Origin of the sequence: Chitinophaga niastensis (assembly GCF_003014755.1) — a bacterium.
Classification (GTDB): Bacteria; Bacteroidota; Bacteroidia; order Chitinophagales; family Chitinophagaceae; genus Chitinophaga; species Chitinophaga niastensis.
On record NZ_PYAW01000004.1, the window covers coordinates 288,358 to 403,700 of the forward strand.

Genomic DNA, 115,343 nt, shown 5'->3' on the forward strand with positions numbered 1-115,343 from the left:
GACAGGCGGGAGTTTTCCCGCCTTTTTTATTTAATTTTGTAGCTTATGTCTGTCAGAATATTAGCAATAGAATCATCCTGCGATGATACCGGTGCAGCAGTTATAGTGGATGGAAAGATCTTATCCAATCATATTGCCAATCAAAGTATACACGAGCAATACGGCGGAGTAGTGCCGGAACTGGCTTCCCGCGCACACCAGGAAAACATTGTGCCAGTAGTGGATATTGCCTTGCAAACAGCGGGTGTAAAGCGGGAGGAGCTGAGTGCTATTGCCTTTACCCAATCGCCGGGATTAATTGGTTCTTTGCTGGTAGGTAGCTGTTTTGCCAAATCTATGGCTATGGCGCTGGATATTCCACTGATAGGGGTGCATCATATGCAGGCGCATGTGCTGGCCAATTTTATTGATGATCCGAAACCTGATTTTCCATTTTTGTGCTTAACCGTTTCCGGTGGCCATACGCAGATTGTATTGTGTGAAAGCCCGCTGCAGATGCGCGTTATTGGTGCAACGCTGGACGATGCTGCCGGTGAAGCTTTTGATAAGAGTGCCAAAATACTGGGCCTGCCTTATCCGGGTGGTCCGCTGATTGATAAATACGCCCAATCCGGAGATGGTAACCGTTTTAAATTTACGGAGCCACGTATCCCTGAGCTGAACTTCAGTTTCAGTGGCTTAAAGACAGCCATCCTTTATTTTCTGCAGGAGAACCAGCAAAAGGACCCGGATTTTATTGCTAAAAACCTGCCTGATATCTGTGCCTCTATACAGCAACGCATTGTTAGTATTTTAATGAATAAGATGGTGAAGGCATCTCAGGAAACCGGTATCCGTGATATTGCCATTGCAGGTGGCGTGAGCGCCAATAGCGGTCTGCGCAAGGCTTTAGCGGAATATGGCACTAAACATCACTGGCGTACTTTTATTCCAAAGTTTGAATACTGTACGGACAATGCGGGCATGATTGCAATGACTGCCTATTATAAATACCTGGCAGGAGATTTTGTGTCATTGGATGTAGTGCCTACCGCGAGGGCTGCATTTTAGGTTTTAGTCCCTAAATGCTAAAAGCCAATCGTTAAAAGCTAAAATGCTATTCCTTTCTCATACTTAACCGATTTAGCTTTAGGGCATTCCTATAATTGCATTTTTATTTATGAAGAAGATATTAATTGCTTTGTTTGGTCTGCTAATGACCTTCAATATTACTATAGCACAGGAGTCTGTTGCCTATACTGATTGGAAGAACCAGAAATATTCCATGTTCATTCACTGGGGGGCCATCTATTCTACCCTTGGTGGTGTATGGGAAGGCAAACCTGTTACCAGGGGATATAGTGAACAGATACAGTCGCATGCCGGTATTTATAGTGATGTATATGGAGATATCGCCAAACAGTTCCATCCGGAGCATTGGAATGCTGATTCTATAGTATTGCTGGCAAAGGCTGCAGGCATGAAGTCGGTGGTAATGACCTCCAAACATCATGATGGTTTTTGTATGTTTCATACGGCTTATACCGACTATAACGTAGTAGATGCTACGCCGTTTAAGCGCGATGTACTGAAAGAATTATCTGATGCCTGTCAGCGTCAGGGGTTGAAATTCGGCATGTACTTTTCGTTGATCGACTGGCATTTTCCGCAGGCGTATCCTATTTCCAGCAGTAACAGTGATCCTATTACACCGGAGCATCATGAGTTTAACAAGAAACAGGTAACGGAGCTGATGACTAATTACGGACCCGTTTCAGAGATCTGGTTTGATATGGGTTCTCTTACCGCGCAACAGAGTCGTGATCTGGCAGAGATTGTGCATCGCCTGCAACCTGGTTGTATGGTGAGTGGTCGTTTAGGTAATGATGCCGGCGATTTTTGTGTGATGGGAGATAACCAGTATCCTGATTATAAAATAGCTTCCGCCTGGCAAACACCTGCTTCTGTATACGATGAAACATGGGGATATCGCAGCTGGCAGAAACATGGTAAAGCAGCAGATAAAGCACATGAAAAACTGGAAGGACTGATTAAGGTGGTTAGTCGCGGTGGTAATTATCTTTTAAATATAGGTCCGCGTGGGGATGGTTCTGTAGTAGATTTTGAAAGAGAAGTATTACTGTTAAATGGTGCCTGGCTGAAACTGAATGGGGAAGCCATTTATAGCGCTTCTGCCAATCCTTTTGATACTACTTTCGCCTGGGGTGAAGTGACCACTAAACCAGGTAAATTATATTTGCATTTGTTGCATGCACCGGAAAACGGGACGATCACTTTACCGGGTTTGACCAGTAAGATCAGCCAGATTACTTTGCTGGATAATGGCACAAAAATAAATGGCAAAGTAACGGTGAAGAATGGCAATACCGTGATACAGCTGCCTGCCGGTTTTACATTAGCGGATAAAGAAATTAAAGTGCTGGCGCTTACCTGCAAAGATGGTGTAGCCATAACGCCACAGCACCTGTTGAAAAATCCGACCCTGCTGAACAGGGATAATGCTACCCCACAATTTAGTTTCTCCGGGGTAGATTATGAGAGCTATTACCGCAGCCAGGTAGGGGATGCGTGGTTGTTTACTGCTGCTAAGCCTGCCCGTCTTCACCTGTTATATAGTGAAGCAGAAAAAGGCAGGCAGATACGGCTTACGCTCAATGGCAGTAATAATGAAATACAGCTGGATGGTGCTACTGCACAGCCTTTGAAGAATGATCCTGCCAGTTTGCAGTGGAGTGGTATGTACGCTGCCGGACCTTTCTGGTCGGGTATTGATGACACAGAAGGTGCCGTAAAAGATATAGATTCTTCCAAACCATGGCCTAATAAAAATGGCAAGGCATGGACCCTTCATCCGGAGTGGAAGAACGATGTAGTGCAAACAGTTGATGCCGATAGAAATATGGGATTATATATTCTGCAGGAAATCACCGCGCCACAGACGGGTGCTTACCTGGTAGGCTTTACCAGTGGTGATGGTATAGCCGTATATCTAAATGGAGAAGAGCAGATGGTGCATAATAATCCGGAACGCGGTGGTACGCAAACAGGCGTGTTGCTGTTGCCTTTCAAAGCCGGAAAGAACCAGTTGGTGGTGAAATTCTACAGCAGATTTGTAAAGCAGTCGCAGTGGGCTGTTAACCGCAATGTACCGCAGGTAATGTATTCGCAGCCGTTGCCTTTGCGTGTAAAAGGTAATGGGAAAGTAGAAACCTGTGAGATCAGACAGGCACACCCGGTATCTGTGCATCGTAATTTACAGCTGCCCAACCTGGCAGTAGTGATTGAAAAATAAGTATGGCCAATACATTTTTTAAGTTCAAGCAGTTTACCGTCAACCAGGCGCATTGCGCCATGAAAGTGTGTACAGACGCCTGTATACAAGGTGCTTTCACGGCGCAATACCTGGCAGACAGTCATCTAACGGTGTCGGCTATACTGGATATAGGAGCCGGCACCGGCTTGCTTAGTTTAATGTTGGCGCAACAGTCAGGTGCAGTGATTACTGCAGTGGAACTGGACCCGGCGGCGGCGCAGCAGGCCACTGAAAATTTTAATGCTTCTCCCTGGGCTGACCGGCTATCACTAACGCAGCAGGATATACGAAAAATGGATGCGGCGGTGAAATATGATTTCATTATCAGCAATCCGCCGTTTTATGAGGCCGCGCTGAAGAGCGGGCATGCAACGAAGGACCAGGCTATGCACGCCACCAATCTAAGTTATAAGGAACTGATTGCTGCCATTGATCAGCATTTGCAACCATCGGGAGAGGTATCTATATTGCTGCCTTTTGTGCAGTTTGAAACATTCAGGTTGTTGGCAGTGGCGGCAGGATATCATCTGCAACAGGTGATGTACATCCGGCAAAGTGTGAACCATGGCTATTTCCGGGCTACCGGTATATTTGCGAAAACGCCTGCAACTACTATTATACAGGAGCTGGCCATTTATGATGCAAACAACGTATATACGTCTGCGTTTGCACAGCTGTTACAGCCATATTATTTATATCTTTAAAAAACAGTTACATCACCTGTATTTATCATGATCCGTTAACATAGTCTTCCAGGTAAGAGAACTTGTCTGTAAGCGCTCCGTTTGCCGCAATGGTGGCATTGCGGATCATTTCACTCTGTGGCTTTAATAATTCTTCAAAGACATATTTCATCAGTTGATCACCGAAGTACTGTGAGGCATCGCGGGGCAATTCGTTGGGCAGGTTGCTTATGCACATCATATCTACGGTTCCTGGAAGATAGGGGGCGGTTTGTTCCATCGTTTCTTTAATGACGCCGTATACAGGGTCTTCGATGGTACTGTCGCCAAGGTTACAGGGGATAGAGCCATGTGTGTCATCTGTAATATCCGCGATCACCTGGATGTGGAAATTATCTTTTTTCAGATCATTGGCATTAAACAATGGGGGGATATTATGATCCCAGTAAATGCCGTTCATGAGGATATCTGTTCCGGTAACATAGGGGAGGAAGCGGCATTCATAATTTTCCGGATGGGCGTGGAAGTCGGACCTGCTATAGGTTTTGTCGTGTTTGCGCAGGTATAGCTCTCCTGCCTTGAGTTGTGTATACACCGGGTAGGCATATTCATTTACGAGGTATTCTTCCGGTGGAAGGTATTTAATCCCGAGTAGTCCCATGATTTCCAAAGCACCTGCAGCCACACGGCCAGACCCTGTGATCACTATTTTCATAGGAGGAAGCTTGATACCAAAGTAATGGGTGATTAATTCCTGGAAGTCGTGACACGTATGTACCGGCTTGAAATTATAGGCACCGGTTTTTTTGCCAAAGGCCTGTAATCCGTTGTGAGCTCCTACCACACCGGCAAAGAAGCCGAAGCCAAGGATGCGTTGACCGTCGGGATGCACGAGGCATTCGTAGTCGATCAGCGAAATCTTTTTTTTCAGGATTGTTTGCAGCAGGTGTTGATTATGGGGTTGTTTTTTTTTAGTATGACTGAAAAAGAGATACGTTTTATGTGCGATTAATTTTTCTGCCGGTACCTCTTTGATGCCCAGCAGGAGGGAGCAGTGGGAGAGATCTTCCTGCAGTTGTGCGCCGGCCTTTTCGTACTCTTCATCCCTGAAACACCGGTGGGGAGAGGGTGCTACGTATATCTGTGTTTGCGGAAAGTGATGCATGATCCACTGGCATTGTTTGGGTGTAAAGGCCACCCTGTTATCGTGCGGATGTTTTTCTTCCCGGATCAATCCTATGTGTATCGTGTTTTCCATCTCTGAATTTACTGCATTTTAATGAACATGGTTTACTTTTGCAGTGGTATGAATAATTTAGAATTGTTAGAAGAGGAGCGCTTACTTCCCATGCTTGAAGAGGCCGGCATAGTAGTTTCAGGCGAAAATTTTCAGTTGCCGGAAATTTTTTTAATGGAGATGACAGCTATCAGTGATCACCTGACAGAGTTGGAAAGTGACCCGGATGAAAAAGTGTTCGGTATCCTAAAAACCGCTGTAGTAGCGGCAGAAGAAGAGATGCTGGAAGAAGCAGCGGAGGCGGTGAACGGTTATGATCCGACAAATGCAGACGCTGCAGTCCTGGAAAAGTTGAAAATTTTTTATTTTAAAAGAAAATTTTTGTTGCAGATTAAAGAAAGAGTTTCTATATTTGCATCCCGTAATTGACGCGGCGAGTTCTTATAAATGATTGCCCAGATGGCGGAATTGGTAGACGCGCTAGACTCAAAATCTTGTATTCGCAAGGGTGTGCAGGTTCGATTCCTGTTCTGGGCACATTGACTACCAAATGCTTAGAAAAGGCTGCAGCGATGCGGCCTTTTTTTATTTGCAGCAATTTGCCAGTAAAAAGATGCAGGAAGCAAAGAGCTAATTAAGTCTTTAAATTTACTTCTTACTACAGATATATATATCTACAATTTCTTTAACCTCCTTTTATCAGTGTTCACTTTTTATAACTTAATTGTTGCTTTGGCCAACAAAGATTTTGAACTGAAGAGATAATTACACTACAACATTATAATTCTATAACAAATAATTTTGGGGGCTACCATTTCTCGTAAAACAAACAGGTTGTCATATAACCTGCTTTTTCAGCTTTTCAAAATATTCCTTAATGACGCCGGCTTTATCCTTTTTTATTTTTTTTCCGAGTTCTTTGCGAGGACAGTTGGCATTATATTTTGCTCCCCAATCCATAATTTCAATGATTATTGGCAACAGATCAATCCCTTTTCTGGTAAGGCTATAAATAAACTTTGACTTGTTGGTTGGCGACACCCGTTTTGAAAGAATATTCTCAGCCTCCAGAAGGGCCAGCCTGTTAACAAGAATGTTTGTAGCGATCTTTTCCTCTGACTCCAGAAACTCGCTGTAAGACAATTTCCCTCTGAGCATAATATCCCTGATAATAAGCAGCGACCATTTATCCCCAAAAACATCCAGGGAACACGTGATTGGACAATCTGACCTGGTTTTTTCCATACTGTTTTGTTAAAAGTACTTGCAATTTGAAATAACTTTATATCTTAGTGCTTGCAAAATGCAATAACAAAGATAATCATTATCTAATTCTTTAAAATGGAAAAAATGGAAAACTCAACATCAACAAAACAACTTCTCGAAACTTATTACAAGGGTTTTGCTCAAAAAGAAGGATGGGAATCGGTCATCTCTGATGACTTTAAATTTATTGGCGGTGATATGACAAAAACAGCCCCAATTGTTGGAAAAGCCGCCTACATTGAAGTCATTAAAAGGTTTTCCCGTGTGTTTCAAACCATGCGTGTAAAAGAAATGATTATCGAAGGTGAAAATGCCTGTGTTATTGGAAACTATGACTATACATTTCCTAACGGCGTAAGCATTAATGGTGATGTAGCTGAGATCTGGAAAGCGAAGAATGGGAAACTTGATGCACTGACCATATTCTTTGATACACATACTTTTGATAAGAATATTCCAAAGTAATTTCAATCTTTTATGGCTTACAATGAATCCTTGGCAAACAAGATCAGACAAGCGCTTGCTCATTTGCCGAAAGTTGAAGAGAAAAAAATGTTTGGCGGAACAGCGTTTATGGTTGATAGCAAAATGTGCCTGACAGCGGGCGCTGACAGGATGATGTGCCGTATTGACCCCAACATTCATGAAGAAGCGGTTAGCAGAAAAGGTTGCCGTACTGTGATTATGAAAGGAAAGGAATACAAGGGGTATGTTTATGTAAACGAGGATAGTCTTCAAACAAAAGCTGATTTTAATTACTGGGTGACACTTGCGCTTGACTTCAATAAAAAAGCGAAGACTTCCGGCAAAAAATAATGACAATGTTTACAAAGTTTGTAGTGTCTGACTCCCACATCAATAGTTGCCCATCTTCCTTTTATGTGCTAACTTGGCACGATATTTAATATATACCTTGTTTTCGTCATGTGAAAATTGCCTGTGATTTGTGTACTATGCTTCCTGTTTCCTGCTTTTATTAGCATCACTGATACTATTGCCAATTAAAAAGATCAAAGCCAATTCCGTTGACAGTTTGCAATATGCTGTCATACATTATATGGATGATAACGGGCTTCCTCAGAACAGTGTAAAATTTATAACGCACGATGAAAATGGATTTCTGTGGATGGCCACAGAGAATGGTCTTGTACGTTTTGATGGCAAACGATTTAAAAATTATAGCGTAGGTAACCTATCCCTGACGTCAAATAGAATCAGTTATATCTATATCAATTCGGGTAGCGGGCAACTAAGCGCCAGAACAGATGCAGGAGAGATAATTGATATCCGCAACAGCGCTGCATGGCTGAGACCAGCTGCTGCCAGGGGAAATTGTTTGTACGAACGCCTCGTACTGGATGATGTAAAAGGCCGCTTGCCAGCTACAGGTATTCCCCATTTTTATCCAAGCACACACATTTTCAAAGAATACCTGATACTAGGTAAGCATAATTGCTTTTACGTGATCACAAAAGATAGCCTGCTGGTGCAGATGCCCAACGGGTGCCGCAGCGGTATGGCCTGCGACAGTATAGATCCGTTCTCTTTCTTTACGATACAGCAGCAGTTGTTTTATATTAATCCTTCCGGGCAAATCTTCACTTTTGATGGCGCAAAGCTCAGGCCATGCGGGGTGCAGGGAAGAACTTACGGTTATCATTTGTATTGGAATGCTATCGCCGGGCAGGTGTTCCTGTATGCAGATGAGCGCCTGTATCTGCTGGAAAGGGAGGAAGATGGCTGCTTTAAGACTACCCTTATTCTAAATGGCTTTGATCTGGAAGATAACCGGATAATTTGCCCGTATTATGATAAAGATAATGCACGACTTTTCCTGGGAAGCCATACACAGGGACTTTATGTATTTACCAGGAAAAAATTCACACCTGTAAATGTAGATGGTGTGTCCGGAGATGATGTACAATATGCACAGGCAGCGTATACCCATCACCGTATCATTGTACCTGATGGCCAGATGTATAATAATTTTAGCGCAACAGGGGTGTTGCCTGCATTAAATCGTGTTTATCATATTGATAGGTACAGTATCCTGAAAGATCATCTTGACAAGATCTGGTATAAGTCGGGCAACTTTGTTTACCAACTGGATTCCAACAGTGTAAAACAGCAATTCCACCTGCCGGGTGAAGTGTCCCAGATTTATGAAGACCAACAGCACAGGTTACTGATAGGAACAGGTTCCCAGGGACTCTGGTATCTTGATCCTGCTAAATACATAAAGCGGCCGGTACTACTGGTAGACTGGCTGCCCAAGATATCGTGGCTGCAGGAAGAAACACCAGACCTGTTATGGATTGGCACAGCGGTGGGCTTGTTCCGCTTCCGGTACTCCACGGGAATAACAGATACCATACCGGGAATGCGGGGCATCTATATCCGGAGCCTGTATATACCCCGTCCAGGTGAAGTATGGATCACTACGTACAGCCATGGTTTTTATCTTTTCAGCAATAATAAACTCACCGCATTTCCGCTGGATGAAGAACATTACCTGGCAGCATCGCATTGTATAGTGCCTGATGATAACGGTTTTCTCTGGATCACCACCAACAAAGGGCTTTTCCAGGTGGCGAGGAAGGATCTGCTGGATTATGCCCGGCATCCATCATCTTCTTTGTTTTATATGTATTACGCGAAAGATGCGGGTTTCAACACGAACGAATTTAACGGTGGTTGCGAGCCCTGTGCATTGAAGCTGGATAACGGTATCATTTCTCTCCCTTCTATGAATGGCCTGGTGTGGTTTTCCGCTACGCAAAAGATGGCTGAAATACCAGATAAAGGATTGTTCATTGACGAAGTGGAAGTGGATAAGCGTAAATACTATGTGCAGGATACCATTCATCTGCTGCATAATTTCCGGCAGATGAAGTTATATCTGAGCACGCCGTATTTCGGGAATGCCTATAACCTCCGGCTATCTTATGCACTGGTTAAAAACCGTACTGATACTTTATGGCTGGATGTGCCACCTGACAATACTATTGCATTTTCTACCTTAGCCTCCGGCACCTACAAGCTTTATATTCGTAAGCTGAACGGCTTTGGCATCGGCAACTATACGTTCCGCAAAATGGTGATAATAGTAGCACCAGCCTACTATGAAACCACCTGGTTCCTGCTATTGGCAGGCCTCATAGGAATCCTCACCATATATATTTATTCCCGCCTGTATTTATATAATTTAAGGAAAAAAAATATCGAGCTGGAAGCACATGTGGCTGAACGCACGAGAGAGTTGAATACTTCGGAAAAAAGATTGCGGCAACAGGTACGTATCCAGGAAAGACTGGTAGCGGCTATTACGCATGATATCAAAACACCCATGAAATATCTGATGCGTGCTGCAGAACATATTTTTGGAAAAGACCATGAAAAGGAAATAATGCAGCAGCATGCTCATATTATTTATGATGCTTCCTATCGCATGTATCACCTGCTGGATAACCTGATAGGCTACATGCGCACACATTTGCAGATAGGACAGCTGGTGAAGGAAGAAATGGGTATATACGAACTGATAGAAGGGAAACGGAAGATATTTGAGCCGGTTGCAGCATTGAAAAATACAATTATCAGCAACCAGGTAGCTGCGTCATTAAAGATTTCCGGTAATCCCCGCATATTGGAAGTAGCCATACATAACCTGGTAGATAACGCGGTTAAGCATACAGATAACGGGAATATTGTTTTATCAGCATCCATCATACAGGAAGAAGTATATATCTGTATTAGCGACACCGGTCCCGGTTTTCATGAAGAGGTATTAGCCTGGGTCAATGGTATTACCATGCATGGAAAAGAAGAGGCTAGCCTGGAATGGCCGCTGCAGCAGGGAATGGGACTTATTATAGTAATAGAATTATTGCAGCTGATAAAAGGCCGGCTGCAAATTGAAAGTATACGTCATGTGGGAACTGTAGTAACAGTTATACTCCCATTACATTAGTTGCTATATAGCTTTACTTTCTCTGCCAGTTCAATAATGTTGGATATCTCCAGTTTTTCAAATATTCTGCTTTTATAAGTACTGACAGTAGTGATCTGGAGACTGAGCGTTTGGGCAATATGTAGTACACTGGTACCTTTTATCAGCAGATGCATTACTTCTGTTTCACGCCCTGATAATACCAGTAACGGGTTGGCAGGAGTGGAAAAGGAACGGTGGGGGCTGATGCGCTGTACCAGCTGTTCCTTGATGCCTTCGCTCAGGTATTTTTCATTGTTCATCATTGTAGTGATGGCCTTGCGGATCTCTTCTTCCGGCGCATGCTTTACAAGATAACCATCTGCGCCAGCCTGCAGATAATTGATCCCGAACAGCTGTTCATCATACCCGGAAAAAATAAGGATCCTGATATCAGGCTGCCGTAAACGTACGGCGCTCATCATCTGAAGATTATTGCCACCCGGAATGTTGATGTCAAGCACCAGCAACTCAAAAGGATGTTCTGACAGGAGTTGAATGGCGCTGTCAAAATTATCTGTCTCAACTATATTAACCTGGCTTATAAGGTCTCTGATAATAGCGGTAATCCCTAACCGCACAATAGCGTGGTCTTCTGCAACAAGAACTGATTTCATGACATAGGTGTAGTGGTAGCACAAAAGTAGTCTTTCCTGCAATTTATTCTGTAGTAATAATACTACCAGCACTACGTAGTTATTCTACAACGTATTACAACTGCTTGTGCTACTTTCGCTAAAATTAATAGTCAGTTCCCTTAAAAGCCTATGAGTAACTGACGATAATGAGCATGCGCCGAATTCAAATTCAATGTCAAAAAAACCTATGGAGAATGTTGCAAAGTTACCTTGTCATTACTTTAACTATGTTGTCTGTTCCGGATTTTATGTATCAATCAGTAGGGTAAACAATAACTATTCTTTACCACTACACGAAATTTCGACTACCATGCTATCGTATACAGGAGACTAAAATTTCCTGTAGACTTTACTATTTTATATAAGCGATATCCGAACTCGCATTTTGCCACTGGCTCTACTGATCTGATGCAGGAGAACCAGTACGTGCATGCTTTGCCCTAAACTGAATTGTTATGTTACAGATGCTCTTGCCGCAACTTTACCGCTGTATTAATTTTTTTGATACCAATATCCCGTGGAAGTCAATTAAATGTGGTCGCTTTTTGCGATTCATCTCCCTGGTGCTTATTACCGGCTTGTTGTATGGGCAGGCGACTGCAGCCAACTTTCCGGTTACTAATACCAATGATACCGGACCGGGTTCATTACGGCAGGCTATCACGGATGCGAATGCAGCAGGTACCGGGCCTCATAGTATCGTATTTAATGTATATGGAACAATTAATATTGTCAGTAGTCTGCCTGGTATTACTTCAGCAGGATTAACGATAGACGGAGGAAATAATATCACGATCAATGCCAACAGTAATGCTGCTACTTTTTTCACAATAGGAGCGAAAGGGGTTGCTGTCAGAAATTTTAATCTGCTGAATACAACAGGTATTGCGATAAATGTGTTGGCCAATAGCGATAGTGTGACCATTGAAAATATGAAAGTGAATAGTGCAGGGGTAGCTAATATGGATAACATTGTATACGTAGGAGGAGCCACCAATCACCTGACCATTCGCAAAATAACTTCTGACATGGGCCTGGAAGTAATCAGCAGTCCGCGTTTCGGGAGAGCCTTCTATTTTGCAACAGGTAAGCAGATGAACTTGTGGATGGAGAATATTACCATAGATGGAAGAAATGAGGCGCGTGCTAATGTGGCTTCGATGTTTGCAGAGTTTAGCGCTACTGCACCTGTCGATACCGCTGTTTTTAAGAATATCACACAAACCACTATGGGGAGTGCTTTTCGGGCAGGCAACACTTTTAAGAATGCCAGTTTTGAAAATGTCACATTTGATAAGTTTGTTACCGGCATAGATTATGGCGTATGGTTTGAGGGGGCGGTGGAAAAGACGACCTTCAAAAATCTATACCTGAACCTTAAAAATATTGCTGATCCTTCTAACCCTGATGAAGATTATGGTATTGAGTTTAGATCTCCTGTACAAGATATCACCTTTGATGGAGCTCAGGTATTTCAGGGTGGTTTTAATGATCTTTGTTTCCGTAGTACTTCCAATAATATTATAATTAAAGATTCGAAATTCAGGAATCCTTTAAACAATAATCATAACGGCACTAGTAGTCCCGTTGCTTTCGTTGGCGCAGTGAGTGGATTAACGATGACGAATGTGCTGATAGAATCAGATGCTAATGATAAGGTACAATACCTGCTATATTTCGCCGGAGCATTAACCAATTCCCAGCTAACCAATGTAACCATCAGGAATGCGCTGTATGAAGGGATCCTCGTGTGGGGAGCTCTTACAAATGCTGTTTGGGATGGTATGCAGATAGAAAACGTAAGGGATGGAATACAAGCAAATGGGGGAGCAAACGGTTTTGAGCTTAAAAATTCATATATCCATAATCTGCCGGGTGCTGGGAGTGATGCAATAGAGTTTGGTCCGGGTGCCCACAGTGCTGTAAAAATCACGAATAATACTTTTGAGAACTGCGGGCGCAGTGGTGTTGTTTTCCCGGCAACTGATCCTGTTACAGAATTTACCATTACAGGTAATATCATCCGTAATAACGTCAGTAACGGCGTATGGATACATGCAGGCCCCAGTGCCCCCAAATCTATTTTTATTACTGGTAATAATCAGATATATAATAATGGTGGCCATGGCGTTTTCTTTGATGTTAATGATAATACACAGGGCGTTGTTATTACCGGCAACAGTATCTATAATAATACTACCAAGGCAATTAATTTTTCTCTTGCCCCCAATGGAAACTATAAAGGGGCTAATCGTCCGTTGATTGTTTCTTCTGTAACAGCCGGCGTTAACAGCTATACCGTTAATATAGCCATTCCCGTTATTGCCACGGATGCAGCAGGTACCACTTACACCATTCACCTGTATGCCAATGATGCGGGTACTACCCCCAACAGTGGCAAACAACTGTCAGCCACTTTTAATAATGTTGTAGCCGGTACCGCCCCCTATACGGTGAGTTATACGGGTTCTCCCGGCGCCTTCTGGACAGCAACGTTAACCTCCGTCAAAGGTACTTCTGAGTTCAGCGACCCTAAAGCTATTGCGATCCTGGGTCCGGCCGGCGTTAACGCCGGCATTGGTGCTTGGTACCGTGCCGATCAGGGACTGAGCAATTCGAAATGGAATGATCTCAGTGGAAATAACATCGTTATTCCGCAAACTAGTCTGGCCAACCAGCCTGGTGTACAGCTCACCGGCATGAACTTTAACCCTACTGCTACTTTTAGCAGCCCACAATATTTTGGGACAACTGGTGTAGATCCTGCGACCTCTGTTTTTGGAAATGGTATCATTCAGAATGTGGCCATATTTGGTGCTTCTTCGTCCAGTGCTATGGTTAACGGCGCACTGTTCGATCAAAAAACCTCCAATACTTACGATTTGGTAGCTTCCCCGTCATATAGCAATGGAAATGTTTATTGGGATGCACCTTTTGGTTTCAGGGTAAATACATTATGGGGTGGTACTTTGAATAAGACCAACGTATGGAGTTTTACCAAAACGGTGGCAAATATGAGTATTTACCGGGACGGAACTACGGTGATCTCCAGTAATTCTCCCCGTGATTATGGTGCCGGTAACGGTGCCAACTATTGCTCCTATATAGGTGTATGGCCCGGTGGCGGCTATTTCAACGGTAATATCCCCGAGCTTATTATTTATAAAGATATTTCAACACTCACGCCACTGGATCGCCAGAAGATAGAATCATACCTGGCTTTGAAATATGGTACTACGCTGGATCAGACTACCCCTACGGATTATGTTACCAGCGACGGTACTACCCGTATGTGGACAGCAGATCCTGTTTATAAAAAACGTATTACCGGTATTGGCCGCGATGATATTTCTTTCCTGCAACAGAAACAATCGTTCAGTGTAGATTCAGGATTGGTGACCATCGCATTGGGCGGTACTATTGCCACTTCCAACCAGTTGAATACAACTTCATTCACTAATAACAATGCCTTTTTGGTATTTGCAGATAATGGCGCCACCATTAATTATGCGGGCGCTGTTACAGCCCCCACAGCCACTTCCCGCATGAACCGCGTATGGCGTGCGCAGCAGAATGCGAATTGGGATAATACACAGGATATTACTTTACAACTGAATGGCGGGAATGCAAATACTTACCTGCTGATCAGTACAAATGCTGCTTTTAGTACGGTTACAAAAGAAGTGCAATTGAAAAGTGATGGTACGGTAACAATAAAGGGGAGCGATCTGCCAACAGGAGCATACTTTACTTTTGGGCATATACAAAAAAAACCAGGTGGTGTGCTGGCAGGTTTGCAGGTATGGGCTAAAGCAGATGAAGGAGCGACACTTATAGGCAGCGAAGTTACACAGTGGATGGATCAGGCGCCGGTAGACCGGCAATGGCAGCGCGCCTATAGCGATCTGAGTCAGCCGCTTACCTGGAAGAAAGCAGCCATCAACTTTAACCCGGCTATCAACATTGGCGGCCCTAACTGGTTTACAGTACCTCAGTTTACACCATCATTCACCGCAGGAGAAGTATTTTCAGTACAAACCTCCAGCCTTCCTAACAATTCTACTGCCAGCTTCCCGTTTGAATTTGGCGGAAATGATGGGGTTACAGCCGTGCTCTATAATTATAGTGACGGCAATATGTACTCCCATTTTGGGCGGAATGCCCGTCCCGGCGTTTCATTGCAGGGATGGAATATGCAGCAGGCACATATTATGGGCAGCTGGAGCGCACTCAATGATCTGGCAGAAGGTTTCGACGGAAAGATATTTTATACCAATGCGGTGAATACACCACAATTTGGTACGGCTCCCGGGAACAACTATATCGGCGCCGGACACGGGTCTGTATTCAATGGCCCCATCTCGGAAGTAATCCTCTTTAATCGCAAGCTGAATACTACTGAGCGTCAGCAGGTGAACAGCTACCTGGCCATTAAATATGGTATTACCCTGAAAGACGCCACCAACAATGCCACAGACTACCTTGCCAGTGACGGTACTACCAAACCGTGGACGGCTGCCGTAAATACAGGTTACTTCAAAAGAGTAACCGGGATAGGCCGTGATGACAACGGTACATTATTACAGAAACAATCCATCAGCCAGGATACAGGTATTGTTACCATAGCACTTGGTAATAACATCGCCGCTTCCAATATCAACAATACTAATCCAATTACACAGGATAAGTCTTTCCTGGTGTTTGCAGATAACGGCGCAGTAACTGCCCTGAATGTTGCTGTAAACGTTGTACCGGCTATTCAGCGTATGGGCCGGATCTGGAAAGTGCAGAAAACTGCCTGGACAGATCAGACCATCACCCTGCAACTCGATACCATTGCAGTACCTAATATACAATACATTGTTATCAGCAGCGATGCTTCCTTCAGTACCGGCAACGTAATGTTACCATTGTCTCAGGGACAGGTGACACTCAGCAGCAGCCAGCTGGCGGATGGAGCCTACTTTACTTTTGGCACTTATCTTAAAGGCCCTGGTGGCGTTGCTACAGGCATCGGCGCCTGGTATAGGGGAGATAATGGAGCGAGCGCCAGTCAATGGAACGACTTCAGTGGTAATCAGATCAATGCTGCACAAGGCACGGTAGCTAATCAACCTGCATTGGTGCCAGCGGGTCTTAATTATAACCAGGTCTTTAAGTTTGATGGCGCTGCCAGTTATCTGCAGATACCCCAGGCATCAATAGCAGGTACATTTGCTTTTGGCAATACAGAAAGAACATTGATAGGAGTAGGAGTAACTAATGCTGCTACAGACCAGATAATGGTTAGTTATGGTACTTTCGCTTCTAATCAGACTTCCGGGCTCAGAGCATTTAATCAGTGGGCCGTTTTTGAAGGCTTTGGTGCAGCAGCCGTAGTGGGGCCCACCAATTCATTCGCTGTTAACAAAGTAACAGTTTTCTCCGGACGTTATACCGGTGGCGCAACCGGCACTGCCTCCATATATACGAATGGCATTAATCCCATCGCTTCAGCAACAATGAACTGGAATACACTTATTTCTGCGCAGGGAGCACAGATTGGTAAGTACATTGGAGAAAACCGTTACTGGAACGGTAATCTGGGCGAAATAATCGTATATAACAGAAACCTTACCAATGCTGAGTTCCAGCGCGTCAGTGCTTATCTCGCATTAAAATATGGGGTCACTTTAGATCAAACCACACCTACTGATTACCTGGCCACTGATGGCGTTACGAAGATGTGGACAGCAGCTAATAATACCGGTTACAGTAAGCGCATCACCGGTATTGGCCGGGATGATCTGGACTCCCTGTTTCAGAAACAATCACTGAGTGTGGATACCGGTATAGTGGCCATCGCCTTAGGTACTGATATTGCGGCTTCCAATGCGGCCAATACCGGTGTTATTACAAATGATAAATCTTTTTTTGTATTCAGTGATAATGGCGCTGCAACGTTGTACAATGTTCCGGTAACAGGTGTAGCCGGCGTGAATATGCGCATGGCCCGTGTACATAAACTAAGCAAAACAACCGGCTGGGCTGATCAGAACATTACCCTGCAGTTGAATAACGGTAATGCACAAACGTATTTATTGGTGAGCGCAGATGCCGCCTTTGCATCAGGCGTAACCACTTATCCGCTGACTGCCGCTGGCAAAGTAACATTGAACAGCAGCCTGCTGGCAGATGGTGCATACTATACTTTTGCCCGCGCATTAAAGGGTCCTAATGATGTGAAAGATGGTGTTGTTTTCTGGTTACGTGCAGATGACGGCATTTCAAGCGGAGCACTGTGGAGTGATTATAGCAGTTATGGTAATGATGCAATACAGACTACGGTAGCTAAACAACCGGTTACGGATGCAAAATCCATCAACTTTAATTATGGTTTGCAATTTGACGGTAGCGCTGCCCTGATGAACATTAACACTACCAGGATCGATCCTGCTACTTCAACAGTGTTTGCAGTAGCTAACTGTAATGAATATAGCAGTGCTTCCAGAGAAATTCTCGGCAGTGGAAATGCAACTATTCAGGGAATGGAATTCAGGATTATCACTGCAGGTAAACTGGAATACGGAGAAGCTAATGGTACTACTTATTTTCCTATAACAGGTGTGAACACTATTATTCCCAACAGGCCTTACATCTTCAGTGCTACGCAGGACAATTCGGTGAATGGTATTAAACTGTATCAGAATTTCGGATTGGATAAAACAGGTACTATCAATCTAACGCCGGCCACACCCAACCTGGTTAGCATAGGTTACAGATCATTAGTAAGCGAAGCGGTTTACTGGTTAGGTAGTATTAATGAAGTTATTGCCTACAATAAAGTATTGAGCGATGGACAACGCCTGAAAGTAGAATCTTACCTCGCGCTTAAATATGGTATTACTCTTAACCAAACTACACCAGCTAATTACCTGGCTTCCGATAGCTCAGTGTATTGGGATGCCACTGTTAATGGCATTTATAACAAACGCATTACAGGTATTGGTCGTGATGATCTTACCCGTCTCAATACAAAACAATCGCTCAGCCAGGATACCGGCTTTGTAACATTGGCATTAGGATCGCAGGTAGCGTTGACTAATGAACAGAATACAGGTGTCATCACTAACGATAAGTCTTTCCTGGTATTTGCAGATAACGGGCTGTCACGTGCTGATTATAGTATGATGGTAGCTGGTGTCAAGGCTACACGCAGATTGCCCGCTGTATGGAGGGTTACTAAAAAGGGATGGACCGATCAGAATATTTCACTGGATGCAAAAATAACCGGTAACAACAGGTACCTGCTTGTTAGCACCGATCCTTCGTTTGCCACCATCACGCAGGAACTCCCACTGGATGCAAACGGGCATATTACACTCAACAGCAGCCTGCTGCCGGATGGAGTTTACGTCACCTATGGCGCCTATGTTACTTCTCCCGGTGGCGTAAATGTGAAACTGGACCTGTGGCTGAAAGCCAATGATGGTGTGTTGAGCGGAGATGGAACAAAAGTAAGCACATGGACTAACGCTATTGGATCTACGTATAGTGTTAGCAGCGCCAGTGTAGCTGATCAGCCGGTATTTTATAATAAAACGCCGTCACAACTGGTAAATTTTAACCCGTCAGTGGTTTACCCCGGCACACAAAACGCAAACAATGTACTGAAGAATGCAACCCGCTTATTCCCCAACACAACAGGGTTTCAGCTGTTTACTGTAGCAATGGACAAACGCTCCAACCTGGCTACGCTCGCAAGCCCGATGGGTATGGGTGTTGACGGTAATTATCCAAGTCTTGATTTACAGAAAGATGTCAACAGTCTCAATGGATGGAACTTCTGGATGACTTCTTCCACACCTACGGAATGGGGAGGCGGAAATGCTATTATGTATAACGGTGGTAGTACCGGCTTCACTAATGTACAGCCACAGCTGCTTTCATTAGGAAGTGCCAATGCTTCTGCTGGTGGAGCAGATAATATAGTGAGTTGGGTGGATGCTTACAAGGAAGCAACAACCATGGATGCAAAGCAACAGGCTGAAATCGGAGATGGCGTATTTGTTGGCAGCAGCGGCACTGATGGCTCATGGAACGGCCTGATACCGGAAGCCTTCATCTATGAGCGTCAGCTCACAGATCCGGAAATGGCTAAGGTAAACAGCTATCTGGCTATCAAATACGGTGTCACTGTAGATCAGCGTACGCCTAATAATTACGTGGCTACTGATAATACGGTATGCTGGGATGCTACTGCCAATGCAACTTATAAAAACAATATCGCCGGTATAGGCAGGGATGATGCGGAAGACCTGCAACAGAAACAATCCCGTAGTGTGAATGCTGGTTCGCAGGTGGTGATTGGTTTGAGTAGCCTGGCTGAAACCAACCAGGATAATACTAATAATTTTACAACCGATAAATCATACCTGGTATGGGGAGATGATAATGCTACCCTCAGTTTCAGGACATCGCTTACCGGGCATCCTGTTATTAATTACAGAATGGGCAGATTATGGAAAGTGCAGCAAACACCGGGCTTTACCGGCCAGGTGCAGGTGGCGGTTCCTTTCAATGCGTTGCCTAATCCCAAACAGTCTTATCTCATTATCAGTAACGATAACACACTTGATGGCACAGATCAGTTTATTCCGCTGACCCTGATCACGCTCAATGGCGTGAAACATTATGCCGCAAATGTGAGTTTTACATCCGGCCAGTATTTCAGCTTTGGCGGATACGTAAAGGCGCCGGGTGGTGTGCCTGGTACGGCCTTATGGCTGCGACCTGATTATGGCACTTCTTCTACCAGCGATAACGTGGCCATTAACACCTGGACAGATTTTGCTTCAGACCTGAATAATGCATTGCAGCCTGTAAGTGCCAACCAGCCATTGTTTGCGAGCAACACAACAGATAATGTCAACTATAACCCGCTGGTGAAATTTAATGGAACCAGCAATTATATGAACCTGGATGTAAACAAACTGCCAACCGGCACTGTTGCCAGAACGGTAATGGGATTTGGTAATGTAGCCAGCCTTGCAGGCAACAGGTTTATAATCAGCTGGGGCGAACCTACCACTTCCAAAGGTAGTGGCCTGGCCAATATTGGCGGAGCTGGGTATTTCGTAGGTGTTGCTGATGATGTGCCAACTCCTGGATTCTGGCAGGTAAACAAACCCAATCAGTTATCCGGTACATGGGCCGGAACAGGCGGTATAGCTACTGTATACAGCAAGACCAGACAACTGGCTAATGGTACCAAGTCCTGGAATACCGGTACAATAACAGCAAAGGTTGGCGCCTTTCTGGCTAATGACCAATTGTGGAGCGGTACTATAGGAGATGTAATCGTATATCCGTTTGCGTTAAATACCGGGCAACTCCGGAAGGTAGAATCTTACCTGGGTATTAAGTATGGTTACACACTGGATCAGACCACACCAGGAAACTACCTGGCTACCGATAGCAGTGTTGTCTGGAATGCCACTGCCAATGCGGGATATAACAACAACATTGCCGGTATCGGTTATGATGATGTGGAAGGACTGAACCAGAAACAATCCCGCAGTATCAATACCGGTTCCATTCTTTCAATTGGTCTCAGCACTATTGAAACAGATAATATTTCCAATGCAGCCACCTTCGGTGGTGATAAAAGCTATATGATATGGGGTAGTAACGGCAATGCACTTACTACCATCCCTACCAACCTGCCGTCCGGCAGTTGTATCAGTCAGCGGCTTTCCCAACAGTGGAAAGTACAGTATAGCAACTTTGATGCAAGCACACAACAAGTGGCGCTCACATTCGATCTTAACGGTATCGCCTATACGGGTACCGATATCAATGATTTCTCTTTGTTGATTGATCTGGATGGAGATGGTAATTTTGCTACGGGTACGGTTACTGAAATACGGGCTGCCAGCTACGACAATATAAATAAGAAAGTAAGTTTCACCAGCGTCAGCAACATTCCTGCAGGAGCAGTGTTCACAATAAGTACCAGTCACCCGGTACGTAAAGCCAGCCTGGTAGCTGATGGACTGGCTAAAACAGCCGCATCTGTTTGTAAAGAAGGTAACTGGATCTATTTTGTAGATCCTGCAGACGCTACAAAATATATTGCCGCTATTGACCTGAATGGTAATGCGGTGAATATGACTGACTTTGGTGCAGCCATAGTGGATGTATCCAAAAATATGTCTGCCCTGGGTGCCAGCAATGGAACCGATTACGGCATACAGATAATGCGCCGCCTGTTACAGATCAGTTACACCGGCAGCGCCCTCACGGTAAATGGTGGGGTGAAGCTGCGTTACCTCTGGGACCCTGTAGGAAAAACCAATGCAGGCACCTATTTATCCGGTACCCGCAATGTAGCAGCTCCGCAGCAATGGACATGGTTTAAACATACCGGTAATATTGCCGCTACACTGGCAGATATCTCTCCGGAAAAAATAAATAATATAACGCAGTTAACACCTGCCTCCACAGGCACGGTAGACGGGCTGAATTATGTACAGTTTGAAGGACTCCAGGATCTTTCTGTATTTGGTGGAGTTATTACTGCCAACCAGGTACTGGGTATTCGTAAAGTACAGGATGGGGGAGAAGGTGTACAGGACGGGAAGTTCAGCATTGAACTGCCTGCCGGTGTAACAGCTTCGGAAGACATTAATATCAACTACACCGTAGCGGGTACCGCTTTAAACGGTGTTGATTATACCACATTAAGCGGGCAGGTCACCCTGAAAGCCGGTGATAACAATGTGATATTACCAGTGATCGTACAGGATGACAATATCATAGAAAAAACAGAAACGGTACAGCTTACACTTACCTCCGCTGCAGGTGCTGCCAGCAGCAATGCATACAGTATCAGCAGTACCAGGCAGGCCGCCGCATTGAATATTATAGATAATGATAACGGTAAGGCGATATTGAGTGTAACAAAAATAACTGATGCGGCGGAACCGGCTTCTAATGGCAGTTTCAGTATCAGCCTGCCGCTAAACGTAACATGTTCGGAAGATATCACCGTTAACTATGGTATTGGCGGAACTGCTACTAACGGTATCGACTATATGTCTTTATCCACTACACTGGTCATCCCTGCAGGGCAAACCAGCGTATCGCTCCCTGTGGTGGTGAAAGATGATAAACTGATAGAAGGAAATGAGAGCATCATACTTACTATAGCAGGTGGTTCATCAGCGAGCTTTACATGTAGTGTAAGCAGTACCGACGCTGCGGCCACCATGACAATTGCCGATGATGACGATGTGCCTGCCAACAGGGTAATAAGTATCGCCAGAACAGCAGACGCAGCAGAACCGGGAACAAATGGCTCCTTCCTCATCAGCTTGCCCGCAGGTATTACAGCTGCCAGTGATATTACTGTTAACTATGTTATCAGTGGTACTGCAACAAACGGTATCGACTATACGAATCTGAATGGCACCGTGATCATACCTGCCGGCCAGAACACTGTACCGCTGCTGGTAATAGTAAAAGATGATAAGATTATTGAAGGAGATGAAAGTGTGATTGCAACCGTTAGTGGTGGAACAGCTCCTGGTTTAAGCGCGTTTACAGCAAGCAGTACAAATGGCAGCGCAGCATTAACCATCGCAGATGATGATAATATTGCTGCCAATAAAATATTAAGTATCACCTCCACAGGAAATGCCGCTGAACCTTCTACCAATGGTGGATTTAGTATCAGCCTGCCTGCAGGGGTAACCGTTTCAGAAGCAGTGACTGTCAGCTATTCGCTGAGCGGTACGGCTACTAACGGCACAGACTATGCATCTTTGAGCGGTAGTATAATTATTCCCGCCGGTCAGACCAGTGTTGCATTGGATGTAACGGTAACAGATGACAAGATTATTGAAGGGAACGAAACGGTGGTAGCCAGTCTCACGGGTGGCACTTCGCCCAGCTTTGCATTCACTGCTTCCAGTGTTGCTAATACGGCTACCATAACTATTGCAGATGATGATAATACGGCTGCCAACAAGGTACTCAGCATTGTTAAAACAAGCGATGCCGCTGAACCTCTCTCCAATGGCGGATTCCTGGTGAGCCTGCCCGCAGGTGTAACTGTGATGGGGGCTGTCAATGTAAATTATACAGTAACAGGAACCGCTACTAACGGTACTGATTATACGCTGCTAAGCGGCACGGTAAGCATACCTGCCGGTCAGAACAGTGTGCCTGTTCCCGTAACAGTAATAGACGACAAGATCATTGAAGGCAATGAAACAGCGATTGTAACCCTCAATGGAGGTACATCAGCGGTCTTTGGCGCATTTACCGTATCCGGTACCAACAATGCGGCTACCGTAACTATTGCAGACGATGATAATACAGCAGCTAACCTGGTACTGAACATTACCAAATCAGGAGATGCCGCAGAGCCTTCCACTGACGGTGGTTTCATTGTCAGTCTGCCTGCCGGGGTAACTGTATCAGAGAATGTGATGGTAAATTATACGGTAGCCGGTACTGCTACTAACGGTACTGACTATACGTTAATAACCAGCCCGGTAATTATTCCGGCTGGTCAGAATAGTGTGCCTCTGCCCATTGCAGTGAAGGATGATAAGATAATAGAAGGAGATGAAACAGTCATCGTAACACTTGTTAACGGTACTTCTTCCAGCTTCACCTTTACCGCCGGTGCTGCAAAAACAGCAACGGTAACCATTGCGGATGATGATAATACGGCCGCAAACAAGGTGATAAGCGTTGTTAAAACCGCTGATGCGGCAGAACCTTCCACCAACGGTGCATTCAGCCTGGAACTGCCAGCTGGTGTAACTGCCACGGAAGATATCACCGTAAATTATACGGTGGCTGGTACTGCTACCAACGGTACCGATTATCAATTACTGGGCGGCACAGCGGTGATCCCTGCGGGGCAAAACAGTGTGAGTATACCCGTAAAAATAATAGATGATAGTACTATAGAAGGAGATGAAACAGCCATAGTGACCGTAACGGGTGGTAACTCACCTGTTTTTGGTACATACACTTCCGGCGGAACTGCAGCCACTGTTATCATAGCCGATGATGATAACATTCCTGCAAATAAGATATTGAGCATCAGTAAAACGGCGGATGCCGCAGAACCGGCTACCAACGGATCTTTCCGGATAAGTCTTCCTGCCGGCATTACCTTACCGCAGGATATTACAGTAAGCTATACTGTTGCCGGCACTGCTACTAACGGAACAGACTATACGAACCTTTCCGGCTCCGTAGTAATCCCCGCCGGCCAGAACAGTGTGTCACTGGCAGTAGCTACAATAGATGATAAGATCATTGAAACAAACGAATCGGTAATCGTCAATATCAGCGGTGGTACCTCCGCAGGTTATGGTGCATTTACGGCAAGCAGTACCAATGGCAGCGCTACGGTAACCATCGCAGATGACGATAATACCGCGGGTAATACGGTATTGACCATCAATAAAACCAAGGATGCCGCAGAACCGGCCACTAATGGTGCATTCAGCATCAGTTTGCCGGCAGGTATCACCTCTTCGGAAGATATCACGGTGAGCTATACCGTAGCAGGTACGGCTACCCCGGTGGCAGATTATGCCGCACTGGGCGGAACTATCACAATTCCCGCAGGACAAAACAGTGTAGCCCTGCCCGTTATAACGGCAGACGATAAGATCATTGAAGGTGATGAAACAGTAGTCACTACCCTTACTGGTGGCGCTTCTGCCAGCTTTACCTTTACAGGCAGCGCTTCTGCTACAGTAACCATTGCGGATGACGATAATGTCGCAGCCAATAAAGTACTGAGTATCCAGAAATTGCTGGATGCCTCAGAACCATCTACCAATGGGGCTTTCCGCATCAGCTTATCTGCGGGTATCATTTCCGCTGAAAATATTGCAGTTAGTTATACCATAGCTGGTACCGCCACACCTGTTGCGGATTATACACAGCTGACAGGATCGGTGGTATTGATGGCCGGGCAAAATTCCGTGCTGCTGCCGGTAAATGTGATTGATGATCAGCTGATAGAAGGCGATGAAACGGTGCTGGCAACAGTAACCGGAGGAACAGCTGCCAGCCTGGGTGTTTTCTCCGCAAGTACTACCAATCAAACAGCTACCGTAATCATTGCCGACGATGACAATACTGCGGATAACAAAGTATTAAGCATTACCAAAACTACTGATGCCGCAGAACCCGGTACCAATGGCGCATTTAGCATTAGCCTGCCTGCCGGTATAAAAGTAGCGGAAGATGTAACGGTGAACTATACCGTAAGCGGTACTGCCACTAACGGTACAGATTATACGAATTTAAGCGGCAGTGTAATCATTCCTGCAGGACAGAACAACGTCAGCATACCTTTGGTTGTAATAGATGATAAGATAGTGGAAGGAGATGAAAGCGTGATCCTTACCCTCTCGGGAGGCTCTTCTGCTAAGTTTACCTTTACCGTTGGGACTACTAATAACAGCGCTGCGGCAACGATAACAGACGATGATAATACGGCAGCCAATAAGGTATTAAGTATTGTGAAAACAGCAGATGCTGCTGAACCGGCCACCAATGGCGCTTACACCATCAGCCTTCCTGCAGGGATTACGTATACGCAGGATGTCACAGTGAATTATACAATCAGTGGTACAGCCACAAGTGGATTAGATTACAGCACCCTGAGCGGTAGCGTAAAGATCCCGGCCGGTCAAAACAGTACTACCATGGCTGTGAACGTGCTGGATGACAAGATTATTGAAACGAATGAAACCGTAATAGCTACCCTTACAGGTGGTGCTGCCACCGGATTCGGGGCATTCACTGCCAGTACTGTCAATGGTGCTGCTACCCTGACAATTACTGATGATGATAATATAGCTGCCAACAAAATAGTAAGCATCATAAAAACTACCGATGCTTCAGAACCAGCTACTGATGGTGCATTCCTGCTCAGTTTACCTACAGGTATTACAGCGGCGGATGACATTACTGTAAATTATACCATTACCGGTACTGCCACTAATGGAACAGATTACACTTCTCTGGGCGGTACAGTGGTAATACCAGCTGGTCAGAACAGTATACCACTGGCTGTAATTGTGAAAGATGATAAGATTATAGAGAATAACGAAACAGTAATAGCTACCCTGGGAACCATCTCATCTGCCAGCTTTGGTGCATTTACGGTAAGCAGTACCAATAGTAATGCTACTGTTATCATTACGGACGATGATAATACAGCTGCCAATAAAATATTGGGTGCTGTGAAAACAGCAGATGCTGCAGAACCTTCAACAAACGGTGCATTCAGCATAGGTCTGCCGGCAGGCATAACTTCATCTGAGGCCATTACAGTGAGCTATGCGATCACTGGAACTGCTACCAACGGCACCGACTATACGAATCTTACCGGCACAATAGTTATACCGGCTGGTCAGAACAGTATAAGCGTTCCGGTAACTGTAATAGACGACAAGATTATAGAAGGTGTGGAAACGGTGGTGCTGAACGTAAATGGTGGTACCGCTGCCAGCTTTGGCTTTACAACAGATGGTACTGCTGCTCAGGTGAATATTGCGGATGATGATAATACCACCGCCAATAAATCACTGCGTATTGCTAAAACAACAGATGCCGCAGAACCGGCTACCAACGGGAACTTCCGCATTAGTTTGCCTGTTGGTGTTACAGCAGCTGCTGACATTAAAGTATCCTATATTATTGATGCAGCCAGTACAGCTACCAGTGGAGCGGATTACCAGGCTATTACAGCCGATATTATAATTCCGGCCGGCCTGAATGGCGTGAACGTGCCGGTACTGGTAACAGATGATCAGGTGATAGAACCGGTAGAAACAGTGGTAATGAATATTACTGGTGGTACGGATGGATTGTTTATTTACACTGCAGACGCCACAGCTGCAACAGCTACCGTATATATTGCTGATGATGATTTTACTGCCAACAGTAACGTGGTACTGGTAACCAAAGTGTCTGATGCTATGGAAGGTGGTGTGCATGGCCAATATAAGATTTCGTTGCCACCAGGCATCACTGCTTCGGAAGATGTAACGATCCATTATGCGATGGGGGGCAGTGCTACCAACACGACCGATTACACCACACTGGGGGGTACGGCAGTTATTACAGCGGGTACCAATTTTGTGCTGGTGGATCTTGCAGCAATGAATGATGGGCTTATTGAAGGGCCGGAGCAGGCAGTATTATCACTGACCGGCGCCAGCTCTGCTACTTATACATTTAACATTGCACCGGGTAAAGGCTCCGCCACTGTAAATATTATTGATGCCAACGCTGCCAGCAGCACACCTGTTGCTGTTACAAACCTCAATGATGCTGCTGAACCTGCTACCAATGGCAAATTCAGGATTTCATTGAACGGATCAGTTTCCAATTATGATGTCACCGTAGGATATAACCTCTCCGGAACAGCTACATCTGGCGTGGATTATACAATTCCGGGCACAATAATAATACCTGCCCTGCAGGATCACGTAGATATAGATGTAACTGTAATAGATGATAAAATTATTGAAGCTCCGGAAACAGTAGTTTTTACCGTGATATCGGGCAGTGCAACAGATGGTGCAGGCAATGCCTACCTTTTCCCGGCTGATGCTGTAAATACAGCTACTGTTACTATTGCAGATGATGATAATACTGCAGCTAACCGCATACTGAGCGTAGTGCAAACGGCAGATGCCGCAGAACCCGCCACTAACGGCAGTTACATGATTAGCCTGCCTGCTGGTTATACTTCCAGCAGTGACATTGTGGTACAGTATAATATGAGTGGTACAGCTACTAAAGATGTAGACTATACCATCAGTGCCACCGCAACAATTCCGGCAAATCAGAATTTCGTGATTTTACCGGTTAAAGTGAAGGACGATAAAATTATTGAGCTGACAGAAACTGTGATCTTAACGTTGACAGGTGGTACAGATACTCCCGGTAATGCCTATACGCCAGGTGCCGCAGCTGTAGCTATTGTGAAAATTTCAGATGATGATGGTACAATCGCTAACAGGCAACTGACGATTACAAATGTCTCAGACGCCAGCGAGCCTGCCACCAACGGCCAGTTTAAAGTAAGTTTGCCTGCTGGTATTACCGTATCGGAGGATATTACCGTGAATTATACCGTAGCGGGAACTGCGGTTAACGGTACTGACTATACGTTATTAACGAACACTGTATTGCTCCCTGCCGGGCAAAACAGTGTGAACATAGATGTAGTGGTGCAGGATGACAAGATCATAGAAGGTAATGAAACCGTGATAGCTACGCTCTCAGGCGGTACTTCAACCAACTTTACCTTTGCCGGGACCAACAGTGCTACAGTGATAATTGCTGATGATGATAATACAGCCGCTATCCGTGTGCTGGAAGTACATAAAATAACAGATGCTGCTGAACCAGCTACACCAGGCATCTTTAGAGTGTCCCTGCCAGCAGGATATACAGCAGCAAGAGATATTACGCTGCAATACACATTAAGTGGTACCGCAACACGGAACGTGGATTATTCCATTGTTACGGTAACCCTGCCTGCTGGCGTAAACAGCGTGGATATACAAGCAGATGTAATCGATGATAAGATCATAGAACCAGTGGAAACAGTGATCCTGGATCTGACAGGCGGAACAGATAATAACGGGAATGCTTACACGGCTAATACAACCAATAAAACAGCTACCGTAAACATTGCTGATGATGATGCCACAGCAGCCAATAAGGAACTAACGGTAACAAAGATCTCTGATGCCGCAGAACCGGCTACTAATGGTGCATTCAACATCAGTTTGCCTGCGGGTGTAACCGCAGCCGGGGATATTACTATCAGTTATAACCTGGCTGGTACGGCTACAAATGGCACCGATTATGATAACCTCGGCGGTACAGTGGTACTTCATGCAGGTAACAATAGTGTTCAGGTAATTGTTGCTCCAAAAGATGATAAGATCATTGAAGGAGATGAAACCGTGATACTGACACTCACCGGTGGTACTTCCCCTCTCTTTGGAACATTTACACCGGCTGTGGGCAACACCGCCACGCTTACAATAGCTGATGATGATAATATTGCAGCCAACAGGGTAATAAGTATAACAAAGACGGCAGATGCCAGCGAGCCTGCTACACCTGGTGCGTTTAAGGTTAGTCTGCCTGCTGGCGTGACCGTATCGGAAGATATAACGGTAAATTATACTGTAGGCGGTACTGCAGGTAACGGAGTAGACTATGTAAGTCTGACCGGAACAGTAGTCCTGCCGAAAGGTCAGAACAGTGTACCCGTTCCAGTTATCGTAATCGATGATAAGATCATTGAAAACCCTGAAACGGTTATATTGAATATTACTGGTGGAGCCTCCGCCAGCTTCGGTTTTACCGCAGATCTTGCGGGCAGTAGCGCAACAGTGACCATTGCAGACGATGATAATATTGCTGCCAATAAGGTAGTGAGCATCACAAAAACAGTAGATGCTGCAGAACCAGGAACTAATGGCGCATTCAGTATTAGCTTGCCTGCGGGCGTAACAGCTGTGGAAGACGTGAAAGTGAACTATGCTGTAAGCGGTACTGCTACTAACGGTGTCGACTACACGGTATTGAGTGGAACAATTATCATCCCTGCCGGGCAGAATATGATTCCACTGCCTGTTGTGGTAACAGATGATAAGATAATAGAAGGAAACGAACAGGTAGTAATTACCCTTACAGGAGCCACTTCTACCAGTTTCAGTGGCTATACAGCCAACAGCAATGCGTCTTTAATTATTGCTGATGATGATAATATACCAGCTAACACATTGCTGAGTATTACCAAAACTACAGATGCTGCTGAACCTGCTACCAATGGCAGCTATCATATCAGCCTGCCTGCTGGTATTACAGTTGCTGAGGCAGTGAACGTGAATTATACAATAACAGGAACTGCTATTAACGGAACAGATTATCAAACCCTGACCGGAATAATAGTGATACCTGCCGGACAAAACGGTATAGATCTGCCGGTAACAGTTAAAGATGATAAGATCATAGAAGAAAGTGAAACGGTAATAGTTACTTTAACTGGTGGCACATCATCACAGTTCACTTTTGCCGCCAGCAGCACTGATGGTAATGCAACGGTGATTATAGCGGATGATGATAATACTACCGTTAACAGGGTAATAAGTATTACGAAAGTAGCTGATGCCGCAGAACCTGCTGTAAACGGGGCTTTCGATGTGAGCTTATCTCCGGGTCTGACCGCCTCTGCTGATATTACGGTGAATTACACGATTGGTGGCACAGCCATAGGTGGTGCAGATTACATTGCGCTCACAGGTACAGTAATAATACCTAAAGGCCAGCACAGTGTGCCTGTAAACGTACAGGTGATTGACGACCAGATTATGGAGCCTACTGAAACTGTAATAGCGACCATAACAGGTGGAACAGCTGTTGGTCTTGGTTCCTTTGCCGCCAGCAGCACCACAGGAAATGCAACTGTGTTAATAGCAGATAACGATAATATACCTGCTAATAAGATATTAAGTGTTACCAAAACCACGGATGCTTCCGAGCCAGGTACCAACGGTGCATTTAGTATCAGTCTGCCAGCGGGTATTACCCTCACGGAAGCTGTAACAGTAAATTATAGCATCACCGGTACCGCCACTAACGGCACCGACTACACGATCAGTGCCACCGCCACCATCCCGGCCGGCCAGAACAGTGTAAGCGTTCCGGTGACCGTGATAGACGACAAGATTATAGAAGGCAACGAAACAGTGATCCTGACCCTGACAGGTGGTACAACCACCGGCTTCGGCAGCTTCACCGCCAGCGGCACCAATGGTATCGCTACGGTTACCATTGCAGATGATGATGATATTGCTGCTAATAAAGTACTGAGCGTAAGCAAAACAACGGATGCTTCCGAGCCAGGCACCAACGGCGCATTTAGTATCAGCCTGCCAGCGGGTATTACCCTGACAGAAGCTGTAACAGTAAATTATAACATCACCGGTACCGCCACTAACGGCACCGACTACACGATCAGCGCCACCGCCATAATACCGGCCGGTCAGAACAGTGTAAACGTTCCGGTGACCGTGATAGATGATAAGATCATAGAAGGCAACGAAACAGTGATCCTGACCCTGACGGGTGGTACAACCACCAGCTTGGGCAGTTTCACCGCCAGCGTCACCAATGGTAACGCCACCGTTATCATTGCAGACGATGATGATATTGCTGCTAATAAAGTACTGAGTGTAAGCAAAACAACGGATGCTTCTGAGCCAGCCACTAACGGTGCCTTCAGTATCAGTCTGCCAGCGGGTATTACCCTGACAGAAGCCGTAACAGTAAATTATAACATCACGGGTACCGCCACTAACGGCTCCGACTACACGATCAGTGCTACGGCCACCATCCCGGCAGGCCAGAACAGTGTAAGCGTTCCGGTGACCGTGATAGACGATAAGATCATAGAAGGTAACGAAACAGTGATCCTGACCCTGACAGGTGGTACAACCACCGGCTTCGGCAGTTTCACCACCAGCGGCACCAATGGTATCGCTACGGTTACCATTGCAGATGATGATGACATTGCCGTCAATAAAGTACTGAGTGTAAGCAAAACAACGGATGCTTCCGAGCCAGGTACTAACGGTGCATTTAGTATCAGTCTGCCGGCAGGTGTCACTGCTACAGAAGCCGTAACGGTGAACTACAACATCACTGGTACTGCCACTAACGGCACCGACTACACGATCAGCGCTACGGCCACCATCCCGGCTGGCCAGAACAGTGTAAGCGTTCCGGTGACCGTGATAGACGACAAGATCATAGAAGGCAACGAAACAGTGATCCTGACCCTGACGGGTGGTACAACCACCAGCTTCGGCAGCTTCACCGCCAGCGGCACCAATGGCAACGCTACTGTTACCATTGCAGACGATGATGATATTGCTGCTAATAAAGTACTGAGTGTAAGCAAAACAAAAGATGCTTCCGAGCCAGGTACCAACGGTGCATTTAGCATCAGTCTGCCAGCTGGTATTACCCTCACAGAAGCTGTAACAGTAAATTATAACATCACTGGTACCGCCACTAACGGTACCGACTACACGATCAGCACTACGGCCACCATCCCGGCTGGCCAGAACAGTGTAAACGTTCCGGTGACCGTGATAGATGATAAGATCATAGAAGGCAACGAAACAGTGATCCTGACCCTGACGGGTGGTACAACCACCAGCTTGGGCAGTTTCACCGCCAGCGTCACCAATGGTAACGCCACCGTTATCATTGCAGACGATGATGACATCGCTGCTAATAAAGTACTGAGTGTAAGCAAAACAACGGATGCCTCCGAACCAGGTACCAACGGTGCATTTAACATCAGCCTGCCAGCGGGTATTACCCTGACAGAAGCTGTAACAGTAAATTATAACATCACTGGTACCGCCACTAACGGCACCGACTACACGATCAGTGCTACGGCCACCATCCCGGCAGGCCAGAACAGTGTAAGCGTTCCGGTGACCGTGATAGACGATAAGATTATAGAAGGTAACGAAACAGTGATCCTGACCCTGACGGGTGGTACTACCACCAGCTTGGGGAGCTTCACCGCCAGCGGCACGAATGGCAACGCCACTGTTACTATTGCAGACGATGATGATATTGCCGTCAATAAAGTACTGAGTGTAAGCAAAACCACGGATGCTTCCGAGCCAGGTACCAACGGCGCCTTCAGTATCAGTCTGCCAGCGGGTATTACCCTCACAGAAGCCGTAACAGTAAATTATAACATCACCGGTACCGCCACTAACGGCACCGACTACACGATCAGCGCCACCGCCATAATACCGGCCGGTCAGAACAGTGTAAGCGTTCCGGTGACCGTGATAGACGATAAGATCATAGAAGGTAACGAAACAGTGATCCTGACCTTGACGGGTGGTACAACCACCAGCTTGGGCAGCTTCACCGCCAGCGGCACGAATGGCAACGCCACTGTTACTATTGCAGACGATGATGATATTGCTGCTAATAAAGTACTGAGCGTAAGCAAAACAACGGATGCTTCCGAGCCAGGTACCAACGGTGCATTTAGTATCAGCCTGCCGGCGGGTATTACCCTCACAGAAGCCGTAACAGTAAATTATAACATCACCGGTACCGCCACTAACGGCACCGACTACACGATCAACGCCACCGCTACTATCCCGGCCGGTCAGAACAGTGTAAGCGTTCCGGTGACCGTGATAGACGATAAGATTATAGAAGGTAATGAAACAGTGATCCTGACCCTGACAGGTGGTACAACCACCGGATTGGGCAGCTTTACTGCCAGCGGCACCAATGGCAACGCTACTGTTACCATTGCAGACGATGATGATATTGCCGCTAATAAAGTACTGAGCGTAAGCAAAACAAAAGATGCTTCCGAGCCAGGCACCAACGGCGCATTTAGTATCAGTCTGCCGGCGGGTATTACCCTCACAGAATCTGTAACAGTCAATTACAACATCACCGGTACCGCTACTAACGGCGCCGACTACACGATCAGCGCCACCGCCATAATACCGGCCGGCCAGAACAGTGTAAGCGTTCCGGTGACCGTGATAGACGACAAGATCATAGAAGGTAATGAAACAGTGATCCTGACCCTGACGGGTGGTACAACCACCAGCTTGGGCAGCTTCACCGCCAGCGGCACCAATGGTATCGCTACGGTTACCATTGCAGACGATGATGACATTGCCGCTAATAAAGTATTGAGTGTAAGCAAAACAACAGATGCTTCCGAGCCAGGTACCAACGGTGCATTCAGTATCAGTCTGCCGGCAGGTGTTACAGCTACAGAAGCAATAACAGTCAACTACAACATCACCGGTACCGCCACTAACGGCACCGACTACACGATCAGCGCCACCGCCATAATACCGGCCGGTCAGAACAGTGTAAGCGTTCCGGTGACCGTGATAGACGATAAGATCATAGAAGGAAACGAAACAGTGATCCTGACCCTGACGGGTGGTACTACCACCAGCTTGGGGAGCTTCACCGCCAGCGGCACGAATGGCAACGCCACTGTTACTATTGCAGACGATGATGATATTGCCGTCAATAAAGTACTGAGTGTAAGCAAAACAACGGATGCTTCCGAGCCAGGTACTAACGGTGCATTTAGTATCAGTCTGCCGGCAGGTGTCACTGCTACAGAAGCCGTAACGGTGAACTACAACATCACTGGTACTGCCACTAACGGCACCGACTACACGATCAGCGCTACGGCCACCATTCCGGCTGGACAGAACAGTGTAAGCGTTCCGGTGACCGTGATAGACGACAAGATCATAGAAGGTAGTGAAACAGTGATCCTGACCCTGACAGGTGGCACAACCACCAGCTTGGGCAGCTTCACCGCCAGCGGCACCAATGGCAACGCCACCGTTACCATTGGAGATGATGATGATATTGTATCTAACCTGGTGTTGAATATTACTGCAACAAAACCTGCTGCTGCTGAACCGTCCACAGATGGGGAAGTAATGATTCAGTTACCTGCCGGCATCACTGCTGCGTTTGATATCGTGGTGAATTACACTATCGGCGGTACGGCTGTTGCAGGAAATGATTACAAAGCACTCAATGGCACGGCAATAATACCTGCAGGTGCAAACAGCATTAATATCCCTGTACAGGTAATAGATAACCTGGTGCAGGATGGTACACGCACAGTGGTATTCACACTTACCGGTGGTAGTGGAGGTAGTCTGTTGTTTACGCCGGGAACGGGAAAAATAGCTATCGTTAACATAACCGATAATGATGTACAAAGCTTTGATACCTGGAAAACAGTGGCATTGCGGGCAGGGAATACCAGCGGAAAAGTGCATCCCAACGAAGAGTTGACCTATACCATCTATGTGCATAATACGGGCAACGTGCCTATTGCCGGCCTGGTCATTACCGATCCGATACCAGCTAATACCAGCTATGTGAGCGGTGGAACACTTAGCAGCAATGTGGTCAGCTTTACCATAACCAATCTTGCAGCAGGTGCTACTGCAAGTGTAACCTTTGTTGTGAAAACTGCCGGTAATCTTAAAGGAGTGACAACAATCACCAACACTGCCCAGGTAAGTGACGGTAAGGATACAAAGAATACAGGTAGCTGTGATCCGTCTGCTCCGGGATGTAGTGCGAAATCCGGAACTGTAATGGACGTAAGTGATGTGAGCGGGGATCTGGTGATAAGTAAAGAAGTAATAAGTCCGGCGGTCGGCCCTTACCGTATGGGACAGGATATAACCTATAGCATAAAGGTGAAAAACGTTGGTAATACCATCTATACAAATGTGATAATGGAAGATGCACTACCACTGAATCTTGAAATGGCTAAATCAATAAACGTAGCAACAGGTCAGGTAAATAAAGATGTCAACACCAGAAAAGTAACATGGAATATCGGGCAATTGCTGGCCGGAGAAGAAGTGGAGCTCACCATGGTATGCCGCATCATTGAAGGAAATGAGGTAACAAACCGCGCTACCGTAACAGCACTGGAACCAGAGATGGATCTGGACAACAACACAGCTGTTTCTACTATACAGGCTGACGGCGGTGATATCACATTCCCGAATGTCTTTACTCCTAATGGTGATGGTAAGAATGAGCGCTTTATTATCGGAGGCCTGGAAAAGTATCCCGGATCTGCTATCTACATCTATAATCGTTGGGGAAGTATGGTATATCAATCCAAGGATTACCGGAACGACTGGAATGGCTCAGGATTGAATGAAGGCACATACTATTACATCCTGGAAGTGAAGAAGCAGCAGGGTACAAAGCATTACAAAGGCTGGGTGCAAATATTAAGATAAAACGAACGGGTGGCTGTTGCTAACTGGTAATAGCCATCCATCTGTATTCCGTGTTAAGTAAAAGCATTACATGATGCAAAGCAAGTTAATAGCCTGGTTCACCATCATTCTGCTGATTGCAGGAGTGAAGGGGAAAGCACAGCAAAATGTACAGTTCAGTCAGTACGCATTTAACGGTCTGACAGTAAATCCGGCTTATGCCGGTTATAAGGAAGACTGGTACGTGAATAGCGTTTACCGTCATCAATGGGCAGGTTTCCCCGGAGCACCGCGTACAGGTGGCATATCTGTGGATGGTCTGACCAGTGCTCCGGATAACAGGGTAGGTGTAGGGTTGCAAATGATGTTTGATAAAACAGGCCCACAGGAAGCGCTCTCCCTTTATGGTTCCTATTCCTATCGTATTCCACTGGATGAGGAAGATACCCGTCGGCTTTGCATTGGCCTGGGTGGCGGTGTAACTCAGTATTCAATTGATGGTAACGCATTGCAATATGTCGATAATAATGATGATGCAATCCCCATAGGAAAGGTAAGCCGCTGGGTTCCTGATGCACGGTTCGGTATTTACTATTATACCCCCTCTTTTTATCTCGGCGTTTCAGTCATGGATCTCTTTTCCCTGTATACTGATGGCAGCAGGTATTCCTGGAAGGGGAACAGTTATGAAACTATCCGCAAAACACAACATGCATATCTCACCGCAGGCACCGTATTGAATCTTTCTGACGACCTGAAACTAAAACCTACACTGATGCTGAAGGAGGATTTTAAAGCCCCTACCAGCCTGGATCTGAATGCATTCCTGCTGATCAGTGAAAAGTTGTGGGTAGGAGGTTCATATAGAACAAGCGTGAAATTATGGAATAAAAATAACCTCGACTCACGCCTGCAACAGGTGAATGCTGCCAGTGTAATTCTTGAGTATTATGTGGGCGACCGTTTTCGCTTTGGTTATGCTTATGATCTGAACGTGAACAAAATGGCCGGCTATCAGGCTGGATCTCATGAAATATCCATAGGCGTGTTGTTCCCTTCCAAAAAGTATAACATTAGTAATCCGCGTTATTTCTAATGGGCCACCTTAAATAGTTTAACCTTGAGATACTATCATCTTTATTTCGGTAAAAAGTTGTCAGGTACAGTATATGTGCTGGCGCTTTCTTGTTGGTTGCCGTTTTCCCTTTTTGCACAGGAGCAAAAAAGTGTGCTGAAAATGGCGGAAGAGGCCTACAGCAGGCAGGAATTTGCAATAGCGGCTGGTCTGTATGAAAGGCTGGTACATAACAAAGGTAAGCATGTACACACAGAACAGTTGTTGAAACTGGCCACTTGTTACCAGGAAGTGGGACAGTTCAGCAGAGCTGGCAGCTGGTATGCAAAAATAACATCCCTGCCTGATTGTCCGGCAGAGGCGTGGTTTGCCTACGGGGAAGTGTTAAGAAACCAGGAATTATACAGCGAAGCAAAATTACAATATGCACTTTTTAATACTGTAAAAGCAGATAGTGTGCAATTAAAAGAGATGGTGTTAAAAAGTTGTGACAGTGCCCTTGCATGGAAACAACAGCCTCCTGTTATAGCACTGAACGCGTTCAACGCATTGAACACTGAGAACTCTGAAGTGATAAGTGGTGTGGTAAAAGAAGGGCTGTTACTGGTGGCAAACGGTTACCAGAAAATGTTACTGAATGGTGCTGTGGAAAATCATCCGGCAGATGACAAACGCACGCAACAGCCTTATTATAAGCCATACATCTTTAAGCAATACAGTACAGATGGTTCCAATATTTTCCTGGAAGCGCTTTTCCCTCAATTGTTGGGCAAATACCATTATCATGTAGGTCCTGTTTGTCTGAATAAAGCGGAAGATACTTTATACGTTACGATCAATGAGCAGGATAAAGTATTGCCAGATAGCCGGAAAGGCCCTGTGAGCGGTATACGCAGACTTTTTATTTACCAGTCATTCAAACACGATGGTGTATGGAGCCAGCCTGTGAAGTTACTACTGATTAACCAGGATGGTTATTCTTCCAGTCATCCTGCATTGACTGAAAATGGTAGTTTACTGTATTTTGTTTCCGACAGGCCGGGAGGATATGGTCAGACAGATATCTGGTACAGCGAAAAGCAGCAGGATGGCACCTGGGGAGCCCCGGTAAATTGTGGACCTGATTTGAATACTATTGCCCCGGAAGCTTTTCCCACTATCAACGAAGAAGGAGTATTATATTTTTCCAGTAAAGGATATGTAGGCATGGGTGGATATGATATCTACCGGGTTAAGGGAAGCGGCTCTCACTGGGAGCATCCTGTGAATATGAAGCCTCCTTTTAATACCGGGGGTGATGATATCGGCTTTATTCTGAAAGGGAATGGATATGAAGGGTTTCTGTCTTCCAACCGCCAGGGAGGGAAGGGTAGTGATGATGTTTACACCTTTACAGACGCTCATTACTTTGAGAGAATAAATGATCACATTCCCCCGGTTGTAACATCCGGTAATAAACCAGGCAGAGATAGTGCCGTTAAAGGCGGAACTGATAAAGTGATCGTGAAGCATGAACTCACTCCTGAAGAAGAAAAAGATAAAATGGAACTGGAGAAATTCCAGTTCTTCTATGCTTATAATAGCACAGAGCTGCTTACCGAATCGCGCCGTATACTGGATTATGTTGCAGGTATCATGAAAAAGCATCCACAGTGGAAGCTGTTGGTAATATCTTATACGGATAGTCGCGGTACTGATGAGTATAACAAAGACTTGTCATCCCTGCGTTGTTATGCTGTGATCAATTACCTGGATAATAAAGGAATATCCCCTGTCCGCATTTATTACAGGAATATAGGGGAGCAGGCCATCATCAACGGTTGTAAGGACGGCGTGCCTTGTACTGAACAACAACATAAACAAAACAGACGATCTGAGTTGAAGGTATTATATTAAGCAATGGATTATAATAAGCGATATTTCTATTATCTCAATGGCATAACGGATAAAAGTTGAATTCGGATAAAAGAATGTGCCAGCCATTATTGGCCGGCACCTGTTTATCATTTGCCAATCCCTGTCTGAGGCTAAAACTGAATAGTAGTAATTGTAATACAGGCGCAACTATATAACTCCACTATCTTTGTGCCCGCTAAAGAATAGACAAACAACACAATAGTGAATAATTAAGTATTTTTTTGGTTTTTCATAGGATATGGTTAAGAAAAAGAGGTGCTATTCCTGGCTACCTCTATTTTTTATTATAGCAGATGCTCATAATTGCACCTGCACCACTTTTCGAAGGAGTAGACGGGCATCTGCCAATTAGAGCGGTTCAAAGCGGGCCTGGAAGAACCGGAGATATTTAGGCTCGTAAACCATTTTTAACCCGCTGATATTATTTCTATTCTCATACACTTTAATAGCGATTTCAGCTGCCAGCGAAATATGCAGATTGGTATATACCCGTCTTGGTATTGCCATTCTCACCAATTCCATTTTCGGAAATATGTGTTCCCCTGTATTTTGATCGCGGCCGGCTGAAACGATTCCCCTTTCCATCGACCGGATGCCACCTTCTTTGTAAAGCGCTATGGTTAAGGCTTGTGCGGGAAATTCCAATTGAGATAAATGGGGTAGGAAAGCAGTAGCATCAATATAAACACCATGTGTGCCCACCGGCAATACAATGGGTACTCCTCCATCAAGCAATTTTTTGCCCAGGTACTGTACCTGTTTAATTCTGGCGGAGATATGTTTTTCATTCACAGATTCAGTGATTCCAATTGCCATCGCTTCCATGTCTCTGCCGGCCATTCCTCCATAAGTATGCAGCCCTTCGTAGAGTACCACCAGGTTGATTGCCTCTTCATAGAGTGCCAGATCATTGAGAGCCAGGAAGCCGCCTATGTTTACCAGTGCATCTTTTTTACCACTCATGGTAGCTCCGTCAGTGAGCGCGCATATTTCCCTGACGATGGCAGCTACCGGTTTATCGCTGTAACCTGGTTCGTACTGTTGTATCATATAAGCATTCTCCGCAACGCGGGCCATATCGTGTATTATTTTTATGCCGTGTTGCTGTGTCAGCTCCCTTACCTGTTTTAAATTTCCAAGTGAAATGGGTTGTCCTCCGGCCATGTTCACGGTAGTGGCAATGCTTACGTAGGGTATGTTAGCCGCGCCCACCCTTGCTATCAGGTCTCTCAGTTTCTGCAGATCCACATTGCCTTTGAATGGGTATGAAAGTGATGGCTGATGCGCTTCATCAATAATAATATCTGCAAAGGTGCCTCCCGCCAGCTCCTGGTGGGCACGGGTGGTGGTGAAGTACATATTTCCCGGAATGTAGGTGCCTGGCCTTATGAGCATCCTGGCAATAATATGTTCTGCACCTCTGCCCTGATGTGTAGGCACGACGTAGTTATAACCATAATATTCTTTAACTACACTTTCAAGATGATAAAAGTTACGACTCCCTGCATAAGATTCATCGCCCAGCATCATGCCAGCCCACTGTTGTTCGCTCATCGCTGAAGTACCACTATCTGTCAGGAAATCAAGGTATACATCATCTGATCTCAGGTTAAAAACATTATAGCCGGCTTCCCTGATAAACTGTTCCCGCTCTTCCCTGCTTGTTACTTTAAGATGTTCAATCATCTTTATTTTATACGGCTCTGCTGTCATTTCATTATCATCCATAGCCAATGATTTAGTGATGTATTGCCATTAAATTTTTTCTCCTTCCACGATACTCAATTCGGTCAGCCCAATATCCACCACCCGCAAAAATCGCAGCCCGGCCTGTTCATACAGGCTGCTGAATTCTTCCTTTGTACGCTCATATCCACCGGTAACAACCAGCATATTTACATCCATCAGCTTCCCTCCATGTGGCAGGTTGCCCTGGGGAATAACGGCATCTATTGCCAGTATTTTACTTCCGGTCTTCATCGCATTACTGCAGGCACGAAGTATCTTAAGTGCATCTTCATCGTGCCAGTCATGCAGAATATATTTCATCATATAGGCGTCTGCTCCCGGCGGAACCTGTTCAAAGAAGTTACCGGCTGCTACGCTGCATCGCCCGGCAATATCGGGGATGGCTTTAATTCTTGCTGCTGTTTGCTCCACTACATAAAGTTCGTCAAACACAATTCCGTTTAATCCGGGAGTGGCTTTCAATACGGAGAACATTAGTTCTCCATTGCCTCCCCCGATATCTATCAATGTTTTAAATGTGGAAAAATCATATTTTTCGGCAACTGCCTGGTTCATAACCTGGGTTAAATCCGTCATCGCTTTCATGAAATTGAGCCCTTCTTCCGGATGGGTTTTATAGTATTCCCAAAGATTCATGCCGTGGTAATGATCAAATGCAATTTTCCCTGTTTGGACACTATATAATAACTGACCCCAGGGATTGTAAAAATCGCCGAGTTCTGCCAGTACGAAGGCTTTCAGGCTACCCTGTACATTGCCCCTCAAAGCAGTAGCAGCTTGAGTAATACTGAAAGTACCAGGTGCAGACTCTTCAAAAATGCCATCACTGGCCAGTGTTCTTAACAATCTATAAAGTGAAGGGCGATGTGTAGCCGTTATTTCGGCGAGTTCATCTATTGTTTTGGGACCGTCTGAGAGAATATCGGCAATGTTAAGCCGGGCAGATACATAAACACAACATGAAAGCCAGTGATTGGTAATGTACTTTAATATTCTTTCTGATTGCTGACGACTGGCAACAGCCGATGTTGAGGGATTAGTATTATCCATATTGAAAATTTTTTGATGAGAAAAAAAGGGTATTTCAGGTAAACAAAAAGGTAGATTTTTCCAAAGTTTGTTGAGAAAAGATGCTTTATAAAATAAAGTGCATGTTTATAGGTGCCGCCCTATAAATTCAACCGGTTAATTGAAGAGGGCAACATGCAGGAATACTTTTTCTGCCGCAAGCAGAAATAATCATCATCGCGTCGTTTTCAAAGATATTTTGTTTCACATGAATCTACACTTCAGTTCTTGTGGTGCAGCAATGGGGTATGAAAAATCAGTGGTTATTTTATTTTTTAGCAACTTTCAACACACGCCTTGAAAGCCTTATTGTAAATGGCTAAATCGGGAAGGTTTGCGCGTATTTTCAGCAATTTGTATAAGTCTGCATGGGGGGATAACAGGTAGCAACGGCATGCGCTACCTTGATTGTCTTCATTTTTCCTTTTTACACAATTGATTCTACCAGCAGCTGGTTCCCCTGCTTATCGTAATAGGAGATAGTGGCGTTACAAGTATCTATTGTCCATTTCTCTATACCACTTTCCGCTAAGCCTCTGGACATTGTTATATAATTAGTTTTTCCTTCTCCGTGCAAAGAGAGATGCCGTAGAAAACTTTCTTTATCACTATTGTCTGCAACGGGCAATTTTTCATGAACAGGTGCTGATTCAATATGGTATCCATTTGATCCAAAGTATTGAGAGTGCCCATCAGTCAGATACGAATCGTACTTTTCAACACCCAGTAACTTAAGCGCTGTCACATAATTTAAAAAGTTCTTCATCGTACCCAGTTTTTCGTGTACATCATTTATCTGTTCGATAGTAAACATGATTAATGTATTTTTTAGCTGTTATAAACTTAAACAATATAAATTAAAAGGCCCTTTCCTCTTTTATGCCTTCTATCCTTCTTTATATTCTATTTGTAACTTGCTTTAATTTAGCAAGCTTTTTAAGACCATTTATAAACTGGTTCGAGACTTGGACCACAGGGGCACGACCAAATTTAGAAGCCCTCAAATCATTGGATTTGAGGGCTTCTAAATCCTAAAATACCGGGCTATCGATTTAGCCTATTTTCTGGCCAAGGATCTTTTCTATCACAGCTTGCGCCACATCTTTTGCAGAGGCAGGATTTTGTCCTGTAATAATAAGGCCGTCCTTAATAATATGGCTTATAAAAGGAGCTTTCTTATTAAAAATACCGCCTTGCCTGATCAACGCCTCTTCCAGCATAAATGGAATAATTCTATTTACATGATGCTTCTTGATGACCTCTTCCTCTGTGGTAAAACTGGTGAGCTTCTTACCCTCCACCAAATATTGACCACTGGATAGTTTTACATTCAATAAGGCAACCGGCCCGTGACACACAGCAGCAACAATCTTACCTTTTTCATAGGCTTTCGACACTATATCCTTAACCAGCGGATGATCCACCATATCCACCATTGGGCCCAATCCGCCAGGAAAGAAAATACCATCGTAAGCATCTATATCAACATTTTCCAGTTTATGACTAAAATTCAGTCTTTTAAACCCGGGTCCATTTCTAAACAGCCGACTATTGGTATTATTTTCTTCGTAGCCATCTTCCGGAGGTGAACCGCCCGTTGGACTGGCGAAATCCACTGTAAAACCAGCTTTAGTAAATTCCCAATAAGGATCGGCTATTTCAGAAAATTCGTACCCTGTTGGAATATGATCCGTTCCGATCCTGTCAACAGAAGTCACGATGAACAATATGTATTTCATAAATGAATTTGGCCAGAGTAATGGGGCCCGAATAAATACAGTAATTATTCAGGCCCCGTTCAGTTTTATATGATGGTAACCTTAATAAGCCACGTCCGCCTTGACAGCCTCGATCAGCTCAACATTATTGTATGCCTTTCCGTGAATTCCCCAGGAACCATCCACTGCATGAACAACGTTTACAAAGACATTTTTCCGGGATAATGTGCTATTGGATAGTTGAACTACAATGTCAGTAGCTTCCTTTACATAGTCATTCAGAATCTGCTGGCTGGAAAAACCAAAGGACGGAACTTTCCATTCAATAAATACAGCAGAAACCTGAGTGCCACCTGAAAAGATAAGATCGGGTGAAACCAGATTGAGGTGGCCTATTACTACAGGCGTCATAAATTTATTCCCGGCTAATCCATGCAATCTCAGCATTAGTGCGGACAACTCCGGTACTACTTTCTTTTCATTTTCTGGCGTAAAAATACCTTGAGTGGCAATTACTGTAAGCGGCATAGTTAATAATTTTTAAATAATTGAATAATATTGTTGATTAACCATGCAAAGATGAGGAGATGAAAAATCCTAAAAGTTGTCATAAGACAACATTCTTAAGGGTAGTCTTATTTACTTGAGGTGGAGTTTATTTCTTTGCATATTTTGATTATTTTCTTCCTACTGTAAGAATTTATTCCATTAATAGTACTAATAAGATAAACAATAGACCATGACAGAAAATGAACAGCATCATATTTATGAAAAATGGCTTGGTCAGCATAAAGCGCTAATCTTTAAAATAGTTAGAGCTTACGCATTTTCTGCTATGGATCAGGATGATCTTTTTCAGGAGATTATCATTCAAATATGGCATTCCATTCCATCGTTCAGGCATGAGGCTTCCGTAACCACCTGGTTATATCGTATCTCACTCAATACAGCTATTAAATGGACAAGAAAGGAACGAAAATATTATCATGCAGATAACCTTGATAATGTACAGCACATCTTACAGGAACACAGCATACAGATGGATGAACGACTGATCTGGCTCTATGAAGAAATTTACAAACTCGATGCAATTGATCGCTCCATTACCTTATTACTGCTGGATGGTTTTAGTTACAAAGATATAGCTGGCATACTGGGCATTACGGAGTCAAATGTGGGGGTGAAAATTAATCGCATCAAAAAGTATTTGATCACTAAATCAAAAAAGCATTATTACCATGGAATTTGAAGAACTACAAAAAATATGGGACTTACAAAACAGTCAGCCCCTCTATACCATCAATGAAAAAGCATTGTACAACCGTATTGCGGCAAAAAAGAAGCAGGCCCTGCATATTACCAATACAAGTGAGTTACTGTTAATCATTGTATATATCGGCTCCGCAAGCTTCATTCTTGGTATGAATTTATCCGGGCAGCACGGAAATATATTTATGTTCCTGATGGCAGCCTGGATATTTATTATCGCATTGTATCTATTGATGAGCCGGATCCGCAGAATAAAAGGGAGTAAGCGGTTTGACCGATCTATTGGTGGCGATCTTAGTCACGCCATTTCAACAGCTACTTATCAGGTTCGTCTTTCACAACTTATGCGCTGGAACATGCTGCCAATTGGTATACTAGCCCTTCTTGGAGTTGGAGAAGGAGGGAAACCGGCTTGGGTAATCGTACTGCTACTGATTTTCTTTGCCTTCGCCTACTATGCCGGTGGTCTGGAACACAGCATTTACAAAGCGAGAAAGCGTGATTTGGAAATATTGCAAAACAAATTGAAAAACGAAGCATCAAGCGGTGATGACTCATCTGAATAATCCTTCACTCACCATGTTAAAATGAACGCCTGATCCTGCATCTTTTTCAATCGGACCCCATATTGCTGGCCTGGATTCGAGTGATAAGCAGTCTGTATTGTAGCGGAGTTTTGCTCTTTAATTTGAGGAACTGCTTATGGAAATTGGCGATGGTATTGTAACCGCTTTCATAACAGATCTCCAGCACTGGCTTTTGGGTTTCTATGAGCAGGCGGCAGGCATAACCTACTCTTATTTCATTCAGGAAATCGATGTAGGTCTTTTTGGTACTTCGTTTAAAATAATTGCAGAAGGCAGGTACGCTCATACAGGCAATGGCAGCCACCTGCGAAAGCGAGATGGGATCTTTAAAAGAATCAATTGTAAATTGAAAGACTTTATCAATGCATGTTGTATCCTTATGGCTTTGGGGTTTCACCTCCTGTGTCAATATTTTATTAAACTCTTTTGCAGTCGCTATTATTTCAAGGCATTCCCCTAAGATCAGTATGCGCCGGAAGCTGTCGGCAGCCTCTAATGCTACGATCAACGGCTGTATTTTTTGTTTACAATTACCTGTTATTTTCAAACCGTACTGCGATGTCTCCAATAATTGCCTGATGGATCTGCATTCCGGGATTTGCATAAAGTCAGGCCCCCAGAAATCTTCCCGGAACTGCACCACAACGGCACTGGTTATTAATTCGGGTTCTCTTTTTTGAAAGGTATGGGGTAGGTTGGCACCTAAGAAATAAACATCACCTGTCTCAAACTCACCCACATGATTGCCGATGAAACTCAGGCCTGAGCCTTCGGTGAAGAGGATGAGCTCATATTCAATATGCTGGTGCCAACCTACTTCAAAATGCGGCGTGCGAAATGTTTTAGCCAAAAATGAGGTGTTTTCATTAAGCGGTAATTTCTGAACAAGTGGCTTCATGACTGGACTATAATTATGCAATTTACTCGTTTCTTCTTTAGTAATGATTAAAATAGTTTAGTTTTTAAATAGTAAAGTAGAAGGGTTCCCGGATTCAGACGTTTAATTTTGGCACCTGGTAAAATGTTAATTACGTGATAGTATTTAAGAAATATTCCTATGCAGGGGCATTTCTTTTTTAATAAAATGTTTTTATTTATGCATTTGGCACTAAAATTCCACTTTATGTTTTAGCCACACATTTCTATGTGTGGCTTTTCAATGGATGGCATGTATTGCCCCAAAGTACGCTTTAACTCCCTGTGATAGCACAAGGATATGCGTTTGTGGGAAAAAAGGATCAGGACGAATAGTTGTTTTCATTCCGTTTTAATAATTCAGTACTTGGTATGATTGCCGCTTTATTCATCAGACTGGTAGGAGGGGATGCAGAGAAAGCGTTGGAAGAACTGCACCACCGCTACTATCGCCCGCTGTTAAGGTTTGTGGATGCTACGATAAATTGCCGGGAAGTGGGGGGCCTGCTAATCAGTACACAGAGTTTTTTCCTTACATTAACAAGATATGGTTTGGAGAAAGTTTCGATTACAATAACATGTCGCCGGCTAACTGGCTGGTAGAGGCATCAGGTATTCCGTTCGGACTAATGGGCGACATGCTGCAAGGTGGCGGCAATCCATGGAGAGGAATGGTGTATGGCATGACGGTGCGCTATCCCTGGAATACGGAAGGTGTGAGCTGCGATCCCAGGGATATCTGGAAAATATGGGACGAATTTGGAATTGAATCTGCTAGGATGATTGGATATTGGGAAAAAAAGTGTCCTGTTAAGACAAGTCATCCCGGCATTTATGCCACCATCTATCAAAAGGAGAGTAAAACGCTGATTGCTGTTGCAAGCTGGGCTGAGCAACCAATTAAGTTTTCATTTCAGTTCGATTGGAAGGCGCTGGGAATTGATCCTGAAAAAGCAATCCTGATAGCTCCTGAAATTAAGAATTTCCAGCATTATACTATTTTCAAACCCGGGGATTCAATTCCGGTTGAACCTAAAAAAGGTTGGTTATTATATATCCAGCGGAAAAATCAATAAAATGAAAAAACATCCTTGTGGTTGATTCCAGCAATTTGTATAGCAAATTTTAATTATCTTATTCCCGGACTGGATTCAATCTTTAATCAGAAATTATGAAAGTAATAAAACTGTTTTTTTTGTTGTTAGTATACAGCATTGGTGCTTTTGCTCAAAGTAATATAGCTGAAATTGGCCCAATCGGATTGTTTAAAAATAGCTGGACAAAGCCGCCCGCGCATATCCCAAATGATGTTTCGATTGATGCTCCTTTAATGGGAAACGGGGATGTAACAATGAGTGTGGGTTATAAAGGAGATTGTTTACGTTATTACTTATCCAAGAATGATTTTTGGCGGTTGCGGTCACAATCTGATAAATTGTCGGGGCCACGCGTAGTTGGCTTTGTTGATATCAATATGGAAGGGTTTAATGATGCAGATTTTTCTGCCGAACAGTTTATCAGGAACGGTATCACCACTTGCCTGCTGAATAAAAAGGCACAAAAGCTCGAAACAAAATCATGGGTATCGGCAACAGACAACCTGATCTTTATTGAATTGAGCGCAATAGATAAAGCAACAAAAGTTTCCATAAATTTAACAGCCCCGGAAAACAAACAGGCGAAATTGAAAACCGGTAAAGCAGGTGATATTTGTTGGCTTACCCGGGCTTTTTCAGATAGCGTAGATATTCCAACTGAAGTGGCCGTTGCATTAAAAACCATCAATTATACAGGTAACATTATTGAATTGCAGCCAGGCAAAAAATTACTCATTGCCCTGGCTATTGAAAGTAAATTCAAAAAAGCAGCACCATTGGAATATGTATTGAACCATATAAAAAAAGTCAATAAAAATACTGTTGTAACCTTCCTGCAACAGCATAATAAATGGTGGGACGCATATTGGAATAAATCTTCCGTAACTGTTGAAGATACTGTTTTGATGAAAGCTTATTATCAGGGACTTTATACAATGGCAGCTTGTAGCCGGGATATAAAATTTCCTCCGGGAATATTTGGTTGGACAGTTACTGATACTCCAAGATGGAATGGCGATTATCATTTGAATTATAACTTTCAGGCGCCATTTTATGGCTTGTATGCAGCCAATCGTTTGGAACAGGGAGCGCCACATGATGCCCCGCTTCTTGATTTTATGCCGAGAGGAGAGTGGTATGCAAAAAATGTAACAAATACACGGGGTATTTTATATCCTGTGGGTATTGGTCCGATGGGTATTGAAGTAACCAGAAACCATCCGAATCATACTGAAATACTGGAACAAGAAGGTTTGTTCTTCGGACAACGTTCCAATGCTGCTTACGGACTGATAAACATGGCTCAGCATTGGCGTTGTACTTATGATAAAGAATATGGTAAAAAGATATATCCGTACGCTTTGGCTATTGCAAATTTTTGGGAAGATTACTTACAATTTGAGAACGGCAGATATGTTATTTACGGCGATGCCATTCACGAAGGTTCCGGAAAAGATAAAAACCCGATTTTATCGCTTGGGCTCATTCGAAATGCTTTCAACCTGGTTATTGATTTGAGCGCAACATTGAAAGTAGATGAAAACAGGCAGGAAAAATGGAAGGATATTTTAACCAAACTCAGTGATTTCCCGGTTCAAATACGAAATAGCAAAAAAGTATTTCGTTATACCGAAGAAGGAGTTGATTGGTGGGCCAATAATGGCTTAGGCATTCAACAAATTTATCCCGCCAATGCCATTACACCTGACAGCAAAGAGGAATTGCTGACAGTGGCCCGTAATACCATTGATGAAATGAAACGCTGGCAGGATATGAATACCAGCAACAGTTTTTTCGTTGCTGCAATCAGGGTAGGATATGATCCTTCTGTTATCATCAATGAGTTACATAAATATGCTTTGCATACCTATCCCAACGGCTTTCAATTAAACAATCCGCATGGTATAGAAAACAGTTGTACCATAGCTAATGCGCTCGATGAAATGCTTTGCATGAGTGCAGGTAATGTAATTCGTTTGTTTAGTGGTTTTCCAAAAGATAAAAGTGCAGGTTTTAAAAATATAAGGGCGTGGGGTGCCTTCCTGGTTTCTGCCCGATTGACAAATGGAGTAGTTGCTGATGTTAAAATTTTAAGTGAACAAGGGATGTTATGCACTATTATCAATCCATGGCCAGATAAAAAAGTGCTATTAATAAGAAATGGGGAAAAGGCTGAAATATTTGATGGTAATAGTATTTCTTTTAAAACAGCAATCAATGAAACGATAGCACTAAAATCAATATAATCTCAAATCAGGAATAAGGATGGTTATTATATATCCAGGAAAAAAAATAAAATGAAAAAAATATTCTTGTGGCTGATTCCAGCAATTTGTACAGCAAATTCAAATCTGCTGATTGCCCAAACGGCACAAATTTCTGAGAAACAATTTTCGCTGCAAACTTACCCCTTTTCGGATCCTGATCCAGTACCAGAACCTAGGAAGATTTTCCCCTATTTCCGTTTTGATGGCTATGCTGATAAGGGAACTATGCAAGATTGGAAGATGGTAGAAATGGAAAATGATTACATCAAACTGTGGATTACTCCGGAGATTGGTGGCAAAATATGGGGAGCCATAGAGAAATCTACGGGTAAAGCGTTTGTTTACTATAATCATGCAGTAAAATTCCGTGATATAGCCATGCGGGGTCCCTGGACATCCGGAGGAATTGAGATGAACTTTGGCGTGATTGGCCATGCTCCTACCAGTTCTACTCCTGTGGATTATCTGATCCGGAAAAACGGTGATGGCAGTGTCAGTTGTTTTGTCGGAGCTATTGACCTTCCTTCACATACCCGCTGGAGTGTGGAGGTCAACCTGCCCAAAGACAAGGCCTGGTTTACCACCCGTTCAACCTGGGACAATCCCACAGGATTGGAACAATCTTATTATCACTGGATGAATCTGGGAATAAAAACGAAAGGGGACCTTGAATACGTTTTCCCCGGGAATTATTACCTGGGACATGATGGAAAACATTTCCCATGGCCGGTAGATGAACAAGGCCACAAGACTAATTTTTATGAAAAGAATAATTTTGGGAGTTATAAATCATATCATGTATTTGGAGAAATGACGAATTTTTACGGGGCTTATTGGCATAATGATGATTTTGGTTTTGCGCATTATTCCCCGTATGATGAAAAGCCGGGCAAGAAAGTCTGGATTTGGGGATTGTCTGATGAAGGAATGATTTGGGAAAAATTATTGACCGATACAGATGGGCAATATACTGAAATCCAATCCGGAAGATTGTTTAATCAAGCCAGTGAAGGAAGCAGTAATACGCCATTTAAAAATAGGGGATTTGCCCCTGGATCGACCGACGAATGGATGGAGCATTGGTTTCCGGTGAAGGGCACAAATGGGCTGAAAAGTGCTTCGCCTATTGGTTCTGTGAATATGGAACAACACGAAAATAAGGTAAGCGTATGGTTTTGCCCGAATGAAATTACCGATGGTTCATTGGAAGTACGGGAAGGCAAAGAAGTAGTTTTTAATAAAAAAATTCATACAATACCGATGCATAGCATCAATGAATCATTCGAATACAAAAGTGATTATAAGAAACTATCTGTATGGTTGAACAATGAACTGCTGTTTGATGCCGACCGGGAAAAATATGAAATAAAACGTCCTGTGGAACCTCCTGCAGGATTTAATTGGGAAACAGCCTACGGGCATTACCTGAAAGGGAAAGAGCAGGAAAGACAACGTGCCTATAAAACAGCCTGGGAAGAATACAAAAAAGCAATAGAGATAGAACCGGGATTTGTACCTGCTTTGACGGGTATGGCTAACCTTGCCTATAGAAAAACGGATTACAAAGCGTCTTTAGCATATTCATTAAAAGCACTTTCAGTGGATACGTATGATCCGGACGCCAACATGTCTTATGGTTTGGCAGGTCTTGCTTTGGGCGATACTACCTCGGCTATTGATGGATTCTCCATCGCATCGGCAGGCGTTTCCCAACGGAGTGCTGCATACAATGCGCTTGCTTCCGTGTTGCTGAAACAAGCTGACTACCGCAAGGCGCTTGCTTATGCCGGGAAAAGCCTTGTTTATAATCAACAGGGTTCAGCCGCCATTCAGTTGAAAATTCTTTGTCTCCGGAAACTTGGAATGATGGAAGAGGTAAGTAGTCAACTCACTAAATTGGAAGAGAAAGACCCACTCAATCATTTTATCCGGTTTGAAAAATTTCTTTCTGATCCTTCAAATGAAAACAAATTATTGGTTCAGCATTTCATTTGCAATGAACTTTCCCACGAAACCTATCTGGAATATGCATTATGGTATTTTCGAAACGGGCAGTTGTCTGATGCGCTGAAGGTGCTGGAGATGGCACCCGGAAATCATCCGGTTGTATTGCTCTGGACAGGTTATCTGAATCATCTTTTAGGAAATGAACAGGCTGCATACGTCGCGTTTAAAAAGGTAATTGAACAAAACCCTCAATTTGTTTTTCCATTTCGGGTAGAAACACTGAAACCGTTGGAATGGGCACAAACACTGTCGGATAACTGGAAACTAAACTACTATGCCGGCTTAATTTATTTGAATGCGGGGGCCGATGAAAAAGGCCGGAGCCTGTGGAATAGTTGTGGAAATACTCCCGATTTTTATCCTTTCTACATTGCCCGTTCCCGGATTTTGAACGCAGATAGCCAACAAGCACAGACCGATGTTGAAAGAGCTGTTTCCATTGCCGGGAATGACTGGCGGGCTGGCTTATATGCATCCAGGTTTTACCTGGATCGGGGCAATATTACGAAAGCAGAAGAACTGGCCCGGAATTATTACAAGGGAAATCCTATGAACTATTACCTGGGACTGCATTATGCCAAAGTACTGGAATTGAACCAGGACTACACAAAATGTATCAGTCTCCTCCAAAATATCCGGGTTTTGCCTTGCGAAGGTTCCATCGAAGGACGAACAATCTGGCGAAATGCGAACATCGGGAACTCGTTGGATTTAATGAAGGCTCAAAAATATCGAAAGGCGCTCGATGGTATCGCCCTGGCAAGGCAGTGGCCTGCCAATTTGGGTGTTGGAAAACCATACCAGGTGGATGAACAACTTGAAGATTTTATAGCATTTCAGTGTTTTAAAAAGCTGAAAGATAATATATCTGCCAGGAAGATGGAAGACCAAATCATCGGCCATACAGGGCAACTGAACTTATCGCCTTACATAAGCGACTTTTTAACTGCCTGGCTATTAAAAAAAGCCGGAAAGAAAACCGAAGGGGACCAGGTCATGAACAAATTACTTACGCATAATCCTTCATCCAAAATAATGCTGTGGTGCAATGCCATTTATTCCGGTGACCTGGATCGGGCTAAAACCCTTGCCAAAGAGGTTGACGTGAATGATCAAACCTTTCTTTTCCTGAGCAGGTTGTTTAATGAATAATTTCCAGGATCAACGCCGTATATCCGTCAACGATAGTATTGAAATAAACCCGCGTAAAGGATTTCTAACAGAAATAGACCAATGATGATTCATAAACCGGTAACAACTCTTTTTGCATTGCTCCTGTCATTAACAGCAGCTGCACAACAGCAAGTCAATGTCAGCAGTTTTGGTGTATTGCCCAATACTTTTACAGATGCTACCGCAGGCGTGCAGCAGGCTATTGCAGCCTGCAAAGATAAGCCTGGCGCTGTATTGGAATTTTCGGCGGGCCGTTACGATTTCTACCCGGAAGATGCCGTAAAGAAGGAATACTTTATTTCCAATACTTCCAGTGAAACAGAAGTCAGCAACAAAATAAAAACAATAGGGTTGTTTTTTGAAAACTTCAAAGGATTAACCATTGAGGGGAATGGCGCTACATTTGTTTTTCATGGAAAGATGATCACCTGGTTATTTGATCACTGTGAAGATATTACCCTGCGTAATATAAGCGTGGACTTTGAGCGGCCTTCCATGTCTGAAATGACCCTGAAAACAGTGACACCGCAATTTGTGGTGGCAGCAGTGCATCCGGATTCAAAATTTACCATTGTGAACCAGCGTCTGGAATGGTATGGCGAAAAATGGGGTATGAAACAATTCCACGCGGTGCTGGCAGATACTGCCAGGGGTATTTATACCTACTCTTCCTGGAACCCGTTTTACAAAAGTCAGGCAACATTGATAGCACCTGACCTGGTAAAGTTCAGCGGCGATTTTTCTGCTTTTAAAGGAGCCCCCGGGAATGTATTGACTGTAAGAGATGGGATCAGAGATCAGGTAGGTGCCTTCATGCAACATTGCAAAAATGTGCGCCTGGAAAACATAAACATGCATTATATGCATGGCCTGGGTATTGTAGCCCAGTTTTCTGAAAATCTTCACTACAGCCATGTACAGGTGATGCCTGCAGAAAACAGTGGCAGGGTAATGGCTTCTTTTGCTGATGGTATGCATTTTTCCGGCTGTAAGGGAGAGATTGAAATTACAGCTGCGCATTTCAAAGGACTGCATGATGATCCTGTCAATGTACATGGAACACATCTTGTCATCACAGAAAAAATATCACCGCGGGTATTGAAGCTCCGTTTTATGCATCACCAGACTTATGGTTTCGCTGCTTTTTTTGCGGGCGACAGTATTATGTTTGTGCATTCAGCTGCCTTACAGGGATACGGCACCGGCCTGGTTACTGCTGCCAGGCTAATTTCAGCGCGGGAGATGGAAGTTACTTTAAGCAAGGATATTCCTTCGGATGTTCGTACAGGCGATTGCCTGGAGAATATTACCTGGGTACCGTCACTGACTATACGAAACTGCCGTTTTGAAGGCGTGAATACAAGAGGACTGTTGGTTACCACACGCAAAAAAGTGGTGATAGAAAACAACATTTTTTACAGAACAGGTATGCATGCCATCTTAATAGCGGATGATGCCAGCAGCTGGTATGAATCCGGTCCTGTACAGGATGTATCCATTACCGGGAATACCTTTGAGGGCTGTGGTTATAACCAGGCTCCCGGCAATTACGTGATTGCCATTGCGCCGGAGAATCATGAGCTGGTAAAAGGGTATATGGTGCATCGTAATATCAGGATAGAAAACAATGATTTTAAGATCTATGATTATCCTTTGTTAACGGCACGCAGTACGGAGCATCTGATATTCAGCCATAATCGTATTACCTGGATGAATGATTATATGGCGCCGCAGGGGCCATTAAGAGCAGCTTTCAGTTTCAATGCCTGTGCAGGGGTTATTGTTACCGATAATGATTTTAAAGTGCCTTTTAAGCCGGTTGTTGAGTTGCAAAATATGTTACCGAAAGAAGTAAAAGGCCCCCTTCCCAAAAAAGCGCGGTAAACTAAGTATCTTTCATCCCATTTCAGCTTCATATTGATTCGATTTAAACTTTTGATTAATAAATAGTTTACAACTTGTTATTTACGTACAAAAGTAGTTCACACAGCCATCAGCAGGATAGGACAAAAATGTAATTTAGCAGGACTTATTTGAAGTTATATCTAAACGCCTCAGGCGAATACCCGGTATGCTTTTTGAAAAATCTGATGAAGTAGGAAACATCTTCGTAACCCAGATGATATGCTATCTGGTTTACCTGATTAGATGTTGCAAGAAGGTATCTTTTGGACTCCAGAATAATATATTCATTAATAAGTGCTGAACACGTTTTACCCAGCGTTCCCTTAGTGATTGCATTAAGCTGATAGGGAGAAAGATTCAATAAATCAGCATATTGGGACACTTGTTTATGGTTAGCAATATGCGTTTTTATAAGTTCTAATAATTCCTCCAGCCGTTCCTGTGTATATGGGTTGACATTATTCGAGGGGCTTTTGTTATCCTGCCGGACAAGTTCGATAAATAAAATACCCAGATTCGCTTTAATAACCTCCTGATACCTTTCTTGTTTGTCGGTATACTCTTGAAAAATATAAGTCAATATAGAAACTAACTTTTTGAATCGATTGTCATCAAGGCGACAATGGTTCATATTACTTACCTTTCGTAATAGCTGATTTGATACTTTGTCATGTGGATAATAGAAATCAGCCTTAAACTCCACCAGGTATCCCGTACTTCCTGCTTTCAGTGCAAGCTGATGTACCTGGCCAGGACGCATGAAGAAAACAGCATTGTCACAAACCTCGTACGATGTAAAGTCTATCTCATGATTACCTGTTCCTTTTTTCAGAGCCAGCATATAAAAGAAATCATGTCTGTGAAGCTCCTGAACCATGTCTTTTCCAGCAAGTAAATCCTGAATATCCCGTATGATAAAGTGTTCAGAATAATTCGGATCTTTTGGGACAGCATTTATATATCTTACAGGGATTTTTTTCATTTTTGTTTTTTAGTCAACTAAATTTAGGACGGGACATTTAACTTAATTGTTTTATCCTGCCTAACCACCTCTTTATTGTATTTGCTTTTATATTCCAATGGTGGGAGGAGATGTTTGGTTAGGTTCATGGGTTTCGTATTTTTTTTAGTAAGACAAAATAGCTGACTCGGTACGGCCGTGGCAAAAATATAAAACTTTCAGGGCATTCTGGTTATCCACTTGTGCATAAGCCATCACATTGAAGATTTATGCATTATATTTGGGCACATAATGCCAGCATTTTTTTTAATCATATAGTAAAATTGATTTTATAACAATCAGGACTACGGATCCCAGGTGGTATCGTTGTTACCCAAATAAGTTTTTCAAGCCAATGTATATAATCAGTTATTTCATGAAACGAATAGTAAAGCGGTTTTCGATTTCAGTAATTGTAATAATTATCAGCGGAGTTGCTTCAACAGCGTCCGGTCAAAGTAGTTCAATAGCAGAAAATGCATTAACGCGACTAATGGAAGGAGACTTTACAAAGGCAAAGAGCCTGGCAGCAGCAGCTATTAATTCCGATCGGAACAATGGGCTGGCCTATGCCATTCGCGGGCGGGCAAGGCTTGTTGGAAATGAATTAGCCGGGGCGCAGGTGGACCTTGCAGAAGCTATCAGACTTAGTCCGGATAACGGAGTCTTTTATGCTTTTGAAGCTGCCTGTTATCAATATCAAAATAACCCGGAGTTATCACGGAAAACGTTTGAAAGAGCCCTCCAACTATTGGGCTCGCCGAAATCTGCCATTGAATACTATGCCTGCGGTATTGCTTATGAAAGTGTAAAAAAAGAAGAAGCCGCCCTGGCTGATTACACAAAAGCTATCGAACTTAACCCACGTTTTGCGCTTTCCTATGTGAAACGTGGCAAAATTTATTCCAACAGGAAACAGGACGACGCAGCCATTGCCGAATATGCAAAAGCAATCGGGATTAATCCGTCGTATGCCGGCTGTTATTTTATCCGCGGTAATGCTTACTACGAAAAGCAACAGTATGATCTGGCAATAGCGGACTTCACAAAAGTAATTGAATTGAGCCCCAAAGATGTGGATGCTTATTTCAATCGTGGGGTGATGTACAAGAAAAAGGAAAAATACGATCTGGCACTTGCCGATTATGCCAAAGTAATTGAGCTTTCTCCAAAAGATGCCTCACTGTACGGCAACCGCGGTAATATTTATCTCATGCAGGAAAAAGCAGATCTGGCATTCAGTGATTACGCAAAAGCTATTGAGCTGGATCCGAAAAACGCCCTTTATTATGTTTCCCGCGGTAATATTTACGTTCGCTGGGAGCAATGGGATGCGGCGCTTAATGATTATAACAAAGCTATTGAGCTGGATCCGAAAAATGCAGACGCTTACCTGGAACGCGGCAATATTTATTTCAAAATTAAGAAGCAAAGTGATCTGGCGTTTGCTGATTTCAACAAAGTCATTGCAATTAATCCGAAATACTCCAATGGGTATTTGAATGTTGGTGTGGTTCACCACGATAAACAGCAGTATAGCCTTGCGATTTCCAATTACACGAAAGCCATTGAAGCTGACCCGGCAAATCTTCTCGCTTATCTCAACCGCGCGGATGCTTATGAGGCTATTGGAAGCAACAAGCTGGCGGATCTTGACCGCAAAAAATACAGCGATCTTGGCGGAAAGATTTCAGCATCCGGCGAAAAGTCACGGCGGGAGATCTTTCCACAGGGAACTTTTGACGCTAAATTAGCAGAGGGGGCACTGGGTCGCGGCTTGTCAAGGATTGTGGGAAGGGCCTGCACAAAGAAGGACGGGCTAATATTTTATGCTGCAGGTGTTAAAGTCGTTTTGTTTCCAGTCACCCCGTATCTTGAAGAGTGGTATAAGTTACGGGATCAGAAAGAGAATAAAAAAACCGGTGTATATATGTCGAAAGAAGCAAACCAATATTCTATTGAGGCAATTACCGGCGCCGATGGACGATTTGCCTTTGAAGGACTGAAGCCCGGCCAATATTTTATCCAGCTTATCCACGATTTCAACCAGCTCAAAACGGCAAGAATTTATAGCGGCTCAAATACTTCACAGAATGGCCCCGTGCGGGAAATCACCAATTATTATTATGATCAGGATTATATAGTTGAACGTTCACAACGACTGGAAAGATTTGTGGAGGTTAAACAAGACGGAGATACAAAAAAAATCACGCTGGCAAATGGTTTGATTAAGAGCTGTGAATTTTAATGAATTAAGTTACAACCAGTCTGGTAAACATTTATAAGTCCAATTTATCAACTCCAAAAGCGGATAAATTGATTCAAAATATTCAAGATTTAAAAAGGCGCCTCATTGATTTATGAGGCGCCTTCCTTTAAATTTAAGCTCTTAATATAATATTATCACCCGAAGCAATAACATTGACCGTTGTAGCACTCGCCTCCAAAGCCTGCCTGGTCCATACACCATGCATAACAAAATTGATTTGAACATGGCGTAAGATCATTGTAGCCACATTTGATGTTTTTCATTTCAGCGCGCATCAATGGAGTACCAAAGGATTTTAAGAATTTCATTTGTTAAATTTAAGATTATACAGAACTAGACGTTATCAGAATGGCGCTTACCATTCGTAGAATCCAGGTTATCGCAGGTAAAATAATTATTTATGCTGCATTATAATTGCAGTGTTAAAATCAGCTGAATTTTTTTGCTACAAAAAAAGGAAGAGCCGTGTAACAAGAGACTATTTTGTGGCTGGATAAAACTATAAACTATGAATGAGAAGTTGAAAAGCAAATTGGATGTTATTTTTAAATCCAGGCTAACAGATAGTGAAGGAGTAGAAATTGCGTCTTATGCAAATGAGGGCGCAACAGCACTTGAAATTCGTAATGTAGTTATTAACTTATCTATTGCGTTGCCCAAAGATTTTATTTTTATGATTGCACTTTGCCAGAACAATAGTACTTTACAATAATAGTAAAAATAGCTATTGTAGTTTATGAAAAAACAACTTATACTCTGTCTGCTGATACTGACAATTCCCGCTTTTCTATATGCCCAGGGGAAAATAGAACGTTTCTGCGAATTAAAGGCTGGCGGTGCTGGATTCAATTCCAAAGTGACGGCACAACTTAATTTTGGAGAGGGAACCAGGCTAATTGATTTTAAAGACCATCGAATGAAAGATTCTGTTGGCAATGTAAAAAAATTCAAGTCCATTGTAGATGTACTGAATTTCATGAGTGCTAAAGGATGGAAGCTGGTCACCACTTTTTCTGAGCCGGCCCCGAACCCGTCTTTCATTTATTTTTACTTTAAAAAAGAGCTGGATGCTGCTGAACTCAATAACTTCAAGCCAGAGGCGGAGTTTGAGATGTAATGACAGCACTATTCCACTTAAATAACTTCAAATCCCCAACAAGTAAGTTCGATTCTCGCCCCTTTCATAGAATATCTTTTATGATATAAAAGTTGAAAACTTACAAAAGTAAGAATGATGTGTACTCTTGAGCATTATTGTTGGTAGTAAATTTGGGTAATAGAATTTATCAAAGGTTGATCTACCGGGTGATTTTATTTTTTTGTATTGTAGTCTCCTGATAAAGTTAGTAATGTCTTATACTAATCAATTCGTAATTGATTAGTGTAAGACATTTTTTTTATGTGCGTTCATGGACTTGGCCATGCACCTGAATCTCGCAGAATGATGGGGGCAGATAAGGTGTAAAACTAACGGTCACCTGCCTTTATCTTTTCAATGGCCTGTGCCAGCAATGCATTGAACTCCGCCGGTTTTTCTATCATGGGATAGTGTCCGGTTGCATGGATAGGCAGTAGCATATACTGAATGCTTCTTTTCTTTTCTTTTCTTTTCGTGTTTTTATATTTCCTATGATGTTAGTGATTTGGTTTGATTCCAGGTTATTTTTTTATATTTTTATCTATACCCTTTGAGCAGCATTTAAGATAACCCATTAAGAGCAAATCAGCAGGCAATCCTACATTTCCCACATTTATCATTCATTTTTATTAAAATTCCATTATGAAAAAAGAATCCGTTTTTTATTACCCGCTTATCAGTTTACTGTTTGTTGCAACCAGTTTGTGCAGCTGTGCCAAACAACAGTTGAAATCCACAGCCCCAAATAATAAGGTTAGTAATGCGTCATCAGGTGCTGCAAATGTTGCTATTACCGGCTTTGTACACCCCGGTGTTCTCAATACCCAAGCCAGTCTTGATCTGGTGGGTGGACAGGTAAATGGGGGAGATGTCAACCGTACCTCCTCTTATCAAAAAGTGCTGGACTTTATTAACAGCCACAGCTATCCCACTTCTTTTCCATCCACAGTGGTAGTAGGCTCCAATGGCGCTACTTCACCGTCTAAAACACAGATCAGGAAGGACGCAGAGCTGGTGTATGCCCTGGCATTAAGATGGGCGAAAACCGGTAATGCTACCTACGCTACACAGGCTATCGGCATCCTCAATGGCTGGTCTTATAATTTCCAGCAATATGCTTTGCTGGATGGTGCTACCAATCCCAATCAGCCAGGGCTGGAGGCCTGCTGGACAACTCCCAGCTTTGTTGCTGCCGCAGAAATAATCCGTTACTATAACATAAAAGGTCAGGGCGCCGGCTGGGCTGCTGCAGATATAACACAGTTTAACAATTACCTGAATAATGTAAAGAATAATTACATTAACAACATGCCGGTTTATAATAATAACTGGAACGCTTCGCAGGGATATGCCAAGATGGCTATTGGCATTTTCCTGAACAGCACTTCCGTATACCAGAATGGATATAATACCATTACCACTTATCTTCCTGTTATCATACAATCTGATGGGACTATACCGGAATACTGCGATCGCAAGGACTGTGTTCACTTCCAGTATTCTCTTACTGCCTTTGCATATGCCGCTGAACTGGCGCGCATACAGGGAGATAATTCCCTGTGGACTGCTAATTCCAACCGCATCAGCGCGGGATATGATTATATGAAAGCTGCTTACGGACAAAGCACCAGTTGCAGCTATTGTGCTGTTTCCAGCTCCGTTTTTCCAGGTACTGAAGTCGCTTATAATTATTACAAAACCAGTAATCTTTCCTATCTGAGAGGACTACAGGCGCCGCTGGGTGTTACCAGCGACAATACTTTCCTGGGCTTTACTACTTATACACATTACAATGTGCCGGTACTGTAAAATAGCTTGCCTTTTGTAGGTAAGAAAATAAACTGATTTGCGCTGAAAAGTAGTTCGATTGCTGTATCATAGAGATCATGAAACGTGTTACAATTCTTAAGGATTGTAACACGTTTTTTCTTTGAACAGCGCTGTATTGTATTGTCTGAATTATCCTGAATGCGCCAGGTGAAAGAATCTTCATTGTATTTAGGGTATTATGAAGATGGGCTATCTATGTGCAACTAACCGGACTTAAATAATACTTTCATACTATTGGAAAAATCATTTACAATAATTATCTTTATTAAACTAATTAGTAATAATATTTATTATTACTCACCCCATACGTAATACCCTCGAAGTTATCATCATATTTTAACAGCATATTTTCTTGTTACCGTTTGAATGGAGATTTATATAATTTCAGGAGTTGTGATGTTGAAGTGATTTACTGACAGATATACCCCAAAATTTTAATCGAATGTAAATACCTTGAAATGTTGTCCTACACCGGATATTTCACCTCAAAGCTATTTCATATTGGTAACTGCATTGCAACAGCTTAGCTGAGCGATGTTTGAGATAATTATACTTTAAAAGTAACTCCATGTTTAATAATGTAGCTATTGATGTAGCCATCGGGCTGGTATTTATTTACCTCCTTTATAGTCTGCTCACCACTATTATCCAGGAAATTATCGCGGCTAAATTGTCTTTTCGTGCAAAGTTCCTTGAAAAAGCCATCATCAGGATGCTGCAGGATAAGCAGGAGTATTCCACGTTTACAAAGTGGGGTATTTTTATTAACCAGCTGGCAAAGCCCAAAAGCAACAAGAAACAGGAAGTGAGGGTATCTGAAATGGAGGAGGACAATAAGAAAGAGCGCGCAGCAGATAACGCCACGATTCAGAAGAAGAAAGGGCCAAATAGCTTTGCAGCTGCCTTCTACAATCACTCTTTGATAAAAGTTTTCAGTCAGGAGGACTGTACCAGGAAGCCGGCTTACCTGGTTAGTACCACATTTTCCAAAATAGTATTAGATCTTTTAAAAGGACATGAAGTAGTGCCAGGTGAAAATATTCGTAGCAAGATACAGGAGTCACTTACTACCGGCACTATCAAATGGAACCCTGGTAATATTAATGAGCAGGTTATTCATGACACGATAATAGAGAAGGACACCAAAGCCTATCTGAATTCTATATGGGCAGATGCCCAGGGAGATGTTGAGAAATTCCGGGATTTAATGGAACAATGGTTTAATGAAACAATGGATCGCACCACCGGTTGGTATAAGAAGTATACACAATTTATATCGCTGCTGATTGGTTTGGTGCTGGCCATCGTCTTTAATGTGGATACATTGAAGATAGCGGATGCGTTGCGCAAGGACCCTAAACTGAGGGAACAGCTGGTACAGCAGGCAGGTGCTTTTGTTGCTGCTCATCCTGATTTGAACGCAGAACTGCAAACCGCAAAAAAAGCAGTGAAAGAAAAGGTTACGGCAGATTCCTCCATCACTAAAAAAGATTCCGTAATAAAGGTAGCCGGCACTAACCTGGACAAGAGATATGATTCCTTAAAGCAGGTGATGGATTCTTTAAATGCTGCAGCGGGTAATCTTGTTAGTGGAGATATTGTACGTACCCGCGACATATTGGGTACCGGCATTTATTCAGTCAGTTTGATGAAAACGGGGGAGGACTGGTATAGTCTTAATGTTCTCTGGAGATTTTTGCAGGCGCTTGCCGGCTGGATCATTACTGCATTGGCATTGTCCTTAGGGTCGCCCTTCTGGTTTGATATACTGAATAAATTGATGAAGCTGCGCAGCTCAGTAGCACCCGCCATCGAACAGGATACTGCCAAAGCAAAGGAAGTTAACACAAACAATATTAAGCGGGTAGGATGATACAGTTAACTGTCACTAAATACCTGAATGTGCGGGTGGGAGAGGCCAGTGTTAATGCTCCCTGCTATCAATATTTGTCGCCGGGCAGTTTGCTGGAGGTAGATGGGGCGCTTTATCATGGAGATAACCTTTTTGATAATGATATCTGGTATAAAGATCCTGCGGGTAATTATTACTGGAGTGGTGGAGTGGCGGTGCCGCTTTCGTCTGCCGGAATAAATAAAACCGGTATTCCCGACTGGATGGTTAATCTGAAAATACCTGAGATCTGGCAATTAACAAAAGGGGAAGGTGTAGGGGTAGCTATACTGGATACGGGTATTAATATAAATAATCCTGACCTGACTTTTGATGGAGCAATACGTTATGCCTATAACAAAGAAAATCCTGCAACAGCGGACCTGCAGGATGTGGTGGGGCATGGAACTTTTTGTGCCGGCCTGATTGCATCAAAGAATAAGAATGGTCCGGTTATAGGTGTTGCGCCTGATTGCCACTTATATGTATGTAAGATAGCAGATGAGGAGGAGCTGAACGATCAATCAATTTATGCCAAAGCAATTAAATTTTGTGCCGGCCAGGATGATATTAAGGTAATATCTATCAGTTGGGCATCCAGTATTACTGAGCAAACGATATTGGATGAATTAAATCTGGAGATTAAAAATGCCATTGATAAAGATAAAATAATCCTTTGTTCGGTCGGGAATGCCTCTTCATTTAATGACCCCGGTCCTCTATTTCCTGCCTCTGTTGATAATGTAATAGGTATTGGTGCTATTCCTTTAGAACATGAGATTTACCCTTATATCAATGAACATCTGATAACGATCATTAATGGTAAAGGCATGCAGTCCTATGACAGGAATAATGCAATTGTTGTATTTCCTCCCGGAACAAGTCAGGCAAATGCTGTAGTAGCAGGTATTGTAGCCTTAATCATTTCTTACAAAAAAATAAAATTTTCACAGCAACAGATACTGGAAATGCTCAAAAGTATTTCCCAGCCTCAAACATTTAGTTTGTTAGATTTTAATCAACAACGCGTCAGTAAAACCCTCAATGTTTTAGACCCTAATCTATTATTGAATTTGTTCCAGGCATAAAACTTTAAGCATGAAGAAATTTTTAATAGCAACATTACTAATGTTGCCCATCTGCAGCGTAGCACAGCGTATTGCATATTATGATGCCCTTTATTTAAAAAAGCTGGCAGATATAAATGGAGGAAAGTTTCCAATAATTGACGAAAGCAGGACGGTTCTTAAATATTACTTCGGGGCGTTGCATGATGAACCTCTGCGTCTGGCAATTGATAGTAATATTTTCTTAAAACCATACTTTAAGAGAAGCGGGGTATCCGCTGGGGATAAAAATTTAGGCAGCATACCAAATCTTATAGGAGGAAGTTTAGGCAGTGTGGACATAACAGCCATTGCCAATGGGCTTGCCACTATTATGATTAAAAGAGCAAAGCAGGAACTCACCGTTGCTTTTTTTGACAGGTTTGTAAAGTATTCGGAAAAAAATCCTGAGTTCAACACGTTGTTTCCTGTTACCACCAAGAACCTTACGCAACTTATTACCTATAAATATCCACAGATGTTGCCTACACTCCGGGATGGGTTTTATGAAGATCTTAAACAAATCAGTTTGCATATTGATGATATGATTGATTTGCCGAAGTACAGGATATTGCTGAACGATTTGCCACAAATAAGAATGGCTATTCATACTTTGCGTATTGCAAATGATCTGGAAACAGGGGCTTCCAATGCGGCGGATGTTATTAAGCAGTTGGCCTCTTTCAGAGAGTTGGATGCGGTGCTGCCGGCGAATAGCCCTCTATTTAATATTAAAGGAGCGATAAAAACTGCGGCATTGTTCTCCGAAAGCATTCGAAGCGATGATAACGTATGGATAGGTGGTGATGAATTTAAGAAATTATTGAGCAATGATACATTGTTTAGTATTTACCTGGGACTTACCCGTCAGTTAGCAAAGACGCAGGATATTTCTTTTGTTGATAAAGGAGGAGTTATAACACAATTATATAAGCTGATCGATTCCAGCTCTTTTTTTATGAATCAGCAGATGTTGCAGGAACTATCCAGCCTGGGTGGTAAAGTCAATCATTCGGTGGCGGATATAAACTTAAAGAAAAACAATGGGCATCTATCAAATGAAGATTATTACAATTATATTAATGTGTCCCTGGATGTAATAGATTACTTTTTTCGTATAACAAAACCATATAGATCTGATGTGTTGCCAGATACCTATCTGCAGCTGGCAAGAGATGGGAACAGTTTATACAGGGATATTTATACCACGCATTATACACAGGGCGCCAACGATGTGCTGAACATATTAAGCGGTATCGCAGCATTAACAGGAGAGGCTAAGTCCTACAAAAATGCAAAAGATAGTATTAATAAGTTTGTAGAAAAGGTAAAGCCTTATGCTTTGTTCATGGGTAACATGGTGGATGCAAAGGGGGAGGAAGAGGTAAGCGCCGTTCTGGAAAATGTAATATTGCCGGTAGGAAGCTCTTCTATTAAAAAATTTACGAAGAACAACCTGTCTGTCCAGAGTTATTTAGGAGCATATATGTCTTCTTCCAATAGCGGCAATGCAATTAAGGGCACCTGGTCGGATAAGTTTGGGGTAACGGCTACTATAGGTATTTCCTACACGCCGGGCTGTCTGAGCTGGGGGAATCGTGGTGCGGTGAGTATATATGGGGTAATCCTTGATATCAGCGCCATTGTGGATTATAAGCTCAAAACAGACTCTGTGCCTACTGCCAGCGGAGGAAATGCCCCTGTTATTAAAAAGAATTACCAGGTACAGCTAGGGCAAATCTTTTCACCGGGCGTGTACCTGACCTACGGTTTTTTTGCTAAACTGCCGCTTTCTATCGGTTTTGGCGGACAATACGGCCCCGGGCTCTCCAAAATTAAAACAGATGAATCGGTGGCTGTAATGACCAATCCCTCCTGGCGCTGGAATTTATTTTTAGCCGTAGATCTGCCTTTTTTTACGCTGTTGAATACGAGCAAAAATAAGTGACCAGGTAATTGAAGTTGTATACTGGTATTGAGTTGTAGCCCGTTTAATAGCTGGCCTGTTGCGTTTTTTGCCCCGCCATTTGCCCAAATCAGGGGGTGTTGGTAAAGTTTAATTTTTAAAATGGATTAGGTTGTTCAAATAGATATGCTTACCTTGGGTGTAATTAATATTAATATAATGCAACAAGGAACAGTTAAATTTTTTAATGAATCCAAAGGATTTGGTTTTATTACACCTTCAAATGGTGGTCCAGACATTTTCGTTCACGTATCGGGTATTACTGGCGAACTTCGTGAAAATGACCGCGTATCTTATGAAGTAGAAAATGGTAAAAAAGGATTAAATGCAGTTAACGTAAAAGTTATCTAATTTTATATATCTTATTTATTGGAAGGGTATGCTGAACAGCATACCCTTTTTTTGTGCTATTTTTTATAAAAAGACCGGTAATAGGGAACTCCCAAAGGTTTTTTCTCCCTTCCTTAAGATCAGTTAAAGCGTTAAATCAAGCCGGATGAAAGCCTGTTATTCAGTTTTTCTACAGATTGATCCATTAGCTTCGCCCTGCTAAATGGAGATAGTATGAGGATAATAGTAGCTATGATCTTGCTTTTAACAGTAAGCTCGAATGTTTTCAGCCAACAGCATAAAAACGAAAAAATTACAGGAAAGATATTAAACGGTGATAGTAAGTTGCCTGTTGAATATGCCACTGTTATAGTTACAGACGTTATTACAGGTAAAACGATCAGCGGGGCTGTGGCAAACAACAAAGGCGTATTCGATATTAACGGTTTAAGTGCTGGCAGATTTAAAGTGATAATTGATTTTATAGGATACGAAAAAAAGATATTTGACAGTGTAGTACTCACTAACGCCAGGCCTGTTTATGATTTGGGCACGGTATACATCACTTCAGCCAGTAAATCATTGAATGAAGTAGTGGTTATTTCCCGGGCGGCAATAGTAGAAAATAAAATTGACAGGGTTGTATATAATGTTGCTAATGATGTAACATCCCAGGGTGGAGTGGCGACAGATGTATTAAAAAAGGTACCACAGGTTACAGTTGATGTTGACGGGAACGTTGAATTACAGGGCAATTCCAATATCCGTTTTCTGATCAATGGCAAACCCTCCAGCATGTTTGGTAACAGCTTGTCAGATGCGCTTGCTTCTATACCAGCCTCCCAGATTAAAAGCATCGAAGCTATCACCAGCCCGGAGGCAAAATATGATGCCCAGGGTACGGGAGGTATCATTAATATAATTTTGAAGGACAATAAAATGCAGGGCGTTAATGGTAATATCAGTCTTGCTGCCGGAACGAGGTTAGAAAACGGTTCTGTTAACCTGAACGTGCGCCACAATAATTTCGGCATGAACTTCTTCTTCAGTGGAAATGCTCAGTTAAAATCTTCTACTCCTTATTCACAGGACAGGACTTCTGCTGATTCTATCGCTAAAACAAGCACCCGTTTATTACAGTATGGTAATTCGGATTTTAACCGGGATGCATATCAGTCAGGCCTTGGGTTTGACTGGAATATAAGCAAGACAGATAACCTAAGCGGATCGGTATCCCTTAATCAATTCAATAATCGTTTGGATGGATTAACTTACCAGCAGCAATTGATCAATAGGTTAACCAATGCTTCTTCAGATACATTAAATTCACTCAGACAATCGGATACGCGCAATCATATTAATGCTGTTGACTGGAACCTTGCCTACAAAAAGAAGTTTAAGAAAGCAGGGCAGGAACTGGATGTATTATATAGTGCAAGTTATGGATCGCCATCTTCCCGTTTTCTGCAGTCCCAGTTGTATGATGGACAGACTTTACCCTATGCAGGAACATCCAGCAGTAACCCGGGCAACGACAGGCAGCATAATATTTCTATAGATTATGTACATCCGGTGAATAACAAGCTGACTATTGAAACCGGGTTAAAAACAATTTTTCATGATCTCAGCAATACTGCCGACGTTCATACCTATGATAAAAGCACCAACAGTTACCTTCCGGACCCGACACAATCATATGATTTTAATTACAGGATGAATATTTATGCGGGTTACCTGTCCGCTACTTTCTCCATGCTCAATTTTTTAGATGTTGTAGCAGGAGCAAGGTACGAATATACCAATATTCAGATGCATTTCGCGGGAACAACGGTACCATCCTACAGCAATTTGGTTCCTTCTATCATCTTATCACATAAATTCAATAAAGGGCAGTCCTTTAAACTTGCTTATACGCACAGGCTGGAACGCCCTGACAGGGAGCTTAACCCGTTTCTTAATCTTAGTGACCCCTATAACATAAGCACCGGTAACCCTGCTTTAAAACCTGAAATAGGCGACAACTTTGAATTGGGTTATAATAAATCGTTTGATAATGGTGGCAGTATTTATGTTGCCCTGATAGAACGGATCAACAGCAACGATATAAAGCCATATACCACCTTTTATCCTTCCTTTCAGATAGGGGACTCACTGTATAAGAATGTTTCAGTAACAAACCGGGTGAATATCGGATCAGAATATAATACAGGACTTATTATTACGGGATCTTTGCCTTTAACAAAAGCGCTCAATATCCGGGAAAACCTGATGGTCTTTAACAGGCACGTGGTGAATAAGCTGGATGGCGGGAACCAGACAAATGGCCTGAACTGGCGACTGAACATGAATGTCACTTACCAGCTGCCGAAAAACCTGGTAGCAGAGGCATTTGGAGAATACCGGTCATCTTTTAATAATATACAGGGCAGACAACCCAAGAGCATCTCTTATACTTTCGCTTTCAGGAAACAATTCTGGAATAAAAATGCAAGCATAGGCCTGACAGCTACAAATCCTTTTAACAAATATATCAACCAGCTTACCACCATCCATACAGCCAACTATACTTCAACTGTTTTAAGACAGATACCTTACCGCTCATTCGGTATCAGCCTGACATATAAATTCGGTAAGCTTCAATTTAAAAAAGAGAAAGAAAATGATAATAATTACCTGAATAATATACCATCAATATAAATTATACTAATCAGGAAAAATGCAGTAGCCTTCAAGTCGTTTGATTTGAAGGCTTTTTTGTGTTTGATACTTTATAAAGTACGTACCACCTTACACGTTGGGCCGCCCAGGCGCTTATTTTATCCAATTTTTGCACTGAAATATTTTTAACCAAAACACAATTATTATGAAAACTATTCAGGTGTTAAAAGTTGTTGTATTAGCAATGTTTATCCTCTTTACAATTTCCTGTAAAAAAAATAAAGACTCCCCGGTTCCTCCAACAGCATGTAACCTTGGAGCCGGCAATCATCCCAATCGCAACAATTATCAACGGATCATTGATAATTTTATGAATGCAGGTGCGGCAGGTGTGAGTGTAACGGTGATATCGCCTGAGGGTACCTGGAGCGCATGTGGGGGGAAGGCTAATATAGAGGACAATATTGATTTGACTCCTTGTCATACTTTACGCATTGGTAGCATTACAAAAGTATTTACCGCCGCAACAATCTTAAAACTGCAGGAAGAAGGTGTTTTAAATATAAAAGATAAAATCAATAAATATATTCCGGGAAGCATCACCGACCATATTGCCAATGCAAATGATGTAACCATAGAACAATGCCTGAACCATACATCCGGCATAAGAGATTATTTAGATCAAAATGTGATATCCGGGATATTGAATAAGCAAATAATTAAATACTCAGCAGAAGAGAATTTAAAATTTATTTATGATAAAAGTGCATATTTCTCACCGGGCAAGGGGATGATATACTCAAATGCTAATTATTTATTATTATCAACGGTGATAAAATATGCAACAGGTAAAAATGCCTTCGATGTAGTAACTGAAAAGATCATCCGGCCGCTTCAGCTCCAAAATACTTCTGCGAGTACGGAGTTACCTGGCACGCTAACCAGGTGTTATCATGATGTTGACAATAATGGTATAATGAAAGATTTTACCTACGCAGATAATAATGCTGTTGGCGGAGTGGGGGCATTGGATGGAGGGATTATTTCCAATTCATATGATGTAGCAAAGTTTATGGAGGCTTTATTGACTGGTAAAGTTATTTCACCAGCTTCACTGGCTCAGATGGAAACATTTACGGATATAGATCCTTCAAATCTCCCCGATGATTTAAAATATTATAAACAATATGGCTTAGGATTAATGAAAATAGAAACGGACCAGGGAACAGCCATAGGACACGACGGGCATGTATATGGTTTTATTGGAAAAGTATTTTATCTCCCGGTGCAAAAGGTAACAGTTGCCATACTTTTAAATGGGTGTTCATCAAAAACCACTGCTGTACTTAATGACAAAGGAATGTTTAATAATCTGTTCTAAACTGAATAATGGTATTGAAACCAAATAGTTAAAAGATACCTTTCCGTCCTATTGGATGACTGAAAGATTACAGACCTCACGCCTGGCGTGGGGTTTTCTTTTTTACGCCATAATAGGGGTAAAACGATTTTCAGCTGTCGTATTCCTGTAAGGGTATCTTATGTGTGCCTGCAATGACTTACGCATGAATCCGGATAAATAATATAAGCAATGTTCTTTGTTGTTGGAATCATCTTAGCCTTTTTCCTTGATCTGTTATTGATCAGTAAAAAAGGGAAAACGCTGGCTGATAAAGTGCTGGCCTTTTGGTTGTGCTGTATAGGCATTCATTTACTGTTTTTTTACCTGACTTATTTCCACGGGAGTTTTACTGAACGTCCCTGGGCACTTGGAATTGAGATCCCGCTGCCGCTTTTGCATGGCCCTTTTCTCTATTTGTATACGGCCGCCCTGACCCGGCAGTTTCCTCATAAATGGAAATTTATGCTGCTTCACTTTGTTCCGGCTATCGTTTCTTATCTGTACCTGGTCAGGTTTTATCGCTTGCCGGATGAACAAAAGATCTTTGTTTACCTGAACAAAGGACGCGGGTTTGAGCTGTTTACCATGCTGAATCTTTTTGTCATTATCCTATCGGGTATAACATATATCGTTTGGTCGGCGATTTTGTTGAAAAAGTATCACCGCTCTCTCTTTGATCAGTTTTCATATACAGAGAAAATTAATTTAAAATGGCTGCAATACCTGATATATGGCATCACGATCATCTGGCTTTTTGTTATACTGAACAGGGAGGAATTAGTTTTTGGAGCTGTTGTTGTATTCGTTATTTTCATAGGATATTTTGGCATTAAGCAGGTCGGTATCTTTACTCATACCGGTTATAATTATCAGGATAGGAATGTGCAGGTTTATAAGCATACAGTAATACCCCAACAAATAGCAGCGGTGGCCATTCCTGCAAAAGAAGCACCAGCTTCAGAGGAAGGAGGGGACCTGACCGGAATTTTAGAGGATGAAGTGAGTGCGGATGATCATCCTGATAAAAAGAAGTATTCCAAATCAGGACTTACAGGAGCTGTAGCGGGAAACCTGCACCAGGAGCTTACACAAATGATGGAAAACAAAAAGTTGTTTTCGGAAAGTGAACTGTCACTTGCTGAATTGGCTAAAGAATTGCATACGCATCCCAACTATTTATCTCAGATTATAAATGAACTGGAGGGGAAGAATTTTTATGAATATATCAATACGCTTCGTATTGAAGAATTTAAAAGGCTTATTTCCAATCCTGATAATCATCAATTCACTTTGCTGTCTTTGGCATATGAATGCGGCTTTAATTCAAAATCTTCTTTTAACAGATATTTTAAAAAAGCTACGGGACTGTCTCCTTCCGCATATCTGCGTAGTCTTAATATGGAAGAGATGCCAACAGGAATAAAAGGTATCGGTGTGTAAAGCCACCAGTCTTATGCTCCGCCCTTTTCAACAACGCTGCTCAGGCCATCTGCCGGCAGTTTTACTTATGCACTCAATAGTTATATAACCTCCGGGTTTACACAAACGTTTGTGTAAGTTTAGTATTTATGAACTTTGTATAGTATTCTAGTTGTATATTTATACTATATTTTGATATAGTAATACTAAACACCTGTTTATCACCAAAATCTATTTGTTATGAAATTGTTTCATCTGAAACTACGGGCAATACTGTGCACGGCATTGGCAGTATTGACGGGATTAAACGTGGCCTTTGCCCAATCTGAAATAAGGGGGGCAGTGACTGATGCCAACAACCAGTCTATAATAGGTGCGTCGGTATTAATTAAAGGAACAAAAAAAGGTACCACTACAGATGCGCAGGGGCACTTTGTTATTAATGCCAGTGCCAATGCCACCCTTACCTTTAGCTTCATAGGATTTGACGCTAAAGAAGTGCCTGTAAATAACCGGACAAACATCACCGTGGTATTGCAATCTAAAGATGAAGGATTAAATGAAGTAGTAGTAACAGCGTTGGGTATTAAAAAGGAAAAGAAAGCAGTAGGCTACGCTGTACAGGAAGTAAAAGGCGCTGAGTTGGTGAAAGCCAGAGAGCCTAACGTCATCAATTCACTCACCGGAAAAGTAGCAGGCTTACGTATTGCTACCTCTACTGACCTTTTCGGAGATCCGGGGATTTCCCTGCGGGGAAAAAGTACCATCATTGTGGTAGATGGTGTCCGGATAAATTCCAATTCATGGAACCTGAGTGCAGATGATATTGAAAGTTTTTCTGTCCTGAAAGGCCCTTCTGCTGCTGCATTGTATGGGTCAGATGGTATTAATGGTGCTATCCAGATCACGACTAAAAGAGGTTCTAAAAATAAACGGGGATATTCAGTTGAGTTCAATTCCAGCACCCAGGTGCAAACAGGGTTTAATGCCAAACCTGGTTTACAATCTGAATATGGCCCCGGCTCAGACTTTCAATACGAATTTGTGGATGGTAGTGGTGGCGGCACCAACGATGCAGATTATGATGTGTGGGGGCCACGTTTTGAAGGGCAAATGATCAATCAGTGGGATAGTAAAATAGATCCGAACACCGGCAAATTGATGCCGTTGCCCTGGACCGCAAAAGGAAAAAATAACCTGACTAACTTTTTGCAAAAGGGATTGCTGTCTTCTAATAACCTGGCTGTTTCAGCCAATAATGACAAAGGGGATATCCGTTTCTCCATGACACAATTATATCAAAAGGGAATGGTGCCAAATACCAAACTCAATGCTACAAATATCAATTTTTCAGGAGGGTTGAATATTACTAAAAAACTCAGGCTGGAATCCAATATCAATTATAACAAACAATATACGCCGAACATACCCAGCTTTGGCTACCAGCCAAGCAGCCCGATCTACGCCATGATGGTATGGGGAGCGGCGAATTATGATGTAAGGGATTTAAGAGATTACTGGCAGCCGGGTAAAGTAGGTACACAACAAAAGAATGTTGAGTACTATCAATATTCTAATCCATATTTTATTGCTTATGAAGAATTACAAGGTTATTATAAGGATGATATTTATGGGTATGTTAAATTAAAGTACAATATTGCCGATAACTTTGATATTCATTTGCGTTCTAACGTTAGCACAAACTATGTGAACACGCAAAACCGTTACCCGATTTCTACTTCACAGTATAATGGTGATGGAGGATATTTTCAAAAAGGAGGATATAATGAATCCTATAATTACTTCTGGGAAAACAATACGGATGTATTAGCTACCTATACAAAGGATCTTACTTCAAATTTTTCTTTTAAAGGATCGGCCGGTGCGAATCTGTTATCCAGAAGAACAAATTATCAATATAGTCATACCAACAATGGTTTGCTGGTACCTCAGTTATGGACGGTGCAGAATAGCGTAGATCCGTCTTCTACTGAAACTGACAAGGCAACCTATCAAAGAAAGAGTGCTTATGCATTAGCTGATTTTGATTACAAGAGAATGCTCTTTCTTAGTTTAACCGGTCGTGTTGACCAGGCTTCTACATTGCCGCAAAGCAAAGGCGCCTATTTCTATCCATCGGTATCACTCAGTGCATTAATATCTGAAATGGTAAAACTGCCTTCTTTTGTTTCCTATGCTAAACTGAGGGCCTCTTACGCCAAAGTAGGAAATGATGGGCTGCCTGCAAGTCCTGGTTACTCCAGTTATTATAAACTGGCGCCTACTTATTCTACCGGTGTGAGGTGGAATGGAAATCCCTCTTTGTATTATGATGGTACACTGTACGATCCGGGAATTTCTCCTGAATTTAATAAGTCGTTGGAGTTTGGCGGAGATTTCCGTTTCCTGAAAAACAGGTTAGGTATTGATCTTACTTATTTCAGGAATATAGAAGGCCCCAGTATATTTTATCTGCCGCTTTCTGCCACCAGCGGAGCTACCTCTCTGCAGCGTAATGGTTTAACCTACAACCGCAAAGGTGTTGAACTGATTTTAACAGGCAGCCCAGTCAGATCAAAGAACTTCAGTTGGGATGTAACCATCAACTGGTCAACTCAGCAACGGTACCTGAAAGGAGTGTATGATACATTAAATGCTTACAATCGGGTGAAAGTAGGTGAAAGAACAGATAAATTATTCCTGACAGACTTTCAAAGAACACCGGATGGCCAGGTTGTTTACAGTGCCACCAGCGGAAGACCTTTAAAAAACAGCTATACTACCTTCCAGGGCTATACGAATGAAAGATGGATGGGTAGTTTACAGAATACTTTCCGGTACAGGAATCTGAGCCTGAGCTTTATGTTTGATGGCCGTTACGGTGGTAAGCTGGTGAATTACGTCAGTCAGAAACAATGGCAGGCCGGAGCAGCTCCAGGATCAGCGAATGAATACCGGCTGGATGACTGGAACAACAGGAATACCGCTAATTATAAAGGTACCTACGTTGGACAAGGGGTAAATATTACCGGTGGTTCTCTGGTAGTAGATGGAAATGGAAATGTTATTGCTGACTCAAGGAAATTTCAGGCAAATACAACAACAGTTAAATGGGAATCTTTTGCAAAAGGTTATTGGGGAAGTGAAGTTCCCAACCTGGTGGATAAATCTTATATGAAACTCAGGGAGGTGACAATTTCCTACACAGTGCCGCAAAGCCTGTTGTCCGGACAAAAGCTTTTCAATGCTGCTTCCCTTACGCTGGTAGGTCGTAACCTCTGGTATCTCACGAAAGATAAAAATGCACGCAACATCGATCTTGATCAGTGGACCAGCGGAAGTACCAATCTTGAAACTCCTTCTGTAAAAAGTTTTGGTGTGAATATCAACCTCACTTTTTAACCTTAAAAATAAAAACAATGAAGCTTATATATAACAGATGGATGCTTGCCATAGTAGCCATTTCTATACTATTCACCGGCTGCAGAAAAATTGATGATCTTCAGAAAAACCCGAATGTATCAGATCAGGCATCGCCGAAGTTGCTTTTAACCGGTATTGAATATGATATGTATGATAACGCATGGAGCGGATATTCTTATGCCCACCGTATGGCACAGTTCTTTGTGTTGAATTTTGATTATTATGGTAACCAGTCGTATTCATGGGGCGCAGGCGGCTACGATTTATATACCACTTTGCGCAATGTTGACCGCCTGGAAATTGAAGCATCCAAACAAGGAGCCAATATGGTAACAGCCAACTATAAGGCAATTGCCAAATTTATGAGGGCCTGGGCATATAGTCGTATGACAGAACAAATGGGCGATATCCCTTTAAGTGATGCTATGAAGGCCCCTAAAGGTATTTATTACCCAAAATACGATCAGCAAAAAGAGGTGTTTAAACAGTGTTTGCAATGGCTGGACGATGCAAACACGCAACTCGACAGCATCAACAAAATTAACCCTGCCACTGCTGTAGAAGGTGATGTGTTTTTTAATGGCGACATCAGCAAGTGGAGAAAGGCGGTGAATTCCCTGTCCCTCAGAATTCTCATCACCCTGAGCAAAAAAGAAAACGATGCTGACCTGAATATTAAGCAACGTTTCAATACTATTGTAAGTAATCCGGCCAAATACCCGGTGATGACAGATAACAACGATAATCTGCAGATGACTTACAATAGCACCGATAAGAGCAACAACTTCCCGCTCTATCCCAGTGGTGGATTGTTTTATGTTAACAGGAACCCACTGGGAGCTACCTGGGTGGATATTCTTACTTCATTAAAGGATAGCAGGATCTTCAAAATTGCCCAGCCGGCAGCCGGTATAGCAGATGATCCCCTGAATCCTTTTGCCCGGTATAAAGGTGCGAAGACCGGCGATATTCAAAGCTATGTACAGGATCAGACCAACCAGGGAAAATATGCGAGCCTGAGTCAGGCTTATTGGTTGAAAGATGCCAGTGGTATTCCCTGTATTCAATTAAGTGTGAGTGAAACCTGTTTTAATATAGCAGAAGGTATCAACAGGGGTTGGGCAAATGGCGATGCCGCAGCCAGCTATACAAAAGGGATTGAACTGTCATCCGGGTTTTATGGAGTAACGCAGTCACCCCTCTTCTGGATACAACCTGAAGTAGCTTATAAAGGCAATAATGCAGCCGGCCTGAATCAGATCCTCACACAGAAGTATGTTGCGTTTTTTGAAAATTCAGGCTATGAGGCATATTATAACTACAGAAGAACGGGTGTACCCACATTTAATATTGGTCCATCTAATGAAAATACGGGATTAATACCGGTACGTTTCAGTTACCCGCAATCAGAATATACCAACAATGGTGCAAATGTACAAGCCGCTGTTCAAAGCCAGTTTGGTGGCTCTGATACACGTAATGATGTAATGTGGTTGTTAAAATAGTTTTTTATTTAAGCAGCGCCGTTGAAACGGTTTTCGTTTCGGCGGCTCTCTTTATTTAGTTTATATCATAAAATAAAACCAGTGATGAGCAGTATTTCAAGACAAGCATTTTCAGCAAATGGTATTAATTATCAACCATCCGCAAAACCTATCGTAGTTATTTGTATGGATGGTTCGGCAGATGAATATCTTGATACCACCATGGCATTTGATCGTATGCCCAATCTTAAGAAAATGGCAATAGCCGGTTACCGGGGCATGGTGCGTGGTGCTTTACCATCTTTTACCAATGTTAATAATTCATCCATTGTAACGGGTGTTTCTCCGGCAGTACATGGTATCAGCGGCAACTTTTTTTATGATGCTGCCAAAGACCAGGAAGTGATGATGAATTCTGCGGAATATCTGAGAGCAGAAACCTTACTGGCGGCTGCTGCCAACGCCGGAAGAAAAGTAGCGGTGGTTACTGCCAAAGAAAAACTAAGGGATATCCTTTCCCATAAAATGAAAGGCATTGCTATTTCTGCAGAAAAAGCCAACCAGGCAAAGAGTGAAACGCATGGTGTGGCCGGTGTTGAAGAAATTGTAGGTCATCCTACCCCGGTGATTTACAGTGCAGATGCGAGTTTGTTTGTACTGCGTGCAGGCGTTGCCTTTATAGAAAAAGGATTAGCTGATTTTCTTTACCTGTCGCTGACAGATTATATGCAGCATACCTATGCTCCTGATGCAGAAGAATCACTGGCTTTTTATGAAGCAATGGATGCAGAGATCGGAAAGCTGCTGCAACTGGGTGCTATTGTTGGCGCAACGGCAGACCATGGGATGAATGCAAAAGTGAAAGCCGATGGCAGCCCCAATGTATTATTTGTGGAAGATATGCTGGAAGAAAAATTCGGAGAGAATGGTTTCCGCGTTATCTGTCCCATTACCGATCCATATGTAAAACATCACGGCGCATTAGGTTCCTATGTGGTAGTACACGTGAATGATAAAACAAAGATCAACGAAATAAAAAACTGGCTGGCTATACAACCCGGTATTACGGAAGTGTATGATAAAGCCACTGCAGTACGTGTGCTGGAGCAACCCGAAGACCGTATTGGTGATCTTGTTGTTTTATCCGGAAGAGATGTTGTAGTTGGCCGTCGCCCGCAATATCACGACCTGTCTGCATTAGATGGAACGCTGCGTTCGCATGGCGGACGTTATGAAGAAATGGTGCCAATGGTTATTTCACATCCGTTGAATGCTGCGTATAAGATGAAAGCAGCCGGCGACCCCAGGAACTTTGACATTTTTGATTTTACGATTAATGGCACAAATGCTTAAACACAACGAATTAGAGATGTCCCATTGTTAGCAATGAAATTCTTTAAATAAACGCTGATGAAGTGGCAAATGGAGGAAGGCATACTTGTGAAACGATGCAGGTTTTTGTATGCTATTTATAAAAATGCAAATAAAAATATATTATGAGCAACCCTCTGATTTCAACACCAAAAGGAAAAACCGGTGGCACAAATGGCGCAGCAGTTATTGAGCGTCCTTGTTACGTAGCAGGGAAACCTATTGTGTCAGATAATATATTGGAAGTCCGCAGCCCTTATGATCAGCGGCTGGTGGGAACAGTGAAGCTGGCCAACGCAGCTCATGTGGAAGAGGCCATTGAAACGGCATTAAAAGGCGGACAAAAATTATCGAGATACGAGCGTTACAGCATATTAGAAAAAACAAGGCAATTGTTGACTGAGCGAAAAGAAGAATTCGCGCAGGTGATCAGTGCTGAATCTGGTCTTGCCATAACAGAAGCAAGATATGAAACAGGCCGGGCACATGATGTACTTATGTTTGCTGCCATAGAATCTTTAAAAGATGATGGGCAGATTTTTTCCTGCGATATTTCGCCAAGTGGCAAAGCCCGTAAGATTTTCACGCTCCGTGAACCCTTGTCACTGGCAGTTTGCATCACACCTTTCAATCACCCTTTAAACCAGGTAGTTCATAAAATTGCGCCGGCTATTGCGGTGGGTACACCGGTTATTCTGAAGCCTTCAGAAAAAACGCCGCTCACCGCCATTAAACTGGTGGAATTGATGTATGAAGCGGGCTTGCCGCATTACATGCTGAGTGTATTGCTGGGGCCTACCAAAGAAATAGCTGAACCGCTTGTAAAAGATAACAGAGTAGAGATTGTTTCATTTACAGGAAGTGTGGCGGTAGGAAAACATATTGCAGCAGCAGCAGGGTACAAAAAAGTGATCCTGGAATTGGGTGGCAATGATCCCCTCATTATTATGGAAGATGCTGACCTTGATAAAGCGGTATTTCTTGCTGCAGAAGGTTCTTTCCGTAATAGTGGTCAGCGCTGTACGGCAGTAAAAAGGATACTGGTGCATGAAAAAATAAAAGATGCTTTCATAGAGAAGTTTGTGCCTAAAGCAAAAGAATATATCTGTGGCGACCCTGCTGATGAGAAAACAAAAGTAGGGACCGTGATTGATGAAGCTGCTGCCATTTACCTTGAAACGGTTGTAAAGAAAGCCATTGAACAGGGCGCAAAAGTTATCCTGGATGGCAAAAGAAAGGGTGCGTTGTTTGGGCCAACAGTGATCGTTGACGTACCAAGGAATGCCGAAATGATAGTGCATGAATCATTCGGGCCTTTAGCGCCGATCGTAACATTTAAAGATATTGATGATGCAATTGCCTTGAGCAATTCCACCGCTTATGGATTATCGAGCGGTGTTGTTACCAACAATATGGAGTATGCACTCCGGTTTGTGAAAGAATTAAAGGTAGGAACAGTAAACATCAATGAAGTACCTGGTTACCGTATTGAAAGTTCTCCGTTTGGAGGGGTTAAAGATTCGGGACTGGGAGTGAAGGAAGGCGTTATAGAAGCAATGAAATGCTTCACGTATGTAAAAACGTTTTCGATGCCGTGGTAATGGGAAACTGAATTATTCAACCATTACCAGGAAAGAAAAGAGACGGATGAAAAACAGAAAGTGTTTGCCATATCCCTGACTCAATACCATCAATAAAAAAATTATGAAAAATAATTTGTGATGAAATCTAAAGTGAGTATACTAACCAATCAACTCAACAGGTCGAAACATTTTTTTATTGCATGGTCTATGGTAGCTGCTTTCGGCACTTACTTCTGCATGTATGCCTTCCGTAAGCCATTTAATGCCGGTACTTACAGTGGTGATCATTTTTTTGGAATGGATTACAAAGCCATATTGATCATCGCACAGGCACTCGGGTATATGTCGTCAAAATTTATTGGCATCAAAGTTATCTCCGAGTTAAAACCTAAAAATCGTCAGCGGCTGATCATTGGTTTAATTGTATTCGCTGAGATCAGCTTATTGTTCTTTGGTCTTGCACGTGCGCCGTACAATTTTGTTTTTCTTTTTTTTAACGGGCTTCCATTAGGTATGGTGTGGGGGATTATTTTTAATTACCTGGAAGGCAGGCGATTTACTGAGGTATTGGGCATGGGCCTGAGTATCAGCCTGATTGTTTCATCAGGAATTTTAAAAACAGTTTACTTCACTATACATGGATGGTTGCCTGCTGTTTCAGAGTTCTGGCTTCCCTGCGTGATCGGGCTTATTTTTCTGCCTTTATTTCTTTTTTTCTCATGGATGCTTGCTATGATCCCTGCGCCGACAGAGACGGATAAACTGTTGCGTGCAGAGCGTTTGCCTATGACCGCCGTGGACAAAAAAAATGTATTGAAGGAGTTGGGATGGGGCATTTTATGCTTTGTATTGATGTACACTTTTTTAACCACCATGCGTGATTTCCGGGACAATTTTTCAGTAGAGATCTGGAATGAAATTCAACCTTCATGGGATAAAACGGTGTTTTCAAAAACAGAAATGATCAGTGGGAGTGTGGTTTTATTTGCTGTTGGGTGCCTGTCACTGATACGAAATAATATCAGGGGCTTTTGGGGTACACAATGGCTGATCACTTTTGGTGTATTGCTTTGCGGTGGAAGCACTTTGCTTTTTCAAATACACCGGCTGGAGCCATTTTGGTGGATGCTGTTGTCTGGCATGGGCCTGTTTCTTGCCTATATTCCTATACAGGTGGCGGTTTTTGAGCGGATCATTGCTTTGTTTAAGTTAAAAGCCAATGCAGGTTTTTTTATTTATATCTGCGATTCCATTGGTTATCTCGGGAGTGTTGGTTTGCTTTTGTATAAAGAGTTTTTTATGAGAGATACCAGCTGGTCAAAAATGTTGATGCGTTTTAGTTACCTGCTTACTTTGATCTGTACCGTATTGCTGCTGATCATTGTTGTGTTTTTTAATCGCAGGCTGGGCGTAAAAGGCCCGGTCATAAAAAAACTGGGAAAACTTCAAACACTAAATTAATTAACATGAGTCAAAAGAAATTATTATTTACACCAGGTCCGCTTTCTACCTCACTTACTGTGAAAGAGGCTATGCTACAGGATGTTGGGTCGAGAGATGATGAATTTGTACAGGCCGTTAAACAAACCCGCAGTGAATTATTGACGCTGGCAGATGTTTCAAAGGAAGAAGGTTATGAATCGGTATTGATGCAGGGTTCAGGGACATTTGGTATTGAAAGTGTTGTTAGCAGTGTGATTGGCAAAAACGATGCATTACTTATTTTAGCGAATGGTGCTTATGGCGAACGAATGGTAAAGATGGCAAACATTCATCAGCTCCATCACCATGTGATGCGGTTTGCGGAGGATGAAATTGTAACAGCCGCCGCCACAGAAAAATTTTTAGCGGCGCATCCCGAAGTAACACATGTAGCCTGTATTCATAGTGAAACAACAACCGGACTTTTTAATCCTGTGGAGGAAATTGGCGCTGTTTGCAAAATGTATAACAAGGTTTTTATTGTGGATGCCATGAGCAGTTTCGGTGGTGTGAAGATGGATATGAAGGCGATGCAGATTGATTTTTTGGTATCTTCCTCCAACAAGTGTATTGAAGGTGTTCCCGGTTTTGCATTTGCCATTTGCAAAAAAAATGAATTGGAAAAAGCCAAAGGACAGGCCAGAAGTTTGAGCCTTGATTTGTATGAACAATGGGCCGGACTGGAAGCCAACGGACAATTCAGATTTACACCACCAACCCTGAGTATCATGGCTTTCCGCCAGGCTTTGGAAGAACTGAAGGAAGAAGGCGGTGTGGCTGCCAGGGAAAAACGTTATAAGGAAAACAAATCTGTTTTAGATACAGGCATGTCGGAACTGGGCTTCAAACAATACCTTCCCCCCGCAATCCAGGGGCATATCATTACTTCCTTTCTTTATCCTGATGATCCGGCGTTTAATTTCGAACGGTTCTATGAAAAGCTTAACAAACGTGGCTTTGTAATTTATCCGGGTAAATTGGGGAAGGCAAATGCCTTCCGTATTGGCAACATCGGACAGATATTCCCGGCAGATGTAAAGGCTTTGATCATTGCCATAAAAGAGGTGATGAAAGAAGAGCGTAGTGTTGGAACAGTAGCTGGTACTACCTTACATTCATAGCCTAGCAGGAGCCTGTCACGGGCTAAAGCGCTTCAAATTGAAAGATTTGAAGCGCTTTTGTTTTTCTTAATAATTCTATGGATGCGGCTTTCATCAATTTTTTATAATTTTAATTGGCGATGGGTAAAGGTGAAAACGCATCATCCGGACTTAATCCCCAACACTTAATTAAAATGACATTAGAATGTTAAAATATTACTTCCATTAAAATATAAAAAAGACTATCTTTTAGCCATCAAATATTTCTTTTGATGCCAACCGAATCTGAAAACCATTTTTTGCTTATGCCGGATTTTTTGCACCCAACTTTGCAACAGTAAACCCATATAAAACCAATTCTCTAAAAAACATTAGAGGGAATTACATTTTACAATAATCTCAAACAGATTGCTATGAAAAAACTATCATTTTTATTTCTTTTTGCTTTTGTAACACTAACGCTATCCTCTTTTATACCAACAGATAGTAATAAAAGTATGAGTCACAAAACAGTATCAGTTCCATCAGGTACAGCGCTTGGTTATATTGTTGATGGAACTTACGTTTATACTTTTTTTGCTGACCTGTCTAAACCGGCTCCGCAACCTATTACTTACATTGAAGTTCAGAAAGCCAGTACAGGACAGGATTTAGCAGTGGTTAGCTTTTCGGGAACAGTGCTTCATTGGAAATTCCTTCAGTATCAGATCAACGGTACAGCAACTGTTCAGTTTTACGACGGTACTACACTTGTAACAAAAGACCTGACCGGCGTGATACAGGGAGGAATTTTGCCATAATAAATTATTCAGTTTACTGTTGCGCTCCGGGAGATGTTTTATTAAGCATCCCCGGGGATTTTTATTTGTACCTGGTGATGCTGTTAATAACAGCGCACAATAAAAAAGGTTACACTGGCACGATCTGAGGAGTGTAACCTTTCTCATCTGTAATGATGATAATTATTTTTCAATGCATCCTACCAGGCTGACTTATTGATAGAGGTAGTTTAATGCAATGATATCATTGGCATTAAATGTACGGTCCCCGCCATTAGAACAGGCGAGCATCCATGAATCTGCATCCGGGCCACTTGGTGTTCCGGGGATATTGACAGCACCTATGCCGCCATCTCCTTCGTCTACGGGATCACCACCGCAACTGTAAGAACGGTCCATATAATCTGTATGGCGCATTCCAATACAATGTCCGATTTCGTGCTGAATGACAGACCCTACATACAACACATCAGGGTTGCTTCCATAAGCATCAGGATGTGTGTTCATCTGAACAAGATTGAATGGATCTCCGGCATCTGTAGGAAAACCAGATGAGCCTAATGTAATATAACCACCACTGGGGCCTTCATAAAAGCCCTGGATAGTAATATCAGCATTACCACTGCTGATGCGCTGAAACTGTACACGAAGGTTCAGTGCATTATAGCGCTGGATAGCCAGGTCTGTTCCCTGTACAAAAGCGCTACCCAGGCCAGTTACGAGCACCGTGATAACACGTGGCAATCCACTTACCTGGTTGTTGGTAACGTACTGTTCTGTTTTTGCAATTCTTAATTTATTGGCAGTAGCTTTTTTTGCAAGGTCCTTTGTGCTCAGGAAAATATCGCCCTCTACAAGATAGCCGCCATTTACTGCATGTACATTTCTTGTACTGAATCCTTTTGTTTTGATTTGTGCTAAAACAGCATCAGGAACTTTTACTTTTTCAATACTACGTTGTTTGTTATCCTTCTGGCAGGAAATAACCAGCGAAGCTGCCATCAGGCAGATACAAAATAACAGGGTTTGATTTTTCATTGATGGAGATTTTGGGTTTTTAAATTATACTATCGTGCCTGCATGAAAAAAAGGTATACTACAGCTACATTTATAGCCGATGTTCAGGTTGAATAATTAAAAGAAAATACCCTAAAAGCAATAGTTGTCTACAGTAAATAAAGCTATCAGGCCGATTGCCTGCATATGCCTGCCGATTAAATCAAACTTATTCCTAATGGTGAATTCCAGGTCTTTCCAGTGATTCAGGTTTGCTCGAAGGGTTATACGATTTGCTTAAAGATGATGGTCTAGTGTCTCAATCGTTGTTGTAACCAGTAAATATCAATTATCAATTATCCAATATTACAGCTTTCTGCTCAGCTCAATCTACATTAGCATTTTTTTAATCAAATTTTAATAAACCCGGAGCGGTAACTGCAACTCATATATAAGAGAAACAGAAATGCAGCAGTCGTCATCGGAAAAGCAGCTGAGGCCATTGAAATTAATGGCACATTCAATACGTTAACAATAGATAATAGTTCCCGCCCCAGTCTGGCACAATTTTATCATTTACTATATCTGAACAGGAAGCTTAAACCACCTGCAGCAGCTTAACTTCCATCAATTCATCATGTATACTCAAAACTAACAATCATGAAAACATTGAAATATTTTATCATCGCAGCAATCCTTATTTCCGGATTAAGTAGTTGCCTGGTTGTTCGCGACAGGCCGGGATATTGCCGCCCTCATCATCATCATTATTATCATGAACATGGATATTACAGGTAAACTGAATTTAGTTTATTAAGTGAGATAATAAAAAAGTTTGGAATCCTTACCTGATAGAATTTATAACTTTTATTCTTCCTGAAGAAGAATGTTTTATTACCCTGCCGGAGAAGTAACGTTGGTGGAATTATACAACAATCGGGGTAACTAAAAAAAGACAAGCTATAATCAGCAATGATTATTAGCTTGTCTTTATGGGTAGGGTTATTAATGTACTTCGCTTTTGTTTCGATACCATGGAAATGGCGCTGAAACCAGACAAAATGAATTGTTAATATTTGGGCTATTCTTGCGTATGTTTTCATCCTGTCTTAGATTGGGGGCGAAATGAGCACTTTTAATCTTTTACAAAAGACAACAATATTTACCCTATTAGTCCTGTTTAGCCTCGTAGCCAGCGGACAGGTGCGGATCAGCGGAACTGTATATGAACGTTCAGCGCGCTTCGGAATGCCTGGCGTGAGCGTTATGAGCACTTCCGGTGGCGGCACCATTACTGATTCTTCAGGACATTACAGCATTAAATTGCATACCACTGATTCCATTAGTTTTTCTTACCAGGGGAAAGCTACCATGAAATTCCCTGTAAAAGACATTCCTACCAACCGTCCCTTCGATATGAGCCTGCATGTAGATATCCAGGTATTACCAACAGTGGTGATATCCACGATGCGGCGCAGTTATCAATTGGATTCATTGAAAAACCGCGACGAGTACCGGAAAGTGTTTGATTATGAGCGGGATTATTTGTCGGGTGGCAGTGGTGGGGCCGGTGTGGGCGTTAACCTGGACCTGTTGTTCAGTATGAAAAAGGTCAAAAGGATGGAAGCTTTTAAACGTTACCTGGAGTGGGATGAACGCGATAAATATGTAGATCACCGGTTTAACAAGGAACTGATAAAGAAAATAACGGGTTTACAGTCGCCGGCCCTGGATAGCTTTATGATTGAATACAGACCCAGTTATGAAATGCTGCAGGGTTTCGAGAACGAATACGAATACTATAAATACATTCAGGAGGGGGGTAAATTCTTTTCCGAAAAATGGAGGAGGGAACATCCTGTCCAACCCTAAGGAAGCCGCTTTAAAATCAATCTAATCCAGCACAAACCGGTAGCCAATTCCTTTTATCGTTAATATTTGCAGGTTTTCATCCTCTTTCAGGCGCACGCGTAGCCGGGTAATGTACACATCAAGATTCCGGCTGTTGAAAAAAGAATCGTGGCCCCAAAGCAGGTCGAGTATATTTTTTCTGTCTATAATACCATTACGGTTTTCGTATAATAATTTGAGCAGTTCACTTTCCTTATACGACAGCTTTTTTTCTTCTCCTCCATTGGCCAGTATCTGACGGTTGGTATAAAACCGGAACTTGCCAATCCTGATGTGGTCTGCGGTTGGAGAGGGGGCACCTTCTGTTTTGCGCAATACATTATCAATGCGCACAATCAATTCTTCCATGCTGAAAGGCTTCCGGATATAATCATTGCCACCGAGTGTAAAACCTTTTACAAGGTCGGCGGTTTGTGTTTTGGCGGTCAGAAATAAGATGGGAACTTCGGCATTGAGGGCGCGTATTTCTTCGGCCACTTCAAAACCATCTTTATTGGGCAGCATTACATCCAGCACGCATACCGCCGGGTTTATCTGTTTGAACAGTGACAACACGTTAGCCCCGTCGCTCTCCAATATTACCTCAAAGCCCCGTCGCTGCAGGCTTTCTTTTACAATTTTGCCCAGGGATAATTCGTCTTCAACATATAGGATTTTAATGCTCATCTCAGCTGGTTTTAAATTTTACAATTCGCCTGTTTTTATCGTAATAAATGATCGGTGCTTCTGCAAAAGGAAGTTTAACGGAAAAAGTACTGCCTTCATTTAGTTCGCTTTCTACGGTTATAAAGCCCATATGACGTTGTACGATATGCGACACATAACTTAAACCAAGGCCATATCCTTTTATATTATGCCGGTTACCATTGGGTATGCGGAAGAACTTTTCAAATATTTTGTTTTTGTATTCTTTGGCAATACCTATCCCGTTGTCGGTTACGCATATTTCCAGGTATTGTTTATGATCAATGATATGAATAAGGATATTCGGGTCTTTAATACTGTACTTTAAAGCATTATCCAGCAGATTGTATAGCACACTTGTCATATGCAGTTTGTCTGCGGTAATGATAAAGTTGTTGCCGGTTGTTTTTAAAGTAGTGGCGGCATGTTGTTTTTCGAGCTGCAGCTTCATTGAAACCATTACACTTCTGGCCAGCTCCCTGATATCAAATTGTTCTTTATTCAAAGCGATCTCTCTGTTCTCAAACATGGACAGCTTTAAAACTTTATCCACCAATAATGACAGCCGCTGCATTTCATTGGCCGATATATCGAGGTATTCATTTGTTGTTTGCCGGTCTTCCAGCGCATCAAAACTCCTTAAGGCTTCGATGGCTACACTTACGGTGGCAATAGGCGTTTTCAGCTCATGGGTCATGTTACTGATAAAATCATTTTTAAGCTGCGCGAGCTTTTGTTGTTGTTGCAGGTTCCTGTATAGTAGTAAAAAAGATAATATGGTTACGCCAAGCAGGAGGACTGAAATAAGAATAGGCTGGCTGATGCGCTTCAACAGGTACCAGGTATTATTTTCAAATAAAACCTGGTACCTGACAGGTTTTGTAAAGCCAATGGTTACGATATTGGCGTCCAGATCTTCCTGGAATGGATCGAATGCTTTTATAGTTGTATCTGCAGGAAGAACATTGATAACAAAAGGCAGGTTGATCTTTTCCTTCTCTAATGCTTTACTATAGCGGTTGTAAATTTCTTTTACAGTGATGGAATCACGCAGTGAATCCACACCCGACAGGAAAGCGAAAACGCTTTCAGGAGGACCGCCCTTATTAACGGTGTATTGTACATTAAATGAATCCCTGGCTGCGCCCTGAGTATGACGGTTATTCACGGCAACAATCATGGTGTGCTGTACTGATGGCTTAGCAGTGGCAGCATCCCTCATTTTTTCCTGCAGTACATTTGATATGCCCATAACACCTTCCCGTTCCTGTATGCGGATATTGATGTTGGAATCCAGTTTTAGCTTGGCGGCCTGCAACCGGAAAACTGTTTCGCGGAAAAGTATATTGGTACGGGTAGCAAATAGTTTTTTTTCTTCATGATAATTTTTACTCAGCCAGTATGCCTGGAAAGCAGTGATCAGCATGATTGTCAGTACAATCAGGAAAACGGTAACTGGTATGGAAAGTTTATATCGCACCTGGTGAATTATATAGTTTGTATCGGCATTCCTATCTCAAATGTATCAATTCCTTTTTCCCCGGCACAGAAACATTAACCTTAATTAACATTAAATCAAGTCATGTTAACCTGTGTTCCGGCTGGAACCGAATAGCTTTATTATCTTAAAATATATACCATGAAGAAAATAATCTTTACACTTTCCCTGGGCATGCTGCTTTTTACTGCCAATGGTCAGCAAAAACAGGGGAAAGTATTATATGAACGCACTGTACAGATGCAGATGCGCATGCAAGGCATGGGTGATGAAGCAGCGCACCTCCTCCCACATACACGTAAGGATAAACTGGAAGTATTGTTTGATAACAACCAGTCCCTGCGTCGAACGGTAGAAGATGATGCACCCGATGAATTTTCTTCAGCCGAAGGCGGGATGCAGATACACATGGTGATGGCCGACGCCAATGACGTGACCTATACTAATTTCGCAACAGATCATGTAGTGGAGCAGCGTGAGTTTGGTGCAAAGAATTATATTATTGCAGACAGTATACATAAACTGAACTGGAAGCTGACCGGCGAAACAACTACCATTCTCAATTATCCCTGTCAACAGGCGATAACCCAGCGTATTGGTAAACGTATAGTGACCACTATGGACAATGGGGAGATGAAAAAACAGGAAGTAGCGGATACCTCTAATATCACGGTTTGGTTTACACCCTCCATTCCGGTACCGGCTGGTCCCGAATACCAGGGCCAGCTGCCGGGACTTATCCTGGGCATCGACATTAATGATAGCCGAAGTGTTTACAAGGCCATAGAGGTGTCTGCCCAGGCAGATCTATCTGCTATTAAGGAGCCTTCCAAAGGGAAAAAAGTAACCACCGCCGAATTTGCCAAAGAAAGAGATAAGTTGGTGGAAGAAATGCAACGCAATAATAGTGGCGGAAAAGGAAGATCAATACGTATCAGCCAGTAAATGGGCAGGCTCATTATTTAACCAGGTAAACAAGGATAAAATCAAATGGCTCCGGGAATAATATCCCGGAGCCATTTTGTTTCAAGCCAGCACCTGACATTTTTTTAATGTCGTATGATCTTGAGTCCACCGTCCGGGCTACCCTGTGAAAGACCGTTTTTACTCAGACTATAAGTAAAGCTCAGCAGGAAAAAACGTTGCAGATTTTTTACCCGGCTGTCTTCAATATAGTTTTGGTTAGTACTGCGGCTGATGCCTACATTTTCATTCAGCAGATCATAAACGCTCAGCTTCAGTTCTCCCCGGTTAAAGTGCAGGAACTGACGGCTAAAAGACGCATTACATAATGGCACCTTTGTATTAAAGCCATTCGCACGCTGGCTGTTAATAGTATAAGTAAAACTGGTGCTGAAATAAAAATTAGCCGGCAGCTGCCAGTTTATTGCTCCTTCATATTGCTGTGAAAAATAGCCGGTGTTAAGTGCAGCTTGCAGCGAATAAGCGGTTTTGTAATAATTAAATCCGGCACTGAGCGACAGATCTACTTTACTGGAAGGATTTATATCGAAACGTGCTGTGGGCCCCAGCGTGAAAGTACGGATGGTATTGGGTACGGCATTAATAAACTGTTTTGTTTTACTGTAGCCCACATTAGTGCTGAAGTTGACGGTACCTTTCAACAAACGGAGTGGTAACCCCAGGCTGATATTACCGGTCATATTGTATGCACCGTTGATATTTACCGGGCGGGTATGTTTAACGCCGAGGGTATCCACTACATCGTCATCCACGATTTTATTTTGTGTTTCCTGCAGATCAAAAAAGGCGAACAGGTTTTTATTCCTGAAAGGATTAACGGAAATAAAGTTCAGCTGCACAGCATGTGTAAGCTCCTGTTTCAGATCAGGATTGCCTTCGCGGATATTCAGCGGGTCTGTTATATCGGGTACTGGCTGTAGCTGCGACATATTGGGCTGGTTGGTAATAGCAGCATAGTTGATATTGAGATTGCGGTAACGGGTAAAATCGTATTTAAACCGGAGAGATGGTAACAGGTTGTAAAACGTTTTATGAATAACCGAATCTTTGGTACCGGCAATGATCTTTCCTTTGAAGGCTGCCTGCTGCCAATTGAAACCTGCTGCCAGGCTGAATTTTTTCCGCTTTGTACGCAGACGTAGTCCTGCATTGGTGTACCCGTAGGTATTTTCAAAATTATTTGTCAGACGAGGGTTCAGTTGATCGAACTTGTCGTTTTGCTGGTTATAGTCATAGGTTATTTTATCGGAGGTAGTTTTTGTATTGCTGCTGCCCAGGCTGAATTCGAGTAAGGAGCGCCTGAACAAAGGCTCTGTATACACAGCGCGCACGGCATGGCTGTTAAGGTTGCCCGATATAGTGTTACGCTGATTGATAGAATCATAGTCAGGCTGGGATGGGTGGCGGTTGTAATAGTGATTAACGGAAAGCAGGCTGCCATTACTCTCACTGTTATTGGAGCTGGTTTGCAGGCCGAGTGAAAATGTTCTGCCTTTGCGGTGAAATTTTTTCCTGAACAACACATCATTACTAAAATTAGTACCATGGCCCAAAGAATAGTTATTGCTGAATCCCTGGTTGGCCGGTTGCTGATTTTCTGAAAGTGTTTCATAACTGCTATAGCCATTATTACGGGTTTCCTGGTGACCAATGGAAGATGATATTTTAACAGAATTAAATGAGTCAATGCGAATATCAGCGCTAAGATTGAGGCGATGACTATTGTAAAGGTTATCGCTGGTGGAATGCTGATTGTAGAAATAAGATGAGTCAGGGAGAAAATACTGACGCTGTACAACGCTTTCCTGGTAAGGGTTGTAGCGGTTGTAAAAATAGTTGCTGGTGAAGTTGGTTTTATTACCGATGATGTTGTTGTAGTTGATACCCCCGCCCCAGATGGTTTTAATGCCGTTACTGTTACCACTACCCATTAACGCGGCAACAGGATCATCTGCATTCAATGTGAAGCTGATATTTCCACTGCCGTTTTGCTGCATGCGGTTCAGCTCACCGGTAAAATTCATCAGGTCCATAAAAGAAAATCCTTCTGCATTGGTATTATTGACCATACCGATAGCAGACAGCTGCCTGGCACCTTTAAAGGAGTTTACATTAAAACGCCCCTCGTACCTGTTGTTAGTGCCTGCACCGGCAGTGGCTTTGCCAAACAGCCCTTTCTTTTTATCCTGTTTCAGTTTGAGGTTGATGGTCTTTTCGCTATTGCCATCATCAAATCCGGTCAACTGGGCAGCATCACTGAGTTTGTCGTATACCTGCACTTTGTCTACCGCATCGGCAGGCAGATTTTTGGTAGCAATTTTAGGGTCGGAACCAAAAAATTCTTTGCCATCTACCAGTATACGATTTATCTTTTGTCCCTGGGCTTTTACGGTACCGTTTTTATCTACCTGTATACCGGGCATTTTTTTTAGCAGTTGCTCTACATTGGCATTAGGCTGTGTTTTAAACGAACCGGCGTTATATTGAATGGTATCACCAATAAGCGTAACGGGTGGCGCTTCTGCAGTTACCACCACCTCATCCAGCGTTTTGGTCAGATCATGGAGTATGATGTTATTGAGGTTGGTGTTGGGTGTGGTAGGGCTGATCGTAACAAGCCGGCTGGCATTGTGATAATTTACATGGGTAATGAGCAGCCGGTATTCTCCGCCGGCGGCAATACCGGTAAGTTCAAAATATCCCTTGTTGTCGGTCATGGTAAAGGTGACCAGCGAGGAATCCTTTTTTTTCAAAAGTGTGATGGTAGCCGATGCAACGGGTTGCCTGCCGATGGTATCTAAAAGGGTACCTTTAATAGAGCCATTCTTTTGCGCGTGGGCGGCAAAAGCAAGACAGCAGGCTATCAGCAATAGGTAGATTTTTTGCATAGTGATCTTTTACTTTGTAAACCAATTACGAAAGTAGTTCCACCACCTGCAAAAACAGGTTAACAAGCCTTGCATTAATGTTAAGGAAGGTTAATAAAAAGAGGTTATTGTTAATTCCCCATATCCGAATTTAAAATAATCAGGAGAAACAGGATATACAAAAGGATTTTCAGCAATACCATGATTTAAGGAAAGCTTAATACCGGATATTCCATTTCCAAGGAGTTTAGTGGTATCTTTTAGTTTATCCACTCTTAAATCCAAAGTAGTATGAAACCCAAAATGAAAGCACTTATTTACCTGGCGTTTGCGTCAGCTATTTTTGCAGGTTGTAATAAGGACGCATTAGTTACACCTCCTCCCGAATCTGCTCAAAAAAATGTAAAAACAAATGGTGTCAGAACAGAAAGCACACAATTATTAGCAGAGGATTTTGAACAAGGCTCCAAGACCTCCTATGCCGCAGGAGATGTAGCCCTGACCAGTGGCTCCTGGAATCTTTCAGACGCCTTAATCGGTACACTCGCCAATGATCGTAAAGAAGGCGCTAAGTCCGTAAGAGTACGTAATAGCGGTATTGCCAGCATGAATTTTGACCTGAATGCCACCGGCAGTGTAACCGTTACCGTTAAGCATGCAGTGTATGGTACTGATGGCAATGGTAGCTGGGAGTTGTGGGCTTCTGCAAACCAGGGAGGTACCTACGTTAAAGTGGGGAATACCATTACGGCTGCTTCCACCACTTTACAAACAGCTTCCTTTTCCTACACCGCCAGTGGTAAAGTACGTTTTGATATCCGCAAAACGGATGGCGGCAGCAACCGTATCAACTTTGATACATTTGTAGTTACCGCAGGATCGGTTGATACTACCGGTACCGGCGGTGGTGGTGTTCCCGGTGATAACGATAATCTGCTGTTAGGTAATCCCAGCAATGCTTCCTCTTCCATTGTGCTGATAAATAATTACCTGATGGATAAAACCTATTTTAAACTTTCATATAGCCGTGATAAGGGGGAGCCCAATTGGGTAAGCTGGCATATAGGTGCTTCAGATCTGGGTAGTAATTCGCGTTCCAATAATTTCAGAGCCGATAATACTTTACCTGCCGGATGGTACCAGGTGTCTCAAACCAGCTATACTGGTAGTGGTTTTGACAGAGGTCATAACTGCCCGTCCGGTGATAGAACCGCAGACGCAACTGCCAATTCAACTACTTTCCTCATGACTAATATGATCCCTCAGGCGCCTAATAATAACCGGAATCTGTGGGCTAACCTGGAAAACTATATCCGTACACTGGTGACTGCCGGTAACGAAGTATACGTGGTAATGGGTAGTTATGGCAGTGGTGGTACCGGTAGCAACGGAAGTGCAGGTACAATTGATAATGGCAATGTGAATGTTCCCAGCAACATCTGGAAAGTAGTAGTAGTAATACCTAATGGTAATAACGACCTGTCGCGTATCACTACCACCACCAGGGTGATAGCTGTAAATACACCTAATGATAACAGTGTAAGCGCTGATTGGAAATCTTATCTTACTTCTGTTAATAACATTGAATCTGCTACCAATTATACCCTTTTGTCAAATGTTCCGGCTAATATAGCCAGTGTACTGAAATCGAAAGTAGATAGCGGAAATTAATGAAGAAGGCCGGCAATTATTGTATTGCCGGCCTTTTAGTTTTTATATCATCAACAGATATCAGGTTTCAATAGCCAGTGTTTTTATTACACTACATTCATTATCTGCAGTAATACCAATGATACAGATATTCACTTCTGCACCAATTGTTACGCGGGAAACCCATCGCTCAGGAAAAGTTGATTGTACAAATGCATAGAGCTGTTCATATTTTTTGCCTAATCCGGCAGATACACTATCTCCGCCATTTATCAGGTTACTGATTGTTTCTTCAAAAAAAATATCTGCATCTTCTTTTACAACAGCTCCGTCAAATGGAATGGATGTTTCCTGTGATACAGTACTGTACAATGCTGCATCATCAGTATAAGTACCCAGGTTTAGCAGCTCCAGCGGATATTCAGATTCGCTGATGTACAGCATGTCCTGTAGTAGTGGTTCAAGTTGATCTCTAACAGCAATTTGCATGGTTCATACAATTAAAGATGATATAATAATGTTCCTTGAAAAAACGCAGTAATCCTGCCTGGAATAAATATACCTGAAATTCATAAATAGGGGACACTATGCTGCATGAATGCTATGTTAAGGTTTTTTTGAGAGAAAAACGGCTGGAAAAAACGTAAGCATTATGCGGGCCAATTGCCTTGCAGATGTGGGCCACCGGCTGTTCGTCTTGTCAAATTCTCTCTTGCCAATTCAACCAGGGCTTTTACAGTTTTAGAATTTGCTCTTATTCCAAATGTTTTGGAATAAGCCAGTAACTCATTAATTACCGGATCGTATTCTCTTGGTACCCCTGCGTAATTGAGACGCTGATGCATGTCGGCCCGCTGCAAAGCAGTTAGTGCACTGTCATTAGTTACAATATTTGTAAGTGTTTGTAAACGTGCATCAATAAGGTTGTATTGGGCCACTACATGATTTGGCGCTAATGGATTTGCGTGTACTATTTCTCCTCTTGCATTAGCTGCGTTTTCTGAGTAGGCCATATCAGCGGATATGTGTGTACGTTCATGCAGTGTAGCAATGTTAATCAATTCCGGGCTTGTACGGTCAAGGCCAAGTGGATTAGCATTATTCATATCTATATGATATGTTCTGAGCGCCTGGGCTGCATTGGGATTATCGGCTACGGCTTCACTGGGTGTTGCAACATTATTTGTTGCCGTAATAACCTGGGGTGCCTGTTCATTATGAATATCTGCGAGCGTATTCTCCCGCCGCCTGTGACGATAATACCGGTAAAGACCATACCCTAAGGCACCAACACCTGTTAACATCCCGAGTCCGAATCCCAGGTTTTTTAGAAAGCTGCCCTGAAGAACGGGAGCGTTACTTGCAACAGGACCAGTCGCAGTATTATGCTCATGCAGGTTTTTATTCAAGGCTTCCTTTTTTATGCCGGGCAGCGAGGCATTATCGTTTTTTTGCTGAACGGTTTCAATTTCTTCCGGTGCATCTTTCCGCTGCAATATAGCGGGAGAAGGGGTATTGGCGATTTGCTGCATTTGCATCGCCCCTTTTGCATGAATGCTGTTATTGGCCATTTGGTGTATAGTCATCAGGTGTTTTACCTGTTGGCTGTTATTAGCGAACTCCTGCATTTTGCGTTGGGCAATGGCTGCTGGCCGGTTATCTGCAAAATGAAAGGCCGCACTGCTATGGCTTTGCTTTTTAGCAGTACCATCAGTTACTGTATTATTTTTGTTTTCCCTGGTTTCGTTTGCAGTTGATAACATAACTTATATCATTTGCAATGTACTAATATAAGTATAAGTTAAAACCAATTTTGATAACTTTCATACTGCTACCCTTCATCTCCTTTACAAGGAGGAGTGAAGGGTAGCAGTATGAAAGTCTATTTGATGTAAGTGGTAGTTGCTGCTAAAAACGTTGCAGGCGATATGGCATGCATAATCGGGAAAATCGTCTACACGCAGTAGATACCATTTTTGATTATTAAAATCTACTTCCTTTCTGTTGGCAGTATTGAGTGCTGAAAGCGCTACTGATATGCCTATCCCGTCTGCTTTCAGAATAGCTTCTTTGCTGCTCCAATAATCATAGAAGGAATCTGTCGCCGGTTGTGATTGGGTAATAATGCTCCATTCTTCCGGTGAAAATTGATTATTGAAATCAGTGATATCTATCGGTTTCTTTTCCTCTATATCAATCCCTATCCGGCCATCATTACTTATTACACAAACGACCAATGTGCCGGAATGGGAGATATTAAAATCTGCATTATTTGCTATGAACGGGCGATCGTATTGTGTGTACTGAAGATCATTCAGACTAATGTCATAGCCCAAATCAGACATAGCATGCAATAAAAGGTGCTTCCCCAGTAAGGAAGCATGCGCATCCTGCCATCTTTTGAATTTAACCACCCGCTCTTTTATTTTATCCGGCATTTTATTTAATAGATATAAAAATTGTTGTGCAGGAAGAGGTGTGTCAAACCGGCTATAGTATAATAAATGTGACATGTGAACAATATTACGAAACGGCACCCGGATTTATTACTGCGTAAACTGCATTTCGCTTAAATTTTTATAGAGCCCATCGTTTACATTTACCAGTTCTTTATGGGTACCTTCTTCCACAATAGCACCTTTATCCAGTACAATAATTTTATCTGCCTGGCGTATGGTAGCTAATCGATGTGCAATGACGATCGAAGTACGGCCTTCCATCAGTTTATTCAGGGCATCCTGTACCAGTCTTTCTGATTCAGCATCCAATGCAGAAGTAGCTTCATCCAATATCAGGATGCGGGGAGCCTTGAGCACGGCACGGGCGATGGCTATGCGTTGCCGCTGGCCACCGGACAACTGAATGCCGCGTTCTCCTACAATGGTCTGGAGTCCAAGGGGGAACCGTTGAATAAATTCCCAGGCATTCGCTTTTTTGGCTGCTTCGATCAGTTCTTCTTCGGAGGTATCCTGTTTACCATAAGCAATATTTTCGCCGATAGTACCGCCAAACAAAAAGACATCCTGTGGTACTACTGCCATTTGAGCGCGTAGTGCGGATAAAGGAATAATATGGTTTTCTTTTTGGTCAAACAGGATATGGCCACCTACAGGATTATACAGGCGCAGGAGCAATGATACAATGGTACTTTTACCGGCTCCGCTGGGCCCTACCAGCGCTACTTTCTGGTTGGCAGCAACATCAAAGGACATGCCCTGCAACACAGGTGTGTCTTCGCGGGAAGGATAATGGAAAGAAATATTTTTAAAACTGATATCACCGTGCAGCAGATGTTCAGGGGCAATTAAAGCAGCATTGGTAATTGGTTCGGCAGGTTCATCCAGTATTTGAAACAGGTTTTCTGTGGCGCCGATACTCTTTTGTAAAGAGGTATATATTTCTGCCAGTCCGCCAATGGAGCTGCCAATGAAAACAGAATAAAGTACAAATGAAAACAGTTTACCTGTATCCAGGCCTATAACGGCGCCTCTCCATATGACGGCTACCAGTGCGCCAAATATGCCCATAATAATGAAAGAAGAAAAGGCGCCCCGGTATTTTCCGCCCTTCATACCTATCCGCGCAGCTTCGTTGGTGCGATCCCGGTAGCGTTTCATTTCAAAAAATTCATTGGCAAAAGCTTTTACACTGAATATACCCTGCAGTGTTTCTTCTACAACAGTATTGGAAAAGGCCATCTGGTTCTGTACATCTTTGGCGAAATGACGAATGAAACGACCAAAAATAACTGCGATAATCACCATTACCGGCAGGATAGCCAACATGAACCCGGTAAGGCTGATGGAGGTCATCATTAATAAGGTGAGGCCACCTACAATGATGATTATTTGTCGTACAAATTCTGCCAGCGTGGTGGTAAAAGTTTCCTGCAGTAAGGTGATGTCTGATGATATTCTGCTGCTTAATTCACCCACGCGCCTGGTCAGGAAGAAGTTCATGGGCAGCTGTATCAGGTGATTGTAAATAGTTTGCCGGAGCGTTGCCAGCGTTTTTTCAGATACATTTACAAACAACATAATCCGGAAAAAAGAGAAGGCAGATTGTGCAGTAAGGACACCTAATAATGACAGCCCAATAAGATTAATCGTTTTGGAAGAATGATCCTGTTTGCTGACATCTATTAATTGCCCCAGTAGTTTTGGAAATGCCAGGCCTGCCAGGCTGGATAATAATAAAAAGAACATGCCCGCACTGAACTCGGGCCAGTGTGGCTGTAAATATTTAAACAAACGCCATGTTTGTTTTATGGAAGTGGCAGACTGCGCTTTTTTAGCAGCTGGCTCATGAGGGAGGGTTTTCATTTCGAAATATTGGGAGTTTTACAATAAGGGTTTACTTGTTTGTTTAACCTTATGCTGTGTTATTAAATACTACAGCGGTTCTTGGCTAATCAGTGAATGGAAATCGCATTGAAAAAAAACTTGGGTTTATTTTATAAAATAGATTGTTGGCGGTTAATTTCAGCAGTGATAAATCGCGTAGAACGTTGTAACATACGTTTTAGCAGTATACTGAAATGTAAATCATTTATTTTTTATTCAGAACAAATATATTGGATTTTAGGATTGATTGAGCAGATTGAATGAAGGAGTATGTTATCAGTTTATTAACTGGGAAAAGGAAATATTTTGTTTTACAACCGGGATCATGCGACTATTTTGCTTACTGGGCTTATATTTCAGTAAGTATACAAAGTACCCCCATTATTACTGGTTTTCTTGTTTCGATAACTCCATCTTGAGTATTTTATTTTGTTGAATTAAATATGTTTCCTAAATTCGATCATCTAAGGCCAATGGAGGAACATATTTAGTAGACAACGATCACCCTTAGAAGTAAATGAGCCCTCAGAAAATCAAAAACCCTAAGACGACGAAATCGACTCAAATTTAATTATGAAGAATCACTAGTACTATCCGATAGACAAAAAATTCCTTAATGCTACATTGGGTAGTTCTGTTAGCCAATTGTGTCTTTCAATCAGGTAAGTAAGGTTATAGTTTTATAATTAATGTGGCGGAAATGGAGCCACATTAGCGACAGCTATGGTTTGTCTGGTTATTTTTGTTTTTTTGAACATAAATAATTAGGATTACTAACTGACAGGTGTCGGTTTTCGGGTAAATAATGTCTTCTTGAACCTATGTTTTTTTATTACGGGTACATATTTATTAAATATCCTAGAAATTTCCTGAAATGAGTGCTCTCATCACTGGGTGGTATGTAATATATACAAGGCCACGACACGAAAAAAAAGTTGCTATTCAATTATCAGACGCAAACATTGCTTATTTTTTACCCACAACAAGAACGTTACGTATATGGAAAGACAGAAAAAAATATGTTGATACACCATTATTCCCCTCTTATGTTTTTATTTACCTGGAAGATATGGAAACATATTACAGTGTACTTACCCTTGATGGCGTACTTTATTATGTCAGAGCAGGTAAGGAAGTTGTAAAGGTAAATGAGAATGTTATTCATAATATCTGCCTGGTAATGAAGGAGGTGAATGATACCGACATAGAAGTTTCTGATGATTATTTCCTTCCCGGCAAACAGGTAATGATCAAAGACGGCGTACTATGTGGACTTATAGGCGAAGTGGTGGAGGTAAAAGGAGAGCAGAAAATCTTAATAAGGGTAAATATGCTGCGGAAAAATATACTGATCACACTGTCCTGTGAGTATCTGTCAGCCATTGCCACCTAGGACGTATTTTTCATTTGTTATGAACCATATCATAAGCAGTTGTTTGTTTCACAGTAAATGAAAACCCATTGTGGCATTCACGCTATTTTTACCGGTATCATTCATTTCAATACCGGTTAATCCACCTGTAATTTGCTGGATTGTTTATGGAACCTACTTAGCCGGATGTTAATCATCGGCTTAACGTGCACGAATTGTTTGTAAGTATGTTTCTATAAGCAAACTATTTCCTGCTCATTTTCGTATAGCCTAAAACGTTATATGATAATGTTTAAGCAATAGCTGTTTTATACCGGTACAGTATATACCGTTAAGGGGGAAATTATTTCAATAACTATATAGCGCTGTCACCAGTGCACAAATGTTTTTATATGATGGAGAAAATAAACCTTTTTTGTTTGCCATTCGCCGGGGGAAGCAGGTATTCCTACCGGTTGTATGAAGACAATATGCCATCCTTCATTAATATTATTCCCCTGGAATATCCTGGGAGAGGTGCAAGAATGAGGGAGCCATTAATGGATAATATTGATCAGATACTGCATGATTTATATCAACAGGTGAAGGATAAACTGGATCAGAGCTATGCCTTCTATGGCCATAGTATGGGTGGATTAATGTCTTGCCTCCTGGCCCGGAAAGTGATAGAAAATAAAAAGACGCCACCGCTGCATCTTTTTATAACAGGTACCACCGGCCCTGCAGCACTGTCAAGAACAGAAAAGAAAAGACATCTGCTCGATAAAAAAGCATTCATCGAAGAAGTGAGGAACCTGAACGGCAGCCCGGATGAGATACTGCAAAATGATGAATTGCTTGACTATATAGAACCTATTCTGCGGGCCGATTTTAAAGTGACAGAAAACTATGTGTATGCTGCCAATGAATCCCTGAATGTTCCTATGACAGTTATTACAGGAACGAAAGAAGATATGAAGATAGAAGATGTTTATCTGTGGCAAAAAGAAACGAAAATAGCCGTTGACTTCAGACGCATGCCCGGACACCATTTTTTTATTTATAAATACCCTTACGAAATAATTCAAATCATTGCCAAAAAATTAGTTGTTCATTCCAAATCGTATTAATCATGAGTGAAAAAAAAGTATATCTGAAACCCAACGTAGTATTGGAACCCTTGTTTGACAGATGGTATGCCTGGAGCCATTTAATTTCTCCGGTTACTGCCGCTATGAATACCATTGGACGGCATTTGACCATCATGGACTCTTACCTGGATGATCCCAGTATCCATGCGGAAGCAGTGATAAACCCTAAAATGAAAGGCGGCCCCTTTATGGATTTTGGTGGTGGCAGAGTAGAAGAGGTAGAAGCATTAAAAAATACGATATTAAAACGCCAGGAGAAAGTAATTCAGTTTGCCAAAGCAGCAAAAGAACTGGATAAAATATTGCTGGCGGAAGCAAAAGGCTTCGGACTGGAAACACTGTATGAAAAAGTGCCTGATATCTTAAAAGGGTACGTGGAACTTTTTTATGACCGTAATAACAATGCTGATTTCCGTTTCTTCGAATCCTTGTTATACAAAAGTGAATTTTATAATAAAAGTGCACAGAGCATCGCTTTATGGATCACTGATAATGATCACCGGCCTTTTTGTTTAAGCACGCCCCGCCTGAATGAACCGGAAGTATTGCACCTGGATATTCCCTTTGAACATGCCGGTATTGATGAATTATCCCGGATGAAAAGAACACCCCGTGCGCTGTCTGAAATAAAACAAGCATTGGGAATACCCGCGGAACAGGAAGTTTTGTTTGAAACATTTTTTACTGAAACACCACCACCGGTATACAAAAAATATACAGGTGATAAGATCCGTATGCGGTATTTTGGACATGCGTGTATTTTGGTGGAAACAAAAGATGTAAGCATCCTGGTAGATCCCCTGATCAGTTATTACGGCTATGATACCGACATAGAACACTTCTCTGATGCAGATTTACCGGATACTATTGATTACGTACTGATCACGCATAACCACCAGGATCATATTCTGTTTGAAACCCTGTTGCCGTTGCGTCATAAGATAAAAAACCTGATTGTACCGCGCACCAATAGCGGTAAAATGGAAGATCCTGATCTGAAACAGATGTTCAATAACATTGGTTTCCGGAATGTGATTCCTATGGATGAAATGGAAACCATTGAGTTTGTGGATAGTACCATTACCGGATTACCTTTTACCGGTGAACACAGCGATCTGAATATCCTTACCAAATCATGTTACCTGGTGCAGATTAGCGGGTTTAAACTCTTGTTCCTGGCAGATTCCAGGATTGTAGAATCCGCACTCTATAAACATATTCACGGCCAGATTGGTGATGTGGACGTTTTGTTCCTCGGTATGGAATGTGATGGGGCACCGCTTACCTGGTTGTATGGTCCGTTGATCACTAAAAAGATCACAAGGGACCAGGACGGAAGCCGCAGGCTGGCCGGTTCAGACTGTGCCAAAGGAATGGCGCTGATAGATATTTTTAAACCGAAGGAAGCTTATGTATATGCCATGGGCATGGAGCCATGGCTGGAATTTATCAGCAGTATAAAATACACGGATGAATCCAACCCGATCATCCAATCCAATAAGCTGGTAGAACTTTGCCAGGAAAGAGGAATTATTGCAGAACGGTTATATGGAGAGAAAGAACTTTTATATGACAGAAAAGAAGAACTGGTAAGTGTACTGCAATAACACCCGGTTTTCCCACTAAATTTTCCCTGAGATTGCTACCGCATATGATTACCCCGATCATATGCGGTGAATATGTTTTGTAGCTGATAGGAGCTATGGAATTGGCAGCGCCATGCCCGGACCTGCCGTACAACTTATAATATTAAACATCGATCAGACAATATGAAAACTAAACACATCCCTGAAACGGTAGCGGAATTATTAGTAAGGCTGAAAGATATTAAAGACAAAGGCATCACTTTTATTCTGGCCGGTAATAAAGAAACGTTTTTATCTTATAGTGAGCTGTATACAACTGCTGTATGTTGGTTATCCTTCTTACAGGGAAAAGGTGTGCAGCCCGGAGATGAACTGGTGCTGCAGGTAGAAGATAATCAAACATTTATCGGCATTTTTTGGGGATGTATTTTAGGAGGTATCATCCCGGTACCTGTTGCTATCAACTTTCATGGTGAAAATGCGCAAAAGCTGTTTAAGATCCGGACTTTTTTGAATAACCCTTATCTGTTTATAGCCCGGGCAAATTATGAAAAACTATCAGCAGAGCAGGCGGTGGGAAAGGAGAACAGCCCGCACTTTGATAAAGTATTATTTATTGAAGACGGGCAGGATATCCGCAGTGAGGGCGTATTACAACCAGTAACGCAGGATACGGTTGCTTTCCTGCAATTCTCTTCAGGTTCTACAGGAGATCCTAAAGGAGTAGTGCTTAAACACAGTAATCTCATCGACAATATTTTTGCTGCATTGGCAGCGCATGGTGTGAACGAAAAAGACAGCCATCTGAGCTGGATGCCGCTCACCCATGATATGGGACTGATTGGTTTTCACCTGTATCCGTTGGGTGCAGGTGTAAACCATTTTATTATGCCTACTGATTTATTTATCAGGCATCCATTGTTATGGTGGCAAAAGGTGTCGGATCATCGTATTACCTTCACCTGCTCTCCTAATTTTGGTTACAAATATTACCTCAATCAATTTTCTGACGATAAAGTCAATGGAATAGAGCTGTCGCAGGTACGTACCCTTTTTAATGGTGCTGAACCTATATCCGCAGATTTGTGCAGGGCATTTTTAGATAAGATGGCCCAATTCGGCTTACGGCCGGACGCCTTGAAACCGGTATACGGTATGGCGGAAGCTACGCTGGAAGTAACTTTCCCGCATTTTACGCCCACACTTCAATCTGTTTGTATTCGTAGGGATGCTTTAACAATAGGGCGTTGTGTAACAGCTAAAGGTGTATTACACCAAAAAGCGACAAAGGGTAGCCTGGAAGTGGTGAATTTGGGTACACCTATAACAGGGATGGAGATTAAAATAACGAATGAAAAGGGGATTGCCTTGCAGGAGGGTTTTGTGGGTGTTATCTGGATTAAAGGGAAAAGCGTTACAGGAGCATATTATAACAACGAAGCAGCTACTACTGCCATCATCAGAAAAGATGGCTGGCTGAATACAGGTGATACAGGATTTATATTGAACAAGTGTTTATATGTAGCAGGAAGAGTGAAAGATATCATTATCGTCAACGGAATGAATGTTTATCCGCACGATATTGAACAAAGCGTGGAAACGCTGGATGGTATTGAAACCGGCAAAATAGTAGCCTGTGGGGTGCCCGATGAGGAAACAGGCTCAGAATTTATTGTGGTGTTTGTTTTACACAAATCTTCAGCAGAAAAATTTCTGCCACTCGCCAAAAAAATAAAAAGATTTATTGCTGCCAACCTGGGATTTGAAGTAAAACACGTGATACCAGTGCGAAAGGTGGCCAAAACTACCAGCGGAAAAGTAAAGCGGTATTTATTCGCAGAGGAATACCGTAAAGGGATATACGATGATATTATTAAAGAGATGGAAGCCGCGGACATCCCTGTTGCTGCACTTCCGGAAGAAAAGCCGGTGATAACGGTTAACGAAACAACTGACCGATCCCACCTGCAACGTGCAGCCACTATCCGCACATGGCTGCAACAATGGTTGCAACGGTATTTGCGGCTTGCGGCCGACGAATTATCTGCTGATAAAACTTTCAGGGAATATGGGATGACTTCCCTGATGGTGGTATCACTGGCAAAAGATCTTGAAACTTTTTTAGAGACAACAGTGGATAATACCGTTGTCTTTAATTACCCTACCATCCATACTTTAGCCAACTACCTGGCAGGCGCAGCTGCTCCTGCAGCAAGTATTGGCGGGCATCATCCGCATAATGATGAAAACAAAATCACAGATAACAGAATAGCTGTAATAGGCATAGGCTGTCGCTTCCCCGGAAAAGTAAATACGCCGGACGCTTTCTGGAAGCTGCTGGTGGAAGAAGGAAACGCTATTACCATAGTGCCGGAAGATCGCTGGAATGTGGCCGATTATTTTGATAAAGATGAAGAGGCGCCTGGTAAAATGTATACAAGGTATGGCGGCTTTATTGAGCAGGCAGACAAATTTGATCCGCTGTTTTTTGGTATTTCTCCCAAAGAAGCTGCAGGTATGGACCCGCAACAGCGTTTGTTACTGGAAGTATGCTGGGAAGCACTGGAACATGCAGGTCTTCGTCCATCAAAACTGAGAGGTAGTGATAGTGGTGTTTTCATAGGAATAGGATCAGATGACTATCAATATATTATTAATAAAAGCCAGGATAATACATACTATGAAGATGCATTGACGGGACTTGGTGTGGAAAGAAGTATTGCTGCCGGCAGAATTGCTTACCTGCTGGATTTCCATGGTCCGGTAATGCAACTGGATACTGCCTGTTCTTCTTCATTGGTAAGCGTGCACCAGGCCTGTATGAGCCTGTTGCAGGGAGAATGTTCCCTGGCATTGGCGGGTGGTGTAAACCTGATGCTTTCTCCGGATACAACTATTAAATTATGCCGGATAAAAGCACTCTCTCCGGCAGGGTTGTGTAAAACATTTGATGATACCGCCGACGGCTATGTGAGAGGGGAAGGAGCAGGCGTTATTGTATTGAAAAGATTTGCCGATGCATTGGCTGCCAATGATAATATACTGGCCGTTATTAATGGCTCTGCTATCAATCATGATGGTTTAAGCAACGGGTTAACGGCTCCAAACGGGATCGCGCAGCAGCAACTGATTGGAAAGGCTTTGCAACATGCCGGTATTGACCCTGCAACAGTGCAATACGTGGAAACCCATGGTACCGGTACACCATTGGGTGATCCGGTAGAAGTACAGGCATTGCATGCCGTATATGGCAAAGCCCATCATGCCGGGCAGCCACTGCTGCTGGGTGCGGTGAAAACAAATATTGGGCACCTGGAAGCCGCTGCAGGCATCGCTGGTCTGATAAAAACAGTACTCAGTCTGCAGCATAAACAGATTCCTGCCAGCCTGCATTTTAATAAACCTAATCGCCTGATTCCCTGGAAGGACCTGCAGGTACAGGTAGTAAATAAATTAACCCCATGGGATATTGCCACCGGAAAAAGGCGTGCTGCCATTAGCTCTTTTGGTTTGAGCGGCACCAATGTGCATGTGATACTGGAAGAAGCTGATCCAGAAAAAAATAACGCACAACCTTCCGGATGGCAGTTACCATCTTATCCATTATTATTATCTGCCAAAACGCCGGATGCATTAAAAGCGCAGGCTGCGCAATATATGCTGCTGCTGCAAAATACGGCTGTTCCTTTGTCAGCGATTGCATACAGTACAGCTATTGCACGCGATGCTTTCAGAAATCGTATGGCCTTCAACGTTAGTACAGCAGAAGAAGCTGCGCAACGCCTGAAAGCATTTGTTAACAACAGTGATACAAATGAAATAGTGCAGGGCAGTGCAGCTGCACATCCTGGAAAAATCGTTTGGTTGTTTACCGGCGGCGGCTCTCAATACTGGGGCATGGGCAGGGAGTTGTATGAAAATAACGCGGTATTCAAACAGGTGATAGATCATTGCGATGCTTTCCTGCAACCCAGGTGGGGATTCGGTTTAACACATCTGCTCTATGAAATTAATAAAGAGGAAGGTAACCGGATATTGCAGCAGATGACCTATTTCCAGCCGGCATTATTTGCTGTTTCCTGTGCCATGGCTGCTATGTGGACTTCCTGGGGTATAAGGCCGTCGTTGGTGGCGGGCCATAGTGTGGGAGAATATGCAGCTGCTTATGTAGCAGGTGTATTCAGTCTCGACGACGGATTAACATTAGTAACAGAAAGATCTCGTTTAATGCAGGCTGTAAAAGAGCCTGGCGCCATGGCTACTGTGTTTGCAGCACCGGCCCTGGTGGCTGCATCTATTCAGCCATATGGAAATGACCTGTCCATTGCAGCTATCAATGGTCCTGAGCTGACCGTGATTTCAGGCAAGAAAGATGCCATCAAAGCAGCCTTGCAATCATTGGAGCAACAAGGTATTGGCGGCCGGGAATTGCTGATATCACATGCTTCCCATTCACCATTGATGGAGCCCATGTTGCCGGCATTCAGGGAAACAGCCATACGCATTCAATATTATACGCCTGTATTGGACCTGGTATCAAATGTAACAGGAGCAGTCATTACAGATGAAATAGCCCATGCCGATTATTGGTGCAATCATATTTTATTGCCTGTACAGTTTTCAAAAAATCTGCAAACAATAAAAGAGCTGGGTGGAGAAATATTGATGGAGTTAGGGCCTCAGCCCAATCTCTTATCAATGGTGCAGTTAACGGCTGCTTATGCTGAAGATTGCCTGTTACCGGGTATGCGCCGTGAGCATTCATCCTGGACTACCATCATGCATAGCCTGATGGCCCTGCATGTAAAAGGCATTCCGGTTAAATGGGAACAATTTTATCAGCATCATCACTATCAGCACGTTGCTTTACCGCTTTATCCGTTTCAGCGCCAACGTTACTGGTTAGAAGCAGGTGAACCGTTTCAACGCACGGTTATCCTGCCGGCAGGTAAAAAAGAAAAAGATGTTATTGTTACTACAGCATCTCATCCCGCTGCAAATAGCCAGGCAGCTATTCTTTCCTACCTCAGTGAGGCTTTAGGCAAAGCATTAAAAATATCACCGGCAGAAATTGATGTATACGCCGACTTACTATTACTGGGCGCCGACTCATTGATATTAAGCAACATGTTGAGGGCCATTGAAAAACAATATGGCCTGAAACTGACGATCAAACAGCTGTTTGATACATTGATCACGCTGGATCAGATAGCAGAATATATTGCAGCCAATGCAGTGGATATTCTGCCTGCAACTACGGAAACGTTGCACGACATAGCAGTAGCAACCATGCCAATGCAACCGTTAACAGCTGTTTCGGGTGGCGCACTTTTCCCTGAAGAGCAGGACCCTTTCCTGGTCATGCAGCGGCAGTTCAATATTATGGCGCAGCAATTCCAGTGGCTATCCCAGCATTACAAAACGGGGAAAGGCACCAATGGAACATTTGAAGATCCGTTGCCGCCGAAGAAAGAAATGATTGATACTACTCCGGTAAAAGAACCTTTTTATAATAAACCTGCCAACACCCCGCTTACTTTATCATTCAGCCAGGAACGTTTGTGGGTGATTGATCAGCTGGAAGGCAGCGTGCAGTATAACGAACGTGCAGTTTACAGATTAAAGGGAGCGCTGAATACCGCCGCTTTATCAGCTGCGCTGCAAAATATTGTTAACCGGCATGAGGTGCTCAGAACAGTGATCACTGAAGTGGATGGTAAAGCCTCCCCACGTTTGCTGGATAAGGATTTGTGGCAGTTGACCACTGTGCAGGATGTATCTTTCAAAGAAGACGCCGCCGCATTGCAGGCATATATTACGCAACTGGTACATCAGCCTTTTGATTTATCGAAAGAGCATATGTTGCGTGCGCAGCTGATCAAAATAGCAGACAACGAACAGATACTGGTGTTAACGATGCACCACATTGCGATGGATGGATGGTCAGCAAATATTCTTTTCAATGAGTTGGTAGAATTATACGGGGCGCATGTGGAAAATCGCCGCCCGCAATTGCTGCCAATGGAAATGCAATACGCTGATTATGCCTCCTGGCAACGCGAATATTTATCAGGCAGGGTATTGGCACAGGAGCTTGATTACTGGAAAGGTCAGCTGGAAGGCGCTGCGCAGTTGAATCTGCCGGTAGACTTTGTAAGGCCCGCTTTTCAAAGTACACGTGGTACAAGACATCACTTCCGTATTAACAAGGAATTATCTGCTCAGTTGCAAATACTGTCAAGGCAACAGGGTGCTACCTTGTTCATGACGATGGTAGCGGCTTTTAAAGTATTATTATACCGTTACTGTGGTCAGGAAGATATCAGTGTAGGTACCTCTATTGCCGGCAGAACTAGAGAAGAGGTAGACGGACTGATAGGACTGTTTATCAATACGCTGGTATTACGCAGTGACCTGGGCAATGATCTCTCTTTTATTTCACTTTTGCAGCAGGTGAAACAAACTACCCTCCAGGCGTACGACCACCAGGAAGTACCATTTGAGAAAGTAGTGGAAGTAGTGGAAAAGGAAAGGGATATGAGCAGAACACCTTTATTCCAGGTGATGTTTGAGCTGTTTAATACACCGGATTTACCGGATCTGCGCCTGGGCGATGTACTGTTATCCAGGGAGCAGACAGCACACCAGACAACCTTATTTGATATAAGTTTTTGTTTTAAAGAAGATACGAATGGTTTAAACGGATATGTAGAATATTGTGTTGACCTGTTCAGCGCAGCTACTATTGAAAGGATGATCAGGCACTACGAACAGTTGTTACAGTTCATTGTAACAGCTCCGTCAGCAAAGATTGCATCTTTGCCGATGCTGCATCCTGAAGAAGAGCAGCAGCTACTGGTTGCTTTTAATCATAACGTGGTCGCCTATCCGCAGCACAGCAACCTGGTTGATCTGTTTGCTGCACAGGCACTACAAACACCGGATGCCATTGCACTGGTATTTGAAAATATTTCACTCACTTATCAGGAACTGGATGAACGTTCCAATCAACTGGCGCATTATTTAAGCAGCAAAGGGGTTAAAACAGACGTTTTGGTGCCGCTTTGCATAGAACGTTCGCCGGAGATGATAGTGAGCATTTTAGGTATCCTGAAGGCCGGTGGTGCCTATGTGCCTATCGACCCTGCTTATCCTGCAGAAAGAATTAATTACCTGCTGGATGATCTTGGTGCTACAGTGATGGTGAGCAGCCATGCATGTCTTCAAAAAATAGATACACTGTCCGCTATAGACATCGTATCGGTAGATAACGACCATACAATGATTGCCGGCCAGCCTGTCAGTACACTGCAAAAGGTAATATCTCCCGATAACCTGGCTTATGTCATTTATACTTCGGGCTCCACTGGTTTGCCCAAGGGCGTGATGGTAGAACATGGCGGCATGCTCAATCATTTGTATGCTAAAATAAATGACCTCCGGCTCAACAATGCATCCATTGTTGCTTATACAGCTGCCTATACATTTGATATTTCTGTGTGGCAGATGTTCGCTGCATTGTTGTGCGGAGGCACAACTATTATATATCGGGATCATCTTATTTTCAGCCCGGCGGTATTGATGACAGATGTAGACAAAAACAAAGTCACCATCCTGGAATTAGTGCCTTCTTACCTGGCGGCTGTATTGCAGGAAAACGTGCCGGTGGCTTTAACGTCCCTGGAATTTTTATTGGTAACAGGCGAAACGGTGAGTCAGCATCTGCTGGCACAATGGTTTAAAAGCTATCCTTATATCCCTGTGGTGAATGCTTACGGCCCAACGGAAGCCTCCGATGATATTTGTCATTATATCATGTATGAAACACCTGCCCGCAGCAATGTGCCGCTGGGTGCTCCCGTACAAAACTTACAGTTGTATGTATTGGACAAGGCGCAGCAGTTGTGCCCTGTAGGTGTACCCGGAGAAATCTGTGTATCCGGCATCGGTGTGGCAAGAGGCTATTTAAACCGGCCGGAATTAACGGCAGAAAAATTCATCCCCAATCCATTCCCTGCGGGTGGCCGCCTGTATAAAACCGGGGACCTGGGCAGATGGCTGCCCGACGGCAATATTGAATACCTGGGCCGTATAGATGAACAGGTGAAGATCCGCGGCTACCGCATAGAGCTGGGTGAAATAGAAAATGTACTGCAACAATGTGACCAGGTAAGTCAGGCAGTAGTACTGGTAAAAGCAGATGATAACGGTAATAAGTGGCTGGTAGGATACATTGTACCCAACGGCACATTTGATAAAGCAGTTATACTCGCTTATCTGAAAGATAAATTACCTGAATATATGGTACCGGCCCTGTTGGTGGAACTGGAAAAAATCCCGCTGACAGCTAACGGTAAAATAGATAAAAAATCCTTACCAGACCCTGATGGCAGCTTGTTGGCCAGCAGGGAGTATGTAGCCCCCCGCAATGAAACAGAACAGGTGCTGGCAGACATCTGGCAGGAGTTGCTGGGTATACAACGGGTAGGTATATACGATAATTTCTTTGAGCTTGGCGGACATTCATTGCTGGCTATGCGACTGATGTCGGCTATCCGCAAAAAAATGCAGGTGGAGTTATCCATGAAGTCGTTATTCCTTCATGCTACTATTGCTGCATTGCATACTTATATCACCGGTGCTGCAACAAATGCGCAGCAATTATTGCCTGCGCTGGAAGCCGGCCCCCGTCCGTTGCAAATACCCCTTTCATTCGGACAGGAACGTTTATGGTTTATTGATCAGCTGGATGGCAGTGTGCAATATCATCTGCCCGCTGTATTTAAGCTCAGGGGAGATCTTAACCGCGCTGCGCTGGCAAAATCGTTGCAAACAATCGTTAATCGCCACGAAGCATTGCGCACCGTAATTGTGGAAGCGGATAGTATCCTGCATCAGCAGATATTGGATAATGATCTCTGGGAACTGGTAATAATTGATGAACCATTATATAGGAATAATGAAACCGCCTTACAGTCGAAGGTGCAATCATTAATAGCAGCGCCTTTTGATTTGTCCGCCGATCACCTGCTGCGTGCGTACCTGGTGGTGCAGGGCGAACAGGAACATGCGCTGGTGGTTATCATGCATCACATCGCATCTGATGGCTGGTCGGTAGGCATTGTTATTCGTGAGCTGGAAGCATTATACAGCGCTTATGCTATTGGTGGCAAAGCATCATTAGCCGCATTGGATGTACAGTATGCTGACTTCGCCATCTGGCAACGCACACATTTATCCGGTAGCATATTGGAATCACAGTTGAATTACTGGAAAGAAAAATTGTCGGGGGTACCTGCATTAAACTTACCACTGGATCATTCGCGGCCGGCTATTCAAAGTACGCGCGGTGCCAATGCTTATTTCCGGCTGGATGAAAAATTAACGGCACAATTACAAACATTTTCACTGCAGCAGGATGCTACCTTGTTTATGACCCTGCTGGCAGCTTTTAAGGTATTGTTATTCCGTTACAGCGGACAGGAAGATATTTGTGTAGGTACGCCTGTTGCGGGAAGAACAATGCAGGAAACAGAGTCGCTGATCGGCTTCTTTGTAAATACCCTGGCCTTGCGCAGTGAGCTGGGCAACCATCTTTCCTTTATAGCATTGTTGCAGCAGGTAAAACAAACGATGCTGGGTGCTTATGATCACCAGGAATTGCCATTTGAAAGAGTAGTGGAAACGGTGATAAAAGAACGTGATCTGAGCCGTACGCCTTTGTTCCAGGTGATGTTTGTATTACAGAACACCCCGGATGTACCGGAGCTGCGCCTGGGAGAATTAAGCCTGTTACAGGAAACAACAGATCATCATACCGCTAAATTTGATGTAACATTATTTATACATGAAACGCCTCATGGCCTCCATGGCACGATAGAATACTGTGTTGACCTGTTTGAGGAGGCCACTATCGGGCGGATGATGGAACATTTTGAACAGTTGTTGCGGGCAGTGTTACAATCTCCTGCGGCAAGCATTGGTACATTACCCATGCTGACGGCCGGAGAACAGCAACAGTTGCTCATCAACTTCAACAATACCGCTACTATCTATCCGCAGGACAAAACACTGGTTGATTTATTTGAAGCGCAGGCAAATCATTCACCGGATGCAACGGCCATTGTTTTTGAAGGAGAAACGCTTTCTTACCGGGCTTTACATGAACGCAGCAACCAGTTGGGGCATTTGCTCCGGCAACAGGGTGTTAAAACTGATTCGCTGGTACCCATCTGCATAGAACGCTCACCGGGTATGCTGGTTGGCATATTGGGTATTATGAAAGCAGGTGGTGCATACGTACCAATCGATCCGGAGTATCCTGCTGAAAGGATAAAATATTTGCTGGAAGATTGTCGTGCAGGCGTAGTGGTTAGTAGTAACCAGGTAAAAGAAAAAATCACCGCAGTAACAGCTATCCGCGTCATTGCACTGGATGATGAAAGGGAAGTAATCAGTGAGCAACCGGTTCGTGCCCTCGCACAGGCGCCGCTGCCGCATGATCTGGCTTATGTCATTTATACTTCAGGCTCCACTGGTTTGCCCAAGGGCGTGATGGTAGAACATGGCGGCATGCTCAATCATTTGTATGCTAAAATAAATGACCTCCGGCTCAACAATGCATCCATTGTTGCTTATACAGCTGCCTATACATTTGATATTTCTGTGTGGCAGATGTTCGCTGCATTGTTGTGCGGAGGTACAACTATTATATATCGGGATCATCTTATTTTCAGCCCGGCGGTATTGATGACGGACGTAGACAAAAACAAAGTCACCATCCTGGAATTAGTGCCTTCTTACCTGGCGGCTGTATTGCAGGAAAACGTGCCAGTGGCTTTAACGTCCCTGGAATTTTTATTGGTAACAGGAGAAACGGTGAGTCAGCACCTGCTGGCACAATGGTTTAAAAGCTATCCTTACATTCCTGTGGTGAATGCTTACGGCCCAACGGAAGCCTCCGATGATATTTGTCATTATATCATGTATGAAACACCTGCCCGCAGCAATGTGCCGCTGGGCGCTCCCGTACAAAATTTACAGTTGTATGTATTGGACAAGACGCAGCAGCTGTGCCCTGTAGGCGTACCCGGAGAAATCTGTGTATCCGGCATCGGTGTGGCAAGAGGCTATTTAAACCGGCCGGAATTAACAGCAGAAAAATTCATCCCTAACCCATTCCCTGCGGGTGGCCGCCTGTATAAAACCGGGGACCTGGGCAGATGGCTGCCCGACGGCAATATTGAATACCTGGGCCGTATAGATGAACAGGTGAAGATCCGCGGCTACCGTATAGAATTGGGAGAAATAGAAAATGTACTGCAACAATGTGACCAGGTAAATCAGGCAGTAGTATTGGTAAAAGCAGATGATAACGGTAATAAGTGGCTGGTAGGATACATTGTACCTAACGGCACATTTGATAAAGCAGTTATACTCGCTTATCTGAAAGATAAATTACCTGAATATATGGTACCCGCCCTGTTGGTGGAACTGGAAAAAATCCCGCTGACAGCTAACGGTAAAATAGATAAAAAAGCCTTACCAGACCCTGATGGAAGCGCGCTTGCCAGCAGGGAGTATGTAGCCCCCCGTAATGAAACAGAGCAGGTGCTGGCAGACATCTGGCAGGAGTTGCTGGGTATACAACGGGTAGGCATACACGATAATTTCTTTGAATTAGGTGGACACTCCTTATTGTCTATGCGCATGATGTCTGCTTTACGGAAAAAACTGCAGCGGGAAGTGTCTGTAAAATCTTTATTTCTGCATGCTACCGTTGCGTCATTAGCAACATATATAGCAGCAGCACATTCCGGTGAACAGCTGCTGTTGCCTGCGCTGGAAGTATATCCGCGTCCGCCGCAGATACCGCTTTCGTTTGGCCAGGAACGTTTATGGTTTATTGATCAGCTGGAAGGAAGTGTACATTATCATTTACCTGCTGTTTTCCGCCTGAAAGGAAACCTGGATATTACTGCTTTGTCAGATGCGCTGCAAACAATTGTAAACAGGCATGAAGTGCTGCGCACGGTGGTGGAAGAAACCAATGGCAGTGCGTACCAGCGGATAAAAGACAAAGATGGCTGGGAGTTAACGATCATCAATGACGCCATCGATGTGGATGCATTACAGGCAGCAATAAAATCATTTATTGCCACGCCTTTTGATTTGTCTGCCGACTATATGCTGCGTGCCAGGTTAATCATACAAAACAACGGAGAATATATACTGGCGGTAGTAATGCATCACATTGCATCAGATGGTTGGTCGGTAGGTGTTATCATCCGCGAACTGGAAGAATTATACACAGCATATACCAGCCGCCGCACACCGCAGCTGAACACATTAGCAGTGCAGTACGCCGATTATGCTATCTGGCAACGGACACATTTATCCGGTGGCATCTTACATCAGCAACTGGACTACTGGAAAAATAAATTGAATGGGGTAGCGGCATTAAACCTGCCAACAGACCGTGTACGGCCTGCTATGCAAAGTACCCGTGGCGCTACCAGTTTATTTCGGCTGGATGCTGCGCTGATTGCACAGTTACAGGCATTGTCGCTGGAACAGGGCACTACTTTGTTTATGACATTGCTGGCTGCTTTCAAGGTATTGTTATATCGTTACAGCGGACAGGATGATATTTGTGTAGGGACTCCTATAGCTGGCAGAACGCAGCAGGAAACTGAAGCACTGGCAGGCTTTTTTGTAAATACCCTGGCACTGCGCAGCGACCTGGGTAACAATCCGTCATTTACCACTTTACTGCAACAGGTAAAACAAACCATGCTGGGCGCATACGATAACCAGGATGTGCCTTTTGAAAAAGTGGTAGAGATGGTGGTAAAGGACAGGGACATGAGCCGGAGCCCTTTATTCCAGGTAGTATTTGCATTTCAGAATATGCCTGATGTGGGAGATCTTCGTTTAGGCGATGTAGTTGTATTGTCTGAGCCGGCGGTTAACAGTACTACAAAATTTGACCTCACTTTTATTCTGCAGGAAAACCCGGATGGCATCACTGCTGATGTAGAATATTGTATTGATCTGTTCGATGCAGCTACAGTTGAACGGATGACTATCCACTTTGAACAATTGTTACGGTCTGTGGTAAACACGCCGGCAGCACTGATCGGCAGCTTGCCAATGCTACCGTTCAGTGAGGAAGAACAATTGCTGATCACCTTTAACGACAGCCTGACAGGTTATCCGCTTGATAAAAATATTGTAGACTTATTCAGCAGTCAGGCAGTACTTACGCCGGATGCAGTAGCCGTAATATTTGAAGAAACAACGCTGACATATAAAACACTGGACGAACGG

General features: G+C 43.0%; 60 protein-coding genes, 1 tRNA gene and 3 pseudogenes (1 of these 64 running past the window's edge). 46 read left to right on the forward strand and 18 right to left on the reverse strand.

Going from position 1 to position 115,343, the window contains the following annotated elements; genetic code table 11:
- Window positions 1-45 precede the first annotated feature (45 nt).
- From tsaD to CLV51_RS20115, 3 genes are all read left to right on the forward strand, one after another.
- Entirely contained in the window at window positions 46-1,050 is a 1,005-nt protein-coding gene (tsaD, locus tag CLV51_RS20105) for a tRNA (adenosine(37)-N6)-threonylcarbamoyltransferase complex transferase subunit TsaD (protein ID WP_106529873.1), read from the forward strand.
- Window positions 1,051-1,159: 109 nt separating this feature from the next.
- Entirely contained in the window at window positions 1,160-3,292 is a 2,133-nt protein-coding gene (locus CLV51_RS20110; protein ID WP_106529874.1) for an alpha-L-fucosidase, read from the forward strand.
- A gap of 2 nt (window positions 3,293-3,294) precedes the next feature.
- The gene (locus tag CLV51_RS20115) at window positions 3,295-4,017 is read left to right on the forward strand and encodes a tRNA1(Val) (adenine(37)-N6)-methyltransferase (RefSeq protein ID WP_106529875.1); all 723 of its coding nucleotides are present in this window, start codon (window positions 3,295-3,297) and stop codon (window positions 4,015-4,017) included.
- Between the two features lie 25 nt (window positions 4,018-4,042).
- On the opposite strand, the gene CLV51_RS20120 is transcribed toward CLV51_RS20115, so the two are convergent.
- Window positions 4,043-5,254 (reverse strand): NAD(P)-dependent oxidoreductase, encoded by a 1,212-nt coding sequence (locus CLV51_RS20120; protein ID WP_106529876.1) that lies wholly within the window; start codon window positions 5,252-5,254, stop codon window positions 4,043-4,045.
- Between the two features lie 48 nt (window positions 5,255-5,302).
- Between CLV51_RS20120 and CLV51_RS20125 the strand changes: the two genes are divergently transcribed.
- Together CLV51_RS20125 and CLV51_RS20130 are read left to right on the forward strand one after the other, a co-directional pair.
- Complete coding sequence (locus CLV51_RS20125) at window positions 5,303-5,662, forward strand: hypothetical protein (protein ID WP_146151331.1); 360 nt, start codon at window positions 5,303-5,305, stop codon at window positions 5,660-5,662.
- A gap of 24 nt (window positions 5,663-5,686) precedes the next feature.
- A tRNA-Leu gene (locus CLV51_RS20130) sits at window positions 5,687-5,770 on the forward strand.
- Between the two features lie 300 nt (window positions 5,771-6,070).
- Here CLV51_RS20130 and CLV51_RS20135 read toward each other — a convergent pair.
- Complete coding sequence (locus CLV51_RS20135; RefSeq protein ID WP_106529878.1) at window positions 6,071-6,478, reverse strand: winged helix-turn-helix transcriptional regulator; 408 nt, start codon at window positions 6,476-6,478, stop codon at window positions 6,071-6,073.
- A 105-nt stretch (window positions 6,479-6,583) separates the two neighbouring features.
- Between CLV51_RS20135 and CLV51_RS20140 the strand changes: the two genes are divergently transcribed.
- From CLV51_RS20140 to CLV51_RS20150, 3 genes are all read left to right on the forward strand, one after another.
- Complete coding sequence (locus tag CLV51_RS20140) at window positions 6,584-6,964, forward strand: nuclear transport factor 2 family protein (RefSeq protein WP_106530068.1); 381 nt, start codon at window positions 6,584-6,586, stop codon at window positions 6,962-6,964.
- Window positions 6,965-6,976: 12 nt separating this feature from the next.
- Window positions 6,977-7,315, forward strand: coding sequence for a TfoX/Sxy family protein (locus tag CLV51_RS20145; protein ID WP_106529879.1), 339 nt, complete (start codon window positions 6,977-6,979; stop codon window positions 7,313-7,315).
- Window positions 7,316-7,445: 130 nt separating this feature from the next.
- Window positions 7,446-10,469, forward strand: coding sequence for a ligand-binding sensor domain-containing protein (locus tag CLV51_RS20150; RefSeq protein ID WP_106529880.1), 3,024 nt, complete (start codon window positions 7,446-7,448; stop codon window positions 10,467-10,469).
- On the opposite strand, the gene CLV51_RS20155 is transcribed toward CLV51_RS20150, so the two are convergent.
- Window positions 10,466-11,104 (reverse strand): response regulator, encoded by a 639-nt coding sequence (locus tag CLV51_RS20155; protein ID WP_106529881.1) that lies wholly within the window; start codon window positions 11,102-11,104, stop codon window positions 10,466-10,468. The two genes, CLV51_RS20150 and CLV51_RS20155, sit on opposite strands and share 4 nt — an antisense overlap.
- Window positions 11,105-11,580: 476 nt before the next feature.
- Here CLV51_RS20155 and CLV51_RS20160 point away from each other — a divergent pair, with 476 nt between their 5' ends.
- The 3 genes from CLV51_RS20160 to CLV51_RS20170 all read left to right on the forward strand — a co-directional run bounded on the left by CLV51_RS20160 (window position 11,581) and on the right by CLV51_RS20170 (window position 38,986).
- The gene (locus CLV51_RS20160; RefSeq protein ID WP_106529882.1) at window positions 11,581-36,036 is read left to right on the forward strand and encodes a DUF8202 domain-containing protein; all 24,456 of its coding nucleotides are present in this window, start codon (window positions 11,581-11,583) and stop codon (window positions 36,034-36,036) included.
- 70 nt (window positions 36,037-36,106) lie between these two features.
- Window positions 36,107-37,111 (forward strand): PorP/SprF family type IX secretion system membrane protein, encoded by a 1,005-nt coding sequence (locus CLV51_RS20165; protein ID WP_211302064.1) that lies wholly within the window; start codon window positions 36,107-36,109, stop codon window positions 37,109-37,111.
- A 24-nt stretch (window positions 37,112-37,135) separates the two neighbouring features.
- Window positions 37,136-38,986, forward strand: coding sequence for an OmpA family protein (locus CLV51_RS20170; protein WP_146151332.1), 1,851 nt, complete (start codon window positions 37,136-37,138; stop codon window positions 38,984-38,986).
- Window positions 38,987-39,355: 369 nt separating this feature from the next.
- On the opposite strand, the gene CLV51_RS20175 is transcribed toward CLV51_RS20170, so the two are convergent.
- From CLV51_RS20175 to CLV51_RS20195, 5 genes are all read right to left on the reverse strand, one after another.
- Window positions 39,356-40,735, reverse strand: a complete 1,380-nt coding sequence (locus tag CLV51_RS20175) for a tyrosine phenol-lyase (protein ID WP_211302065.1) — start codon at window positions 40,733-40,735, stop codon at window positions 39,356-39,358.
- A 27-nt stretch (window positions 40,736-40,762) separates the two neighbouring features.
- The gene (locus CLV51_RS20180; protein ID WP_106529884.1) at window positions 40,763-41,806 is read right to left on the reverse strand and encodes a methyltransferase; all 1,044 of its coding nucleotides are present in this window, start codon (window positions 41,804-41,806) and stop codon (window positions 40,763-40,765) included.
- A gap of 445 nt (window positions 41,807-42,251) precedes the next feature.
- On the reverse strand, window positions 42,252-42,638 hold the full coding sequence (locus CLV51_RS20185) for a DUF1398 domain-containing protein (protein ID WP_106529885.1): 387 nt from the start codon (window positions 42,636-42,638) through the stop codon (window positions 42,252-42,254).
- A gap of 238 nt (window positions 42,639-42,876) precedes the next feature.
- Window positions 42,877-43,563 (reverse strand): type 1 glutamine amidotransferase domain-containing protein, encoded by a 687-nt coding sequence (locus tag CLV51_RS20190; RefSeq protein ID WP_106529886.1) that lies wholly within the window; start codon window positions 43,561-43,563, stop codon window positions 42,877-42,879.
- An 81-nt stretch (window positions 43,564-43,644) separates the two neighbouring features.
- The gene (locus tag CLV51_RS20195) at window positions 43,645-44,070 is read right to left on the reverse strand and encodes a 4-oxalocrotonate tautomerase (RefSeq protein WP_106529887.1); all 426 of its coding nucleotides are present in this window, start codon (window positions 44,068-44,070) and stop codon (window positions 43,645-43,647) included.
- Window positions 44,071-44,281: 211 nt separating this feature from the next.
- Between CLV51_RS20195 and CLV51_RS20200 the strand changes: the two genes are divergently transcribed.
- Together CLV51_RS20200 and CLV51_RS20205 are read left to right on the forward strand one after the other, a co-directional pair.
- Window positions 44,282-44,791 (forward strand): RNA polymerase sigma factor, encoded by a 510-nt coding sequence (locus tag CLV51_RS20200; protein ID WP_106529888.1) that lies wholly within the window; start codon window positions 44,282-44,284, stop codon window positions 44,789-44,791.
- Window positions 44,781-45,377 (forward strand): hypothetical protein, encoded by a 597-nt coding sequence (locus CLV51_RS20205; protein WP_106529889.1) that lies wholly within the window; start codon window positions 44,781-44,783, stop codon window positions 45,375-45,377. Before CLV51_RS20200 ends, CLV51_RS20205 begins: the two co-directional genes overlap by 11 nt.
- A gap of 46 nt (window positions 45,378-45,423) precedes the next feature.
- Here CLV51_RS20205 and CLV51_RS20210 read toward each other — a convergent pair whose 3' ends face one another.
- Window positions 45,424-46,296 (reverse strand): AraC family transcriptional regulator, encoded by an 873-nt coding sequence (locus CLV51_RS20210; RefSeq protein WP_106529890.1) that lies wholly within the window; start codon window positions 46,294-46,296, stop codon window positions 45,424-45,426.
- A 389-nt stretch (window positions 46,297-46,685) separates the two neighbouring features.
- Between CLV51_RS20210 and CLV51_RS28945 the strand changes: the two genes are divergently transcribed.
- The 5 genes from CLV51_RS28945 to CLV51_RS20230 all read left to right on the forward strand — a co-directional run bounded on the left by CLV51_RS28945 (window position 46,686) and on the right by CLV51_RS20230 (window position 54,741).
- A complete protein-coding gene (locus CLV51_RS28945; RefSeq protein ID WP_146151333.1) occupies window positions 46,686-46,916 on the forward strand; it encodes a hypothetical protein in 231 nt (76 codons plus the stop codon).
- Window positions 46,850-47,389, forward strand: coding sequence for a glycoside hydrolase domain-containing protein (locus tag CLV51_RS20215; RefSeq protein ID WP_245898873.1), 540 nt, complete (start codon window positions 46,850-46,852; stop codon window positions 47,387-47,389). The genes CLV51_RS28945 and CLV51_RS20215 overlap by 67 nt, the downstream gene beginning before the upstream one ends.
- A gap of 95 nt (window positions 47,390-47,484) precedes the next feature.
- Complete coding sequence (locus CLV51_RS20220) at window positions 47,485-49,656, forward strand: glycosyl hydrolase family 95 catalytic domain-containing protein (RefSeq protein WP_106529892.1); 2,172 nt, start codon at window positions 47,485-47,487, stop codon at window positions 49,654-49,656.
- A gap of 51 nt (window positions 49,657-49,707) precedes the next feature.
- Window positions 49,708-52,836, forward strand: coding sequence for a DUF5107 domain-containing protein (locus tag CLV51_RS20225; RefSeq protein WP_106529893.1), 3,129 nt, complete (start codon window positions 49,708-49,710; stop codon window positions 52,834-52,836).
- An 81-nt stretch (window positions 52,837-52,917) separates the two neighbouring features.
- A complete protein-coding gene (locus CLV51_RS20230; protein ID WP_106529894.1) occupies window positions 52,918-54,741 on the forward strand; it encodes a right-handed parallel beta-helix repeat-containing protein in 1,824 nt (607 codons plus the stop codon).
- Window positions 54,742-54,886: 145 nt separating this feature from the next.
- Here the strand turns inward: CLV51_RS20230 and CLV51_RS20235 are convergent, their stop codons facing one another.
- On the reverse strand, window positions 54,887-55,744 hold the full coding sequence (locus tag CLV51_RS20235) for an AraC family transcriptional regulator (protein ID WP_106529895.1): 858 nt from the start codon (window positions 55,742-55,744) through the stop codon (window positions 54,887-54,889).
- Window positions 55,745-56,138: 394 nt separating this feature from the next.
- Here CLV51_RS20235 and CLV51_RS20240 point away from each other — a divergent pair, with 394 nt between their 5' ends.
- The 18 genes from CLV51_RS20240 to CLV51_RS20325 all read left to right on the forward strand — a co-directional run bounded on the left by CLV51_RS20240 (window position 56,139) and on the right by CLV51_RS20325 (window position 83,014).
- Complete coding sequence (locus tag CLV51_RS20240) at window positions 56,139-58,010, forward strand: tetratricopeptide repeat protein (RefSeq protein ID WP_158267079.1); 1,872 nt, start codon at window positions 56,139-56,141, stop codon at window positions 58,008-58,010.
- A 529-nt stretch (window positions 58,011-58,539) separates the two neighbouring features.
- Complete coding sequence (locus CLV51_RS20245) at window positions 58,540-58,743, forward strand: hypothetical protein (protein ID WP_106529897.1); 204 nt, start codon at window positions 58,540-58,542, stop codon at window positions 58,741-58,743.
- A gap of 24 nt (window positions 58,744-58,767) precedes the next feature.
- Entirely contained in the window at window positions 58,768-59,148 is a 381-nt protein-coding gene (locus CLV51_RS20250) for a hypothetical protein (RefSeq protein ID WP_106529898.1), read from the forward strand.
- Between the two features lie 663 nt (window positions 59,149-59,811).
- Complete coding sequence (locus tag CLV51_RS20255) at window positions 59,812-60,978, forward strand: alginate lyase family protein (RefSeq protein WP_106529899.1); 1,167 nt, start codon at window positions 59,812-59,814, stop codon at window positions 60,976-60,978.
- A gap of 589 nt (window positions 60,979-61,567) precedes the next feature.
- Window positions 61,568-62,872, forward strand: coding sequence for a hypothetical protein (locus CLV51_RS20260; protein WP_106529900.1), 1,305 nt, complete (start codon window positions 61,568-61,570; stop codon window positions 62,870-62,872).
- Window positions 62,869-63,978 (forward strand): S8 family peptidase, encoded by a 1,110-nt coding sequence (locus tag CLV51_RS20265; RefSeq protein WP_106529901.1) that lies wholly within the window; start codon window positions 62,869-62,871, stop codon window positions 63,976-63,978. Before CLV51_RS20260 ends, CLV51_RS20265 begins: the two co-directional genes overlap by 4 nt.
- A 10-nt stretch (window positions 63,979-63,988) precedes the next feature.
- A complete protein-coding gene (locus CLV51_RS20270) occupies window positions 63,989-65,944 on the forward strand; it encodes a hypothetical protein (RefSeq protein ID WP_106529902.1) in 1,956 nt (651 codons plus the stop codon).
- A 177-nt stretch (window positions 65,945-66,121) separates the two neighbouring features.
- Entirely contained in the window at window positions 66,122-66,313 is a 192-nt protein-coding gene (locus tag CLV51_RS20275; RefSeq protein ID WP_106530071.1) for a cold-shock protein, read from the forward strand.
- Between the two features lie 213 nt (window positions 66,314-66,526).
- Complete coding sequence (locus CLV51_RS20280; protein WP_106529903.1) at window positions 66,527-68,989, forward strand: TonB-dependent receptor; 2,463 nt, start codon at window positions 66,527-66,529, stop codon at window positions 68,987-68,989.
- A 166-nt stretch (window positions 68,990-69,155) separates the two neighbouring features.
- On the forward strand, window positions 69,156-70,331 hold the full coding sequence (locus CLV51_RS20285) for a serine hydrolase domain-containing protein (protein WP_106529904.1): 1,176 nt from the start codon (window positions 69,156-69,158) through the stop codon (window positions 70,329-70,331).
- A gap of 210 nt (window positions 70,332-70,541) precedes the next feature.
- A complete protein-coding gene (locus CLV51_RS20290; protein ID WP_106529905.1) occupies window positions 70,542-71,792 on the forward strand; it encodes a helix-turn-helix domain-containing protein in 1,251 nt (416 codons plus the stop codon).
- A gap of 219 nt (window positions 71,793-72,011) precedes the next feature.
- Window positions 72,012-75,173 carry a SusC/RagA family TonB-linked outer membrane protein gene (locus tag CLV51_RS20295; RefSeq protein WP_106529906.1) on the forward strand — a complete coding sequence of 1,054 codons (3,162 nt, stop codon included), beginning with the start codon at window positions 72,012-72,014 and terminating at the stop codon, window positions 75,171-75,173.
- 17 nt (window positions 75,174-75,190) lie between these two features.
- Complete coding sequence (locus CLV51_RS20300; RefSeq protein ID WP_106529907.1) at window positions 75,191-76,699, forward strand: SusD/RagB family nutrient-binding outer membrane lipoprotein; 1,509 nt, start codon at window positions 75,191-75,193, stop codon at window positions 76,697-76,699.
- 84 nt (window positions 76,700-76,783) lie between these two features.
- The gene (gene phnA / locus CLV51_RS20305) at window positions 76,784-78,031 is read left to right on the forward strand and encodes a phosphonoacetate hydrolase (protein WP_106529908.1); all 1,248 of its coding nucleotides are present in this window, start codon (window positions 76,784-76,786) and stop codon (window positions 78,029-78,031) included.
- A gap of 143 nt (window positions 78,032-78,174) precedes the next feature.
- Window positions 78,175-79,650 carry a phosphonoacetaldehyde dehydrogenase gene (gene phnY, locus CLV51_RS20310; RefSeq protein ID WP_106529909.1) on the forward strand — a complete coding sequence of 492 codons (1,476 nt, stop codon included), beginning with the start codon at window positions 78,175-78,177 and terminating at the stop codon, window positions 79,648-79,650.
- Window positions 79,651-79,770: 120 nt separating this feature from the next.
- Window positions 79,771-81,093 carry a DUF5690 family protein gene (locus CLV51_RS20315; RefSeq protein ID WP_106529910.1) on the forward strand — a complete coding sequence of 441 codons (1,323 nt, stop codon included), beginning with the start codon at window positions 79,771-79,773 and terminating at the stop codon, window positions 81,091-81,093.
- Between the two features lie 5 nt (window positions 81,094-81,098).
- Window positions 81,099-82,235 (forward strand): 2-aminoethylphosphonate--pyruvate transaminase, encoded by a 1,137-nt coding sequence (locus CLV51_RS20320; RefSeq protein ID WP_106529911.1) that lies wholly within the window; start codon window positions 81,099-81,101, stop codon window positions 82,233-82,235.
- A 392-nt stretch (window positions 82,236-82,627) separates the two neighbouring features.
- Window positions 82,628-83,014 (forward strand): hypothetical protein, encoded by a 387-nt coding sequence (locus CLV51_RS20325; RefSeq protein WP_106529912.1) that lies wholly within the window; start codon window positions 82,628-82,630, stop codon window positions 83,012-83,014.
- Window positions 83,015-83,206: 192 nt separating this feature from the next.
- Here CLV51_RS20325 and CLV51_RS20330 read toward each other — a convergent pair whose 3' ends face one another.
- Complete coding sequence (locus tag CLV51_RS20330) at window positions 83,207-84,031, reverse strand: M57 family metalloprotease (protein ID WP_106529913.1); 825 nt, start codon at window positions 84,029-84,031, stop codon at window positions 83,207-83,209.
- A gap of 618 nt (window positions 84,032-84,649) precedes the next feature.
- On the opposite strand from CLV51_RS20330, the gene CLV51_RS29185 reads away from it, so the two are divergent.
- On the forward strand, window positions 84,650-84,787 hold the full coding sequence (locus CLV51_RS29185) for a hypothetical protein (protein WP_158267080.1): 138 nt from the start codon (window positions 84,650-84,652) through the stop codon (window positions 84,785-84,787).
- Between the two features lie 327 nt (window positions 84,788-85,114).
- Window positions 85,115-85,861: a peptidase associated/transthyretin-like domain-containing protein gene (locus tag CLV51_RS20340; RefSeq protein WP_106529915.1), complete on the forward strand. Its 747-nt coding sequence runs from the start codon at window positions 85,115-85,117 to the stop codon at window positions 85,859-85,861.
- A gap of 21 nt (window positions 85,862-85,882) precedes the next feature.
- Here CLV51_RS20340 and CLV51_RS20345 read toward each other — a convergent pair whose 3' ends face one another.
- Both CLV51_RS20345 and CLV51_RS20350 read right to left on the reverse strand, forming a co-directional pair.
- Entirely contained in the window at window positions 85,883-86,566 is a 684-nt protein-coding gene (locus CLV51_RS20345) for a response regulator transcription factor (RefSeq protein ID WP_106529916.1), read from the reverse strand.
- A 1-nt stretch (window position 86,567) separates the two neighbouring features.
- A complete protein-coding gene (locus CLV51_RS20350) occupies window positions 86,568-88,064 on the reverse strand; it encodes a sensor histidine kinase (RefSeq protein WP_106529917.1) in 1,497 nt (498 codons plus the stop codon).
- Window positions 88,065-88,223: 159 nt separating this feature from the next.
- Here CLV51_RS20350 and CLV51_RS20355 point away from each other — a divergent pair, with 159 nt between their 5' ends.
- A complete protein-coding gene (locus CLV51_RS20355) occupies window positions 88,224-89,027 on the forward strand; it encodes a GLPGLI family protein (RefSeq protein ID WP_106529918.1) in 804 nt (267 codons plus the stop codon).
- Window positions 89,028-89,131: 104 nt separating this feature from the next.
- On the opposite strand, the gene CLV51_RS20360 is transcribed toward CLV51_RS20355, so the two are convergent.
- Window positions 89,132-91,954 (reverse strand): outer membrane beta-barrel family protein, encoded by a 2,823-nt coding sequence (locus CLV51_RS20360; RefSeq protein WP_106529919.1) that lies wholly within the window; start codon window positions 91,952-91,954, stop codon window positions 89,132-89,134.
- A 270-nt stretch (window positions 91,955-92,224) separates the two neighbouring features.
- On the opposite strand from CLV51_RS20360, the gene CLV51_RS20365 reads away from it, so the two are divergent.
- Entirely contained in the window at window positions 92,225-93,604 is a 1,380-nt protein-coding gene (locus tag CLV51_RS20365) for a DNA/RNA non-specific endonuclease (protein ID WP_106529920.1), read from the forward strand.
- A gap of 60 nt (window positions 93,605-93,664) precedes the next feature.
- Here the strand turns inward: CLV51_RS20365 and CLV51_RS20370 are convergent, their stop codons facing one another.
- From CLV51_RS20370 to CLV51_RS20385, 4 genes are all read right to left on the reverse strand, one after another.
- Window positions 93,665-94,072 (reverse strand): nuclease A inhibitor family protein, encoded by a 408-nt coding sequence (locus tag CLV51_RS20370; protein WP_106529921.1) that lies wholly within the window; start codon window positions 94,070-94,072, stop codon window positions 93,665-93,667.
- Between the two features lie 161 nt (window positions 94,073-94,233).
- Window positions 94,234-95,346, reverse strand: coding sequence for a hypothetical protein (locus CLV51_RS20375; protein WP_106529922.1), 1,113 nt, complete (start codon window positions 95,344-95,346; stop codon window positions 94,234-94,236).
- An 84-nt stretch (window positions 95,347-95,430) separates the two neighbouring features.
- A complete protein-coding gene (locus CLV51_RS20380; RefSeq protein WP_106529923.1) occupies window positions 95,431-96,096 on the reverse strand; it encodes a 4'-phosphopantetheinyl transferase family protein in 666 nt (221 codons plus the stop codon).
- A 33-nt stretch (window positions 96,097-96,129) separates the two neighbouring features.
- On the reverse strand, window positions 96,130-97,905 hold the full coding sequence (locus tag CLV51_RS20385; RefSeq protein WP_106529924.1) for an ABC transporter ATP-binding protein: 1,776 nt from the start codon (window positions 97,903-97,905) through the stop codon (window positions 96,130-96,132).
- Window positions 97,906-98,800: 895 nt separating this feature from the next.
- Between CLV51_RS20385 and CLV51_RS20395 the strand changes: the two genes are divergently transcribed.
- The 6 genes and pseudogenes from CLV51_RS20395 to CLV51_RS20410 form a co-directional block, all read left to right on the forward strand.
- Window positions 98,801-99,319, forward strand: coding sequence for a UpxY family transcription antiterminator (locus CLV51_RS20395; protein WP_106529926.1), 519 nt, complete (start codon window positions 98,801-98,803; stop codon window positions 99,317-99,319).
- A gap of 371 nt (window positions 99,320-99,690) precedes the next feature.
- Window positions 99,691-100,407, forward strand: a complete 717-nt coding sequence (locus tag CLV51_RS20400) for a thioesterase II family protein (RefSeq protein WP_106529927.1) — start codon at window positions 99,691-99,693, stop codon at window positions 100,405-100,407.
- Window positions 100,408-100,409: 2 nt separating this feature from the next.
- Window positions 100,410-102,035, forward strand: a complete 1,626-nt coding sequence (locus tag CLV51_RS20405) for an MBL fold metallo-hydrolase (protein ID WP_106529928.1) — start codon at window positions 100,410-100,412, stop codon at window positions 102,033-102,035.
- A 162-nt stretch (window positions 102,036-102,197) separates the two neighbouring features.
- Window positions 102,198-107,225, forward strand: a pseudogene (locus CLV51_RS29930) (beta-ketoacyl synthase N-terminal-like domain-containing protein); the annotation flags it as partial.
- 264 nt (window positions 107,226-107,489) lie between these two features.
- Window positions 107,490-110,636 (forward strand): annotated as a pseudogene (locus CLV51_RS29935) (non-ribosomal peptide synthetase); the annotation flags it as partial.
- A gap of 63 nt (window positions 110,637-110,699) precedes the next feature.
- Window positions 110,700-115,343: pseudogene (locus tag CLV51_RS20410) on the forward strand (non-ribosomal peptide synthase/polyketide synthase); its annotated part runs 13,962 nt beyond the window's last position; the annotation flags it as partial.

Excerpts from the sequence above, each read along its gene's own strand:
- CLV51_RS20190 (WP_106529886.1), bottom strand. The coding sequence starts at position 43,563 with ATGAAATACATATTGTTCATCGTGACTTCTGTTGACAGGATCGGAACG.
- CLV51_RS20140 (WP_106530068.1), top strand. The coding sequence starts at position 6,584 with ATGGAAAACTCAACATCAACAAAACAACTTCTCGAAACTTATTACAAG.
- CLV51_RS20395 (WP_106529926.1), top strand. The coding sequence starts at position 98,801 with ATGAGTGCTCTCATCACTGGGTGGTATGTAATATATACAAGGCCACGA.
- CLV51_RS20280 (WP_106529903.1), top strand. The coding sequence starts at position 66,527 with ATGAGGATAATAGTAGCTATGATCTTGCTTTTAACAGTAAGCTCGAAT.
- CLV51_RS20300 (WP_106529907.1), top strand. The coding sequence starts at position 75,191 with ATGAAGCTTATATATAACAGATGGATGCTTGCCATAGTAGCCATTTCT.
- CLV51_RS20255 (WP_106529899.1), top strand. The coding sequence starts at position 59,812 with ATGAAAAAAGAATCCGTTTTTTATTACCCGCTTATCAGTTTACTGTTT.
- CLV51_RS20110 (WP_106529874.1), top strand. The coding sequence starts at position 1,160 with ATGAAGAAGATATTAATTGCTTTGTTTGGTCTGCTAATGACCTTCAAT.
- CLV51_RS20405 (WP_106529928.1), top strand. The coding sequence starts at position 100,410 with ATGAGTGAAAAAAAAGTATATCTGAAACCCAACGTAGTATTGGAACCC.
- CLV51_RS20125 (WP_146151331.1), top strand. The coding sequence starts at position 5,303 with ATGAATAATTTAGAATTGTTAGAAGAGGAGCGCTTACTTCCCATGCTT.
- CLV51_RS29185 (WP_158267080.1), top strand. The coding sequence starts at position 84,650 with ATGAAAACATTGAAATATTTTATCATCGCAGCAATCCTTATTTCCGGA.
- CLV51_RS20355 (WP_106529918.1), top strand. The coding sequence starts at position 88,224 with ATGAAGAAAATAATCTTTACACTTTCCCTGGGCATGCTGCTTTTTACT.
- CLV51_RS28945 (WP_146151333.1), top strand. The coding sequence starts at position 46,686 with ATGATTGCCGCTTTATTCATCAGACTGGTAGGAGGGGATGCAGAGAAA.
- phnY (WP_106529909.1), top strand. The coding sequence starts at position 78,175 with ATGAGCAACCCTCTGATTTCAACACCAAAAGGAAAAACCGGTGGCACA.
- CLV51_RS20245 (WP_106529897.1), top strand. The coding sequence starts at position 58,540 with ATGAATGAGAAGTTGAAAAGCAAATTGGATGTTATTTTTAAATCCAGG.
- CLV51_RS20265 (WP_106529901.1), top strand. The coding sequence starts at position 62,869 with ATGATACAGTTAACTGTCACTAAATACCTGAATGTGCGGGTGGGAGAG.
- CLV51_RS20275 (WP_106530071.1), top strand. The coding sequence starts at position 66,122 with ATGCAACAAGGAACAGTTAAATTTTTTAATGAATCCAAAGGATTTGGT.
- CLV51_RS20340 (WP_106529915.1), top strand. The coding sequence starts at position 85,115 with ATGAGCACTTTTAATCTTTTACAAAAGACAACAATATTTACCCTATTA.
- CLV51_RS20135 (WP_106529878.1), bottom strand. The coding sequence starts at position 6,478 with ATGGAAAAAACCAGGTCAGATTGTCCAATCACGTGTTCCCTGGATGTT.
- CLV51_RS20375 (WP_106529922.1), bottom strand. The coding sequence starts at position 95,346 with ATGTTATCAACTGCAAACGAAACCAGGGAAAACAAAAATAATACAGTA.
- CLV51_RS20325 (WP_106529912.1), top strand. The coding sequence starts at position 82,628 with ATGAAAAAACTATCATTTTTATTTCTTTTTGCTTTTGTAACACTAACG.
- CLV51_RS20115 (WP_106529875.1), top strand. The coding sequence starts at position 3,295 with ATGGCCAATACATTTTTTAAGTTCAAGCAGTTTACCGTCAACCAGGCG.
- CLV51_RS20260 (WP_106529900.1), top strand. The coding sequence starts at position 61,568 with ATGTTTAATAATGTAGCTATTGATGTAGCCATCGGGCTGGTATTTATT.
- CLV51_RS20250 (WP_106529898.1), top strand. The coding sequence starts at position 58,768 with ATGAAAAAACAACTTATACTCTGTCTGCTGATACTGACAATTCCCGCT.
- CLV51_RS20220 (WP_106529892.1), top strand. The coding sequence starts at position 47,485 with ATGAAAGTAATAAAACTGTTTTTTTTGTTGTTAGTATACAGCATTGGT.
- CLV51_RS20200 (WP_106529888.1), top strand. The coding sequence starts at position 44,282 with ATGACAGAAAATGAACAGCATCATATTTATGAAAAATGGCTTGGTCAG.
- CLV51_RS20290 (WP_106529905.1), top strand. The coding sequence starts at position 70,542 with ATGTTCTTTGTTGTTGGAATCATCTTAGCCTTTTTCCTTGATCTGTTA.
- CLV51_RS20205 (WP_106529889.1), top strand. The coding sequence starts at position 44,781 with ATGGAATTTGAAGAACTACAAAAAATATGGGACTTACAAAACAGTCAG.
- CLV51_RS20270 (WP_106529902.1), top strand. The coding sequence starts at position 63,989 with ATGAAGAAATTTTTAATAGCAACATTACTAATGTTGCCCATCTGCAGC.
- CLV51_RS20345 (WP_106529916.1), bottom strand. The coding sequence starts at position 86,566 with ATGAGCATTAAAATCCTATATGTTGAAGACGAATTATCCCTGGGCAAA.
- CLV51_RS20210 (WP_106529890.1), bottom strand. The coding sequence starts at position 46,296 with ATGAAGCCACTTGTTCAGAAATTACCGCTTAATGAAAACACCTCATTT.
- CLV51_RS20155 (WP_106529881.1), bottom strand. The coding sequence starts at position 11,104 with ATGAAATCAGTTCTTGTTGCAGAAGACCACGCTATTGTGCGGTTAGGG.
- CLV51_RS20360 (WP_106529919.1), bottom strand. The coding sequence starts at position 91,954 with ATGCAAAAAATCTACCTATTGCTGATAGCCTGCTGTCTTGCTTTTGCC.
- CLV51_RS20160 (WP_106529882.1), top strand. The coding sequence starts at position 11,581 with ATGTTACAGATGCTCTTGCCGCAACTTTACCGCTGTATTAATTTTTTT.
- CLV51_RS20295 (WP_106529906.1), top strand. The coding sequence starts at position 72,012 with ATGAAATTGTTTCATCTGAAACTACGGGCAATACTGTGCACGGCATTG.
- CLV51_RS20315 (WP_106529910.1), top strand. The coding sequence starts at position 79,771 with ATGAAATCTAAAGTGAGTATACTAACCAATCAACTCAACAGGTCGAAA.
- CLV51_RS20385 (WP_106529924.1), bottom strand. The coding sequence starts at position 97,905 with ATGAAAACCCTCCCTCATGAGCCAGCTGCTAAAAAAGCGCAGTCTGCC.
- CLV51_RS20380 (WP_106529923.1), bottom strand. The coding sequence starts at position 96,096 with ATGTCACATTTATTATACTATAGCCGGTTTGACACACCTCTTCCTGCA.
- CLV51_RS20175 (WP_211302065.1), bottom strand. The coding sequence starts at position 40,735 with ATGGATGATAATGAAATGACAGCAGAGCCGTATAAAATAAAGATGATT.
- CLV51_RS20120 (WP_106529876.1), bottom strand. The coding sequence starts at position 5,254 with ATGGAAAACACGATACACATAGGATTGATCCGGGAAGAAAAACATCCG.
- CLV51_RS20320 (WP_106529911.1), top strand. The coding sequence starts at position 81,099 with ATGAGTCAAAAGAAATTATTATTTACACCAGGTCCGCTTTCTACCTCA.
- CLV51_RS20145 (WP_106529879.1), top strand. The coding sequence starts at position 6,977 with ATGGCTTACAATGAATCCTTGGCAAACAAGATCAGACAAGCGCTTGCT.
- CLV51_RS20370 (WP_106529921.1), bottom strand. The coding sequence starts at position 94,072 with ATGCAAATTGCTGTTAGAGATCAACTTGAACCACTACTACAGGACATG.
- CLV51_RS20400 (WP_106529927.1), top strand. The coding sequence starts at position 99,691 with ATGATGGAGAAAATAAACCTTTTTTGTTTGCCATTCGCCGGGGGAAGC.
- CLV51_RS20235 (WP_106529895.1), bottom strand. The coding sequence starts at position 55,744 with ATGAAAAAAATCCCTGTAAGATATATAAATGCTGTCCCAAAAGATCCG.
- CLV51_RS20330 (WP_106529913.1), bottom strand. The coding sequence starts at position 84,031 with ATGAAAAATCAAACCCTGTTATTTTGTATCTGCCTGATGGCAGCTTCG.
- CLV51_RS20225 (WP_106529893.1), top strand. The coding sequence starts at position 49,708 with ATGAAAAAAATATTCTTGTGGCTGATTCCAGCAATTTGTACAGCAAAT.
- CLV51_RS20240 (WP_158267079.1), top strand. The coding sequence starts at position 56,139 with ATGAAACGAATAGTAAAGCGGTTTTCGATTTCAGTAATTGTAATAATT.
- CLV51_RS20285 (WP_106529904.1), top strand. The coding sequence starts at position 69,156 with ATGAAAACTATTCAGGTGTTAAAAGTTGTTGTATTAGCAATGTTTATC.
- CLV51_RS20185 (WP_106529885.1), bottom strand. The coding sequence starts at position 42,638 with ATGTTTACTATCGAACAGATAAATGATGTACACGAAAAACTGGGTACG.
- tsaD (WP_106529873.1), top strand. The coding sequence starts at position 46 with ATGTCTGTCAGAATATTAGCAATAGAATCATCCTGCGATGATACCGGT.
- phnA (WP_106529908.1), top strand. The coding sequence starts at position 76,784 with ATGAGCAGTATTTCAAGACAAGCATTTTCAGCAAATGGTATTAATTAT.
- CLV51_RS20230 (WP_106529894.1), top strand. The coding sequence starts at position 52,918 with ATGATGATTCATAAACCGGTAACAACTCTTTTTGCATTGCTCCTGTCA.
- CLV51_RS20365 (WP_106529920.1), top strand. The coding sequence starts at position 92,225 with ATGAAACCCAAAATGAAAGCACTTATTTACCTGGCGTTTGCGTCAGCT.
- CLV51_RS20195 (WP_106529887.1), bottom strand. The coding sequence starts at position 44,070 with ATGCCGCTTACAGTAATTGCCACTCAAGGTATTTTTACGCCAGAAAAT.
- CLV51_RS20165 (WP_211302064.1), top strand. The coding sequence starts at position 36,107 with ATGATGCAAAGCAAGTTAATAGCCTGGTTCACCATCATTCTGCTGATT.
- CLV51_RS20180 (WP_106529884.1), bottom strand. The coding sequence starts at position 41,806 with ATGGATAATACTAATCCCTCAACATCGGCTGTTGCCAGTCGTCAGCAA.